The organism is Maritalea sp. S77 (assembly GCF_049801075.1).
Classification (GTDB): domain Bacteria; phylum Pseudomonadota; class Alphaproteobacteria; order Rhizobiales; family Devosiaceae; genus Maritalea.
This window is the reverse complement of sequence record NZ_JBNAGG010000002.1, coordinates 455,662-571,004: the sequence shown is the minus strand read 5'-3', so window position 1 is coordinate 571,004 and position 115,343 is coordinate 455,662. Positions and strand designations below refer to the sequence as shown.

Annotated in this window: 111 protein-coding genes (2 of these 111 only partly in view); 51 read left to right on the top strand and 60 right to left on the bottom strand. The window is 51.1% G+C overall.

Annotation, left to right across the window (positions count from 1 at the left end; translation table 11 throughout):
- Positions 1-613, top strand: the 3' portion of a protein-coding gene (sbmA, locus tag ACP15Y_RS10510) for a peptide antibiotic transporter SbmA (RefSeq protein ID WP_424983018.1). It extends 611 nt beyond the left edge of the window; only the last 613 of its 1,224 coding nucleotides appear in the window; its start codon lies off the left edge, out of view; it ends in the stop codon at positions 611-613.
- A 70-nt stretch (positions 614-683) separates the two neighbouring features.
- On the opposite strand, the gene rpsD is transcribed toward sbmA, so the two are convergent.
- The gene (gene rpsD, locus ACP15Y_RS10505) at positions 684-1,301 is read right to left on the bottom strand and encodes a 30S ribosomal protein S4 (RefSeq protein WP_424983017.1); all 618 of its coding nucleotides are present in this window, start codon (positions 1,299-1,301) and stop codon (positions 684-686) included.
- Positions 1,302-1,633: 332 nt separating this feature from the next.
- Here rpsD and ACP15Y_RS10500 point away from each other — a divergent pair, with 332 nt between their 5' ends.
- Genes ACP15Y_RS10500 through ACP15Y_RS10490 form a run of 3 tightly spaced genes read left to right on the top strand, consistent with a single transcriptional unit; the run spans position 1,634 to position 3,768 of the window.
- Positions 1,634-1,987, top strand: coding sequence for a GntR family transcriptional regulator (locus tag ACP15Y_RS10500; RefSeq protein WP_424983016.1), 354 nt, complete (start codon positions 1,634-1,636; stop codon positions 1,985-1,987).
- 9 nt (positions 1,988-1,996) lie between these two features.
- The gene (locus ACP15Y_RS10495; protein WP_424983015.1) at positions 1,997-2,884 is read left to right on the top strand and encodes an ABC transporter ATP-binding protein; all 888 of its coding nucleotides are present in this window, start codon (positions 1,997-1,999) and stop codon (positions 2,882-2,884) included.
- Entirely contained in the window at positions 2,881-3,768 is an 888-nt protein-coding gene (locus tag ACP15Y_RS10490; protein WP_424983014.1) for a hypothetical protein, read from the top strand. The genes ACP15Y_RS10495 and ACP15Y_RS10490 overlap by 4 nt, the downstream gene beginning before the upstream one ends.
- Positions 3,769-3,799: 31 nt before the next feature.
- On the opposite strand, the gene ACP15Y_RS10485 is transcribed toward ACP15Y_RS10490, so the two are convergent.
- Together ACP15Y_RS10485 and ACP15Y_RS10480 are read right to left on the bottom strand one after the other, a co-directional pair.
- Positions 3,800-4,615, bottom strand: a complete 816-nt coding sequence (locus ACP15Y_RS10485) for an RNA methyltransferase (protein WP_424983013.1) — start codon at positions 4,613-4,615, stop codon at positions 3,800-3,802.
- Positions 4,616-4,676: 61 nt separating this feature from the next.
- Positions 4,677-5,240, bottom strand: coding sequence for a GNAT family N-acetyltransferase (locus ACP15Y_RS10480; RefSeq protein ID WP_424983012.1), 564 nt, complete (start codon positions 5,238-5,240; stop codon positions 4,677-4,679).
- Positions 5,241-5,306: 66 nt separating this feature from the next.
- Between ACP15Y_RS10480 and ACP15Y_RS10475 the strand changes: the two genes are divergently transcribed.
- Genes ACP15Y_RS10475 through ACP15Y_RS10465 form a run of 3 tightly spaced genes read left to right on the top strand, consistent with a single transcriptional unit; the run spans position 5,307 to position 6,479 of the window.
- Positions 5,307-5,726: a GFA family protein gene (locus ACP15Y_RS10475; protein ID WP_424983011.1), complete on the top strand. Its 420-nt coding sequence runs from the start codon at positions 5,307-5,309 to the stop codon at positions 5,724-5,726.
- A 19-nt stretch (positions 5,727-5,745) separates the two neighbouring features.
- Complete coding sequence (locus ACP15Y_RS10470; RefSeq protein WP_424983010.1) at positions 5,746-6,147, top strand: GFA family protein; 402 nt, start codon at positions 5,746-5,748, stop codon at positions 6,145-6,147.
- Complete coding sequence (locus ACP15Y_RS10465; RefSeq protein ID WP_424983009.1) at positions 6,144-6,479, top strand: TfoX/Sxy family protein; 336 nt, start codon at positions 6,144-6,146, stop codon at positions 6,477-6,479. Before ACP15Y_RS10470 ends, ACP15Y_RS10465 begins: the two co-directional genes overlap by 4 nt.
- 4 nt (positions 6,480-6,483) lie before the next feature.
- Here the strand turns inward: ACP15Y_RS10465 and ACP15Y_RS10460 are convergent, their stop codons facing one another.
- On the bottom strand, positions 6,484-7,020 hold the full coding sequence (locus ACP15Y_RS10460) for a peroxiredoxin-like family protein (protein ID WP_424983008.1): 537 nt from the start codon (positions 7,018-7,020) through the stop codon (positions 6,484-6,486).
- 85 nt (positions 7,021-7,105) lie between these two features.
- Here ACP15Y_RS10460 and ACP15Y_RS10455 point away from each other — a divergent pair, with 85 nt between their 5' ends.
- Positions 7,106-7,849 carry an AraC family transcriptional regulator gene (locus ACP15Y_RS10455; RefSeq protein ID WP_424983007.1) on the top strand — a complete coding sequence of 248 codons (744 nt, stop codon included), beginning with the start codon at positions 7,106-7,108 and terminating at the stop codon, positions 7,847-7,849.
- On the opposite strand, the gene hpt is transcribed toward ACP15Y_RS10455, so the two are convergent.
- On the bottom strand, positions 7,839-8,378 hold the full coding sequence (hpt, locus tag ACP15Y_RS10450) for a hypoxanthine phosphoribosyltransferase (RefSeq protein ID WP_424983006.1): 540 nt from the start codon (positions 8,376-8,378) through the stop codon (positions 7,839-7,841). The genes ACP15Y_RS10455 and hpt overlap by 11 nt on opposite strands.
- Positions 8,379-8,536: 158 nt before the next feature.
- Here hpt and ACP15Y_RS10445 point away from each other — a divergent pair, with 158 nt between their 5' ends.
- Both ACP15Y_RS10445 and ACP15Y_RS10440 read left to right on the top strand, forming a co-directional pair.
- Entirely contained in the window at positions 8,537-8,965 is a 429-nt protein-coding gene (locus tag ACP15Y_RS10445) for a GFA family protein (RefSeq protein WP_424983005.1), read from the top strand.
- Between the two features lie 274 nt (positions 8,966-9,239).
- Complete coding sequence (locus ACP15Y_RS10440) at positions 9,240-10,100, top strand: alpha/beta fold hydrolase (protein WP_424983004.1); 861 nt, start codon at positions 9,240-9,242, stop codon at positions 10,098-10,100.
- On the opposite strand, the gene fabF is transcribed toward ACP15Y_RS10440, so the two are convergent.
- Together fabF and ACP15Y_RS10430 are read right to left on the bottom strand one after the other, a co-directional pair.
- Positions 10,081-11,358 (bottom strand): beta-ketoacyl-ACP synthase II, encoded by a 1,278-nt coding sequence (gene fabF / locus ACP15Y_RS10435; RefSeq protein WP_424983003.1) that lies wholly within the window; start codon positions 11,356-11,358, stop codon positions 10,081-10,083. The genes ACP15Y_RS10440 and fabF overlap by 20 nt on opposite strands.
- Positions 11,359-11,652: 294 nt before the next feature.
- Entirely contained in the window at positions 11,653-12,081 is a 429-nt protein-coding gene (locus ACP15Y_RS10430; protein WP_424983002.1) for a MarR family winged helix-turn-helix transcriptional regulator, read from the bottom strand.
- A 161-nt stretch (positions 12,082-12,242) separates the two neighbouring features.
- On the opposite strand from ACP15Y_RS10430, the gene ACP15Y_RS10425 reads away from it, so the two are divergent.
- From ACP15Y_RS10425 to ACP15Y_RS10410, 4 genes are all read left to right on the top strand, one after another.
- Positions 12,243-13,457, top strand: a complete 1,215-nt coding sequence (locus ACP15Y_RS10425; protein WP_424983001.1) for an NADP-dependent isocitrate dehydrogenase — start codon at positions 12,243-12,245, stop codon at positions 13,455-13,457.
- Positions 13,458-13,628: 171 nt separating this feature from the next.
- Positions 13,629-14,396 carry a GIN domain-containing protein gene (locus ACP15Y_RS10420; protein WP_424983000.1) on the top strand — a complete coding sequence of 256 codons (768 nt, stop codon included), beginning with the start codon at positions 13,629-13,631 and terminating at the stop codon, positions 14,394-14,396.
- Between the two features lie 106 nt (positions 14,397-14,502).
- The gene (locus tag ACP15Y_RS10415; protein WP_424982999.1) at positions 14,503-15,495 is read left to right on the top strand and encodes a glycerophosphodiester phosphodiesterase family protein; all 993 of its coding nucleotides are present in this window, start codon (positions 14,503-14,505) and stop codon (positions 15,493-15,495) included.
- A gap of 106 nt (positions 15,496-15,601) precedes the next feature.
- Positions 15,602-16,855: a DUF2254 domain-containing protein gene (locus ACP15Y_RS10410; RefSeq protein WP_424982998.1), complete on the top strand. Its 1,254-nt coding sequence runs from the start codon at positions 15,602-15,604 to the stop codon at positions 16,853-16,855.
- Between the two features lie 56 nt (positions 16,856-16,911).
- On the opposite strand, the gene alaS is transcribed toward ACP15Y_RS10410, so the two are convergent.
- The 9 genes from alaS to flgB form a co-directional block, all read right to left on the bottom strand.
- A complete protein-coding gene (gene alaS, locus ACP15Y_RS10405) occupies positions 16,912-19,566 on the bottom strand; it encodes an alanine--tRNA ligase (protein WP_424982997.1) in 2,655 nt (884 codons plus the stop codon).
- Between the two features lie 166 nt (positions 19,567-19,732).
- Positions 19,733-20,836 carry a recombinase RecA gene (recA, locus tag ACP15Y_RS10400; protein ID WP_424982996.1) on the bottom strand — a complete coding sequence of 368 codons (1,104 nt, stop codon included), beginning with the start codon at positions 20,834-20,836 and terminating at the stop codon, positions 19,733-19,735.
- Positions 20,837-21,099: 263 nt separating this feature from the next.
- Complete coding sequence (gene cckA / locus ACP15Y_RS10395) at positions 21,100-23,661, bottom strand: cell cycle histidine kinase CckA (protein ID WP_424983093.1); 2,562 nt, start codon at positions 23,659-23,661, stop codon at positions 21,100-21,102.
- Between the two features lie 145 nt (positions 23,662-23,806).
- A complete protein-coding gene (gene flhB, locus ACP15Y_RS10390) occupies positions 23,807-24,892 on the bottom strand; it encodes a flagellar biosynthesis protein FlhB (RefSeq protein ID WP_424982995.1) in 1,086 nt (361 codons plus the stop codon).
- Positions 24,892-25,665, bottom strand: coding sequence for a flagellar biosynthetic protein FliR (gene fliR, locus ACP15Y_RS10385; RefSeq protein WP_424982994.1), 774 nt, complete (start codon positions 25,663-25,665; stop codon positions 24,892-24,894). The genes flhB and fliR overlap by 1 nt, the downstream gene beginning before the upstream one ends.
- A 2-nt stretch (positions 25,666-25,667) precedes the next feature.
- Positions 25,668-25,934, bottom strand: a complete 267-nt coding sequence (gene fliQ, locus ACP15Y_RS10380; protein WP_424982993.1) for a flagellar biosynthesis protein FliQ — start codon at positions 25,932-25,934, stop codon at positions 25,668-25,670.
- 33 nt (positions 25,935-25,967) lie between these two features.
- Complete coding sequence (fliE, locus tag ACP15Y_RS10375) at positions 25,968-26,288, bottom strand: flagellar hook-basal body complex protein FliE (protein ID WP_424982992.1); 321 nt, start codon at positions 26,286-26,288, stop codon at positions 25,968-25,970.
- Positions 26,289-26,361: 73 nt separating this feature from the next.
- The gene (gene flgC / locus ACP15Y_RS10370) at positions 26,362-26,778 is read right to left on the bottom strand and encodes a flagellar basal body rod protein FlgC (RefSeq protein WP_424982991.1); all 417 of its coding nucleotides are present in this window, start codon (positions 26,776-26,778) and stop codon (positions 26,362-26,364) included.
- A 16-nt stretch (positions 26,779-26,794) separates the two neighbouring features.
- Positions 26,795-27,199 carry a flagellar basal body rod protein FlgB gene (gene flgB, locus ACP15Y_RS10365; RefSeq protein ID WP_424982990.1) on the bottom strand — a complete coding sequence of 135 codons (405 nt, stop codon included), beginning with the start codon at positions 27,197-27,199 and terminating at the stop codon, positions 26,795-26,797.
- Between the two features lie 242 nt (positions 27,200-27,441).
- Here flgB and ACP15Y_RS10360 point away from each other — a divergent pair, with 242 nt between their 5' ends.
- Together ACP15Y_RS10360 and fliP are read left to right on the top strand one after the other, a co-directional pair.
- Positions 27,442-28,230, top strand: coding sequence for a flagellar biosynthetic protein FliO (locus ACP15Y_RS10360; RefSeq protein ID WP_424982989.1), 789 nt, complete (start codon positions 27,442-27,444; stop codon positions 28,228-28,230).
- A complete protein-coding gene (gene fliP, locus ACP15Y_RS10355; protein WP_424982988.1) occupies positions 28,202-29,044 on the top strand; it encodes a flagellar type III secretion system pore protein FliP in 843 nt (280 codons plus the stop codon). Before ACP15Y_RS10360 ends, fliP begins: the two co-directional genes overlap by 29 nt.
- Before the next feature lie 7 nt (positions 29,045-29,051).
- Here fliP and ACP15Y_RS10350 read toward each other — a convergent pair whose 3' ends face one another.
- From ACP15Y_RS10350 to ACP15Y_RS10330, 5 genes are all read right to left on the bottom strand, one after another.
- Complete coding sequence (locus tag ACP15Y_RS10350; RefSeq protein WP_424982987.1) at positions 29,052-32,408, bottom strand: hypothetical protein; 3,357 nt, start codon at positions 32,406-32,408, stop codon at positions 29,052-29,054.
- A gap of 90 nt (positions 32,409-32,498) precedes the next feature.
- On the bottom strand, positions 32,499-33,278 hold the full coding sequence (locus tag ACP15Y_RS10345; RefSeq protein WP_424982986.1) for a MotE family protein: 780 nt from the start codon (positions 33,276-33,278) through the stop codon (positions 32,499-32,501).
- Entirely contained in the window at positions 33,275-33,751 is a 477-nt protein-coding gene (locus ACP15Y_RS10340) for a DUF6468 domain-containing protein (protein ID WP_424982985.1), read from the bottom strand. Before ACP15Y_RS10340 ends, ACP15Y_RS10345 begins: the two co-directional genes overlap by 4 nt.
- A gap of 1 nt (position 33,752) precedes the next feature.
- A complete protein-coding gene (fliM, locus tag ACP15Y_RS10335) occupies positions 33,753-34,883 on the bottom strand; it encodes a flagellar motor switch protein FliM (RefSeq protein WP_424982984.1) in 1,131 nt (376 codons plus the stop codon).
- Positions 34,884-34,892: 9 nt separating this feature from the next.
- Positions 34,893-35,387 carry a flagellar basal body-associated FliL family protein gene (locus ACP15Y_RS10330; RefSeq protein WP_424982983.1) on the bottom strand — a complete coding sequence of 165 codons (495 nt, stop codon included), beginning with the start codon at positions 35,385-35,387 and terminating at the stop codon, positions 34,893-34,895.
- 292 nt (positions 35,388-35,679) lie between these two features.
- Here ACP15Y_RS10330 and flgF point away from each other — a divergent pair, with 292 nt between their 5' ends.
- The 4 genes from flgF to flgH are packed head-to-tail and all read left to right on the top strand — an operon-like array spanning position 35,680 to position 38,944.
- The gene (gene flgF, locus ACP15Y_RS10325) at positions 35,680-36,417 is read left to right on the top strand and encodes a flagellar basal-body rod protein FlgF (RefSeq protein WP_424982982.1); all 738 of its coding nucleotides are present in this window, start codon (positions 35,680-35,682) and stop codon (positions 36,415-36,417) included.
- 23 nt (positions 36,418-36,440) lie between these two features.
- Positions 36,441-37,226, top strand: a complete 786-nt coding sequence (gene flgG, locus ACP15Y_RS10320; protein WP_424982981.1) for a flagellar basal-body rod protein FlgG — start codon at positions 36,441-36,443, stop codon at positions 37,224-37,226.
- A 15-nt stretch (positions 37,227-37,241) separates the two neighbouring features.
- Entirely contained in the window at positions 37,242-38,198 is a 957-nt protein-coding gene (flgA, locus tag ACP15Y_RS10315) for a flagellar basal body P-ring formation chaperone FlgA (RefSeq protein ID WP_424982980.1), read from the top strand.
- Positions 38,199-38,209: 11 nt separating this feature from the next.
- Entirely contained in the window at positions 38,210-38,944 is a 735-nt protein-coding gene (gene flgH / locus ACP15Y_RS10310; RefSeq protein ID WP_424982979.1) for a flagellar basal body L-ring protein FlgH, read from the top strand.
- A gap of 108 nt (positions 38,945-39,052) precedes the next feature.
- On the opposite strand, the gene ACP15Y_RS10305 is transcribed toward flgH, so the two are convergent.
- A complete protein-coding gene (locus ACP15Y_RS10305) occupies positions 39,053-39,997 on the bottom strand; it encodes a DMT family transporter (protein ID WP_424982978.1) in 945 nt (314 codons plus the stop codon).
- Positions 39,998-40,067: 70 nt separating this feature from the next.
- Here ACP15Y_RS10305 and ACP15Y_RS10300 point away from each other — a divergent pair, with 70 nt between their 5' ends.
- From ACP15Y_RS10300 to ACP15Y_RS10285, 4 genes are all read left to right on the top strand, one after another.
- On the top strand, positions 40,068-40,568 hold the full coding sequence (locus tag ACP15Y_RS10300) for a MarR family winged helix-turn-helix transcriptional regulator (protein WP_424982977.1): 501 nt from the start codon (positions 40,068-40,070) through the stop codon (positions 40,566-40,568).
- A 183-nt stretch (positions 40,569-40,751) separates the two neighbouring features.
- Positions 40,752-41,081 carry an ArsR/SmtB family transcription factor gene (locus ACP15Y_RS10295; RefSeq protein WP_424982976.1) on the top strand — a complete coding sequence of 110 codons (330 nt, stop codon included), beginning with the start codon at positions 40,752-40,754 and terminating at the stop codon, positions 41,079-41,081.
- Positions 41,081-41,548 (top strand): SRPBCC family protein, encoded by a 468-nt coding sequence (locus ACP15Y_RS10290; protein WP_424982975.1) that lies wholly within the window; start codon positions 41,081-41,083, stop codon positions 41,546-41,548. Before ACP15Y_RS10295 ends, ACP15Y_RS10290 begins: the two co-directional genes overlap by 1 nt.
- A complete protein-coding gene (locus ACP15Y_RS10285; protein ID WP_424982974.1) occupies positions 41,541-41,945 on the top strand; it encodes a GFA family protein in 405 nt (134 codons plus the stop codon). The genes ACP15Y_RS10290 and ACP15Y_RS10285 overlap by 8 nt, the downstream gene beginning before the upstream one ends.
- A gap of 61 nt (positions 41,946-42,006) precedes the next feature.
- Here the strand turns inward: ACP15Y_RS10285 and ACP15Y_RS10280 are convergent, their stop codons facing one another.
- The 4 genes from ACP15Y_RS10280 to ACP15Y_RS10265 form a co-directional block, all read right to left on the bottom strand.
- Positions 42,007-42,294: a hypothetical protein gene (locus ACP15Y_RS10280; protein WP_424982973.1), complete on the bottom strand. Its 288-nt coding sequence runs from the start codon at positions 42,292-42,294 to the stop codon at positions 42,007-42,009.
- A 126-nt stretch (positions 42,295-42,420) separates the two neighbouring features.
- Entirely contained in the window at positions 42,421-43,431 is a 1,011-nt protein-coding gene (locus ACP15Y_RS10275; RefSeq protein ID WP_424982972.1) for a hypothetical protein, read from the bottom strand.
- Positions 43,432-43,562: 131 nt separating this feature from the next.
- Entirely contained in the window at positions 43,563-43,994 is a 432-nt protein-coding gene (dksA, locus tag ACP15Y_RS10270; RefSeq protein ID WP_424983092.1) for an RNA polymerase-binding protein DksA, read from the bottom strand.
- Positions 43,995-44,160: 166 nt separating this feature from the next.
- Positions 44,161-44,571 (bottom strand): flagellar assembly protein FliX, encoded by a 411-nt coding sequence (locus ACP15Y_RS10265; RefSeq protein ID WP_424982971.1) that lies wholly within the window; start codon positions 44,569-44,571, stop codon positions 44,161-44,163.
- A 256-nt stretch (positions 44,572-44,827) separates the two neighbouring features.
- Here ACP15Y_RS10265 and ACP15Y_RS10260 point away from each other — a divergent pair, with 256 nt between their 5' ends.
- The 11 genes from ACP15Y_RS10260 to flaF all read left to right on the top strand — a co-directional run bounded on the left by ACP15Y_RS10260 (position 44,828) and on the right by flaF (position 54,655).
- The gene (locus ACP15Y_RS10260) at positions 44,828-45,943 is read left to right on the top strand and encodes a flagellar basal body P-ring protein FlgI (protein ID WP_424982970.1); all 1,116 of its coding nucleotides are present in this window, start codon (positions 44,828-44,830) and stop codon (positions 45,941-45,943) included.
- On the top strand, positions 45,943-46,299 hold the full coding sequence (locus tag ACP15Y_RS10255; protein ID WP_424982969.1) for a rod-binding protein: 357 nt from the start codon (positions 45,943-45,945) through the stop codon (positions 46,297-46,299). The genes ACP15Y_RS10260 and ACP15Y_RS10255 overlap by 1 nt, the downstream gene beginning before the upstream one ends.
- Positions 46,296-46,784 carry a hypothetical protein gene (locus tag ACP15Y_RS10250; protein ID WP_424982968.1) on the top strand — a complete coding sequence of 163 codons (489 nt, stop codon included), beginning with the start codon at positions 46,296-46,298 and terminating at the stop codon, positions 46,782-46,784. The genes ACP15Y_RS10255 and ACP15Y_RS10250 overlap by 4 nt, the downstream gene beginning before the upstream one ends.
- A 127-nt stretch (positions 46,785-46,911) precedes the next feature.
- Positions 46,912-47,271 (top strand): hypothetical protein, encoded by a 360-nt coding sequence (locus ACP15Y_RS10245; RefSeq protein ID WP_424982967.1) that lies wholly within the window; start codon positions 46,912-46,914, stop codon positions 47,269-47,271.
- Between the two features lie 209 nt (positions 47,272-47,480).
- Positions 47,481-48,587 (top strand): flagellin, encoded by a 1,107-nt coding sequence (locus tag ACP15Y_RS10240; RefSeq protein ID WP_424982966.1) that lies wholly within the window; start codon positions 47,481-47,483, stop codon positions 48,585-48,587.
- A 145-nt stretch (positions 48,588-48,732) separates the two neighbouring features.
- Positions 48,733-49,842, top strand: coding sequence for a flagellin (locus ACP15Y_RS10235; RefSeq protein WP_424982965.1), 1,110 nt, complete (start codon positions 48,733-48,735; stop codon positions 49,840-49,842).
- Between the two features lie 176 nt (positions 49,843-50,018).
- Positions 50,019-51,176: a flagellin gene (locus tag ACP15Y_RS10230; protein WP_424982964.1), complete on the top strand. Its 1,158-nt coding sequence runs from the start codon at positions 50,019-50,021 to the stop codon at positions 51,174-51,176.
- A 186-nt stretch (positions 51,177-51,362) separates the two neighbouring features.
- Entirely contained in the window at positions 51,363-52,475 is a 1,113-nt protein-coding gene (locus ACP15Y_RS10225; protein ID WP_424982963.1) for a flagellin, read from the top strand.
- Positions 52,476-52,719: 244 nt separating this feature from the next.
- Positions 52,720-53,829 carry a flagellin gene (locus tag ACP15Y_RS10220; protein ID WP_424982962.1) on the top strand — a complete coding sequence of 370 codons (1,110 nt, stop codon included), beginning with the start codon at positions 52,720-52,722 and terminating at the stop codon, positions 53,827-53,829.
- A gap of 42 nt (positions 53,830-53,871) precedes the next feature.
- Complete coding sequence (gene flbT / locus ACP15Y_RS10215; protein ID WP_424982961.1) at positions 53,872-54,300, top strand: flagellar biosynthesis repressor FlbT; 429 nt, start codon at positions 53,872-53,874, stop codon at positions 54,298-54,300.
- A complete protein-coding gene (gene flaF / locus ACP15Y_RS10210; protein ID WP_424982960.1) occupies positions 54,248-54,655 on the top strand; it encodes a flagellar biosynthesis regulator FlaF in 408 nt (135 codons plus the stop codon). Before flbT ends, flaF begins: the two co-directional genes overlap by 53 nt.
- A gap of 11 nt (positions 54,656-54,666) precedes the next feature.
- Here flaF and ACP15Y_RS10205 read toward each other — a convergent pair whose 3' ends face one another.
- From ACP15Y_RS10205 to ACP15Y_RS10185, 5 genes are all read right to left on the bottom strand, one after another.
- On the bottom strand, positions 54,667-55,038 hold the full coding sequence (locus ACP15Y_RS10205) for a hypothetical protein (protein ID WP_424982959.1): 372 nt from the start codon (positions 55,036-55,038) through the stop codon (positions 54,667-54,669).
- 108 nt (positions 55,039-55,146) lie between these two features.
- Complete coding sequence (locus ACP15Y_RS10200) at positions 55,147-56,646, bottom strand: hypothetical protein (protein ID WP_424982958.1); 1,500 nt, start codon at positions 56,644-56,646, stop codon at positions 55,147-55,149.
- An 11-nt stretch (positions 56,647-56,657) separates the two neighbouring features.
- On the bottom strand, positions 56,658-58,514 hold the full coding sequence (flgK, locus tag ACP15Y_RS10195; RefSeq protein ID WP_424982957.1) for a flagellar hook-associated protein FlgK: 1,857 nt from the start codon (positions 58,512-58,514) through the stop codon (positions 56,658-56,660).
- Positions 58,515-58,571: 57 nt separating this feature from the next.
- Complete coding sequence (locus tag ACP15Y_RS10190; protein WP_424982956.1) at positions 58,572-59,945, bottom strand: flagellar hook protein FlgE; 1,374 nt, start codon at positions 59,943-59,945, stop codon at positions 58,572-58,574.
- Positions 59,946-60,013: 68 nt separating this feature from the next.
- Positions 60,014-60,160: a hypothetical protein gene (locus ACP15Y_RS10185; protein WP_424982955.1), complete on the bottom strand. Its 147-nt coding sequence runs from the start codon at positions 60,158-60,160 to the stop codon at positions 60,014-60,016.
- Positions 60,161-60,181: 21 nt separating this feature from the next.
- Here ACP15Y_RS10185 and ACP15Y_RS10180 point away from each other — a divergent pair, with 21 nt between their 5' ends.
- The 4 genes from ACP15Y_RS10180 to ACP15Y_RS10165 all read left to right on the top strand — a co-directional run bounded on the left by ACP15Y_RS10180 (position 60,182) and on the right by ACP15Y_RS10165 (position 64,305).
- Positions 60,182-61,075 carry an ATPase gene (locus tag ACP15Y_RS10180; RefSeq protein WP_424982954.1) on the top strand — a complete coding sequence of 298 codons (894 nt, stop codon included), beginning with the start codon at positions 60,182-60,184 and terminating at the stop codon, positions 61,073-61,075.
- A 59-nt stretch (positions 61,076-61,134) separates the two neighbouring features.
- Complete coding sequence (locus tag ACP15Y_RS10175; protein WP_424982953.1) at positions 61,135-62,049, top strand: homoserine O-succinyltransferase; 915 nt, start codon at positions 61,135-61,137, stop codon at positions 62,047-62,049.
- A gap of 526 nt (positions 62,050-62,575) precedes the next feature.
- Entirely contained in the window at positions 62,576-63,763 is a 1,188-nt protein-coding gene (locus tag ACP15Y_RS10170) for a hypothetical protein (RefSeq protein WP_424982952.1), read from the top strand.
- The gene (locus tag ACP15Y_RS10165) at positions 63,763-64,305 is read left to right on the top strand and encodes a PadR family transcriptional regulator (RefSeq protein WP_424982951.1); all 543 of its coding nucleotides are present in this window, start codon (positions 63,763-63,765) and stop codon (positions 64,303-64,305) included. Before ACP15Y_RS10170 ends, ACP15Y_RS10165 begins: the two co-directional genes overlap by 1 nt.
- Positions 64,306-64,893: 588 nt before the next feature.
- Here ACP15Y_RS10165 and ACP15Y_RS10160 read toward each other — a convergent pair.
- Entirely contained in the window at positions 64,894-65,436 is a 543-nt protein-coding gene (locus ACP15Y_RS10160) for a DUF2087 domain-containing protein (protein ID WP_424982950.1), read from the bottom strand.
- 247 nt (positions 65,437-65,683) lie between these two features.
- Between ACP15Y_RS10160 and ACP15Y_RS10155 the strand changes: the two genes are divergently transcribed.
- The 5 genes from ACP15Y_RS10155 to ACP15Y_RS10135 all read left to right on the top strand — a co-directional run bounded on the left by ACP15Y_RS10155 (position 65,684) and on the right by ACP15Y_RS10135 (position 72,442).
- Positions 65,684-66,508, top strand: coding sequence for a hypothetical protein (locus ACP15Y_RS10155; protein ID WP_424982949.1), 825 nt, complete (start codon positions 65,684-65,686; stop codon positions 66,506-66,508).
- A gap of 106 nt (positions 66,509-66,614) precedes the next feature.
- A complete protein-coding gene (locus ACP15Y_RS10150; protein WP_424982948.1) occupies positions 66,615-68,060 on the top strand; it encodes a YcjX family protein in 1,446 nt (481 codons plus the stop codon).
- Positions 68,057-69,076 carry a YcjF family protein gene (locus tag ACP15Y_RS10145; RefSeq protein ID WP_424982947.1) on the top strand — a complete coding sequence of 340 codons (1,020 nt, stop codon included), beginning with the start codon at positions 68,057-68,059 and terminating at the stop codon, positions 69,074-69,076. Before ACP15Y_RS10150 ends, ACP15Y_RS10145 begins: the two co-directional genes overlap by 4 nt.
- Positions 69,077-69,139: 63 nt before the next feature.
- Positions 69,140-70,342: an MFS transporter gene (locus ACP15Y_RS10140; RefSeq protein ID WP_424982946.1), complete on the top strand. Its 1,203-nt coding sequence runs from the start codon at positions 69,140-69,142 to the stop codon at positions 70,340-70,342.
- Positions 70,343-70,492: 150 nt separating this feature from the next.
- Positions 70,493-72,442, top strand: coding sequence for a GTP-binding protein (locus ACP15Y_RS10135; RefSeq protein WP_424982945.1), 1,950 nt, complete (start codon positions 70,493-70,495; stop codon positions 72,440-72,442).
- A 1,892-nt stretch (positions 72,443-74,334) separates the two neighbouring features.
- Here ACP15Y_RS10135 and ACP15Y_RS10130 read toward each other — a convergent pair.
- From ACP15Y_RS10130 to ACP15Y_RS10095, 8 genes are all read right to left on the bottom strand, one after another.
- Positions 74,335-74,667 carry a 2Fe-2S iron-sulfur cluster-binding protein gene (locus tag ACP15Y_RS10130; protein WP_133571385.1) on the bottom strand — a complete coding sequence of 111 codons (333 nt, stop codon included), beginning with the start codon at positions 74,665-74,667 and terminating at the stop codon, positions 74,335-74,337.
- Complete coding sequence (locus tag ACP15Y_RS10125) at positions 74,667-75,695, bottom strand: NAD(P)/FAD-dependent oxidoreductase (RefSeq protein ID WP_133571386.1); 1,029 nt, start codon at positions 75,693-75,695, stop codon at positions 74,667-74,669. The genes ACP15Y_RS10130 and ACP15Y_RS10125 overlap by 1 nt, the downstream gene beginning before the upstream one ends.
- Before the next feature lie 77 nt (positions 75,696-75,772).
- Positions 75,773-77,053: a phosphoadenylyl-sulfate reductase gene (locus ACP15Y_RS10120; RefSeq protein WP_424982944.1), complete on the bottom strand. Its 1,281-nt coding sequence runs from the start codon at positions 77,051-77,053 to the stop codon at positions 75,773-75,775.
- Complete coding sequence (locus tag ACP15Y_RS10115; protein ID WP_424982943.1) at positions 77,046-78,689, bottom strand: nitrite/sulfite reductase; 1,644 nt, start codon at positions 78,687-78,689, stop codon at positions 77,046-77,048. Before ACP15Y_RS10115 ends, ACP15Y_RS10120 begins: the two co-directional genes overlap by 8 nt.
- Positions 78,676-78,981 (bottom strand): DUF2849 domain-containing protein, encoded by a 306-nt coding sequence (locus ACP15Y_RS10110; RefSeq protein WP_133571389.1) that lies wholly within the window; start codon positions 78,979-78,981, stop codon positions 78,676-78,678. Before ACP15Y_RS10110 ends, ACP15Y_RS10115 begins: the two co-directional genes overlap by 14 nt.
- A gap of 8 nt (positions 78,982-78,989) precedes the next feature.
- Positions 78,990-80,384 (bottom strand): siroheme synthase CysG, encoded by a 1,395-nt coding sequence (gene cysG / locus ACP15Y_RS10105; protein ID WP_424983091.1) that lies wholly within the window; start codon positions 80,382-80,384, stop codon positions 78,990-78,992.
- Positions 80,385-80,603: 219 nt separating this feature from the next.
- Positions 80,604-80,924 carry a 2Fe-2S iron-sulfur cluster-binding protein gene (locus ACP15Y_RS10100; RefSeq protein WP_027834381.1) on the bottom strand — a complete coding sequence of 107 codons (321 nt, stop codon included), beginning with the start codon at positions 80,922-80,924 and terminating at the stop codon, positions 80,604-80,606.
- A gap of 85 nt (positions 80,925-81,009) precedes the next feature.
- The gene (locus tag ACP15Y_RS10095) at positions 81,010-81,393 is read right to left on the bottom strand and encodes a hypothetical protein (protein WP_424982942.1); all 384 of its coding nucleotides are present in this window, start codon (positions 81,391-81,393) and stop codon (positions 81,010-81,012) included.
- 345 nt (positions 81,394-81,738) lie between these two features.
- Here ACP15Y_RS10095 and ACP15Y_RS10090 point away from each other — a divergent pair, with 345 nt between their 5' ends.
- A complete protein-coding gene (locus tag ACP15Y_RS10090) occupies positions 81,739-86,751 on the top strand; it encodes a hypothetical protein (RefSeq protein WP_424982941.1) in 5,013 nt (1,670 codons plus the stop codon).
- Positions 86,752-86,839: 88 nt separating this feature from the next.
- Here the strand turns inward: ACP15Y_RS10090 and ACP15Y_RS10085 are convergent, their stop codons facing one another.
- The 8 genes from ACP15Y_RS10085 to acs form a co-directional block, all read right to left on the bottom strand.
- Positions 86,840-88,051, bottom strand: coding sequence for an MFS transporter (locus ACP15Y_RS10085; protein WP_424982940.1), 1,212 nt, complete (start codon positions 88,049-88,051; stop codon positions 86,840-86,842).
- A gap of 110 nt (positions 88,052-88,161) precedes the next feature.
- Entirely contained in the window at positions 88,162-89,187 is a 1,026-nt protein-coding gene (locus ACP15Y_RS10080; RefSeq protein ID WP_424982939.1) for a glycosyltransferase family 4 protein, read from the bottom strand.
- Positions 89,184-89,987, bottom strand: coding sequence for a UDP-2,3-diacylglucosamine diphosphatase (locus ACP15Y_RS10075; protein ID WP_424982938.1), 804 nt, complete (start codon positions 89,985-89,987; stop codon positions 89,184-89,186). Before ACP15Y_RS10075 ends, ACP15Y_RS10080 begins: the two co-directional genes overlap by 4 nt.
- A 100-nt stretch (positions 89,988-90,087) precedes the next feature.
- Positions 90,088-91,179, bottom strand: coding sequence for a glycoside hydrolase family 3 protein (locus ACP15Y_RS10070; RefSeq protein ID WP_424982937.1), 1,092 nt, complete (start codon positions 91,177-91,179; stop codon positions 90,088-90,090).
- Between the two features lie 63 nt (positions 91,180-91,242).
- Positions 91,243-94,038: an EAL domain-containing protein gene (locus tag ACP15Y_RS10065; protein ID WP_424982936.1), complete on the bottom strand. Its 2,796-nt coding sequence runs from the start codon at positions 94,036-94,038 to the stop codon at positions 91,243-91,245.
- A 204-nt stretch (positions 94,039-94,242) separates the two neighbouring features.
- On the bottom strand, positions 94,243-95,124 hold the full coding sequence (locus tag ACP15Y_RS10060) for a FecR domain-containing protein (protein WP_424982935.1): 882 nt from the start codon (positions 95,122-95,124) through the stop codon (positions 94,243-94,245).
- Between the two features lie 126 nt (positions 95,125-95,250).
- Positions 95,251-96,159 carry a FecR family protein gene (locus tag ACP15Y_RS10055; protein ID WP_424982934.1) on the bottom strand — a complete coding sequence of 303 codons (909 nt, stop codon included), beginning with the start codon at positions 96,157-96,159 and terminating at the stop codon, positions 95,251-95,253.
- Between the two features lie 177 nt (positions 96,160-96,336).
- Positions 96,337-98,277, bottom strand: a complete 1,941-nt coding sequence (gene acs / locus ACP15Y_RS10050) for an acetate--CoA ligase (RefSeq protein WP_424982933.1) — start codon at positions 98,275-98,277, stop codon at positions 96,337-96,339.
- A gap of 269 nt (positions 98,278-98,546) precedes the next feature.
- Between acs and ACP15Y_RS10045 the strand changes: the two genes are divergently transcribed.
- The 3 genes from ACP15Y_RS10045 (at position 98,547) to cls (ending at position 100,907) form a co-directional block, all read left to right on the top strand.
- Complete coding sequence (locus tag ACP15Y_RS10045) at positions 98,547-99,128, top strand: hypothetical protein (protein WP_424982932.1); 582 nt, start codon at positions 98,547-98,549, stop codon at positions 99,126-99,128.
- Positions 99,125-99,361, top strand: a complete 237-nt coding sequence (gene nrtS, locus ACP15Y_RS10040; protein ID WP_424982931.1) for a nitrate/nitrite transporter NrtS — start codon at positions 99,125-99,127, stop codon at positions 99,359-99,361. The genes ACP15Y_RS10045 and nrtS overlap by 4 nt, the downstream gene beginning before the upstream one ends.
- Positions 99,362-99,455: 94 nt before the next feature.
- Positions 99,456-100,907, top strand: coding sequence for a cardiolipin synthase (cls, locus tag ACP15Y_RS10035; RefSeq protein WP_424982930.1), 1,452 nt, complete (start codon positions 99,456-99,458; stop codon positions 100,905-100,907).
- On the opposite strand, the gene ACP15Y_RS10030 is transcribed toward cls, so the two are convergent.
- From ACP15Y_RS10030 to ACP15Y_RS10015, 4 genes are all read right to left on the bottom strand, one after another.
- Positions 100,904-102,013, bottom strand: a complete 1,110-nt coding sequence (locus tag ACP15Y_RS10030; RefSeq protein ID WP_424982929.1) for a lipid II:glycine glycyltransferase FemX — start codon at positions 102,011-102,013, stop codon at positions 100,904-100,906. The two genes, cls and ACP15Y_RS10030, sit on opposite strands and share 4 nt — an antisense overlap.
- Positions 102,014-102,157: 144 nt before the next feature.
- A complete protein-coding gene (gene nagB, locus ACP15Y_RS10025; protein ID WP_424982928.1) occupies positions 102,158-102,940 on the bottom strand; it encodes a glucosamine-6-phosphate deaminase in 783 nt (260 codons plus the stop codon).
- A gap of 32 nt (positions 102,941-102,972) precedes the next feature.
- Entirely contained in the window at positions 102,973-103,755 is a 783-nt protein-coding gene (locus ACP15Y_RS10020; protein WP_424982927.1) for a GntR family transcriptional regulator, read from the bottom strand.
- A gap of 260 nt (positions 103,756-104,015) precedes the next feature.
- Positions 104,016-104,621, bottom strand: coding sequence for a helix-turn-helix domain-containing protein (locus tag ACP15Y_RS10015; protein WP_424982926.1), 606 nt, complete (start codon positions 104,619-104,621; stop codon positions 104,016-104,018).
- Between the two features lie 62 nt (positions 104,622-104,683).
- On the opposite strand from ACP15Y_RS10015, the gene ACP15Y_RS10010 reads away from it, so the two are divergent.
- Genes ACP15Y_RS10010 through ACP15Y_RS10000 form a run of 3 tightly spaced genes read left to right on the top strand, consistent with a single transcriptional unit; the run spans position 104,684 to position 107,133 of the window.
- Positions 104,684-105,301 (top strand): GAF domain-containing protein, encoded by a 618-nt coding sequence (locus ACP15Y_RS10010; RefSeq protein ID WP_424982925.1) that lies wholly within the window; start codon positions 104,684-104,686, stop codon positions 105,299-105,301.
- 14 nt (positions 105,302-105,315) lie between these two features.
- The gene (locus ACP15Y_RS10005; protein WP_424982924.1) at positions 105,316-106,173 is read left to right on the top strand and encodes a mechanosensitive ion channel family protein; all 858 of its coding nucleotides are present in this window, start codon (positions 105,316-105,318) and stop codon (positions 106,171-106,173) included.
- 9 nt (positions 106,174-106,182) lie between these two features.
- Entirely contained in the window at positions 106,183-107,133 is a 951-nt protein-coding gene (locus ACP15Y_RS10000) for an aldo/keto reductase (protein WP_424982923.1), read from the top strand.
- A 3-nt stretch (positions 107,134-107,136) separates the two neighbouring features.
- Here ACP15Y_RS10000 and msrA read toward each other — a convergent pair whose 3' ends face one another.
- The 8 genes from msrA to ACP15Y_RS09960 form a co-directional block, all read right to left on the bottom strand.
- A complete protein-coding gene (msrA, locus tag ACP15Y_RS09995) occupies positions 107,137-107,736 on the bottom strand; it encodes a peptide-methionine (S)-S-oxide reductase MsrA (RefSeq protein WP_424982922.1) in 600 nt (199 codons plus the stop codon).
- 162 nt (positions 107,737-107,898) lie between these two features.
- Positions 107,899-109,461 carry a 2-isopropylmalate synthase gene (locus ACP15Y_RS09990; protein WP_424982921.1) on the bottom strand — a complete coding sequence of 521 codons (1,563 nt, stop codon included), beginning with the start codon at positions 109,459-109,461 and terminating at the stop codon, positions 107,899-107,901.
- Positions 109,462-109,784: 323 nt separating this feature from the next.
- A complete protein-coding gene (locus ACP15Y_RS09985) occupies positions 109,785-110,678 on the bottom strand; it encodes a PhzF family phenazine biosynthesis protein (RefSeq protein WP_424982920.1) in 894 nt (297 codons plus the stop codon).
- A gap of 142 nt (positions 110,679-110,820) precedes the next feature.
- Positions 110,821-111,840, bottom strand: coding sequence for a ketol-acid reductoisomerase (gene ilvC, locus ACP15Y_RS09980; protein ID WP_424982919.1), 1,020 nt, complete (start codon positions 111,838-111,840; stop codon positions 110,821-110,823).
- Between the two features lie 61 nt (positions 111,841-111,901).
- A complete protein-coding gene (locus ACP15Y_RS09975; protein WP_424982918.1) occupies positions 111,902-112,525 on the bottom strand; it encodes a TetR/AcrR family transcriptional regulator C-terminal domain-containing protein in 624 nt (207 codons plus the stop codon).
- Between the two features lie 229 nt (positions 112,526-112,754).
- A complete protein-coding gene (locus tag ACP15Y_RS09970) occupies positions 112,755-113,036 on the bottom strand; it encodes a putative quinol monooxygenase (RefSeq protein WP_424982917.1) in 282 nt (93 codons plus the stop codon).
- A 61-nt stretch (positions 113,037-113,097) separates the two neighbouring features.
- Positions 113,098-114,366: an O-acetylhomoserine aminocarboxypropyltransferase/cysteine synthase family protein gene (locus ACP15Y_RS09965; RefSeq protein ID WP_424982916.1), complete on the bottom strand. Its 1,269-nt coding sequence runs from the start codon at positions 114,364-114,366 to the stop codon at positions 113,098-113,100.
- A gap of 110 nt (positions 114,367-114,476) precedes the next feature.
- Positions 114,477-115,343: the 3' portion of a putative bifunctional diguanylate cyclase/phosphodiesterase gene (locus tag ACP15Y_RS09960; RefSeq protein ID WP_424982915.1), read on the bottom strand. Its footprint extends 1,041 nt past the window's final position; the window shows 867 of its 1,908 coding nt (coding positions 1,042-1,908); the start codon falls outside the window, past its right edge; the stop codon is at positions 114,477-114,479.

Sequence of the window (115,343 nt, the reverse complement as noted above, 5' to 3'; positions counted from 1 at the left end):
CGTTGAAACTCTGGGTGTAAACTTCATATACGCATTGATGACCTTGACGGTCTTCTTGCCAATTCTCTGGGGTCTTTCTCAACAAATCACAGCGCTGCCATTGATAGGTGAAGTTCCCGGCTCTCTCGTCTGGGTCGCACTCGTTTCGGCTGCATTCGGCACTGTGGTGCTTGCTGCTGTAGGCGTCAAATTGCCGGGGCTGGAATTCAACAACCAGAAAGTTGAAGCCGCCTACCGCAAAGAGCTGGTTTACGCCGAAGATTTTGAGGATCGCGCGCAACCACAAACAGTCAAAGAACTGTATTTGGATGTACAGAAAAACTACTTCCGTCTGTTTTTCCACTATCTTTATTTTAACTTAGTGCGCTCGGCCTACAATCAAGCGTCCAACTTTATCACGCTCATTGCGCTCGGCCCCTCCATTCTGTCGGGGGCTATTACGCTTGGCATTTATCAACAAGTCGCAAACGCGTTCGGCCGCGTGGAAAGTTCATTGCAATATCTGGTAGATTCGTGGCCACAGATCATCAAGCTAATGTCAGTCTATAAACGGCTACGTAAGTTTGAAGCGGAAATCCCGAAAGATTCACCGTTGCCGAAATCACCTGTTTGATAAAATCACAAACCCCCAAACAAAAAAGGCCGCCCAAATGGGCGGCCTTTTCTTTAATTTTCGTCTCGACTTAACGAGAATAAAATTCAACAACCAAGTTTGGTTCCATTTGAACCGGATATGGCACGTCTGACAATGTAGGAACACGTGTCAAAGAAGCGGTCAGTTTTGAGTGATCAACGTCAACATAGTCTGGCACATCGCGCTCAGCCAATTGTGTCGCTTCCAAAACAAGCGCCATTTGCTTTGACTTTTCGCGAACTTCAACCACATCACCAACATGCAAGCGGTAAGATGGGATGTTCACGCGTTTACCGTTCACCAACACGTGGCCGTGGTTTACGAACTGACGTGCAGCAAAAACAGTTGGAACAAACTTGGCGCGGTACACCAATGCGTCCAAACGTTGCTCAAGCAAACCGATCAACAACTCACCAGTGTCACCTTTCAAACGTGTCGCTTCGTTGTAAACACGCTTAAATGATTTTTCAGTGAGGTTGCCGTAATAGCCTTTAAGCTTTTGCTTGGCGCGCAACTGCAAACCAAAGTCAGAAAGCTTGCCGCGACGACGCTGGCCGTGCTGGCCCGGGCCGTATTCACGACGGTTTACAGGGCTTTTTGGACGGCCCCAGATATTTTCGCCCAAGCGGCGGTCAATTTTATATTTCTCAGAATGGCGTTTAGACATCGCTCGTCCTTCTTTAATCGTTTTGAATGACTGCGCCCTCCTCTGCTCCGCCTCTATATATAAAGAGTCGAAACCGACAGACCTTGCGAAAAACACGCTTGCTGCGGATAAACCGCGCATGAAAACCGAAGATCCCGGGTGCACAATTGATTGAAACAACCAATTGATCGCGCTGAATTAGATCACGCCCCCAAAAAAGTCAACCGCTAAACCCGCCTAAATCCGGGCTTTACGCCATATAGTTCAACTTTTTTGCCCCAACCACTTTAAAAAGCACTTGCATATCCCATTTAGTGTGTTACAACTCTAATACACTAGATGAGTGAGACACAATGAACAATTGGAATGAAACACAGCCGATATTTGTTCAAATCAGAGAACGATTGACCGATATGATTTTATCAGCCTCGGTCAAGGAAGGCGAAGCGCTACCCTCTGTGCGGCAGATTGCGACAGACTTGTCGGTCAACCCGCTCACGGTCACCAAAGCCTACCAATCACTCGTTGATTTGGGCGTCATCGAAAAGAGAAGAGGCTTAGGCATGTTTGTTGCTGAAGGCGCGCGCAAGGAGCTTTTGGCGCATGAACGTGAGGCATTCTTAAAGAATGAATGGCCCCGCATTATGAAACAAATCAAAGCATTAAATCTGGATATTGAAGATTTGATGCGCCACGCTGAGGAATAGAGGCGAGTTATGACGAATACAGCTAAGCCCCTTATTGAAGCCCGCAACCTGCGCAAAAGCTTCAACAAAAATGAGATTTTGCACGGGCTCAACTTCACCATCCCAAAGGGCCGTATTGTGGGCCTTATCGGGCATAATGGTGCCGGCAAAACAACGACTTTGAACGCAATTTTGGGCCTAACCGATTGTGAAGGTGACATCACCGTTCTGGGTCAACACCCCTATCAAAACCGCGCTCAATTGATGAACGACATTGCGTTCATCTCAGACGTGGCCAGCTTGCCGCGCTTTTTAAGAGTGCGCGAACTGTTCGACTTAATCGAAGACATACACCCCAACTTTTCCAGGGAGAAGGCAAATGGATTTCTTGAGGGCACAGACATCCGGGCTAATGCAAAGGTCAAGGCTTTATCAAAAGGTATGGTCGCTCAGCTGCACCTTGCTATCGTCATGGCGATCGATGCTTCACTTTTAGTCTTGGACGAGCCAACCCTTGGCTTGGACATTACTTATCGCAAGCGGTTCTATAAGCGTTTGCTTGAAGACTATATGCATGAGGAGCGTACTTTGTTGATCACAACCCACCAGGTTGATGAGATCGAATTTATGCTCACCGACATTATGTTTATCAAAGATGGAGACTTGGTGCTCGATTGCCCCATGGAAGATGTGGGCACACGCTATCACCAACTCGTCACTGATGAAAAAGAGCTCGACGCCCTACATGCGCTCAAGCCAATCTATGTTGAGCAAAAGTTCGGACAAACCATCATGGTGTTCGATGGCGTCAGCCACGACCAGTTGGAGCCATATGGCAAAGTCAGCACACCGACTATTTCAGATTTGTTTGTCGCGCTAATGCAGCGTGAAGATACCCGTAAGGGAGAGATCATATGAATACCTATATCGCCCTCGTAAAACGGGAATTTTTGGAACATCGCGGCGCGTTTTTGATTGCACCTGCTGTAATCACGTTGATTGTGATTGCTGTATTCGCATCCGCCATCATTTTGGGCAGCAGTGACATCCAGGCTGAATTCACCACAATGGATTCAAAAGCCACATTGTTTACCGCCTTTTACGCAATCTCGATTGTGTTGTGGACGGTCTATCTGATGATTGCTCTTTTCTTCTACTATGCTGATTCATTCAGCGCAGACCGGAAGAATAATGGCCTGCTCTTTTGGAAAAGCATGCCGCAATCAGACCTGAAGATCCTCGGCTCAAAAGTGTTGGCCGGTGGCACCATCTTCCCCATGGCAATTGGCGTTTGGATGCTGATCGCTGGTGTGATGGCCTATCTGTTCTCAATTTGGATTGCAGGGTTTGTGCCTGGTGTTAGTACCGCTGATCCGATCAATTTTGTCAGCACTTATATCCAGATGAGCATCTCTGCCGCTGTTATGGTTCTGCTCGCCTTGCTTTGGTATGCCCCATTCTTCGCTTGGGTAGCCTTGCTGTCCACTGTTTTCAAACGTTGGAGCATTCCTCTAGCATTTGTGGTGCCGGGCTTGTTGATCTTGGCTGAGCGCATCTTCCGCTTTAGCGCTGGTAATTTTGAAAGCCATATTGGCAACTTCATTACCTTTCGCTTGGAAAACATGTTCGCCAACGAAGCCCTTTTGGAAGAAATCGCAACGCAAGAATCATTCAATGCAGCGAGCTTTATCGTGGCCATGCTCAATCAATATAACTGGTTGCACATGTTCATTGGCTTGGCGATCACAGCGGGCTTTGTCTACGCTGCAAGCGAATATCGCCGCCGCTTGATCGAAGCCTAATTCAACCGACCTTCAAAACCTAAAAGGACGCCTATTCGGCGTCCTTTTTTTGTTGCAGTTTTTGCTTTTCACGGTGCGGATTGGGCCGCTCATGGCGTCGATCTAGCGCCGCAATAATCCCGCGAAATGTGCGTACCTCTTGCGCATTAAACTTGGCCCGCCCCAGCATAGAGCGGATATTGTTGACCATGGATGGCCGCTTGTCCGCCACTTTGAAATAGTTGGAGCGGTCCAGCGAATCTTCCAAATGCTCATAAAGGCCAACCAATTGTTCACGCGGTGCTGGCTCGCCAACATCTCCCGTAAACGGCAAGTCTTGTGCGCCATTAGCCGCCCGCCGCCATTCATAGGCCAGAACCAAAACGGCCTGCGCAATGTTCAATGAAGCGAACGCTGGCTCCACGGGCAAGGTGACGATTGAATCGCAAAGCGCCACCTCTTCATTGTTCAGCCCCCAGCGCTCTCGCCCAAACAAAATGCCTGCCTTCTGGCCAGAGCCGATATGCGGCACCAATTTATTTGCCGCTTCATCCGGGCCGATGACAGGCTTAAACATGTCGCGAGAACGCGCCGTGGTGGCGTAAACAAGGTTCAAATCGGCAATAGCATCTTCCACGCGATCAAAAACTTGCACCCGATCGATAACGTGATCTGCCTTGGCTGCGGCGCCACGCGCCCGCTCACTCGGCCAACCATCACGCGGGTTTACAATGCGCAAGTCCCACAGGCCAAAATTGGCCATAGCGCGCGCCGCCGTGCCAATATTCTCGCCCAACTGGGGTTCGCATAAAATCACCGCTGGGGTGGGTTTCAGCTCGAAATCTTTAGAGCTATCCGTGCCTGCCATGGTCATTGTCCTTCACATAAGTCGCAGACACATAGGGCGGACAGGCAGCAAAAATCAAGACCTAGCTGCGAAGCGCCCGCCATTCATCTTCCAAAATGGCATAGATATACATGTGATCCCACTCACCTTTGAAAAGCTCGTGTTCGCGAAAATCTGCCTCACGGCGCATTTTCAGCTTTTCCATCAACCGCCAAGATGCCTCATTTGCCGCCGAGCAGCGGGCCGCGATGCGGTGCAAATTGAATTTCTCAAAGCAGCTATCCATAAAAGCGCGCGTGGCTTCATAGCCATAGCCTTTGCCATGGTGCTTGGGTGAAAACACATAGCCAACTTCGCCTTGCCGCGCAGCTTCATTGAGATAAAAGAGCAGCACTTCGCCAATAACCTCGCCCGTTTCCTTTAGCTCGACAGCCAAAAACAAAGCATCGCCGCCAGGTTCCAGCGTTTCTAGCGCCACGCGTTTGTCCAGCGCCTCTTGCATCCCGGCTTTATCGCGCGGCTCATAAGGCAGATAGCGGCAAACATCTGGATCAGAGTGAATGGGAAAGAGCGCATCAAAATCATCGGGGCGCACACGCCGCAAACGCAAACGTTCAGTTTCAATCGGCAGGTCAAATATTTTCATGATCTAGACGGACAACTCGCAATTTATTGAATTGATTCAGCGCCAGAAACGCGCCAAACTCTATAAATGGAAGAGAATGATATTCGCGCGGAATGCGCATGTGGTCAAGCTAAACTGGTTCTAACCGGCTCGCCTAAAACAGCCATGCTGTGCGCATGCCGCCACTGCCAAAAATCAACTGGCAGCGACCATGCTGCGATCAGTCTTTGGTCAGACGATCAGTTTCATTTTTCCGGGGAAACCACCCGATATGATACCGAAGCTGATAGCGGCGCGATTGTGCAGCGACACCGATGCACCAAATGCGGCACGCCAGTCTTCGCCATTTCTAGCCGTTTGAAAAATCATCATTTGGTGCCACTCGGCCTGCTGGGCGAAGCGGCCAACAAGTTTGCGCCCAAATCAATGATTTTTGCCCGCTCGAAATTTGAATGGGATCACACAAGCGATGGGTTGGCGCAATACACCACCTATCGCGACAGCTAAGCATTCTTTGGGGGAGAAAATGAAACAACAAGGACAATGCCATTGCGGCCAGGTTACCTTCACCGTCACGGGCGAGCCCTTGCGCATGGCCTCATGCCATTGCAATGCGTGTCGTCGCGTTTCCGGCACGGGACACTTGTCACAAGCCTTTTACAAAAAAGAGCAAGTTGAAATTCACGGCGAAACCAAAACCCACCAATCATTGTCGGATGCAGGCACAACCCGCACCCGCCATTTTTGCCCGGAATGTGGTTCGCGCCTCTTTTCAGAAAACTCAAAACTACCAGACAATCTCGGCATCGCCGTAGGCGCGTTCAACAATTCGGATTGGTTTAAGCCACAAGTGGCGCTCTACACAGCCGAACGTCCATTATGGGACTATATGGACCCTGAACTGAAAACAGCGGATCACATGACATGAGCGAAGAACGCGAAATTTTGGCAGATCGAATTCGCGGCATAATCGGCGATGACCCGAACGTTACAGAGAAAAAAATGTTCGGCGGCATCGCCTTTATGCTCAATGGCAACATGCTGGTGGGGCCCCATAAAGATGGCACCATGATGGTGCGCGTAGGGCCAGACCTTTATGATGAAGCCCTTGCCCGCCCCGGGGCCGGACTAATGGATTTTACAGGCAAACCCATGAAGGGCTTCGTCAATGTCTCAGGCGACGCCATCGCGTCAGACCAAGGTCTGGCCGAATGGATCGCCCTGGCCACGAGTTTTGTGGGCACCCTACCCGCGAAATAAAGTCCTATACTTCGCCCTGATATTCGCCGCGCGCAGGATAGCTCTTTTCGACCACGAAATCGATTGCCCCCAGCAGTTCGGTGAAGTTTGGGCGTACAAATGGCATTGTTTGAATGGAACTGAAATAAAGGCTCATGTCCGGAGAGATCAAAAACAATCCGGGCTCTGAAAACAGTTTTGGTTCTTCCACGCCGATCGAAGTCATCCCTCGCGATTGAGAGATGAACAAGCCCCATTTCTTCGCTTCTTCCAGTGCAATGCCATAGCCAATACGCAGGTTTTTGGCGTTGATTTTGTCCGCCATTTGCCGCGCACGATCTTCTTCATCTGAGCTGATGGCGACAACGGCAACACCGCGCTTTTCAAACTCCGGCACCAACCGCTCGAGTTCTTTCAAGTAGGTTGCGCAGATTGGGCAATGAAACCCACGATAAAAGCAGATCAACGTGCCACGCTCAGACTGTTCCGAAGAAAGCTGAAAATCACCATGATCCAGTGTGGCAACGTTCAAATCATGAGTTTTTTGTCGAGGAATTAGCATTTCATGCTCCTAAAAATTGACTTGAACCCATCAATATCAGGACATAAAGTTGCCTTGGTCTTATTTTTCCAACCAGAAAGACGAAATGCAAAAAATTGACCGCCTGACAACCCTCATTGAGACGTTCCGTATATCTGCAAGCCTTGAAGCGCCAAAGCGCGCCAATCTCTTTGCCATCAAAGATGAAAAAACCGGACAGATCTCGCTTTATCTTCACCCTCATGCTGTTGGACATATTGGCACGGCGGGCGATGTTTTGTTTGCCCTTTATATCGAGTTTAATCAGCTCGCTCCCGCCTTAGCCGCTGCACTGCCGCACGGCATGTCATTAGAGGTCGAAGACAATCAGGATTTGGCTCATTTGGTTCAGCTTATTGCCAGCGAGGTGCAAATCAATCGATGTGGCGCAAAAGTTGTGATTGCACGTTATGGCGAAATTCTGGTTGTGCGCTTGTTGAGGCATCAGCTCGAAAATGGTCATGCCAAGCCTAGCTTTTTGGCCGGACTGGCGGACGACAGGATCAGCCGTGCCTTGGTCGCCATTCACGAACGGCCGGAACGGCTATGGAACAACGAGGCACTTGCGCAAGAAGCTGGTTTATCTCCCAGCCGTTTCAAGCAGCTATTTGCTCAGCTTGTTTGCGAAACACCCGGCAGCTATCTACGCAGGTGGCGTTTGATGTTGGCTAAAACCGAAATCGAACGCGGGGAGCGGATCGACAAAGTGGCCCGCAGATATGGCTATCGCGCGCCTGATGCCTTTTCACGCGCTTATCTAAAAGAATATGGGCACCGCCCAAAACGGACCAGCAGGCTGGCTAATCAGTAAACCGCACTTTGCCAATATAGGGCAGATTGCGGTTGCGCTGCGCATAATCAATGCCATAGCCCACAACAAACTCGTCCGGAATTTCAAACCCGGTCCAGCTCGCGCTAATATCCACTTCGCGCCGCGAGGGCTTATCCAGCAACGCACACACATCCAGCCGCTTGGGCTTGCGCGACTCCAGCATATGCAGCACATGGTTCAGCGTATGGCCCGTATCGACAATATCTTCGACCACCAACACGTCACGCCCTTCAATCTCGCCACGCAAATCTTTCAAAATCCGCACTTCGCGCGAAGATTCGGTGCTGTTGCCATAAGATGAGGTTTCCAAAAAATCGACTTCAACGGGCAAATCCAACTCCCTCACCAAGTCAGAGATGAATACGAATGACCCGCGCAAAAGCCCCACAACAACTAGCTTGTCTGTGTCCGCATATTTCACCGAGATTTCCTCAGCCAATTCCTCCACGCGTGCCGCGATGGATTTGGCAGAAATCATTTGATCAATCACATAGTTGGAATGGTCCATAAGCCCTCACCTTCAGTGGCAATCTAAACAGCCGATACGCCCCTGTCATCCTTCCATTGCCTTGATCCACAAGCAGAATATCCATTATCGCAGAGCGAAAGGATTGCACAAGTCGCCTATTTCGATAATCTATCCGGATACTTATCGAGAGAAATTCTATGACAGATCAGAAAATCAAATCCGGTAAATGCGCATGTGGCGCCGTCAGCTTTAAAGTCAAAGCCCCAGACACCTATGGCGCCTGTCATTGCGAAATGTGTCGCCATTGGTGTGGCGGGCTTTGGATGGGCGTGGTATGCGACGAGATTGTGGAAATCAACGGCCCGGTGGAAGAATGGAAATCATCAAACATCGCCAGCCGCGGCTTTTGCAGCACCTGCGGCTCGTCTGTTTGGCATAAGCCAAAACAATCAGAAAACTTCACATTTGGCCAAGGCTTATTTGACAATCAAACCGGCTGGACGCTCAGCCGTGAAATCTGCGCCGATGATCAACCCGATCACTACGCCTTGGCAGACAAAGGCCAAAAGGCCTTCACCGGATGGGGCACGCTAATGGCCGTCCTAACCGGCCGCCTTCCGAAATAATCCCATCAACGAAAGCGCGACACCACCCTGCCGCGCTAGCTTTTTGGCATCCCCTTACTTCCATTCAAAGAAGTGCGCTTCAAACGCGTCGCTGCGAACGCCACAGACTTTTCATATCCTTGGTTGGCACACTGCACACCAGCCATTCCACTTTACTTGCGAGAGGCACTGCCCTCGTCACAACTCCCTCGCCACCTCCAGAGCCTAACAACAATTCACCTTTAAAATAACTATCTAGTCAGTTATATAAAGTATGAAATTTGGAGAGCGCAGAATGGCGGCACTATCGGACATATTCTACCAAACATATGGCAATCCAGAGGGCGAACCATTGATCTATTGCCATGGTTGTCCGGGCAGTCATTTGGAAGCAAGCCAATTCCACCGCATAGCTTTGGAGCAGGACATCCGGATCATTGCGTTTGACCGACCTGGGATGGGGCAAACACCGTTTCGAAAAATTCAAAATGTTGCCAAAGAGGCTGAGTTAGTTGCGGAACTGGCTGAAATGTTGCAGCTAGATAAATTCGCCATTATGGGGCTTTCCGGCGGCGCATCGACAGCGCTGGCAGCGGCAGCTCAAATGCCCGAACGACTGACTTACTGCGCCAGTTTTGTCGGCTGGGCGCCGATACATGACAACGTCGAACTGCAAAAGCACCTTGCGCCTGCAGACCGCATATTCTTGAGGCTCAGCAAATATATTCCTTGGGCATTTGGCCTTGGGTTCGCCTATTTGGGGCATCGCCTGAAACAAGGAAAAGAATCTATTCTCAAGATCATAGGCGGATCTCTTAGCAAGAAGGATCGGTCCATTTTGGCCGACAACAACTTCGCTGATTTGTTTGTTGAAGACCTTAAGCTAGCTTTCACGCAAGGATCGAAAGGCCCCGCTCAAGATGGTTACCTGCGCTACAAACCATGGGGATTTGCATTGCACGACATTGGATGCCCCGTCCATCTTTATGCTGCCGCGCAGGATAAATTTGCGCCGCTCGCCTTCGCCCGCACCATGCATGAAGCAATTCCAGCCAGCACGCTGCACATCTTCGAAGATGATGGCCACCTCACCGCCTTCAGGCAATTCCGCAAGGTGGCCGCAGATCTACAGGAAACTATTCACGGGCGAAAATAAGCGTGGCGTTCACGCCGCCGAACCCGAACCCGTTGGACAACACATAATCAATATCGCGCTTTACCGGCCCCTCATTGGCCAGTTCATATTGCGCAGCCGCTTCAATGGGCGTCTCGATGTTAAGGCCCGGCGGCACAGTTTGCTCCCTGAGGGCCATCAGCGAATAAACCGCCTCAATCGCCCCAGCAGCCCCCAACAAGTGGCCAACAGACGCTTTTGTTGAGTTAACGGCAAGCGATTTCCCGCGATCACCAAACACTGTATTGATGGCCGCGATCTCAGCCTCATCTCCAACTGGCGTTGAAGTGCTGTGCGCGTTCACATAATCAATTTGATCCGGCACCAATCCTGCATCCTGAAACGCCAATTTCATTGCGCGCACGCCCCCAGCGCCGCCCGGCGCAAGTGCGGTCAAATGATACGCATCCGCACAAGTGCCATAGCCCGCCACTGTGCCCAAAATGGTCGCACCCCGCGCCCGAGCATGGCTTTCACGCTCCAACACCAAGGTTGCGGCGCCTTCCGAAAGCACAAAGCCCGCATGGTCCTCATCGAATGGTCGCGAAGCCTTTTCTGGCTGGTCATTATATTTTGTGCAGAGCGCGCGCGCCGCACCAAAGCCGCCAATGGCCACCGGGTCAACACAGGCATCTGCGCCACCACACACGGCCACGTCCACAGCACCTGCACGCAACAACCGCACACCATCGCCAATCGCTTGTGCTGATGCGGCACAGGCGGTAATCGGCGAACCGATTTCTCCCTTAAACCCATGTCGAATTGAGATATGCCCCGCGGCCATATTGCCCAAGAAGGAAGGCACCGTGAAAGGCGACAAGCGGCGCGGCCCACGATTGCGGATCACTTCCGTCGCATGTGTCATTGCAGGAAACCCACCAACGCCAGTGGCGATGATTGTTGCTGTGCGTTCCTTTTGATCCTCTGTTTCCGCCACCCAATTTGACTGCTGCAACGCTTCCTCTGTGGCCGCGATAGAGTATTGAATAAACAAATCCATCTTCTTTTGATCTTTGGAATCAATGAAGTCGTTCGGATCAAACCCGTGTGGGTCTTTCTCCTTGCTCGGCACCAGCCCTGCCACCTTCGCAGTATAATCGGTCACATCAAACCGATCATTCTTCACGATGCCGCTTTTGCCAGCCAACAGCCGGTCCCAATTGGTGTTCACCCCAACACCGAGTGGCGTCACCGCCCCCATACCCGTCACCACAATCGGATCATCATTATTCACACGCATTTCGCTCTCCTTTTTGTGTATATACACAAAGGCACACAGACTTGTGCGCACCTTCCTTGTAAGCTGGCGCATTGCGCCAACTGCATTCCTGCCAGTCCGGGCTTCACCCTGACCTGAAGCCAGCGCAAAACCCAAAATTCCTCACCAACTGTTATCGCGCCCGTCCGCTAACCCGGCACTTCAACGCAACACACCTGACACGCCGCCCGCCGCCGCTGGGCTAGCAACACAACGCCAAACACAGCCCAAAAATTACGAAATGTGTATATACACATTGAGGCGCAAAAAATATGGCTACAATTTGGCCACCCGCTTCAGCACATTGAGTGCAGCATCCAGTTCCTCTCGGCTCACCACGTCCAAAATTGCATCCTGCGCTGCCTGCCAATGCGGCACCATTGCTTCAAACAGCGCCTGCCCCTTTGCGGTGAGGCTATAGATAACGCCATTGCCCTTATCTGCGGCACGCTTTTGCACCACGCCCTTTTTCTCCAGAAGCGATAGATTGCGCGACAAGGTAGAGCGTTCAATCGCCAAATAGTCAGCCAGCGCCGAAACGGAATCATGCTCTGCCCCGGCCAGCGACGCGATCAGCGAAAATTGCTCGGTGGTGATCTCAAACCGCCCCAAGCGGCGCGAAAAGTTGCGCGTCATCATGCGCGAGGCTGCACGCGTATTGCGCAGCACACATCTCTCCATTTCCAAAATCGCTTTTTCGTTCATGCCCACTTCATGCCGTGTATTTACACATCCGTCAAGCGCATTTGATCATGCCATTTGTGCACCAATCAGTCTTTGCCTTTTCCCCCACAAATGCTATAGGGGCGCTGAACACCCGTCTTAAGCAAGGCGGGCCTCCCAACTTTTAGCTTTGCGGAGTTCTCATGAGCAAAATTAAGGTAACCAATCCTGTCGTCGAACTCGACGGCGACGAGATGACACGGATCATCTGGCAATTCATTAAAGACAAACTGATCCACCCCTATCTCGACATCGATCTCGAATATTACGATTTGGGCATTGAGGCGCGGGACGCGACCGATGACCAAATCACTGTGGACGCTGCAAACGCCATCAAAAAGCACGGCGTTGGCGTTAAATGTGCCACCATCACCCCAGATGAAGACCGGGTTGAAGAGTTCGGCTTGAAGCGTATGTACCGCTCGCCAAACGGCACCATCCGGAACATCTTGGGCGGCGTTATTTTCCGCGAGCCGATCATCTGCCGCAACGTGCCTCGCTTGGTTCCAGGCTGGACACAGCCAATCATCGTTGGCCGTCACGCATTTGGTGACCAATATCGCGCGACAGACTTTAAATTCCCGGGCAAAGGCAAATTGTCCATCAAATTTGTAGGCGAAGACGGCGAAGAGATCGAACACGAAGTCTATGATGCTCCAAGCTCAGGCGTGGCAATGGCCATGTACAACTTGGACGATTCAATTCGTGATTTTGCCCGCGCCAGCATGAACTATGCGTTGAACCGCAAAGTGCCTTGCTACTTGTCTACTAAAAACACCATCATGAAAGCCTATGATGGCCGCTTTAAAGACCTCTTCCAAGAAGTCTACGAAGCTGAGTTTAAAGACAAGTATGAAGAAGCCAAAATTTGGTACGAGCACCGCTTGATCGACGATATGGTTGCTTCTGCGCTTAAATGGTCTGGCGGCTATGTTTGGGCCTGTAAAAACTATGATGGCGACGTACAGTCAGACACAGTGGCACAAGGCTTTGGTTCACTCGGCTTGATGACTTCTGTTTTGATGTCACCAGATGGCAAAACAGTGGAAGCCGAGGCGGCGCACGGCACAGTGACACGTCACTATCGTCAGCACCAAAAAGGTGAAGCCACTTCAACCAACTCAACAGCGTCTATCTTCGCATGGACACGTGGCCTCGCCCACCGCGCGAAATTGGACGACAATGAAGCTTTGGCAAACTTTGCTGCAACTTTGGAAAAAACCGTTGTGGACACCATCGAAGGTGGCCAAATGACCAAAGATTTGGCTTTGTTGGTTGGCCCAGATCAAGAATGGCTCTCAACAATTGGTTTCTTGGAAGCTATTGACGAGAACCTTCAAAAAGCTATGAGTAAATAGAGCACCAAGCTCATATATTGATTCAAGAAAGGCCGCGAAGCATTTGTCTTCGCCGCCTTTTCTTTGTTTAGAATTGTGTCGCAAAAATTTCTTACGAAATCTCAGCATCTTCCCTTGTATGCGCAGATATCCGCCCAATATTTGAAGGACAATCGAACACAAGGTGAATTTATGTTTCGTCCCTCCCAGACAACCATTGCCAAAAAATCAAATTTTGCCCAGTCCACTCATTTAGCTGCCCTTGGCTTGGCCATCGGCGCTTTTGCCGTTGCGAGCCAGCCTGCATTTGCGCAGGAAACCCGCACTTATGATTTTAAAGATTTTTCCGCCGTCAACGTTTCAGAAGCAGTTGATGCCTACATCACCTATGGTGACAGCTTTGCAATAACCGCAGAGGCAAAAGACGCAAAAACACTGGAAACACTGAATATCAAACAAAGCGGCGATGCGCTTAAAATTGATCGTGAAGAAGAAGGCTTCCTCAAAAGCCTTACAGATTGGTTCAGCAGCCCCTCACCGAAAGTGCGCATCCAAATGCCAACCATTTCAGATGCGCATGTTTCCGCCGGTTCAGACCTCTATCTTGAAGGGTTTGACCTTGAAAGATTAGGCGTACACAGCAGCGCTGGAGCCGATTTCTACGGCAAAGACCTGAGCGTAAATGAAATCAAGGCGCGCGCCTCCGCCGGCGGAGATATCGAACTCGCTGGCACATGCGGCGATGCTGACCTGCAGGCTAGCTCGGGGTCCGACCTAGATGCACGCAATCTAGAATGTACCTCTGTCGAAATCTCCGCATCTTCTGGTAGCGATGTAAGTGCCTTCGCCAGCGACAAAGCGGCAGCCGATGCCAGCTCTGGCGCAGATGTGAACATTTACGGCTCACCAGCAGAGACACGCAATAACACTTCAAGTGGCGGTGAAGTCACCGTTCATTAGAACAGTCAGGGCGCTGCATCTCAGCGCCCTTTTCTTTCCATCTCTGCCCTATTTTGCCCGCAATGCACGCAAATAGATGCTGCAGCAAGCAAATATTGGGGGTTCCATGCGCAAAAGATATTGGGTTGTTTTAGGGTTTATCGGTGCCATTACTGGCCTATGGGCATGGAACAGCTCGCTGATTGCAGGCCCATCCTCAAATGGGAAACTTGAATTTATCGCCCATCGCGGCTTGCACCAAACATTCCATCGTGAAGGCCTCACCAACCAAACCTGCACAGCCGAGCGCATATTCCCGCCCAGCCATGATTATCTAGAAAACACACCAGAATCCACCAATGCTGCTATTGAACTAGGTGCAGATATTGTCGAGATCGACATCGCCCCAACGATGGACAATAAACTGGCCGTTTTCCACGACTGGACATTAGATTGCCGCACCAATGGCACGGGCCCCATTCGCGACAAAAAGATGGCAGATCTGCGCCAACTCGATGTGGGCTATGGCTACACCGCAGACGAGGGAAAAACCTTCCCTTTCCGCGGCAAATTTGTTGGCCAACTCTATGAACTAAGCGAGTTTATCAAGCGCGTTCAGCCATCAGACGCCAAATTGCTGATCAATTTCAAAAGTGACGATCCTGAAGAAGCAAAATTGCTGCTCGACTATTTTGAAAATGATCCAAAGCTCAATCAAATGACCATTGCTGTTTATGGCGGCGCACGCCCCGTTGCCGAAACAATTGCCAAAAGGCCAGACCTCGGTGGCTATAGCAAACAAGACACCAAGGCCTGCCTCTTGAAATATATCGCTCTCGGTTGGTCGGGCCATGTGCCGGAAGAGTGCCACAACAAATGGGTCTCCGTTCCAGCCAACATTGCCCCCGCCATGTGGGGTTGGCCCCATCGCCTCACCAAAAGACTTGCCGAGCATAATTCACGCCTAGTCTTGCTTGGTCCCATGGACCTAACCGACATTAAATCAGGCACCACCGGCATCGATCAGCTTGATCAATTGGACTATATTCCGGAGAACTTCGACGGATATATCTGGACCAATCGACTTGAGGTGCTCAAGCCAGCCCTGGACGCGCGGTAAGGCGCTGCAATCTAAACGAATTTAGTTGCACATGCCCATTTTCAGCTCGGCATAAGCCAGCTAAACTGGCCATATCTAAGCCGCCAACCTGCTGAAAGTGGTCTATATGTTTGCGTCCAAATTCTATTTCTTGTTCAAGCGGTTGCTCTCTGAAATTTGGATCAGACTCACCGCATTTTCTCTTTTGGCCATCATCACCGCATTGGCGGCTATTCTGCTGCGCCCTATTTTGCCGGAGGCATGGATTTGGGAGCTTGGCGCAAAATCTGTTGAGCCCATTCTCAACATCATCGCGTCGTCAATGCTGGCGGTCTCCACTTTCTCTTTGGGCATCATGGCCAATGCGATGAACGGCGCCGCCCAGTCCACCACGCCCCGTGCCACCCAATTATTGCTACGCGATAAAACCTCACAAAATGTGCTCACCACATTTCTAGGGTCATTAATCTTCGCTTTGGTCGGCATCATCGCCTTGCACATGGGCGTATATGACCAAGGTGGCCGCATCGTTCTATTGGCCATGACGCTGTTGATCTTGGTGATCATTTTCACCTCCTTCATCCGATGGATCGACCTGCTTCGTGTTTTTGGGCGCATCCCAGACACGTTAGATCGTGTAGAAAAAGCAACGCTCTCCACACTCGAGAACTGGCAAGTTGATCCGCATTTAGGCTGCAATCAATATCGGGAGGAAGAACTAAAAACCGCTGATTGGATGCCAATCTATGCCGCACAGCCGAAATTTGTTCAGCATGTGGATCTGCGCGCGCTGAATACGCTTGCCGAGGCGCGCGATGAGCGTATCTTTCTCACAGCGCAGCCTGGCGCCTTTGCATGCCCCACCTTGCCGCTTGCTTGGTGTTCGACAAAGCTGGACGATGACGAAATAGACAAGGTGCAACGTACTTTTCACTTGGCCAACGAGCGTACATTCGCGCAAGACCCAGAGTTCGGGTTTATCGTTTTGTCGGAAACAGCAACCCGCGCCCTTTCCAAAGCCATCAACGATCCCGGCACGGCAATGGATTGTCTCAATCGCGGCCTACGCATTCTGTTACACATTGAACCCGAAGAGCTCGATACACCAAAATTCGAACATCTCTGGATTGCGCCCGTTCCGCTCAACCAAATCCTACAAACATTGCTGGTCCCAGTGATGCGCGATGGCGTCGAGATTTTTGAAGTTCAAGAGACAATCGTACAATGCATGGAAAATTTGGTTGCCGCGAACAAAGATTTATTTGCTGAACCGCTACAGCCCATCATTGAAAAACATCTGAGCTATATCGAAATGGGTCCGTTGCTCCCTGATGATAAAGGCGTGCTTAAAGACAGGCTAAGCAATTTGCTGATCAGCTAATCGCAAAAAAGGCCGCCCATATAGGGCGGCCCTTTCAAATTGATTTCCAACAAATTTTAGTTGGACAGTTTAGCGCGAACCGCATCAATAGCATTTTGTGCCTTGTCTGCATTTGGTCCGCCACCTTGCGCCATATCAGGGCGACCACCGCCCCCTTTTCCGCCAAGTGTCTCAACAGCAATCTTCACAAAATCAACTGCGTTAAGCTTGTCTTTCAAGTCGTCGGTCACGCCCACAGCAACGCCAACCTTGCCATCGTCACCAATGCCAACAATGGCCACAACGCCAGATTTAATCTGATCTTTGCCCTGGTCCACTAGCCCGCGCAATTCTTTGCTTGGCAAGCCTTCAGCAACCCGGCCCATAAAGTTGATATCACCAACCTTCTCGATCTCACTGCCGCCACCGGCGCCGCCGCCCATAGCCAATTTCTGCCGCGCTTCTGCCAATTGCTTTTCAAGCTGCTTGCGCTCGTCAATCAGCGCATCCACGCGGGTGACAATGTCCTTTGGCGCTACCTTTAGGCGATCCGCAATCTGGCGCACCCGCGCTTCTTGCTCTGCAAAATAGGCACGCGCTGCATCACCAGTCAGTGCCTCAATCCGGCGCACGCCAGAAGCCACCGCACTTTCACCCACAACAGCAACCACGCCAATCTCGCCAGTGGCGCGCACGTGGGTGCCACCGCAAAGCTCCATTGAATAGGCTCTGTTTGATTTATTGTCATTGAGCGGCTTGCCCATCGAAACAACGCGCACTTCGTCGCCATATTTCTCGCCAAAGAGCGCCATCGCGCCCGCTTCAATGGCATCATCAACCGCCATCAAACGGGTCTCAACAGGGCTATTTTGCAAAATAACCGCATTGGCCATTTGCTCAATTTTCTGCATTTCTTCAACGCCCACCGCTTTGGTGTGCGAAAAGTCAAAACGCAAGCGATCAGGCGAAACCATAGAGCCCTTTTGCGCCACATGGTCACCCAATGTTTCGCGCAACGCCTCATGCAACAGGTGAGTTGCCGAGTGATTGGCCCGAATCGACTGACGGCGCGTATCATTAACGCTCAGATGCAACGCATCACCCACCTTCACAGTGCCCTCGTCTACTTTGGCATGGTGCGCAAATACGCCCGCACTTTTTGTGGTGTTGGAAATTGTAGCAGCAACGCCTTCTTCAAAAGCTCGACCTGTATCGCCAACCTGGCCACCGCTCTCGCCATAAAACGGGGTCTGGTTAAACACCAAAATGCCGCTCTCGCCAGCTGCTAACTGTTCAACCTGCTCGCCATCTTTCACAATGGCCACAACTTCACCGTCCGCTTGCTCGGTTTCGTAGCCGAGAAACTCTGTGGTGCCTTTCTGGTCGGCAATGGCAAACCAAACCGCCTCAGATGCAGCATCGCCCGAACCGGACCAATTCTTCCGCGCTTCGGCCTTTTGTGCAGCCATCGCATCGTCAAAGCCTTTTTGATCGACATTGATGCCGCGTTGACGCAACGCATCTTGGGTCAAATCCAGCGGAAAACCATAAGTGTCGTAAAGCTTAAATGCGGTCGCGCCATCGAGAGTCGCGCCTTCATTTAGTTCATCAGTTTCATCTTCAAGAATTTGCAGGCCACGGCTCAAGGTTTTGAGGAAGCGCTCTTCCTCAAGTTTGATCGTTTCTTTGATCATTGCCTCACCGCGCGACAGCTCAGGATAGGCCTGCCCCATCTCGCGCACCAAGCTGCCCACAAGTTTGTTGATCACTGGCTCATTGGCACCCAACAAGGTCGCGTGGCGCATGGCACGGCGCATGATCCGCCGCAACACATAGCCGCGTCCTTCATTCGAGGGTAAAACACCTTCGGAAATCAAAAAGGACATAGACCGCAAATGGTCAGCAATCACGCGGCGGCTTTGATCGCCCTTGTCGCCAATATCAGTGTTGGTCACATCCGCGACGCTAGCCAACAAGGCCTTAAACATATCAGTTTGATAATTATCGTGTGTGCCTTGCAACACGGCCGCAATCCGCTCAAGGCCCATGCCGGTATCAATCGAAGGCCGTGGCAAATCTGTGCGGTCGCCATTGGTGTGCTGTTCATATTGCATGAACACCAAATTCCAAATCTCGATAAAACGGTCACCATCTTCTTCAGGGCTTCCCGGAGGGCCGCCCCAAATGTGATCGCCGTGATCATAAAAGATTTCAGAAGAAGGGCCGCATGGTCCCGTATCACCCATCATCCAGAAATTGTCATTTGTGGAGATGCGAATAATCCGATCATCTGTCAGGCCCGCAATCTTCTTCCAAAGATCAAAAGCCTCATCATCCTCATGATAAACCGTGATCAACAGCTTATCTTTTGAAAGACCAAACTCCTTGTGCACCATCTGCCAAGCATGTTGGATCGCCTGCTCTTTGAAATAATCGCCAAAGGAGAAGTTACCCAACATTTCAAAAAATGTGTGGTGACGAGCAGTGAACCCAACATTATCCAAATCATTGTGCTTGCCACCCGCGCGCACACATTTTTGTGCACTCGTCGCACGGGAATAATCGCGCTTCTCTACCCCGGTGAACACATTTTTAAATGGCACCATTCCGGAGTTTACAAACATAAGAGTTGGGTCATTGCGCGGCACCAATGGCGCGCTTTCGACCAATTCGTGATCATGCTGGCTAAAATAATCAAGAAACTTGGATCGAATATCGTTTACGCTGGTCATAAATCTCTATTGGCCTTGCACAAAAGTCAGAACTTCAGGCGGTTTTACACGCCACAACCCGCCCTGTCCAGCAATTGAGTGGCGGTTAAAGTGCCACAAGACAAACAAAAAAGGCGCCGAATAAATTCGACGCCTAAATGTCAGCAAGGACAATTTATTCCAACATCTATTTGTTGGAATTATCGACAATCTCAAGGCTCTCATCAGCCTCAGTTTTGTCTGGTTGCGGTGGGGCAATCATATTCTCTGTCAAAAGCCCGGCGCTCTCGCGCACGCCACTTTCAATCTCATAGGCAATCTGCGGGTTATCCTTTAGGAATTGACGCGCATTTTCGCGGCCCTGCCCCAAACGTTGGCTGTCATAAGAGAACCAAGACCCAGACTTTTCAACCATGCCAGCCTTCACGCCCAAGTCGAGCAATTCGCCAGTTTTAGAAATGCCTTCGCCATAAATAATATCAAACTCAACCTGACGGAATGGAGGGGCAAGCTTGTTCTTCACCACCTTCACCCGTGTTTGGTTACCCACCACTTCGTCGCGATCTTTAATCGCGCCGATGCGGCGAATATCCAAACGTACAGAAGAGTAAAACTTCAGCGCGTTACCACCGGTTGTTGTTTCAGGTGAACCAAACATCACGCCGATCTTCATCCGAATTTGGTTGATGAAAATCACCATGGTTTTCGAACGAGAAATAGATGCGGTCAATTTGCGCATCGCTTGGCTCATCAAGCGCGCTTGCAAACCAGGCAAGCTATCGCCCATCTCACCCTCAAGCTCAGCTTTAGGCGTTAGCGCCGCAACGGAGTCGACCACCAAAAGATCGATCGCACCAGAGCGCACCAATGTATCCGCGATTTCCAGCGCTTGCTCACCAGTGTCAGGCTGCGAAATGAGTAAATCATCAATGTTCACCCCCAGCTTGCGGGCATAAACTGGATCGAGCGCATGTTCAGCATCCACAAAGGCACAAATGCCGCCAGCTTTTTGAGCTTCGGCAATCGCATGAAGTGTCAAAGTTGTTTTACCAGAACTCTCTGGCCCGAACACTTCAATCACACGGCCACGCGGCAACCCGCCAATGCCCAATGCAATATCCAAGCCCAAAGACCCGGTTGGGATAGATTCAACCTCCACGGCGGAGTTTTCACCCAACCGCATAACAGAGCCTTTACCGAAATTTCGCTCAATCTGAGAGAGCGCGGCTTCAAGTGCCTTATTCTTATCCATAGATCCCCCTTCGACCACGCGAAGTTGTGAATTTGCCATATGCCCTCTCCTTATTCCAAAGTCCAAGGTCCCATGCAAATTTATTCGGGCCCGGGTGAAAATATAATTTGTACTATATTTGTTCTCATATTTTCACCATTTTGTCAACCGATATAAATATCTGCAATATATACGCTTTTCAGGTTTGTTCTTTTTTTGATCTAAAACACATGCAAATTATCCATGTGGGTTAGTTACAACTGCGCTCAACTTAGAATTGTTACGCCAAAACACGTAGAGCGCAGAATCACTATGCACAAAGCCTAATCGAGATCGCCTTCATCGCCAGTCTCACCCGCCAACACATTTTTCACTTTGGCCGCCAACTGTTTTAGAGAAAACGGCTTCGGCAAAAACTCGACGCTTACATCATCTTCAAGACCCTTGCGCACATTTTCTTCAGCATAACCCGATACAAAAATCACCTTGATATCAGGATAACGCTGGCGCATTTCGCCCAGCAATGTCGGCCCGTCCATTTCGGGCATCACCACGTCAGAGATGAGCAATTCGATCTCGCCGTCAATTTCTTCCAAAACCTCCAGCGCTTCCACGCCGCTATCCGCTTCATGCACCACATAGCCAGCAGACGCCAAGGCTCGCGCAGAAAATGCCCGCACGCTATCTTCATCCTCAACGATCAAGATGCGCTCTTTACCGGTCAAATCACGCCGTTGGGTCGCCACACGCTCAACAACTTCTTTCGCCACATGTGCAAATTTCGGCAAGAAGATACGGAACGTCGTACCGCGGCCCAATTCGCTATCTGCATAGATGAAGCCGCCTGTTTGCTTCACAATGCCATAAACGGTGGAGAGACCCAAGCCTGTGCCTTTGCCAATGTCTTTGGTGGTGAAGAATGGTTCAAAAATCTTGTCCATCACCTCTTGCGTCATGCCCGTGCCGGTGTCTTGCACTTCGATCAGCACATAATCCGCTGCGGGCATACCGCGATAATTGAAGGTCGCGGCCTCGGCTTCGCCCACATTGCGCGTGCGAATATTTACTGCGCCACCATCCGGCATCGCGTCACGCGCGTTCACCACCAGATTGATGACCACTTGTTCCAGCTGCACATGGTCCGCACGCACTGGCCAAAGCTCCGCCGCATGTTCCACGCTGAGGCTGATGCTATCGCCAATCAAGCGCTTAAACAGCACGGTTAGATCATCCACCAACAGTGACACTTCAAGCACTTCTAAGCGCAAAGTTTGCCGACGGGAGAACGCCAGCAATTGCCGCACCAGCCCTGCCGCTCGGTTGGCGTTTTGCTTGATTTCCATCGTATCTTTAAACGATGGATCGTTCGGGCGCAGATTAAGCAGCAACAAGTCAGAAAAGCCGATAATGGCCGTCAGAATATTGTTCAAATCGTGCGCAATGCCGCCCGCCAATTGCCCAACCGCCTGCATCTTCTGGCTTTGCGCAAACTGCTGCTCAAGCACACGTTGTTGCGTTGTATCCAGCGCATAAACAATAGCACTCTCGCCATGTTCATCAGGATCGTCAATGCCCGAAACATATAGTCGCACACTGCGTTCATTGTCGCTTTTCAGCACCGCGTCAACAGGTTCAATGGTCGAGTGGTTAGCGTTTGCCTGCTCCAATGCGGTCAACAAGTTTGGCTTGGCTTCATCCGCCACAAAATCAAACAGCGGTAAATGATCGGTAGCGCGCTCACCGCGCTCATTGTCGAATGTGCGCATAAACGGCGCGTTGGTGCGCAAAATGCGCCCTTCGGAATCCACAGCTGCAATGGCAAATGGCGTGTCGTTAAAGAACCGCGAAAACTTCACTTCCGCCGTGCGCAACTCTTCAGACAAATCAGCGCCGCGAGAACGATCAAGCACAAGGGTGCGGGTTTCGCCCAAATCACCCTCTGCAAGCCGCGCCGCGCGATGCAACAAGCGCACTGGCAAGTTGGTGCCGTCGCGTTTTACAAAATCAATATCGATGATTTCAGTTTTGATTTGTCCATCAGCAGAGCCGCCCAACAACAAGCCAGAACCATCGCCGCGCACAATTTCAGACAAATGGATGGAGCCCGTGTCAAACTCGGCCAAATCATAGCCCAACCAGTTGGCCAAAGTGGCGTTGAGATATTGAATTTGCCCGCTGCCATTGGTCGAAAAGAAGCCCGCAGGCGCATGATCGAGATAATCAATGGCCCGTTGCAATTCCAAGAAAATGTTTTCCTGCTTGGCCCGGTCGCGTGAAATGTCTTCCACGCTCCACATCACCAAATCTTTGCCCGCTGCCTGATCCACCGCTGGAAGCGACTGCACGCGCACGCGATACCAAATGGGCATATCTGGCGTTTCGCCAGTCAAAGAAGTGGTCAGACGAATGTCTTCAACACCGCGCCGTCCCTCTTGCGCCGCACGGGACAGGCGATAAATCGGCTCAGCGGCTTCTGGCGCGCTGGCAAAAAGCCGCGGCACGCTGGCCAATGCCGTGCGGTCGAGCCCCGCCACCAATTCGCCGTAAGCAGCGTTGGCATAAACGATACGCCCTTCGCGATCGGAAACCACGGCGCCATAATCAAGACTATCCACAATGGCATTTTGCAGGGCTGGGCCATCATCATGATGCGACAGACGGAACAGCCCCGCCGCCAAACCGAACAGGCTGAAAACGCCCAAAACGGCCAACAATCCGAGCACCAACATCAAAATATCGGCTGAGATTTGATCTCCATAAAAAGCATAGACAACCGCCAAGCCGACGAAAAAGAGCGTCAACAAAACAACGCGCCAAAGTCCGGGATTGCCCAAAGACTTTTTCACTGCCGGTTGCGGATATGTGTCCTCTTGAAGCGGGGTCACCGCCATAGTCTATGCCCTCTTACACTACTCTTGCTTGGCGCCGAGAATCACCAAAATTAACCCTTCATAAATCTTTGCGCCAATTGCGTCCAACCACAAGTGAAGGAGGCGAAATATTTGGCTTTTTGCCCGCTGCGATGCAAATTTATGACGATTTGGCGCTCCATGAGCGCACACGGCGCAACTGCATCACATAGCCAATCACTTCCGCCACCGCTTTAAAGTGCTCTGATGGGATCGGATCTTCAATATCTACCGTGGCGTGCAATGCCCGCGCCAACGGCGGATTCTCAACAATCGGCACGTCATGTTCATTGGCAAGTTCACGAATTTTCAACGCCACTTTATCAACGCCCTTGGCCAAGCAAATCGGCGCCGGCATACCCTTTTCATATTTCAAAGCCACCGCATAATGGGTCGGGTTGGTGATGATGACGCTGGCATCCGGCACATTTTGCATCATGCGCTGCCGTCCACGCTCAGAGCGGATTTGGCGCAATTTGGCTTTAACCTTCGGGTCGCCTTCCATTTGCTTATATTCGTCGCGCACCTCTTTCATGGTCATCTTTTGTTTTTCAAACCATTTGTTGCGCTGATACATAAAATCAAGCCCGGCCACCACGGTGATAACCGCCAGCGTCGCCAAGATGATTTTTATGCCCATTTCCTGAAAAGTCAGCATCAAGGTTGCCGGATCAGCAGTCACCAACGTATCCAGCCGATCACGCTCCGGCCACATCACCAAAAACATGATGATCGACACAATTGAAAGCTTCGCCAACCCTTTGGCAAAATTCACCAATGCATCTTTGGAGAACAAGCGCTTCGCGCCCCCGAGGGGCGACACTTTTGACCATTTCGGCTTTAGTGGATCAAGCGACCAAACAGGTTGGTGTTGCACCAAATTCGCAGCTAAGGCGAAGCCAGCCAAAATCAAAAGCGGCACCAACGCCACCAGCAAAACAGTGCCCGCCAACTCGTTCCAAAAGCCTGCAAAACCGGATTCGCCAATCTCATATTGGTCCGCATTGGCGATCACATTTTTCAACATGTCGGTCAGCGACCCAACAGTGATCGGCGCCATCAATGAGAAAATCAATGCCGTGCCCAACATCATAAACCAGGTGGTCAGCTCCTGGCTTTTGGCCACATCACCTCTTTTATGTGCATCTTGCAGCTTTTTCTCGGAGGGGTCCTCGGTTTTCTCGGACTTGTCCGGTTCGTCAGCCATTATCTCACTCCAACAAGAGCCATAAAGAAGCTTTCAAGGTGCTCAACATAAAGCGCCATCATCACACTTAGCAGCAAAGCGAACATCAACAGCCCGAGCGCAATATTGGCCGGCATTGCGATGAAAAACACCTGCAATTGCGGCATCAACCGCGCCAGCAGGCCAAGGCCGAAATAGAACACCAAGCCAAACACAATAAAGGGCGCCGCCATTTGCACCCCAACCACGAAGCTGGAAGAAATCACCTCCAATGCCATCGAGCCAGCATCTTCGAACATGATCGGCGCGCCCGGCGTAAAAATCTCATAGCTGTGATAGATGCCCGCCAACACCAAATGGTGTAGATCCATGGAAAAGATCAGCGTAACGCCCAGCACGGCGATAAAGTTACCAAAGATCGCCCCCTGCAAACCGCCCTGTGTCGGGTCAGATGTTTGTGCGAAGGATAAACCTGTCTGAAACGCGATGGTCGACCCTGCCACCTGCGCAGCAGAAGTCAAAAGCCGCGCCGTACCGCCCAAAACCAGCCCCACCGCCAATTCAGAGGCCAACAGGGCTAAGATCGGATAAAAAGCTAAATTGCCTTGCGGATAGGTTTGCGAAATTAGCGGATACATCACAAATGTAAAAGTCAACGCCAACGCCAAACGCATCCGCACGGACAATCGGCTAGACGAAAAGCCCGGCATCAACATGATCAATGTGCCCAACCGGGCGAAAATCAAGAAATAAAGCAGAACCGTTTGCGGCAGCCAATTGATGCTTAGATCCATGGCTACCCACCAGTGATGATCAGATCAACCACCCGATTCATGTAGCCAGACATTTGCGCACCCATAAAGGGCAGCATCAGCAGCATGGTGATAAAAATCGCCAAAATCTTCGGCACGAAAACCAAAGTCATCTCTTGGATTTGGGTCAAGGCTTGGAACAGGGCGATCACAACGCCCACCACAAGGCCGACAATCATCAATGGCGCCGAAACATATATCAGCGTCCAAATGCCATCTTGTGCAACGTCGAGAACTTGCGCGCCGGTCAACAACGCCTCCTAATTATGCCAAATTAAGCGATGTTAAATTGGCATTTGCATGATTGATTCATAAGCGGTGATCACCCTGTCGCGAATCGTCACCACCGTTTCCATCGCAATCTCAGTTTCCGAGATCGCGGTCACAACATCAACCACGTTGGACTCACCATTCACAAGATCCATGGCCTTTTGGTCCGCCACACGGCCTGATTCAACCACTTCTGTCAAAGATTGGGTCAGCATGTCGCCAAAGTCTGGGCCACCCGTTGGCTTTTGCGCCAATTGTGAACCTTGTTGGCCAGTGTTGCCCAACTGCGCGGCGCTGGCATAAGCGTTAGACGCTGCTGCAAATGGTACGCTCATAAAATTTCCCCAATATGTTTGGCATTAAACTGCGCGCCATTCCCCAATTTTGCGCAGCTCGGCCCTTCCCGAATTATCCGCGTAGAATGTCCAATGTGCCGCCCAGCATTTGCCGGGTTACGGTCACCACATTCAAGTTCGCCTCATATGTACGCTGGGCTTCGCGCATATCCATGGTTTCCACCAAGCTATTCACGTTTGGATAAAGCACATATCCGCGCTCATCCGCCGCCGGGTGACCCGGTTCATAGCGAGATTGAAAATCGCTTTGGTCATACGCCACGCGGCCAATCTTCACCTCATTGGCCAACAACTCATTGTTGTAGACCGCCTCAAATGTCGGCACTTTACGTCGATAAGGATCAGCCCCTGGCTCTTTCGCCGCTGAGCTGGAGTTCGCCATGTTTTCGGCGATGATGCGCATCCGCGCGGATTGCGCGTGCAAGCCGGTGGCCGCGATTTTTAGCGAATTCATAAAATCAGAAGACATCACTCACCTCTTAAAATTACTGCTTGCCCAATGCAGTTCTGATCAACCGCAATGAGCGTTTGTAAACAGCTGTCGCCGCTTGATAGTCCATTTGGTTGCTGGAGACTTTCATCATCTCATCTTCCAGCACCACACCGTTGCCTTCTGGCGTAATTTCGAAATTATTCATTTGCCGCGGCCCAAAGCCATCGCCACCTTGCCCCACCACCGAAAAGTGGCGCGCATTGGTGGCGCGAGTGGACATTGTGCTCATTTTCAAATCAGCTTGATGCTGTGCAAAGTCAAACTGCTTCAAATCCCGTCCGCGATAATCTGGTGTATCCGCGTTGGCGATATTCTCTGCTAACAATGTTTGCCGCGTCTGGTGCCACTTCATTTTCTGCGTTAACGCTTCAAATAAGGGCAGCTTTGCAATCGACATACCAACCTCGCTCATATACTAGGCAGATATTGCCGGGCAAATGGTTAACGCTGCGTTAATAATCTGTGCAATTTTCAACAAATGCGATCAAACACGTTTCAAAATGTGTCAATCGGCCAAGCTGGGCTTGCACTAGGCATTTTTTGCCATCAAACTTTTCTTGCGATTAGTCCTGATCACCACATTTTGACCAGATACTTTGCATATGCCACACAACTTAAAAGACGAAATAAGAGGCAATAATGGGTTTTTTAACTGAGATTTTGGGCGACGAATTGGGCAATATTGCCATCGTCATCGGCGGGCTCTTTATCACAATCTTGGCCATCATTTTGGTGGTGTGGCTAATTAAGATTGCATTCCGCGCAAGTCGCGACGGTGTGCGTTCCAAATTGCGGCGTTTGGGCGTTTTGCAATCTGCACCAGTCGACAATAAACGCCAATTGGTGATCGTACGTCGTGACGATGTTGAGCACCTCATTCTGATCGGCGGTCCAAATGATGTGTTGATCGAAAGCGGATTTCAAAATCCAAATGAGGCGGAACAGCACAATCCAATGACGGCGAAAGCTGAAACATCTCAAGAAGATGCGAAGGTAAAAGCACCGGTGGAAACCACAAAAGAAGGGCTAAAGCCAACGCCGCGCATCATCGCGAAACCGCGTCCAGCGGGCCCGTCACGCACCACGCCAATCTCTCCGCTCGAAGGTCGTGTTGAACCACAGGTGAAAGAGCCTGCGCCGCAAACTGGCGGCGACAATGTTGCGCCCATGCCCAACATCGCACCCATCGAAAAGCTGCAAGAGATGGCTAAAAAGCCAACTGATACGGGTGTGAAAACCCTCAAATATCCCGGTCTCTTGCGGGGCAACCACAAGCAAAAAGACGTGGATAGCCCAGTTTCTGCGAACAAAAACGAGGAAGCCCCAGCCGACTCAGTTAAATTGGCCAGCGAAAATGCTCCAAAAAGTGAGCATGAAGGAGCCGACACTGCGTCAGACAATGGGAAAGACAAAGTCAAACAAGACTAGTTTGCGCAGCGCGCTGGCGGCCACGCCGCCGGCCCAATTGTTTACGGCTGAACGGCTTAAATCTTTTGCATGGTTCAGCGTCAAATCATTCAGCTTCTGCTTTGTGATTCTGTTGGTGGGGGCACTCTTTGTGTTCCCCAGCTTCGCGCAAGATATATCCATTGACTTTAACGACCAAAACACCCTGACGGAACGGGCGGTACAGCTGATCGGGATCATCACGATTCTGTCGCTCGCCCCATCTATTTTGGTGATGGTCACCTCATTCACACGTATCGTCGTGGTGTTGTCGCTATTGCGTACGGCCATCGGCCTGCAAACGGCGCCGCCAAACTCGGTGATGATCTCACTGGCGCTGTTTCTCACTGCCTTTGTAATGGCCCCCACCTTGCAGCAATCCTACGATCAGGGCATCGCCCCGTTGGTAGCTGGTGATCTACAGATCGAAGATGCCATTCCAGAAGCCATCGCCCCCCTGCATGAATTTATGCGGGCACATGTGCGCGACAAAGATGTGCAGCTATTTTTGGACCTTACCGAAACGCCAATTCCTGACAATCCTGAAGAGCTGGACATTACAGTTCTGGTGCCCGCCTTTATGATTTCAGAGTTGCGTCGCGCCTTTGAAATTGGCTTCCTGCTCTTCGTGCCGTTCATCGTCATCGACATGGTGGTCGCTTCGGTCCTCATGTCCATGGGTATGATGATGCTGCCGCCCATCGTGATTTCACTGCCGTTTAAGCTGATCTTCTTCGTGCTGGTGGATGGCTGGAACCTTGTCGCAGGCTCACTCATTCGAAGTTATGTCGGCTAACGAACGCCTACAAAATATCCTGATCAGGTGCCAACGCGCCGTCGGTGCCATAGCGCTCTTTGTAAGCAGCTAGGAACGAGTTCAGCGAATCTACATCTGCAATCTCGCGCGCCAAAGCCTTAAACTCGCGTGTGCCAAATGCCGTCTTGCTGGTCACAAATTCGAACACGGGCCACTCTGGCGTTGAAGACATGCGGTTCGAGAATTTCGCCCGCAAACGCGTCAAACCAATCTCATCATTGCCCAATGTGTAGGCCACCGCTGCTTTCACCAGATCGTTCCGCACACTGGTCGGCAAGGTGTTGCCATCGGTATATTGATCCACATAAATGCGCTCAATCAGCTCGCCCGCTTCGCGATAGCGGCGCCCTGCCCAATGGGCGTCCACTTCTAATAAGCGCGCATCAAAGCCCTCAATATTGCGCAAAATTTCAACGGCCAATTCATCACGCCCAGCATCAATCAGCGCCTTCGCCTCCAAGATGCGGCGCTGCCGCTCAAGCTGCGGCACCAAATTGGCCAAGCGGGTTTTGTAAAGCGCTTTCAATGCCAAATCCGCGCGACGGTTCGCGATATGAATCACTGCCAAGTCAGCGGCAATCTTAGACCGTGCGACACCCTCCAGCCGATTGTCGATTTGATAGTCCAACAATTCAGCCGCCTGATCCAGTAAATCCACGCGCACCAACCGCCGCGCCAAATTGCGGATCATCTCATCGCCCTTGGCGCCAGCAGGAGTCAATTTGCGGAAATCATAATAAAGTCCCAAGGCCCGCACAGGCTCCAGCCGGTCAGCTTCCCCGTTCAGGAACAGATTTTCAAATATCTCTTTCGACAGTTCGAAATGACGCGTCTCCTGCGGCGTATCTTGGTGCACCACCTGCATCCGCTCAAGTGTCTCAAAGCCACCGCGATAATCCTGATTTTTGAACTGCAAGCGACCATAAAGTTCTTGAATATTGGCGCCCAACTCGCCACCCCGCCAGGTCAAAGATTGAATTGATAAGGTCTCAACCGCTTTGTTCAGGTCGATATTGCCCTGCTTTTCCAACACCAGCAATGTGCGGTAAACCGCTTCTGCATGGGTGGGTCGCACATCCCGATTCAACACCGCACCATAGGTTTCCAGCGCATCCGCATAGCGCTTGTCCACCTCATCCACGCGGCCCGCCAGCAAATCATAGCGACTCAAATCTTCGTTGCTCAGCGACCCAAAATCGATGCCCCCCAAATAGCGGATCGCAGAAGTAGAATCTCCCATCTCAACTGCCGCACGGGCGGCAGAGAAGAAAAATTCATTAGCAACCCAAAGTGGATAAGCTTCAACGGCCTGCTCTGCCAACAGCGCATCATTCCGGGCGATTTCATACTCGCCGCGCTTCACCCGCGCAATCGTGCGCCACACAATAGCATCCGGCGCCTCAACAAATGGCTCCTCAAGCAATATTTCCAGCGCATCTTCTGCGCGCCCAGCCAACACATTTGCCGCGGCTTGCACCATCTTGCCTTCATCAGCCAGCTTGGGGCGTTTTGTGTCTTTTTCCCACACATCAAGCACCCCCAGTGCTTCATGCATAAGGCGGTTGGACAAATAATAACGGGCAAGCTCAACACGTGCACTCTCGCGTGCAGCACCCTCACCTTCGGCAGCGCGCACTTGGATCTCTTCACGCTGCTCAATAAATCGATCTGGACGAGAAATGTCGCCACCTGACAAATCGATATAGCCAACACGCTCGCCAATCTCGATTGGCACTTCCCGGTTGATGTCTGTCGCAGAGGACAACATCAGTTGATCTTTCGCATCAAGAACAACATCAGCGCCTTCAATGCGCAACTCAACATCCGAGTGATAGGGCTTCACCACAAGTCCATGGACAGCGCGCAAAGCCTTGAAGTCTACATATTCAAGGTCCCGCACAATCGCACGCGATGGTGGATAGGCGGTCACCACTTGCAGCAAGTCACCCACATTGGGATCGCGCATCTGGTGCACACGGCCCGGCCGCTTCAAATCCGCGACCAGCACGGTGCGCCCATCGCTTTGGCGCTGCTGGGTCAACGTCATCGGTTCTGTCGGCGCAATCAAAATATCACCGAGTGACAACACCCATGAGCGCCCTTCAGCACCCAAAGTGGCCAATCGGTCGGCATTCATGGTCATTTGCACAATTTGGGTTTCCCCAGCGCGATCCACCTTAATATCTTGGGTGATGCCGCCCAACAAATCCATGTCTGCAGGCGCATCAATCGCCACATGGGTGTCGAACACCATCCAAACTGTATCACCACGTTTAAACACGGCAGCTGGCGTATCTTGTTCAAATGGGAAAATTAGCCGCACTGTACCGCCAATTTTATTCACGAATGGCGTAATCCGCGATTGCCGCGACAAAGACGGCGTTTTGCGCAGCAGTGGGTCAATTTCTTCTTCACCGGCGGGCTCCGCCTCTGGGTCAGAAATGGCTTCTTGCACCATTTCAGGCGCAATTTCCGTGATCGGCACACCCACATCTTCGCGAGTAGAGAAGTCCAAATCGAGCGTATAATTGCGCTTGTCTTCTTGGAAGAAGCGCGGCTCAACATTTTCGGTCAGCGCAAACTTCACCCGCAATCCATCTGCGGTTACTTCTTGCTCAACGCTCTCAATCTCCTCCGGCAATTCCGATTGGATGGCGTAAAGATCAACATCTACAGGCCATTCGAACGCAAGCGTGCCGCCTTTAGCGCTCGCCGTCCAACTGGCTTCTGTATCAATCGTCCATTGAAATTTGACGCGGGTAAATGTGGGGTGACGTCCCACACGCACAATCGCACTCGGCTTGGTTTCGCGGGCAATCCGCTCTTTGCGCCGTTGCTCAGCCAGCTTGGCCGCTTGCTCCGCCCGCAAGGCCAGTTCGGCCACAACATCTTCCGGCAATGCCGGGTCCAACCCCTGCCAATCGCGGGGAATAAAGTCGATAAACAGACGCTCGCCCGCTTCAATCCGACTGATGCGATAATCCTGCTTCAAGCCAAAGCGTATGCCTTTATAGTCCGGGTCTACCCGCGCCACCGCAACATATTCGCCCAATTGCTCAGTCACATCGGGCAATTGCACTTCGATGGGCTGCGAGAACTCAATGCTCATCACGCCACCGCTGGTGGAGATGGAATATGAAGGTAGATTTAGCCGATCAACAAACTTCAAAATGATCCGCCCAAAGCCTGGCTGGCCTTGCGCCACGACCTCTAGACGTTGCCGTTCTTGTTGATTTTGCGCCTGCGCGGCGATCGGAGAAAATGACGCAGCTGTCCCGCCAACGAGCGCAGCCAACACCAGCGCTCGGCACAATCCTTTTTGCATGGCTTTAAACAACACCATTTGTGGGATGGGCCTCTTTACGATCAATCGTCAGATCAATCTAACGCCTAGCGATTAATAGTTTACTTACCACAAACCCTAAATACGGGCTTATTGCCCCACAATTTGCGGCAATTCACCATCGCGATTATCGCTGGTTTCCGTCTTTTGCAGATTTGGATTTGCCAAGTTAATGGTCAATGCCTCTGCTTTTTCAGAGTCCATGTCGGCCAAAATAGCAGCCATTTTGCGGGGGTTCATCTGCTCCACCATCCGCACCAAAACCAACATATCCAACCGGTCAAAAATACGCGCAGCATCCGCTGATTTCATATTTTCATACATGGAGACAAGCGATTGGAATTGCTCATCTTCCAAACCTTCTTTGCGGTCTACCAATTCCTGAATGCTGGCTTCAATCTGTTTCAATTCTGCGGCACGTGTCTCAAGGCGTTTTTCCGCCGCCCGCACAATATCTTCCTGAATTTTAAGCTGTTGTTCCAGCTCATCAAGTTCTTTGCGGCGTTCGCTCAAGCGCGCCAAAATCGCCCGCTCCGTATCTGCTAAATCGCCAGCATCGTAACTTACGATCTCACCGTCTTTTTTCAGCGTAATCGGCATAGCATCTGTCGGCGCGCTTTCTTGTGCGGCCAACTCTTCTGGCGACATGGTTGTGCTGTCCGCCACGCTATTGCCCGTCGCATCTTGGCTCATATCTTCCTGCACTTGTGCATCTTGCGTATCTTGCGGATTTGCGGGGGCTTCTTGCGCACTCACAACTTGTGCCCCACTTAGGCTATAACCTTCGCCGGAAACAATGCCGAGTACTTTAAACAAAAACAGCGCCCCTGCAGCCACCATGACCACAGGCAACAAGCGAACCGAATTCATGCGGCTTCACCTTTCGAGCGGGAAAATTTATCTAGCTGAGACAATGCGTTACGCGCGCGAGGCGTCGCTGGCTCTTTCGGTTGTGGCGCAGCAACAGGCGGCACTGGCCGATAGGTCGCACCGCCATTTTGCGCTTCGGCTGCGCGTGCTGTCTTGGCGATCTGGCCAATTTTATGCAACAGCGCATGGCCATCTTGAACTTGTTGCCCCATTTGGGCGGAAAAGCTTTCAGCCTCCTGCATCCGCGCACGCAATTGCACGTCAGTTTCAGCAGCAGTTTTCTTCATCCCTTGAATGGCGCCATTGGCCATATCTGTGGCCCGCACCAAATCTGTGATCATCGCACGCAGCGCGTCACGGTCGGCATGTAGGCGTTTCAAGCGCACATTCAACACGTAACAATAGCCGATCGTCAGCACCAACAAAATGGCAACTGCCCCTTCAACGACCAAACCAAAAGCCATACCACCCATTCTAGTCACTCCCCTGCTCGTCCATTGCCTCAAACACTGCCATTGTCACCTTTGGCGGGTTGAGCGGACGGGTTACACGTACTGAAACATTTTTGCCTATATGGCCCATTTGCGCTTCGGTCAGTTTCACATTCCCGCAGCGCAAAGACACGGGATCATTCGGCGTACGTTCAAACATCAACGTGTCGCCCTTCTCAATATTCATCGCTTGCGAAAGTGGAATCTCCCACTCATGCAACACCGCTTCTAGCTCGGTGTCCGCCGCATAAATTTCAGATGCCAAATGGCCTTCCCAAATCGGGTCGCGACCAAATTTTTCACCCATGAACATTTGCAGCAATTGTTCACGGATCGGCTCAATCGTCGCGTAAGGCAGCAAAATTTCCACTTTGCCACCGCGGTCATCCATATCGATGCGCAGCTCGATCAAAATCGCCGCGTTTGCAGGCCGCGCAATTGCTGCAAAGCGCGGATTGGTCTCCATGCGCTCTACATTAAAGGTCACGGGTGTCAGCGGCTCAAATGCCTTCATCATATCGTCGAGGATCAACTCGATCATACGCTGTGTCAGGCTCATTTCGATGGTGGTATAAGGCCGCCCTTCCACCCGAATTGTATTGTTGCCGCGCCGACCGCCCAGCAACACGTCAATCATGGAATAGATGAGGTTACTTTCAACCGTCATCAGGCCAAAATTGTCCCATTCCTCTGCTTTCAGCACCGTCAAAATCGCAGGCAAAGGCACAGAATTCAGATAGTCGCCAAACCGCACCGAGGTGATGCTATCAAGCGAAACTTCCACATTATCTGACGTAAAGTTACGCAAGGATGTCGTGGTCAACCGCACCAAACGGTCAAACACAATCTCCAGCATGGGCAAACGTTCATAAGACACCAGCGCCGAGTTGATCAGCGCCTGCACACCAGACATTTCACCTTCATTCAGGTCTGCCTGGTCAAAGCCCAGCAAATTATCGATTTCGTCTTGGTTCAGAATACGGTCGGCGTTGGAGTCCCCATCCCCATCGCCGTCACCTTCGATCATCGCAGCCCATTCAGACGCCATATCGTCGTCATTCTTGGATTGCTCTTCGTCCAGGGCGCTCATCAGATCGTCTTTTTCATCAGCCATGACGTAACCTTATTGAACCAGAATTTCTTTAAACAAAATGCTGTCCACTTGCGCGGGGAAAACCGCGAGATTAACCCGGCGACGCAATTCTTCCTTCAGGCGGTAAATACCAGCCGACCCTTCAAGGTCAGATCGGCGCAATTCCCGCAAATACACTTGAAATGTATCCAGCACACGCGGCATACGCGGCTCTACAATCTCAATCAAAGACTCATCAGAAAGCTCAAGCGCAATCGCGAGCTTCAAAAACACTTCATCATTGTCAGCGTCATCGCTCAAATTCACCGTAATGGTCGGCAAATCATAAAAAATAGCTGCGCGCGCTTCTTCCAATTCTGGTTGCTCGCTGCCGCCGCCAGAAAACAAAAACATATAGGCAGCGCCACCTGCAGCTGCCAAAAGCACCACTGCTGCACCGATAATAACGGGGAGTGGTAACTTTTTCTTTTTGGCTTCACCTTCTTCCCCCTCTTCAGGGGCGGTATTTGCGTCTTCGTTGGCCATGCCAAACCTCAATTATCCTAAGAATCATAGGCGCTGCGCGCACATTGCCTATATATACAGAGGTAAGGGCGAGAAGGTTAACGAAGAGTTACTTTTTGCATTTCGCGGCAATTTTTGCCCGGTAATTTTTGCCACCCTGCAAATAGGGATTTGAGGTTTTGATGAGAATTTTAATCAAAATCTAATGATTTCAATCAGTTAGAAAACTGGCACGATCTTCGCATTACTAATGGCAGGCCCGCTAGCTTGGGGAAGTTAAACGGCCAAACATTAAATTGGGGAGACAGGTGCCATGGAAAACGCACAGCTCATCGGCTTATCAAGACAGATCGCACTTCGGCGTCAAATGGATGTCGTTGCCAACAATATGGCCAATCTGAATACAGCCGGTTACAAAAATATGGACATTCTTTTCGAAGAATATGTCATGCCGGTCGCCCGTCATAAAGATTTTGAGATGATGGATCAGCCGCTTTCTTATACGCAAGATTGGGCCACCATTCATGACTTTGCCTCTGGCAGCATCACGCAAACAGGTAACCCGCTAGACATTGCCATTCAGGGCAAGGGTTTCTTCGTGATCGACACACCAAGCGGCGAACGCTACACCCGCAACGGCGGGTTTCAATTGAATGAGCGTGGCGAGCTGGTGACATCTGAGGGCTATAACGTGCTCGCCGATGGCGGTTTCGTAACCTTCGGACCAGAAGAAACAGGCATCACCATCACACAAGATGGCCGCGTAAGCTCATCAGCTGGCGATAAAGGCATCCTGCGTGTTGCCGAGTTTGAAAACCCGCAAAGCCTTAAACGTGAAGGCGACACCATGTTTTCTGGTGAAAACCCAATCTACGACAATGAATCAAACTTAGTGCAAATGGCCATCGAACGGTCAAACGTGTCCGGCGTGTCGGAAATGACTGAAATGATCCGCGTCACCAAGGCCTATGAATCGATCTCCAGCATGCAAAAGCGCCAAGATGAATTGCGGCGCTCCGCCATTCAAAAACTTGGCGACACAAGAGCTTAAGTGAAAGCGAAAGGAACAGAATAATGAAGGCACTCTATATCGCTTCCACGGGCATGTCGGCGCAAGAGCGAAATGTGGAGATCATCTCCAACAACATCGCCAACATGCGCACCACTGGCTATAAGCGCCAGCGGGCAGATTTTCAGGATTTGCTGTATCAGGTGTACCGCCGCGCAGGCTCACAAACATCAGCCGCTGGCACGCAGCTCCCGACAGGCGTTGAAATCGGTTCTGGCGTTAAAACCGGCGCCACACCGCGCATCATGAGCCAAGGTAACATTCAGCCAACTGAAAAAGAGCTAGACATTGCCATCCGTGGCGAAGGCTTCTTCTCAGTTACCCTACCCGATGGCCGCACCGGCTACACACGGGACGGTTCATTTGAGCGGGACTCAAACGGCCAAATGGTCACCATCGAGGGTTATCTGGTTCAGCCCGGCATCAACATTCCAGCCAACTCCCGCGCGGTCTCCATTTCAGCCGATGGCACGGTTCAAGCCTTTTTGGACAATGAATCTGCACCAACCGTTTTGGGTCAAATTCAGTTGAGCCGCTTTGCCAACAAGGCAGGTTTGGAAAGCATCGGGGACAACACCTATGTGGAAACCGCAGCTTCCGGCCCTGCCCAAAACGGCATCGCCAACCAAGACGGCTTTGGCAACATGCTGCAAAAACACTTGGAATTGGCCAACGTAAACGCTGTGACTGAAATTGCCGATTTGATCGCCGCCCAGCGCGCATATGAAATGAATGCGCGTGTCATCTCTGGTGCAGACCAAATGCTGCAAGCAACATCGCAGATCCGCTAGGGGTAGGTTAAAATCATGCTTAAATCACTTACCAAATCTGCTCTGGCCCTCACAACAGCCCTACTGGCGCAAAGCGCTTGGGCAACGCCAGTGCTTAAGCCCTCTGTCTTGGTGGATACAAAAGTGGTCACCGTCGGTGACATGTTCGACAATGCGGGCATCCACGCGGAAACCGCTTTGTTCCGCAGCCCTGCACCAGGCACTGTTGGCGCTGTGCCGCTCACATCAATCCATTTGGCAGCGCAACGTGCTGGCTTTTCGGATTACGACACGGCGGGTCTTTCGCAGGTGCGTGTTGAGCGCGTGGGCTTTCAAGTTGATGCAGCCTATATCAATGAGCTGGTGAATGAAGAATTGACCAATCGCCAATTGCTTTTGGAAGGCGAAACCGCGCAGGTGCGGTTGAACACCGCTTTGAACCGCGTCTTTGCTGATGGCGGCTCCGACAACCCAGTCATGGTGTTGGACTTCAAAGTGGGGCCAAACACCCGCACATTTTCCGCGCGTCTCGCGCTTACAGGTCGTGCACAGCCAATCGAAGTTAATGGCCGGATCGACATTTTGGTTCAGGCGCCATTCATTTCGAAAACAAAGGCCAAGGGCGAAATCCTGAAATTGAGCGACATTGAATTCCGCCCGGCTTCTGAGCAAGTTGTGCGCGCTCAAGGCGCTTTGCGCATCGAAGAGTTGATCGGCAAAAGCCTAACCCGCTCATTGCGCGGTGGCAGCCCAATCCGTCTTTCAGACGTGGCTGAGCCAGATGTGGTCAACCGCAACGAACTTGTGACGCTATATTTCCAAAAAGGTGCCCTCACCCTCACCGTGAAGGCCAAAGCGCTGCAATCTGCAGCTTTGGATGAACCCGTCACCGTACTCAATCTGATGTCCAATAAACCAATTCAAGGCATCGTAACTGGCGCTGGCGCCGTGACCATTCCGAGTGGTCCGGCCAAAATCGCGACAGCCAATTAGGAGCGACTATAATGAAACTGCTTCAAATCATCACCCTGATCGCACTTGGCGCATCTTTAACTGCCTGCACAACAGCCAACCGTCTCGCAAGCATTGGCAAGGCACCATCATTGACTGCCATTGAAAATCCGCAGGCAAAAGCAGGCTACAAGCCAGTTTCCATGCCGATGCCGGAACCAGAAAAAGTGTCTTACCAGCCAAACTCATTGTTTATCTCTGGTAAGCGCGGCTTCTTTAAAGACCAACGCGCCAGCAAAGTGGGCGACATCCTCACCGTTGATGTAACAATCGCGGACAAGGCGCAAATCGCCAACAAAACATCACGCTCACGCACCAGCACAAACGATGCGGGCGCAGGCGGCGTAGTGGGCTCCATCTTTAACTCAGTTGTGCCAGACGTTTCTGCAAATGGTGCTATCGAACTCAGCTCAGGCTCCGCCGACTCTGGCGACGGCTCCGTCAACCGCTCTGAAACTTTGGACACATCTGTCGCCGCTGTTGTGGTTCAGGTTTTGCCAAACGGCAATTTGGTGATCGAAGGCCGCCAGGAAGTTCGGGTTAATTTTGAAGTCCGCGATCTGATTATCGCAGGTGTTGTTCGCCCAGAAGATATCGGTGCCAACAACACTATTCCTTCTGAAAAGATTGCTCAGGCCCGCATCTCATATGGCGGCCGCGGTCAAATCACCGATGTTCAACAGCCACGCTACGGCCAGCAATTTATGGACGCCATTCTTCCCTTCTAAGGCATGCCATAATATCGGTTGATCGCTTTCCCCAATTTGCGATCAGCCCTTCCCCAAAGGGCGCGACTTTCCCCAATTTGTCGCGCCCTTTTTGATTTCAGGCGCAGTTCACTTCTTGCCGAAATTGGCTGCATTGAAAATCACCACACCAGCGATCACCGCCGCGCCACCCAGCAAAACCAAAAGTGTCAATTGCTCTTGCAAGAATGTGGCCGCCAACAGCGCACCAACCAGCGCGATCACTGGACCAATCTGGCTAAGGTAAACAGGACCGCCGCGCTTTTGCAGCACAAAGTAAAAGCCAAAGCCTGCCGCAAAACATAACATTTGCGCACCCATCACCAAAAACCCGGCGTTGGAGACTTCAGCAGCTGACCAAGCGCCGGATATGAAGGCAAAGCCATAGCTATAAAGCCCTGCGGTGATCAGCATCCAGGGCGCAAGCAACAATGGCGCCATTCCCTTTGGCCAAAAGCGCGACCGGAATATATTGCCGAACGCAAGAAACACGGGGCCAAACAAGCTCAAAGCAATCCACAACGGCGCAATGCTTGTGTCAGTCAGCTTACCAAGGGCGAGCAAAATGCCGCCAGTAAGGGCCATACCCACACCTAAAATCTTGCCAAGCGAAAAGCGGTCATCGCCAATCGCAACAGCAATAAAAAAGGTGAGCACAGGCGCAAATGCCGTCGCAAAGGCGATGAAGCCCGCCCCCACATGGCGAACCGCAAAGAAAAACATCAGGTTCGGCACCACGAAAAAAAGGCCAGAGATAAAATTATATCGCCAAGCGGCAAGATCAAACTCTGCTCGTTGCCCCGAAAGCCGGGTTACCGCAAGCAACAACACACCGCCTCCCAACGCGGTGTGCGCTAGATAAATAGAGGGCGTCCAACCCGTATTGATCGCCACTTTGCCCAGCACAGCCGTGAGCCCCATAAAGAAGCCAACAACCAGCAACAAGATCAACATGCCAAGATCAAACTGTTGCCAAAAGCCCGCCTTTGGGGACGAGTTAAGATTGACGGTTGGATTTTGCGTCAGGTTAGACATACTCATATTCCGTTTGATTTGAAATTTATCTTACCATAAAGTATCTTGATATTAAGATAAAGGCTTAAATATGGATCGCGCCGCTCACGCAGCCAAACAATGGCAAAAAGAACGTCCGGAATTGGACACCATTCCCATGGAAACCCTTGGGCGCATTGCCGAATTAGCGCTACGCGCACAACGTGATCACATAGATCCCCTGTTCGCAAAATTTGGATTGCAACCCGGCGAATTTGACGTTTTGGCCACATTGAGACGGGCCGGCGCACCGCATGCCCTGTCACCCACTACCCTTTACGAGGCGACGATGGTCTCCTCCGGCGGCATGACAAATCGTATCGATAAGTTGGAAAAAGCAGAGCTGATCGAACGCTGCCCCAATCCCAATGATCGGCGCTCAAATCTTGTGGCGCTCACGGCCAAAGGCAAATCTTTGATTGATGAGATTGTCCCCAAACATATCGACAATGAAGCCCACCTACTGGCAAGTCTATCCTCTGAAGAAATCTCCCAACTCAATGCGCTAACCCAAAAAATGCTCGGCCATATCGCAAATCTTGAAAAAGATTAAAGTGATGAACCGCGAGTTGCGGTCCTACTGGATGTCAAAAATCCCAAACTAGCTCTGATTTTCAAATACTTAGGTTAAAAAACAGACTCAACGCGTCAAGCAGCGACAGCACACATCCTTTATATTGACAAATATCTATATAGATGATTATCTATATTAAATGTTGAACGAAGGAGAATGTGAATGGCGTCACTCGACCATCAGTTTATGGCCCTCGCGGACCCAACCCGTCGCGCCATCATTGCGCGACTTTCAAAGGGCGACGCAACTGTCTCCCAATTGGTGGACCAGTTTGAACTCACACAACCCACAATCTCCAGTCACATCAAAATGCTGGAAAAGTCGGGGCTGATCACACGCACGCGTGTCGCGCAAACCCGTCCCTGCCGCCTAAATCCACAAGGTCTAAAAATGATGGCTGACTGGATTGCCGAGTATGAACATTTCTGGACCGCAAATATCGATCGATTTGTAGAACTCGCCGAAAACACCAAGCGAAAGGACCAGAGCTAATGTCCCATGAACTTAAACTCACACGCACATTGTCACTAACACCTGAGGAATGCTTTGCATTGTGGCAAAATCCTCAAATATTGGCAGCTTGGTGGGGCCCATATGACGATCAGGGAGAGCCCTTCATCTCCAAAGTTGAAAATTGGGACCTAAAAGAAGAGACTGATTGGGCCATCACAATGACAGCGCCTAGCGGCAAACTATATCACCAGTCTGGCACCATTCTAAAAGTCAACGCACCCCATGGCCTCACCTTTACCTTCCGCTGGACAAAGCAGGGTGAAACCGGCCCGACGACAAAGATTGACGTGCATTTCGAAGCAGCGGCAAACGGCACAGAGATGACCTTCAAACATATGGATTTCGATCTTACCGAAGATCGCGACGCCCATATTTCTGGCTGGTCTTCCTGCATTGACCGGTTGGAGCATTTCATTAGCACACGTCAGGAGGCAAAAAATGGCTAAGACCAAAACAATCCAAGGCAGTTGCCACTGTGGTGCCGTTGCCTATTCGGCGCAGATTGATCTCGACGCCCCAACTTTGCGTTGCAATTGCTCCATTTGCCGCAAAAGCCGCGCCTGGCTGGCATTAGTTCCCAGCGCCAATTTCACCCTCAAAAGTGGCAAAGAGCAAATCAACACCTACCAATTCGGTGATCGTGAAATCACCCATTGTTCATGCACCAAGTGCGGCATCCGCACATTTGGAAAATTTGGAGAGTTGGGCAGCGATGGTGACATGGCCATCAGCATTTCAACACTCGATCTAACGCCTGAACAAATGTCGCGTTTACCGATCACATATTTAAATGGTGCCACAGATGATTTTGCCAACCCACCAAAAATAACAAACTATCTCTAAATGAAAAACGGCGAGCACATTGTGCACGCCGCGTTCAAAGGGATATTTCAAGCAATCTTATCTAGTTGAACCGGGCTTTTGCACGATCAAATGCGTTGGAGATATTGTCCCAAGCTTGATCAAACCCGCCCTTCATATCTTGCCAAGCATCGTCGCTTGAGTCGCGCAACTCATCCAATTTTGATTGGGCATCATCACGTTGGGCGCACATTTGGTCCAATTCTTTTTCCTGCTCAATCTTGCGATCAGCATCGGCTTCTTCAAGCTCAGCTTTTTTCTTGCGGATTTCCGCATCCCATTGATCAAGCTTAGCTTTCACCTTCTGAATGTAATGATCTTTCTCAGACATATTGACCCCTGTTCTGTTGGGCGCGTCATCATTGCGGGCTGCAACGAGTCATGCGCGTTTCCACAACAGATAAACGCTGCAAAGCGCCGTTGAGTTCCGCATAGTCGGGAGAATTGAGGTTTTTATCTATTTCAGGAAATGGCGTTTCTGTGATAGCTCAGCCAAAAGCGGATCAATATGATCGCCAAAATCATCGGCGCGCATAGACCGAATTTGCTTGAGCACGCCCATGGCGTGATCAGCTGTAAACCGCTCAAAAAAACTTTTTGCTTCAGCATCATGGTGCCAAAGATTAGACAGGCGGCGATTGATATATTCTTCCACCAAATATTGCTGACGCTGGATTGATTGGCCAAACGTGCCCAAATTCCAAGCCATTTTTAGCGCGTAAATGTCAACGCCCGCCCGGTTCGCCCCCGAAAGACCAAAGCGCTGCATATATTGCCGCGACTTAATTTCAAACCGCTCCGGCGCATAGTCAGCCGTAACATCCTGCCAGCCACGCAGTTTCAACTGCGCCACTAAACCGGATGGGGTCGTGCGCTCCCGGAACTTCATCCCAAAACGCTCTGAATCGGCCAAAATCTTCAGCACGAGATCAGAACAGGACAACCATTCTTTGATTTGCTTTGCATTTTGATTGTCTTTTGGACCACGCCCAAAGCCAATAAATCGCCGCAAACTATATTTGGATTCAATATAGCGCCATGCACTCATCATGCTTTCCGCGCCAAAAAAAGTGTCGGGCGACCGCAGGTCCGGACACCGCAAAACCATAAAGTCGCGGTAGCGATTTTTGCTGTCATAGCAAAGGTCAATCACCGGCACAAAGCGCACGCCACCAGGGTGCAGCATGTCCGTATAATAGCCCTTCACCGCCCGCGGATAGGCTTCAATCGCGGTCAGCTCGGAGCCGACCAGCGCACAATGGGTAAATTTGCGATTAGATTTGAACGCATCCAGATCAAATGCGTGTTGAAAGGTTACATTGACGCGCGATTTAGGGCCACGCGATCGATAAAAAACCACATCATAGGGCTGAGAAACAGGCCAGCTTTCTGGCGAAATACCGTAAGGCTTCGGTGCAGCCGCGACGGACTGCCCTCCTTCAATCTTTCGCCCAGCCTGTGCTGTCATAGCGCTTACCCTTGAAAAACAACGCCCACGTAAAATAATAGTCTTATCAACTCGTGTTCGCCGCTCAAACACACTTTCAGTTTGTCTCAACTTATATATATAAGTCAATTCAAACGATTAAAAGGTCGAGCTTAGTCGTCGCGATAAACTTTTTCGCGGCGCTCGTGTTTCTCTTGCGCTTCTAAAGACAAAGTAGCGATCGGCCGTGCATCAAGACGCGCCAAGCCAATTGGCTCCCCGGTGTCTTCACAATAGCCATATGTACCGTCGTCCACACGCTTCAATGCAGAATCAATCTTTGAGATCAATTTACGCTGGCGATCTCGCGTCCGCAGTTCCAGCGCGCGGTCGCTTTCTGAAGAGGCCCGGTCAGCAATATCCGGGTGGTTTTGGCTTTCCTCTTGCAAAGCGTCCAATGTTTCTTTGCTTTCGCGTAAAATATCGTTTTTCCACGCCAATAACTTACGGCGAAAATAGGCCAACTGTTTTGGATTCATGAACTCTTCGTCCTCGCTCGGACGGTAGTTGTCAAATTCCTGCGCATCAAACTCTGGTGCAGTCATTTCGCGTTCCAAGTCCATAGACATTGAGTCTCACTCCCTCAACTAATGTGGGCCCTATATAATCGCCAAAAGGCCTCGCCGCAAGCCGCTAATTGAATAGCGATCTAGTCAATTATAATGACGGTAAAATGACGGCGACTTATCCACAATTGAGGCGGTGTAGACGCTAGAGCCGATCGAGTTTGGCCAGCTCCACTTGCACGCGCAATTCAATATCGTCGATCACCGACTTCAACGCCGGATCGTCAGTGGTGGGCGCATTCTTCAAAATTTTGAGCATATTTTGCAACCGCGTTTCACTTACGCGGCCAACCAAAAGGTCGGTTTTTAAACGCTCCAGCCCATCCAAGAGCTGATGCCCCCGCTTCACGCTTTTCTTCTTGGCCAAAGTCGGATCTTCAACACTTTGCAGTGCCAAAAGCGCATCAACGCTGCCCACGCTGTCAACATCGGCGGCATAGCGCACTTGCTCGGTGCTCTTCTCTTGCTCGACAGAGAATTTATCCCCCTCGCCACGCCCTTTGCTCACCTTTTTCGGGGCAGCTCGGTTCGTTCTGTTGGTGTCTGTAATGCGCATTGAAGAACCCAAATATGTTCAGTCGGCAATTTCTGCCCAACCATGTTCGCCCAAGAAAAATAATGGGCACTATTTACCTACAAGAAATAGCATTTTCAAACCAAAAACAAAAGCGATAGCAGCGAGATCACAATTTTAATCAAATAAATCAGTCATTTAATCCTTCATCACATCACTTGGCACAGTTTTCGCATTTAGAATGGTGCACCGCATGCAATTGGGGAATTGAGGCGGGCAAAGTTAAATGGGGAATATAATGAAATCAGTTTTTACACATACGACAAAATGGATCATGGCAAGCTTGCTCATCCTGCTTTTGGCAGCGCAAGCAAATGCCGCGCGCATTAAAGACATTGTCACCATTGAGGGCGTTCGTGAAAACCAATTGGTGGGTTACGGTCTGGTTGTTGGCCTAAACGGCACAGGAGACGGCCTTAACAATGCGCCCTTCACGCGCCAAAGCCTTGTGGCCATGTTGGAGCGCATGGGGGTGAATACACGTGGCACCAATATGCGAACCGCAAACGTGGCCGCCGTGATGGTTACCGCCAATCTCCCCGCCTTCTCTACCCAAGGCTCTCGCCTTGATGTGGCGGTCTCTGCTTTGGGCGATGCCAAAAGTCTTCAAGGCGGCACCTTGCTCGTCACGCCATTGATGGGTGCGGATGGCGAAGTCTACGCCATTGCGCAAGGCCCAATCGCCATTAACGGTTTCCAGGCTGAAGGCGATGGCGCAACAATCGTTTCTGGTGTCCCCACCACCGGCCGTATTTCCGATGGTGCATTGATCGAGCGCGAAGTTGATTTCGATTTGGGTGCGCGCCGCGCTGTACGCTTGGCGCTCCGCAATCCAGATTTCACCACCTCGCGCCGCATTGCGTTGGCCATCAACAATCTTATCGGCATGCCAACAGCTGTGCCGCTGGACAATGCCACGGTCAATTTGACCCTGCCCCGCGGCTTTAACGGCAACATTGTCGATTTGATCACAGATATTGAGCAATTGGTCATCACCCCTGATTTGCCAGCCAAGATTGTCATCGATGAAAACTCCGGCATTGTGGTGATGGGACGCGATGTACGCGTCTCTACCGTCGCGATTGCGCAATCCAATCTCACGGTAACGATCACGGAAGATCCGCAGGTCGACCAACCGAACCCACTCACAAACGGCCAAACAGTTGTTGTGCCGCGCACAGAAATTCAAGTCGATCAAATCGACAGCAGCCTCGCCACCTTAAACGAAAGCGTCACCCTGCAAGAGCTTGTCGATGGATTAAACGCACTGGGGATTTCCCCACGCGACCTGATTTCGATCCTGCAAGCTGTCAAAGCGGCGGGCGCGCTGCAAGCTGAAATCGAGGTGATCTAATGTCAACGGCAAACACCTATTATCCAGTTCAAAAGCCCCACAACATGACCAATGCCCAATTTGTGTCGCTAAAAGAAAAAGCGACCGAGTTGGAAGGTGTGTTCCTCAACACATTGATGAGCGAAATGGTCAAGGCCAGCGACACAGAAGGCATGTTCGGTGGCGGCTATGCGGAAGAAACATGGCGCGGCATGCTTGGCGAGGAATATGCCAACAACATGGCGGGCAATGGTGGCATCGGCTTAGCTGACGACATTCTGCGCGATCTTATTCTATCTCAACAATCCATCAATGCGCCGCGTCCTGCAGCAGCGCAACCCAACCCGGCTTATGTATCAGGAGCGTATCAACAATGAACCCACATCAGTTAAGAGCACAAACATTGGCCAATAGCCCGCCGATCCCATTGCCTGGCGAGCCAGAAGAGGTTTGTGCCGAAGCACATCAAACGCTCACCCGGCTGGTGGACGTCATGAACAATGAAACAACATTGCTTCGCGCCGGGCGCCTTCTTGAGGCCAGCGAACTTGCCGCACCTAAAGCGGAGCTGGCACAAAAATATGTCGGCTTGGCCCGCGCCATCCAGCATAATACGAAGCTCCTGAAGGAAAACGCACCACATCTGTTAGTAGAACTTCAAAAGCATCAGTCGGCCCTTGCCACGCAAATGGCCGAGAATATGCGCGTACTCGCCACGGCCAAATCCCTGTCTGAAGAGATTGTTGGCGATGTCGCCTCAAAACTAGGGCAAGTGCAAAAGCCAAAAACCTATGGTGGCAACGGTGCAGCGGCAGCAAAAGTGCAAAGTTTTCAAGGCGTTTCCATCAACAAAACCAGTTAGGATGCACTGCCCTAACTTTTATTAAAATTTAAATTAAATAACCATCCACCAAATTACTTATACGCAATCTCTCTTCTCCATGATGCTCTAAGGCAAGAAATGCCGAGAAATTTCATGGAGAAGAGCCGTGACCGTCAGAATAGAATCTGCCGCCGGTTTCCAAGGCGGCGCCGCCCTTAGTGGATCGGCACGCCCTCAACAGGATTACAAACCGCAGGATGCGGCCAGTTCAAAGGCACAGGTTGGCAGCGCACAAGCAGCGCCACCTTCAAACCCGCAGCGCGTAAATCCTGTAGCCGACGATGGGCTGCCAGACCTCCCCAAACTCGTGGGACCGTCGGCGCCAGCAAGTTTATTATTTGAAGCCTCTCTAGCCGCAAATGCGGATGAAGGCGAACCAGGGCATATTGACTTCCCAAGGATGATCAATCGCCGCTGGGTTCCCTCACCTGACCTCTTGCGTCAGCTCGAGACAATTAAGGGCTAAGTAATTGTAAAACCGTTGTTAACCATGCCGATTAAACGGCGGTTTACTATAAGAATTCCTCACGTTGCCTGATTAAGGTTTAGTTCACCTGATCAGTGGCTTATGGGGGATATCGCGGGAAGTGGCGGCCAAAGAAATGGCTAAAACTTTTCAAATTAAGCGCGGGCCAGAAAGGCCTGTTTGTAAGCCAGAATGGAGTATTTAGTATCATGGCTATTCAACTATCATCAGCTGTCCGTCAGAACCTCACCGCCCTTCAGGGTACTGCTGATCTTCTCAGCAAAACGCAGAACCGTCTTTCAACTGGTTTGAAAGTTAACTCTGCTTTGGACAATCCAGGTTCTTTCTTTACAGCTCAATCTTTGAACTCACGTGCTTCTGACCTTTCATCTTTGTTGGATGACCAAGGCCAGGCAGTTCAAACATTGAAAGCTGCTGACGAAGGTATTCAAGCGATCACCAAGCTCGCAGAAGCGGCTAAGGCGAAAGCAAACCAAGCTTTGCAGTCTTCTTCAACATCAGACCGCCGTAAGTTTGCTGGTGAGTATAACGAACTTCTCAACCAGATCGAAACACTTGCCAAAGACTCTGGCTACTCAGGTAAGAACCTGTTGGCTGGTACAGGCAACGATTTGTCAGTGGTATTTAACGAAGATGGTACATCTAAGTTGGACATCTCTGCGGTTGATTACACAGACACTTCTGGCTCACTTGGCCTTTCTGACCTTACAGTTGGTACAAGCGGCACATTGACTATCGCTGAATCAGACCTCGAAGGTGGCGATGAAGATGGCGATACATTGACCGTGACCGTTGGCGGCTCATCTGTTGGCTCTATCGCCTATGATGACGGCACCACTGCTGAAGACGTTGTAACAGCGTTGAACGCAATTGATGGTGTAACAGCATCAACAGACGGTACAGACATCACAGTGACGTCAGAAAATGGCGACATCGTAATCGATGACACCGACACAACAGCCGATTTGGCAACCCAAACCGGTTCAGGCTATGTCGCAGGTTCGTTTGATTCAGATACATCAATCAACACAACTTTGGACTCGTTGACTTCTGCCCTTGGCACATTGCGGTCACAGGCTTCAACCTTCGGTACAAACTTGACAGTTGTTGAAAACCGTCAAGATTTCACCAAGTCAATGATCAACACATTGCAAGAGGGTTCTGGCAAGCTGACTTTGGCAGACACCAACGAAGAGGGTGCGAACTTGCTGGCGTTGCAAACACGTCAAACATTGGCATCAACTTCATTGTCATTCGCTTCTCAGGCAGACCAAAACGTATTGCGTTTGCTGTAAATCGAAACGACAAAATGATTTTGAAGGCGGGCTGCGGTCCGCCTTTTTTTATATTCAAATTTCGACATTAATTGTTCATTAGGCATATTCATTCATTTTCTAGCTGTTCCAGGAAGGAACTCGAGTACCTAGAAAAGGAAGTAATATGAGTAATATCCAGCTCTCGTCAGCTGTGCGGCAGAACCTTCTGTCGTTGCAAAACACAGCCGACCTCATGTCAAAAACACAGAACCGTCTGGCCACTGGCCTCAAGGTCAACTCTGCCCTTGATAATCCAGGTTCTTTCTTCACTGCATCTTCATTGAACAATCGCGCTGGCGATTTGACCAACCTATTGGATGATATGGGCCAGTCAGTTCAAACTTTGAAAGCAGCAGACGAAGGTATTCAGTCAATCACCAAATTGGTTGAAGCGGCTAAAGGTAAAGCCAACCAAGCGTTGCAATCTTCTTCAACAGCTGACCGTCGTAAGTTTGCTGGCGAATATAACGAGCTACTGTCTCAAATCGAAGATTTGGCAAAAGATGCTGGCTACTCAGGTAAAAACCTGTTGGCTGGTACTGGCAACGATTTGTCAGTTATCTTCAACGAAGACGGCACTTCATCGTTGAGTGTTTCTGCAGTTGATTACACTGACACCTCAGGTGCATTGGGCCTCTCCGACCTCACAGTTGGCACAAGCGGCACATTGACCATCGCTGAATCAGACCTCGAGGGTGGCGATGAAGATGGCGATACATTGACCGTAACCGTTGGCGGCTCATCTGTTGGTTCTATCGCTTATGATGACGGCACCACTGCTGAAGACGTTGTAACAGCGTTGAACGCAATTGATGGCGTAACAGCATCAACAGACGGTACAGACATCACTGTGACTTCGGAAAATGGTGACATTGTCATCGACGACACCGACACAACAGCTGACCTAGCCACTCAAACTGGCTCTGGTTACGTTGCTGGTTCGTTCGACAGCGACACCTCAATCAACGACTCTTTGACAGCACTGAACACAGCTTTGAACACTTTGCGGTCTCAAGCATCCACATTTGGTACAAACCTTACCGTGGTTGAAAACCGTCAAAACTTCACAACCCGTTTGGTCAACACTTTGGAAGAAGGTGCAGGCAAATTGACATTGGCCGACACCAACGAAGAAGGCGCGAACTTGCTGGCGTTGCAAACACGTCAACAGCTCTCCTCTACTTCACTTTCATTCGCTTCTCAGGCGGATCAGAACGTGTTGCGTTTGTTCTAGGGATAAAGAATTTAGTATTGCGTACTTTATCGCAATGGGCGGTGTGCGGATCATGCACCGCCCATTTTTTTATTCATTTTCAGATTCTTACCTAAGTCATTAACCTTCAGTTAACTGAAATACTTCTATTGTTTTGAGCGTCCAGAAGGGCGTCCCGATAAACCAGAAGTCAGTTTATGAGTAGTATTCAGCTTTCCTCGGCGGTCCGGCAGAATCTTCTGTCACTCCAATCCACCGCAGATATGATGTCCAAAACACAAAATCGCCTCGCCACCGGCTTGAAGGTGAATTCTGCACTGGACAACCCAAGCTCATTCTTTACCGCCTCGGCCCTCAATAATAGATCCAACGATCTTGGCGGACTTTTGGATGATATGGGCCAATCCATTCAAACTCTAAAAGCGGCTGATGAAGGCATAAAGTCCATCACCAAACTGGTGGAAGCCGCCAAAGGCAAAGCCAATCAGGCCCTGCAATCATCCAGCACAGATGACCGCACAAAATATGCAACGGAATACAATGAGTTATTGAGCCAAATTGAGCAACTAGCGAAAGATGCTGGCTATAACGGCAAAAACTTGCTGGCAGGCACCGGCAATGATTTAGATGTTGTGTTCAATGAAGATGGGACCAGCAAACTTGGCATTAGCGCGGTTGACTATACAGACACCGAGTCATCATTAGGCTTGGCAGAAATCGCTGGCGTGACTGCAAACACACCGGGCTCGTTTACCATCAGTGACGCCGATTTAGCCAACAATATGGACATGGGCGACACCTTCATTATTGAGGATGGTGAAGGAAACACCTTAATTGCGGCAGGCGACCCCGGCCCGGGCGCCACCAGCTTCTCCGAATACATCGCAAATGAGATCAATTCCGCCAGCATCTCAGGCTTGTCGGCGACCTTTGTACCCGGCATGATGACGGGCTCGCTGACAATAACCTACACCGAGAGCAACGTCTCGATTGACGATTCCGTTACGACAAACGATCTGTCGAAAACGACATCTTCAAATTTCGCTGCAGGCAGCACAAGCGGCTTTGAAACTGACGAGCAAATCAACGCGACTTTAGATAATCTCAATAACGCGCTCAACACACTGCGATCACAGGCTTCTACGTTCGGCACAAATTTGACTGTTGTTGAAAACCGTCAAAATTTCACAAAGTCATTGATCAATACATTGCAAGAAGGCGCGGGCAAACTCACACTTGCGGACACCAATGAAGAGGGCGCGAATTTGCTGGCACTGCAAACACGGCAACAGCTTTCCTCAACATCCCTCTCCTTCGCCTCTCAGGCAGACCAGAACGTGCTACGACTATTCTAATAAATTGAAAAATATAGCAGATTTAACAGGCGGGCTTCAGCTCGCCTTTTTTATTGCCTGCGTGATTTTTCGCAATTTGCAACAAATTCCGCATTTTGCACGGCCAGTTAAACTTCGATTAACCATGTTCATTCATGATCGTAAGTGCCCCAGAATCGGGCCTAGAAACCATGAAGGAATAGAACTTTGACAATGATCCACTTGTCCGCAGCAGTGCGGCAGAACCTCCTTTCACTGCAAAGCACGGCCGACTTGATGTCCAAAACGCAAAATCGTTTGGCCACGGGTCTAAAAGTGAACTCTGCACTTGATAACCCCAACTCATTCTTCACTGCCTCTGCATTGAATAATCGCGCTTCTGATCTAAGCGGATTGTTGGATGATATGGGCCAGGGCGTCCAAACCCTTAAAGCAGCGGATGAAGGCATCCAAGCCATTACAAAATTGGTTGAAGCTGCCAAAGGTAAGGCTAACCAGGCGCTGCAATCCAACAAAATTGAAGATCGTCGTCGCTTTGCACAAGAATATAACGATCTACTGACCCAGATCGAAGATTTGGCGAAAGATGCTGGCTATAAAGGCAAAAACTTGCTCGCTGGCACTGGCAACGATTTGTCCGTTATCTTCAATGAAGACGGTACTTCTTCCATCACCATCGACGCCGTTGATTACACTGACACCTCGGGCGCTCTTGGCCTTGCAGACCTCACTGTTGGCACAGCCGGCACATTGAGCATCGCAGAAACTGACCTTGAAGGCGGTGATGAAGCAGGCGACACATTGACAGTAACTGTTGGCGGTTCAACTGTTGCAACAATCGACTATGGCGCGGGCACAACTTCTGAAGATGTAATCACAGCCCTGAACGCGATTGACGGTGTGGAAGCTTCCACAGACGGTACAACAATTTCAATCACATCCGCAGCCGGTGATATTGTTATTGATGATACCGACACAACAGCTGATTTGGCCACACAAACTGGCACCGGCTATGTGGAAGGTACATTCGACACCGACACATCAATCAGCGCGTCGCTAGACACACTGAGCTCAGCTCTCTCAACCTTACGCTCTCAAGCCTCAACATTCGGCACCAACCTCACCGTTGTTGAAAACCGCCAAAACTTCACCAAGCGTTTGATCAACACTTTGGAAGAAGGCGCTGGCAAGCTGACTTTGGCAGATACCAACGAGGAAGGCGCGAATTTGCTGGCCTTGCAAACACGGCAGCAATTGGCTTCGACCTCCCTCTCCTTCGCTTCACAAGCGGACCAAGCGGTGTTGCGTCTCTTCGGTTAAGACACAGCATAACTCGGCTCTCAGAGCTATTTCTTCAAAAAAAGGCGTCGATTCTTTCGACGTCTTTTTTTATGTCAAAACAAACTAGGCAGATTTTGCCGTAGATATTGTGGAAAATTCGCCCACCTGCTCCAATTTGAGCCATTCCGTTAATATGCGTTAACCTTTCAGTAAGGTTAACAATTCATTGTCACCAAGAATCGTGGCAAGACTCTATTAACAACTCCAGGAAGGATGGTTCGCGATGAAAGATATTACCCTCTCGCAATCCGTACGGCAAAACCTATTGTCGCTGCAACGTACAGCCGACATGATGGGCCGCACACAAAACCGTTTGGCGACGGGCCTAAAGGTCAATTCTGCACTCGACAATCCGAACTCTTTCTTCACGTCCCAAGGCTTGAATAGCCGCGCCAACGATTTGGCGAGCTTGCTCGATTCGATGGGCCAAGGCGTACAAACGCTAAAAGCCGCCGACAATGGCATCACCAATATTGTAAACTTGGTGGAGGCAGCCAAGGCGAAAGCGAACCAAGCGAACCAAACCAACAAGATCGAAGATCGTCGGGTTTTTGCTAACGAGTTCAATGGCTTGTTGCAGCAGATCGAGGATATGGCGCGCGACGCAGGCTACAATGGCAAGAACTTACTCGCTGGCACAGGCAATGATCTTTCAGTGGTATTTAACGAAGACAGCACCTCAAAACTGATCATCCAGGCCATTGACCTTACAGACACATCAACGTTCCTAGGCCTAAATGACATCACAGTTGGCACCTCTTCCACGGGCACTGTGACCGAAACCAACCTTATAGCAGGCCGCGAAGCTGGCGATGAATTGACACTCACCATTGGGTCAGACACTTACACAATTGAGTATGAGGCCACGACAACCGCCGCCGATATCATCAACGCATTGGACGCAATTCCTGACGTTTCTGCATCTTCCGACGGCACAACGGTTACCATCACAACCGCTGCGGGCAATTTCACACTGGATGACACCGACACAACTGCTGACATGACAACGCTTACTGGCACGGGCTATGTGGCAGGGTCTTTCGACAACGAAGTGTCTGTAAATGCTGTTCTAAACGACATCACAGAATCGCTCAACTTGCTGCGTGATCAGGCCTCAACATTCGGCACCAACCTCACAGTTGTTGAAAACCGCACTAACTTTACCAAACAAATGATTTCGACTTTGGCCAACGGTGCGGATATGCTGACCTTAGCGGACACCAACGAAGAAGGCGCGAACCTTTTGGCATTGCAAACACGGCAGCAATTGTCATCAACCGCTCTCTCCATGGCGTCGCAAGCGGATCAGAACGTTTTGAGACTCTTCCAATAAGGAGAGTTTAGGATAGTTCTGCAAAATTCATAAGAGGACGACATGGCCCTAAAAGTTGAATTAAAGCCGAAAGAGCGGCTGATTGTGGGTGATTGTGTGATCACCAATTCAGATCAACGCACACGGCTATATGTCTCAGGTAGATCGCCGATTCTGCGCGAAAAAGATATTATGCGCGTGGAGGAAGCATCCTCCCCCGCCAAGCGCGTCTATTTTGCAGTGCAATTAATGTATCTCGATGATGACGTTGATAAAGTGCAGGAAGAATATTTCAGCCTTGTCAACGACTTAGTAAAAGCCGCCCCATCAATGACCGCAATTGTTGATGAAATTAATAATGAGATATTAACCGGTTCACTTTATAAAGCTCTGAAGAAGGCTAAAAAACTGATCGAATACGAACGGGAGCTGATCGGCGATGCAACAACAGGCGGCTTTGGCGTACCAACAGACAGCCAAGAAAACAGCTAGTCCACGCGAACTGGAAGCCTCTTTGCTTTCCAAGTCAGCTGCACAATTGCAGCGGATTCGTGATGATTGGGACAACAAAAAGCCTGAGCTTGACGGCGCGCTGACCTATAATCGCAAGTTGTGGACGGTATTTATGACCTCCGTAACAAACGATGATAATCCGTTGCCGACTTTGATTAAGCAAAATGTCGCCAATTTGGGCATCTTTGTTATGAACCACACCATGTCGACCTTGGCCAATCCTGAGGCACGTCGCCTTGATGTATTAATCAACATCAACAAAGAGTTGGCCGCAGGCTTGCGCACCCAACAAAACCAGGAAGAAGCACCGCAAGGCGCCCACCCTGCCCTGTAATCAGATCTAGATTATTCTTTTGTGCGCCGCCACATCATCAAATAGGCGGCGCCAAAGCCGATTTCGGTTAAATTGGCAAACCAAATCCCAATCCCAGCATAGCCTCGGGCAAATTCATAAATGCCCATCGCAGCCATAAGCAACATCATGCTGCCAAAGCTGATGGATATAATGCGCTGAATTGCTTTATCCCGCACATCACGCGTCAAAAAGCTCAACAATCCCAAGCCCAAAAACAGCACACCAGCCCGCTTCGCCAAAAAGTCGCCAAGCTCATGCGGCTCCAAGGCAAATAGCCAATAAATCAGAGGTGGGTAAAAAATCATAAGGGCGCTCAGGGTGAAAAACAGTAGCGCCGCAGCAATCGAAATATTTTTAAACATAACCAAACTCAACTTTGCTCAATCAATAAAGCAAAGCCGAGTTTTGAACCACTTGCAAATCGAAACTTATATTGCGGTCACAATGCCGCAGTGGCCAAGAATAGCCTGCTATCGCATATAGTTGACCATGGTGAGCTGGTTCACAATAGACGCAGTTTGATAACTTGCTTCCATCCGCGTTTTAAGCTGCATGATCTGCATCGCAACTTCTTCCATCGAAACCGTTTCAATCTCACTCAGCATCGATTCCAGCGTTGCTTTTTGCTGCCCATGCCGCTCTGCAACCCGCCCAGCAGTGGTCTTGGCCAAGCCAAGTTCCATTTGAATCACTTCAATTGAGCCTTTTTCGCCATTATTTGTTTCGGCAAGGCGCTGTCTCACCACACCGTTCATGGCCTCATAGCGTTCGGTCGCTTTCGGATCGGAAGGTGAATATCCTTCAGCCGCAAATACCGCCAGCGATTGCATGAGCGAAGCAAACCCCTTTTCATTGGCCTGTACACCATAATTCACACGTGTGTTTTCATCCACACGCGCTTGCGAATTAAGCCGCGGGTTGGTGGAGCTTTCTCCTTGATACCAAATCACGGTATCCGCATCGGTGGCAGGCACCATGGCCGTCGCGCTGTCATAAGGCGGGCCGTCCACACGCATAGCGGGATCACCATTTGCGTTGAAGAAATTATCCGCTGCCGCGAATGAAGATGCAGCCTGCAATTTCGTTTGTGCAAAATGCCCCAAACGTTCGTTCAAGGCCGCTTGCATGTTGGCCGCAGTGTCTGCAGTTGTCCCGCCGATTTGGAACTCATTCGGGCTTTGTGGTGCCCCGGCAACTGCCTTCAATTCCAAAGAAAAAGTTGTGCCATCGGGTAAATCCAAGCCAATCATGATCCGCTCATTGTCAGCAGGTTGGCTTGTAAACTCGATCGTCGCGCTTGGTGGCGCGCCTGTTGGTCCCGTCAAAGTCGTTGATGTTCCATCAGATGAAAGACTATCCAACTTGAAGCCGAATGGATGCGTGCCATCTTCAGCAATGGTCACCGTTGTGCCCACAACACCATTGGTCACACGCCCGAGGCCCGACGCGCCCAAATCAGCCTCGCGCCGTTGGGTCATAATCGTACGGAAGCCATCTTTGCCGTCTGCGCCATTCATCAAAGCGTCAAAGCTGGCGACGGGGTCTTCAGCTGTCGCATTGCCAGCCATCAAATGACGCCCGTTCAAATCCGCATTCAGCAGATCGATCACTTCTTTCATCCGGTTTTCAGCCAGATACTGCGCGGCGGTCATGTTCACGCCATTAATCTCAAACGAACCTTGCTGCGCAGATGAGCGTGTTTCGTCTTCAATCTCGTCAATGCGGGTCATCACATTGTCGAGATAGTTGAGACGCACATCCAAATTGTCGAGATTTTGCTGATAGGTTTCCAATGCACTCGTGCGTGCCCGCAACGTCATATCAACCACGCGGTCAGCACCCAATTCAGAAAGTGTCTGCGCCCGTTGGCCGGTCGCCAATTGCTGGTTTAGCTTATCCAGCTGGTCGCGCATATCGGTGATCGCGCGGTAGCTGAATTTTGCAGGAAACAGTGAGTTATTTACGATCATCTAATGTCTCCCTAAAACGCCTGCATCAAGCGGTCGAGCAGCTCTTGCACAATGGTCAAAACCCGGGCATTGGCGGAATAGGCATTTTGCAATTCCAAAAGCTTGCCCATCTCCTGGTCAATATCCACGCCATAGGCATCTTCAGCACGCATTTCCAACGTTTCGAGCAGCTTGCCTTGATGCTCATGCGCTTTCTTGACCGTTGAAATCTCATTGCCTTGGAAATTGAGCGTTTGCCGCACAATTTCCTCAACACTGCCATTCAGGCGAAACGCGCCCTGCCCTTGTGCTGCGCTTTCCGCGCGGAAGGTCATGGTGTTCAGTCGGTCTGCCAAATAGTTGGGTCGATCGGCATCGCCAATTGGCGTCAGGGGCGAGGTAGAATGTTGCACCAACAACGAATTATTGGCCACAACGTCCTGATTAACGCCCATACGCAGGGCAAAGCCACGCTTTTGCGGCGTACCATCAAGTGAATTGGTGAATGCCCCTGAAGAGCTGTCGACAAATAGCGACATGCCCAAGCCGCCATCCTGCGTACCAGTGGCTGTGGTTTGTACAACCATGGAATGCACATCAGACGTATTCGCCGCGCCATCATCCATGATGCGCAATACATCGCCCGATGGGTTCGAAACCGTAATCGCCGCGCCAAGCGCCGCATTCAAATCGGTCGCAACTGCGCCGATGCCGCCGGAGAAATCAAGGCCAATCGTGCGTAAGCCGTTTTCATCCGTGCTATCCATCGGCAGCTTGGAAGGGTCATCCACCCGCACAACACGAACCGTTTGCGGTGTGCCGCCCACTTCATATTTAACGGTGAAGCTGTTGCCGGGCAGCATGGCGCCAAGATCAGCTTCAAAGCCATCTTCGCCGCCAGCGGAAACTGCTGTACCTTCCGTATCGATGGTGGACATGGCTTGCGCCAAGCCCGCCGCGATTTCATCTAGCTGATCTTGCGCAGTCACAAGTTTATTGTCGCGCAAATCAAGCAGCGATGAAATGCGTCCAGACGTCAGCAAATCATGGGCAACAACGTCAATTTCCAAATTGGCTGGCGTCACGACTTTCAGGCTACCCACACCGCTGAGTACTGGATCGGTATCATAAAGTGAGGTTGGTGATAGGCTCCCCGCATTCTCAAACTTGAAGGTCGAGAATTTCTCGGCATCCACGAGACCAACGCCCGTTTTGGTCATCACATTGATGGTGCCATTATCATTATATTGCACATTGATATCGATCAGCTCGCTCACTTGTGCCAGCAAGCGATCGCGTTCATCCATAATACCAAGGCGCGTGTCATCTACCTTGGTTGTGTCCATCAGCTCTTGGTTGATCTTGGACAGCAATTCAAGGTTTTGATTTAGATCGGACACATGAACGGTGATCTGGCTTTCAGCCTCCTGCCGCATCCCTTGAACAGATCGCGACAAGAAGTTTAGCGATTCCGCCATTGTCTGCGCACGGTCCACCACTTGGGCCCGGCTAACAAAATCTTCCGGGCTGGCAGAAAGCTCCTGCAACGCGCCCTTAAAGTTCGAAAGTTGTGTGTCTAGCGAATTGATATCGCCGGGCTTGCCCAGCAACAATTCCAAGCGTCCCAAAAATTCAGCTTGCACATCCAGCGCACCCATGCGGCTGGTTTCACGCTGAGTTTGAGTTTCAAGCGATTGCACATAAGCACGTTGAATTTGCGCAACGCGAACACTTGAACTCCCACCCCGAAAGCCATCAATCAGGGCAACGCTTTGTCGGTGATAGCCGGGCGTTCCCGAATTGGCAACGTTTCGCGAAACGATGTCCAGGCTACGCTGGTTTACATCCATTCCCGATAAAGCATTACTCAATGTTACAGAAAGGCCCATAGGTCACCCTTTAGCGCATCAATTTAAAGGGGCGGCGGTTAAACCGCCCCAGCTCAATTATCTCACCATGTTCAATGCTTCTTGCAGCATCTCGTCCGAGCTGGTCACAATCCGTGTGCCAGCCGAATAAGCTTGCTGCGTCACAATCAATTTGGTGAATTCTTCCGAAATATCGGTGTTCGACTGCTCCAGCGCCGCGCCGGTCACGTTGCCATCGATATCCAAGATGGGTGTGCCTGACTCTGATGTCGCAGAATAAAGTCCGCCATCATAACGCTTAAGTTCATTGACCGCGTTGAAGTTCGCCGTCACCACTTGCGCCAGTTCCACCTTTTTACCGTTGGAATAGTTTGCAACAATCCGGCCTTCCCGGTTCACTTCAACTGACACAAATTCACCAGCAGGATAACCATTTTGCGAAAGCTTGGTCACTTCGGTGGTGCCGTTTGGATCCGCAAATTGTGTCACGCCGTTATTGCCATGCTGTAAGGTCACATCGCCAATATTGATCCCATCAATTGTAAGACCAGTCAGGTTTACCGATGAGATGGTGGGGGACAAAGAACCGTTGGTGCCGAACACATAGTCGGTGCCGACATTCTGCCACTGTGGATCAGTGCCGGTGGCATCTGCATCCGATTGATAGAATAGATTCCAAGTATCTTGGCCGCCATTTGCATATGAGTCTGTCTTGGCCCAGCGCAGTTGCACGTTAGCTGGCGCACCGTTTTCCGCATAAACAGTGATCGCCCCGCCTGCAATCGAGTCAGCGAGGAACTTGTCGCTTTCGTTGGCTGTCACAAAGCCGCCACCGCCTGTGGTCGGATCATCCGTATAATCGCCAGAATCCAAAAGCTCTGAGTTTGTGTTGACCGGGTCATAGCCAGCATTCTTTGGCAATTGCGGCAAGTTCAGCTGATAATTGAACACCGCAGTCCGTTGCGCGGGCAAAAAGGCGTTGTCGAGCTGGATCACTTCAGGCACAGAACCGGCCACGTTGCCCGTCACACTATCAATAGGCAGCCCTTTAAGATAGGCATTCGAACCATTGACCAGATAACCCTCTTTATCCACGTCAAAGTCGCCACGACGGGTGTAAAAATCCGTCCCACCAAACACTGCATTGCCATCATTGGTGCCGATCTTTTGTTCAACAACAAAAAAGCCATCGCCATTGATCGCCATGTAGGTGTTTCGACCCGCAGTGGTCACATCGCCCTGCAAATCGTTCGTTGCACGCGACTGAGCCATCACCGCCCCAGCAACCTGACGGCTAACCGGTGCATCTGGAATCAAATCAACAAAGTCGGTCTCAATTCGTTTGTAGGCCGTCGTTTGCGAGTTGGCGATATTGCCTGAGATATGCTCCAACGCAAATGACTGAGCTTGAAGCCCGGTTACTGCAGTGGATAGCGCCCCATAGATACCCATTTGTTTCTCCTTACTGTCGATGCGGACATCGAAATCCACCTTTAGTAATGCAAAAGGGATGCCAACTTTTAACTCATTGATTTAATTGATTTTAATAGTTCGATAACCATAAATCCGGCCATTAAAGCGGAATCTTTTACCAGATAAGGGGCAATTTTTGCCCAGCCGCGGCAAATTTGCCGAACCGCCAGCACCATCAGTGACTTGAGCGCCATTGCGAAACCCGCTAAGACCGGATGAGCAACAATGGAACCACCAAGATGATTTTCAATTCGCCAGATGAGTTTTTGAATGCGCCGCGCAAATGCATCACTGCATTTGGCATGTCGGGCGTGGGCAAAACCCATTTCGCCAACAAATTACGCGATCAGAATTGGTTCCACTATTCAGTCGATTACCGCATTGGCACCCGCTATATGGGCGAGCACATTGTTGATAATTTTAAGCAATGCGCCATGAAGGATCCGTTTTTGGCCAACCTGCTGCGCACAGACAGCATTTATATTGGCTCGAACATTACCTTCAATAATCTCTCACCCCTCTCGACCTATCTTGGCAAGCCCGGCAACCCAGAATTGGGTGGCATCCCGTTCGACGAATATAAGCGCCGCCAAGCCCAGCATCGCCAGGCAGAAATCTCTGCCATGTTGGATACCCCATACTTCATAGACCGCGCCAAGCGCCTCTATGGCTATGATCATTTCATTGCGGATAGCTCAGGCTCATTCTGCGAAGTGATCGACCTTGATGACCCGCAAGACCCCGTCTTAGAAGCCGTAACAGGTTCATCCGCGCTGCTCTATATTCGCGGCACAGAAGAGGACGAAGAAAAACTAATTGCGCGTTTCAAAAAAGCGCCAAAGCCGATGTATTACGCGCCGAAATTGCTCGACCAGAAGTGGCAGCAATTCAAGCAAGAGAATAAGATTGCCCATGATCAGGATGTCGACCCAGACGCCTTTATGATCTGGGTGTTTTCCACGGCCCTTCGCCATCGCTTGCCCCTTTATCAGCAAATTGCTGACCAGCACGGCTACATCATTGAAGCCGCTGACCTGGCCACCATGCGAGATTTGAAAGATTTTGATGCGATGATGGCGGCTGCCATCACAAATCGCAACAAAGCTTGATCAATCTTTCATAACCGCCTAAACCAAAAAACCTCATAATCTCTAATCGGAGTACTCCAATGCCCATCAAGATTCCTAATCATTTGCCCGCGCGTCAAATTTTGGAAGATGAGGGCATCATGGTGATGGACGAAACCCGCGCCGCCACCCAGGATATACGCCCGCTACAAATTGGCTTGCTCAATCTGATGCCCAATAAAGAGCGCACGGAAACCCAGTTCGCCCGCCTGATTGGCGCAACACCGTTGCAAGTTGATTTGACCTTGGTGCGCATTTCAAACCACCAATCCAAAAATGTGGCGCAAGATCACCTCGAAGCGTTCTACCAAACGTGGGATGAAGTCAAAGATCGTAAATTCGACGGCTTCATCGTCACTGGCGCCCCCATCGCCCATCTCGATTTCAAAGATGTTGGCTATTGGGACGAGATGGTCGACATCATGAACTGGACGCGCACCAATGTGCACACCACCATGTTTGTCTGCTGGGGTGCGCAAGCTGCCTTGCACCATTTCTACAATGTCCAGCGCTTCCGCCGCCCGAAAAAAGCATTTGGCGTCTACCGCCACCAAGCGGCAACCCACGCTTCGCCATATCTGTTGGGCTTCTCAGACGATTTCGCCATCCCCGTCTCCCGCATCAATGATATTGACCATGCGTCCGTGCCAGACAATTTGGAGGTGCTGATCAATTCAAAAGAAGTCGGCCTCTGCCTCCTCAACGATCCAGATCATCGTCAGCTCTTCATGCTGAACCATTTGGAATATGACCATAAATCACTGGTGGAAGAATATTTGCGGGACAAAGAAGCCGGCCTCGACACGCCGCCCCCCGTCAACACGTTCCCAAACGACGACATAACCCAAGAGCCCCTAAACCGCTGGCGTTCTCACGCCTATCTGTTGTTCGGCAACTGGATCAATCAGCTTTATCAAACAACCGAATATGACCTAAACAAAATCGGCACCAAATAAGCTGAATCAAATCTCGAGACATTAGAGCCAAGCATTTGTTTTAAAAGCATTTGCTTGGCTCTTTTATTATTGCCGCCACCGGTCGCTATCGCTCCCGTCCCCGGCACCCCCGGCTCTTTTCTAGCCGCCACCGGTCGCTATCGCTCCCGTCCCCGGCACCCCCGCCATTGGCACCCCGAGTTAAAGTTGGAACATCCCACTCCTCAACGTCATTACCGGGCTTGACCCGGTAATCCATGCAGCGCCCGATTTATACGCACCCGTGCGACACCACGTTCCGCCACGTCATTGCAAGACTTGATCTTGCAATCCATTTCACGACAACACACAGCACGAAGCCAACTCTTTTCCCGTTTGCCATTCCACTCCCGCCGCCCCGGAGTTGATCCGGGGCCACGCAGCCACAGTCATGTAAAGCTCACCCGCGCCTTCACGCCCCATCCCCAAAAAAACAAAACCAACACCCCTATTGCAAATATATCTACTAGATATATATAAGATCCAGTTTTGCTTTTGGAGAAACCTTATGAAACAGCTTTGGTTTATCGCCATCTCCATCATTTTGATCGTAGGCGGCGTCCTTCTCATCCTGAATATGTTGCAACCCGCGCTGCCTGCCCCATCAGGCCCGCACCTCGTCGGTTATCAACGCACCAATCTTGAACAGGGTGACCGCTGGGTGGATGTACAAATCTTCTACCCCGCAACAGAAAAGACCGACCAGCAGCCACCTGTCATGCCCAAAACCCTCGCTGCCCAAATGGCGAAAAGCTTTGGTGCGCCAGAGGCTGCGATGCAAGATGATCGACCGCTCCCCGCCTATATCGGTGCCAAAGCCGTCGCTGGTTCGCATCCTGTGATCATCTTCAACCATGGCCATGGCATGTACGCAGGACAAAACAGTCATCAGGTGATCGAATTGGCCAGCCAGGGCTATATGGTCATGGCCATCAGCCACCCGGGCCACAGCCTTGTTGCCTTTAGGGGCGATGAGCCAACCCTCAAGTCAGAAGATGTGGCCAACTATCCGCCGGAAGTCGCAAAAACGCTGCTCACCCGCCAAGCCGAAGGCTATGACGCTTTGCGCCGAACCAATTCGATGGACGAGTGGACAACCACCATGCACGCGCTCGAAACCGAAGCCTTTGGCGAAATTAGCGGCCAGTTCCAAGACTGGATCGACAATAACAAGCTGGTGTTGGACCAACTCCCTGCGCTGCAATCTGGTGCCATCTCCACCACCATCTCAGGCACATTAGACCTCGATAAAATCGGCTATTTCGGCCATTCCTTCGGTGGTGCCGTGGCTACCCACATGAACATGCAAGATGATCGCGTCAGCGCGTCATTCAGCATGGACGGCCCTGCTTTTACATGGTCCATCGCGGAAAACCCCGCTGGTGCATTCTGCTTCGCCTATGGCAATGCCAACGATCAAGCGGGCGTAAAGTCAGATATGTCTTGGGTGAACCAACAAATCGCCAAATCCACCAACGGGTGCGAATTGGTGTTTGATGGCGCAGCCCACATGAATTTCAGCGATTTGAATGAAATCTCATTCCTGAAATTCTTCGACATGTTGGGGCCAGTTGACTATCAAATGATGCGCAGCAGCCTCAATCAATCCCTTGTTGAGTTCTTCAATTCCACCTTGCGCAATCAGGGTGAAATGACCCAAGTTGAGGGCACCGAACTCATGCAACATAAAAGCTGATGCAAGATAAGATCATTCTTGGCCTGCTGGCCTTCCAAGACGCCACATTATACGATCTGAAAAAAACGATGGAGCAGTCCACCGCTATGTTTTACAACACATCGTTCGGTTCCATCCACCCGGCCCTGCAAAAGCTGGAGCGGGCAAATCTGGTCACAGTGCGGCAGGAGGCCAAAGGCAAACGCGTGCGCAAAGTCTATTCGCGCACAGCCAAAGGCGCAAAAGCCTTTCAGGATTGGATCAGCGAACCCGTCGCCGTTTTCAAAACCAAAGACGAAAGCATGCTGCGCCTCTTCTATTTTGGTCACATAGAAGGTGACGTCGCCCCGCACATCCAGCTCCACATCGACGAAGCCGACAATTGGATCGCCGCACTCGAAACCATGCTCCACGCCCAAGACCTCTCAAAAGTCCCGGCCCAATTCCAAAAAATGGCCTTCTTCCAACTCGCCACCATGCGCTACGGCCTCGACGTAATCAAATTCAGCAAAAGCTGGTATGAGCAATTGCTGGAGGATTACAAAGCGCAGGGATTTGAGTAGACCCCACCAGCAGCCTCCATTCGGCCACCCCGGACCTGATCCGGGGCCAATTCCAGCACACCGCAAAACAGCCCGTTTTCGGAAGAAGCATCTTTTCCCACCGTCATTGCAAGACTTGATCTTGCAATCCATTTCACGACAAAGCGCGGCACGAAACAAACATCTTTCCGCTTCACCACCCCCAAACCCCGCGTCATCCTCGGGCTTGACCCGGGGATCCAGACGTGAACAACCCAAGACGCACAAAGCAAATAGAAATTCGCACCTGTATTCCCGCCTTCGCGGGAATGACCACCAAGAAAATCGGCAGACTTCCCCCCAACATCTCCCTCGGGCTTGACCCGAGGGTCCATGAAGATTTGGCCAAACGGGCGTCTCAGAGCAAAATACTACAACCGCAAAGAATGGACCCACATCTTGGATTGTCGGGTCAAGCCCGACAATGACGTTGTGTGTGATAGTAGGCGCGCCTGAAACGCAGACATAAGGCGTCCCCCGCCCTGGGGAGGTGTGGTAGAACAACAAACGCCTACCCCCGCGGCCGCCCCGGACTTGATCCGGGGCCAATTCACCACCAGTGACGGACCTCTAAGCCCCTCGCCGCGCCTTAACCCGCCGGATCAACTCCAATGCTTCTGAAGGTGGCTTCTGCTCCACCCGCAAATAATCAGATCCATCGCGATTGCGGGTCAGCAAACCCAATCCAACCATCATCCGCCGCAACAGCGCCGCATCGCCGAAACTGTGCACCTGATCCAGAAGCGCATTCACCCCACGCTCATGCAAATGCTCCCCTTTGGGCAGCACCGCCCAAAACAACCAAATGCAAGTCTCCTGCACCCGTCGGCGCGAGGGCCAGCGGTGCATCACCCCATCCGCATCAATATGCTGCAAACAGCGCGACACCAACGCATGATCAATCTGCGCGGCCTCCGCCCCATCGGCCATTTTCTGGCCAGACTTATGCGCCGCCTTCATATGTTGGAAATTGCGAAACCCCGCCGCCCGCGCCAGCATATTCATCAAGCTGAGATGGCTCGGCACCGCCTCGTCCTGGCTCAATTGCTTGGCTAAACTGCGAGAAAATTGAGAAATATCCGCTGCATAAAGCGGAATGGCTTGCTTTGACATTTTACATTCCTAGCTGCCGCATCGAATGTCGTTGGTCGCTGACTTAACGACGCGGCATTGAATATAAAACCCAAATGCAGTGCGTGAATTATGGCAGATTTAGCACTCCGAACCCGGAGCAGCGACGCCTTGGTGTTCTGCCAACCATGGGTGATGCTAGCTTAATCGCACACAAATGACTAGTGTAACATAGGTGGATTTTCTAAATCCTATTCAAAAGTTAGTTTTCCGGCTACGGCGGTTAAAGATGATAATCCTAAACGCAAAAACAACAAAATTGGTGTCCAACTCACTAGTAGTTTTTCTATCCACTTGCTTATCCGTCTCTGCACAAAATGCACCGACTGCCGGAAAAGTATACGCAGAGGAGCAAAAACAATCTTTAACTTACTTTTGCACGAAAAGAGCTAATCTAATCGACTGCGAATTTGTACAAACATCAGTTCGTCCGAAGCTTAGTCAGACGGATTATGAAGCTGCAGTGGCTAGTCAACTTAAGGCCTTGGAAGCCAACCCTAAACAGCCGTTAGAAGCATGTGAATACATGAACGAGTTAAATTCAGCGTTGAGAGAGGAACGGGTACCTAACCTACCTGATATCGATCCAACCGAATATACTGAAGCTCTATCGACGAAATCGATTGAAGAACTGCAGGACATAAGGCTTCCAATCGAAACATTTTCTGCGTTCTGTGAAAATCCAAGCAAAGACAAATATTTAGAAACGATTGAAGCTTCACTCGACATAGCAACCCGAACTTGTAGTGTATCCACACACACGTATGAGCAGACTTTTACATCTCTAAATGGTGGCAACACTTGGGTGGTTAAGCAGGACGGACCGCAGGGACCTTGCGGCATTACAAACATTAGTAGGTTTGAAATTGACAGTTCGGGCGATTTCGGCCCATTTTGGAATTATCATTCACAAAAAATCATTACAAATAAAGATCCGAATGCTTCAGATGGATTTCTCAATTGTTCTAAATTAGATGAGGATGAATATCTGTTCTCTTGGAAATCAATCACTTTGCACATGAATTGTGATTACATCGAATTTAGTATTTTCTAGTCATGTTTATATCCAATTGATTGTTGACCATAAGTCCCAACCCCTTGCCCCATAAAATAAAACCCCTACCTTAAGGGATAGCATTTGAGTTGAGGAATCCTGCCTGATGGCCAATTGGACCGATGAGACCCGCATCGCCTTGGATAATATGCGCGACAGCGTCACCGGCCTGTTTGTGCCCACAATTCGGCTGGGGGTCACGGGCCTATCCCGCGCGGGCAAAACCGTGTTCATCACCTCCATGATCCAAAATCTGATCGAGGGCGACAATCTTTCCCTGTTCACGCCGCTGGCCGAAGGACGGCTGATCGGCGCGCAGCTCAGCCCACACCCAAACGCCGCAATGCCGCGCTTTGCTTATGAGGAGCATCTGAAAGCCCTCAAGGGCGAGGACCGCCATTGGCCGCAATCCACCCGGCAAATTTCACAAGTGCGGCTCACCCTCAAATTCCAGCCAGGCCATTGGGCAACCGCTTGGGCCGGGCCGCGCGAAGTGCATCTGGATATTGTCGATTATCCCGGCGAATGGCTCTTAGATTTGCCGCTGCTCGACAAAAGCTATCGCGAGTGGTCCGACGATGCATTGCAAAAGGCCCACGCCCCCGCCCGCGCCAATATCGCGGAAGACTGGCTCAACCTCACGCTGAAGGCAGATGCCGCCGCCCCGCTGGATGAAGAGCTGGCCACCCGCCTCTCCAACGCCTTTAAAACCTATTTGCAGGCCTGTCGCGCCGATGAACATGCCTTAAGCGCCCTGCCGCCCGGTCGCTTCCTGATGCCCGGCGATATGGAAGGCTCCCCCGCCCTCACCTTTGCGCCGTTGCCCGCGCCGGATGCGACGCCGAAAGGCGACAGCCTTTACGCACAAATGGAGCGCCGCTATGAGGCCTATAAAAACATCGTGGTGCGCCCGTTCTTCCGTGATCATTTCGCCCGGCTGGACCGTCAGATCATTCTGGTCGACGCGCTCACCGCGCTCAATGCCGGCAGCGATGCAGTGACGGATTTGGTAAAAGCCCTTAGCGAAATTCTGACCTGTTTTAAAACTGGCAACAATCCGCTGTGGACCCGCTTTTTCTCCACCCATATCGACAAGATCCTATTCGCCGCCACCAAGGCCGACCATATGCCCCACACCAACCACGATCGTTTGGGTGAGGTGCTGGGTCTGCTGGTCAAAGGCGCGCGCCAACGCGCCCATTATAAGGGCGCCGAAACCCAATCCATGGCCCTCGCCGCCATCCGCGCCACCCATGAAGGCGAGGTGGAGCATGAAGGCAAGATGCTCAAAACCATCATCGGCACGCCGCAAAAAGGCGAGAGCCTGGGCGACAAAACCTATGATGGCAATAGCGAAATCGCTCTATATCCCGGCAACTTACCGGAAAACCCGGATTCAATTTTTGAGGACGAACAAAGCTATAAGGGCAAGCTGAAATTCCTCCGCTTCCGCCCACCCGTGCTCGACAATGCCGCGCGGCAAAAATCCGGCCTGCCGCACATCCGGCTGGACCGCGCGCTCGATTTCCTCTTGGGAGATAAATTGCAATGACCGATCCGTTCGCCGTCGATCTCTCCCCCAAGGACGAGAAGAAAAAGCCCGAAACAGACGAGCTGGGTCCGCTGGCTTTTGAGGTCGATCAGGCCATCAATGTCAGCACTGAGATTGAGCCGGAGGCAGACCTCGCCACCGCACCAAAGCGCTCCTTCTGGCCGCGCCTATTCTGGGGCAGCCTCAGCCTCCTGATCACCCTCGGCATCGGTCTGGCGCTCGAGCGGCTGGTTCGTGATCTGTTCAGCGCCTATCCGGCCCTCGGCTATGTGGGCCTTGGCCTTGTGGCGCTGATGGTGCTGGCCCTGTTGGGCCTGATCGTCCGCGAGTTTCTCGGCCTCCGCCGCCTCAAAACCCTCGCCAAACTGAAGCACGAAGCCAGCGCCGCCCACACGGGCAAAAACCTGCCCGAAGCGCAAAAGGCGGTGCAGCAGCTCCGCGCCATTTATGAAGGCAACCCAGCCATGGCCCGGCAATTGGCCGAGTTTGACCGCCACGCCAAAGATATTCTGGATGGCGATCAATTGCTCGAATTTGCCGAGCGCACTCTGCTCGTCCCGCTCGACGAAAAGGCCAAGGCCATCATCGCCAATTCGGCCCAGCGCATTTCGCTGGTCACTGCCGTCAGCCCCCGCGCGTTCTTTGACATCATGTTCGTGCTCTATGAAGCCGCGCGCCTCACCCGCCGCATTGCCCAGCTTTATGGCGCCCGCCCCTCCTTTTTCGGCTTTATTGAAATGTCGAAATCGGTCATGGCTCATTTGGCGCTCACGGGCGGCATTGCCTTGGGCGACAGCGTGGTGCAACAATTGCTGGGCCACGGCCTCGCCGCCCGCCTCTCTGCCAAGCTGGGCGAGGGGGTGATCAATGGCCTGATGACCGTGCGCGTCGGCATTGCCGCCATCGCCGTCATCCGCCCGCTGCCCTATATGCTCAAAAAAGGCCCCGCGGTCAGCGATTTCCTCCCCGCCCTCACCAAGCTGGCGAAAGATCAGGATCAGACCAAAGGCCAATAGGCGCAGAACCCTTTTGCCGCTTTTGCGCTTGACTGGTTGGACCAGTGCGCCTACTCAAAATCAATGAGCATCTTTGTCAAACACCGCGCCTTTTTGCGCTCGCCCTATTTCATGCTGATCCTCATGGCCATCGCCATGCAGCTCAGCTTTGCCTCATGGCAAAATTTCCTCAACAATTTCGCCCACGATAAGGCCGCCTTCACTGGCGCCGATATGGGCCTATTGCAATCCATTCGGGAAATTCCGGGCTTCCTCGCCTTCACCGCCGTGTTTGTGTTGCTCTTGCTGCGTGAGCAAACCTTTGCCCTGATCTCCCTTGCGGTATTGGGCTTAGGCGTTGCCGTCACGGGCTATTTCCCCACGCTGACGGGGCTGTTGATCACCACCTTCATCATGTCCGTGGGCTTTCATTATTATGAGACGATGAACCAGTCTTTGCAGCTGCAATGGCTGCCAAAAGAAACCGCCCCGCGCCAATTGGGCGTCATTCTCGCGGTCGGTTCTTTCGGGCAATTGATCGTGTTCGGCCTGATCATTTGGCTTTATCAGTGGGCTAAGCTGCCATATACGGCCCTCTTCGCCATTTTCGGCGGCCTCACGCTGGCGCTGGTGGCCTTTATGGTGTTCTGGTTCCCGCAGTTTAAGGAAGAAGTGCCGCAGATCAAAAAGATCGTGCTGCGCAAACGCTATTGGCTTTATTACGCGCTCACCTTCATGTCCGGCGCCCGCCGCCAAATCTTTGTGGTTTTCGCGGCCTGGATGATGGTGGAGAAATTCGGCTTTGAGGTGCACGAGGTCTCCATCCTCTTCCTCATCAATGTGGCGTTCAATATGTATTTCGCGCCCAAGATCGGCGCGGCCATCATCCGCTTTGGCGAACGCACCGCCCTCACCATTGAATATATCGGCCTGATTTTGGTGTTCACTGCCTATGCGTTCGTAAACGACCCGATCCTCGGCGCCAGCCTTTATGTGATCGACCATTTCTTCTTCGCACTAGCCATTGCGCTGAAAACCTATTTCCAAAAAATCGCCGACCCCCGCGACATGGCCCCCACCGCCTCCGTCGCCTTCACCATCAACCACATCGCCGCCGTGGTCATCCCGGTGGTGTTTGGCCTCATCTGGATCACCAACCCCGCAGCGGTGTTCCTGGCTGGAGCTGGTTTTGCGTTTATTTCGTTGCTGTTGGCAAGATTGATCCCACGTCATCCGATGGAGGGGCACGAAACGGTGTTGGGGAAGAAGGCGGTTGCTGAAGCTTAATAAGCTCAATATTGCGCAACACCAAATATTGGTCTAGCCTGTCCGCGTGGATCGAGCATCCACATATCCTTATTCAGATCATAGAGGCAAAAATGGCGAACGTTGTTTTTTCAAGAAACCTGATCATTAATCTTGAGAAAATGGCCGTCCATGCGCACTCTAAATCTAGGAATACTAGCCCACATCGATGCGGGTAAAACCAGTCTAACCGAACGCCTGCTATTCGAAGCAGGCATCATTCACAATATTGGCTCTGTTGATCGTGGGGACACCCATACGGATTCGCTCGAACTCGAGCGACAACGTGGCATAACGATCAAATCTGCTGTTGTATCATTCGAAATCGCAGACTTGACGGTCAATTTGATTGATACGCCCGGCCACCCCGATTTCATTGCAGAAGTTGAACGCATTCTCGGCCTCTTAGATGGCGCTATTTTGGTCATCTCAGCGGTAGAAGGCATTCAACCGCAAACCCGCATCCTTATGCGTGCCCTCAAAAGACTTGGCGTTCCCACGCTCATCTTCATCAACAAAATCGACCGAATGGGTGCAAACTCCGCTTTGATCGTGGACGATCTAGCCAGCCAGCTTGATGTCCACCCTGTCAAATTAGGTCGCGTTGAAAACGAGGCGACCAAAAGCGCGAGCTTTATTCCAAACGATTTTGAAGACAAATCTGTTCGCGAAAGCCTAGTTGAGCAGTTGGCCGAACATGATGAAGAACTGCTTTTCAACTACATAAATGACCCAGATAGCATTAGCCCTCGAAATCTGGTCGACAATCTTGCCGTGCAGACCGCCAAGGGTCGCGTAACTCCCGTCATAATGGGTTCGGCAGTCACAGGTGCAGGCAGCAACGCCATACAAAACGCGATCTACACTTACTTACCTTCAAAGGCCAATTGTTCAGAACGCCCCCTATCTGGAACAATCTTTAAAATCGATCGAGGCTGGGGTGGTGAGCGTATCGCCTACGCCGCGATCCATGCAGGTAGCATCGAAAACCGTGATGAAATCACGCTGCCAAACGGCACGGCTCAAGTGAAAAATATTCAACTTTTCGACAAAGGAGAGGTTCGAAAATCACAATACGTGTCTGCGGGCCGCATCGCAATTCTACATGGATTAAAAAATACTAAAATTGGCGATCACATAGGTGAAAAACTGACAAACGGCAAATCACATCAATTCGCTCCACCCACATTGGAAACAAGAATTACGCCGATAAAAACAGCCGACGCCTCCAAACTTTGGTTCACCCTATCGGAGTTAGCAAACCAAGATCCTCTTATCAATTTGCGGAAAGATGACGAAAACTCTTTGTTCGTTTCTCTATATGGCGAAGTGCAAAAAGAGGTACTTCAGAGGCAAATATTTGACGAGGCCAATGTCGAGGTCTCATTCGAAGAGAGCACCGTTATTTGCATTGAACGTATCGCTCACCCTAGTGAAGTGGTCATGACTTCAGATCAACCCGAAAACCCATTCAATGCGACACTCGGGTTGCGGATTGAACCTAGAAGGGCTGGCACTGGAAACCAAATTTCCATGGAAGCTGACAAAGGCCAAATGCCTGCCGGATTTTACAGGACAATTGAAAACTCGATTGAGACTTGCCTCACGCAAGGCTATTTCGGGTGGAGTGTGATTGATCTCGAAATCACAATAACCAAAACAGGTTGGATATCACCGATTACAACCGCAGCAGATTTTCGCGGGCTGACGCCGATTGTCCTCGCGCAAGCCATTATCCAATCAAAGTCTATCGTCTGCGAACCCATCAACCAGTTTCGCCTTGAATTGCCCAACTCATCTGTCGGGCAATTTATGCCAGAGTTGGCCAAGGCACGTGCGGAAATCGCAAATACCTATGCAGCAAGCGCTAAAACCATATTGGAGGGCACAATCTCAGCAAGCAATACGCAGCAAATTCAAAAAATATTGCCCAATCTTTCCGGTGGCGAAGGGGTATTGGAGTTTAGTTTTTCTTACCATGCGCCAATTTCTGGAAATCCACCAACTCGAAAACACTCGGGTCTCAATCCATTTGATCGAGACGAATATCTCAGAAAAATCCGTCTCGGAATTACGAATTGAGTGAGGTGAGATGTGGGGTTTGTTATGGCAAGCGAGATTTTCATTTTGCTAATTATAAACTCCCATCTGGGTTCCCGCCTTACTCTCCTCACGCCGGATGGCTTGGCGGGAATAACGGCGGTGGATGCGCGCAACCATTTCCCCTCCCCGACGTCACCCTCGGGCTTGACCCGATGGTCCATGATCAGCTGGCCACGCAGGAAATGGGCGCGTCCAACCAAACTATAAAATACTGCTTGGGTAGAGATGCGGAACTGCAAGCGAAGCAAACATTAGCGCATCTCGCGCACGTCACGGCAAGTGGAACGACGTCATGGATACTCGGGTCAAGCCCGAGTATGACGACTGATATGTGGTCGCAAAACGTGCAATAAAAACAACTTTAAATTGAAATTTGAAATCGCACACAAATATTCATTTTCGCAATCGGCTGCACGTAACCAACTGAAAAACAGCAATAATTTCACTCATCAAAACCAAGCCACCCACCACAAACCGCGATCACAACCCACAAACTTATCCCCGCCCCCAAAACCCGTGGTAAAATGGCGCCATCTTCTGCCCCACGCGGTTGTTGACGAACAACGGGGTATATCTGTTTCCCTGTCGAGCAGTCGGCAGGATGCCGCGCATCGGCGCAAGCAAAGCGATCGCATTCACCCCTATGCCGGGCCAGCCTGCCCGGCGAGAGGACAGAAAATGCGACCGTAGCGACCGCTATCGGCCCTCCAACTGGCGGGGATGCCGGGGTAGTGAGCGTAGCGAACGACGGCGGCGCGTAAAAATGCCGGGGGTGCCCGGCAGCCACGCGGCGTGAGTGCGTAAACTGCGACCGTGGCGACCGCTGTCGGCCCTCCCATTATGACGGGGGGGGGACGGGAGCGAAGCGACCGGTGGCGGCAATAAACAGACTTATGAAGAAGCGGTTGGTGGGCCGGACGCGGCGCACCGCGCCTTTGATTTGATTTCGCCCGACACCAAGGGCGGGCCGTCCGGTGCAACGCATCGGTGCGGCTGGGACTATTGGGTCAGCACCCCGCATAATCAGACCAAGGTGCGAAAAACGCCGCTGGTGCGAGACGTGAACGGTCTCAATTCTCTGCGCAACCACGAGCCCCGAAACGTCTCGTGCCCCGCAAACCTTATCCCCTGAATGCATGCCGCATGTCAGGCGCTTTGGTGTGTCTGCGCGAATGTGGGCAGGAAGCGGAAAATTGATCCCGGCTCAAGGCCGGGATGGCCAAAGGGGATGTGTAGGCAATTACACGCAGATGTTTTGGCAAAGCACCAACCACCCTCACCGCGTCATTGCAAGACCAGCCCGTCCGGCGTGAGGACAAATAATGCCTTGCAATCCATTTGAGTTGTCAGCTTGTAGGAGCGCAGGTGATTGGACCGCCACCACATCAGCAAGCGGAAAAGTGAAATGGACCCCAAGATCAAGTCTTGGGGTGACGGCGGCGGGTGTGGCCGATGTCGAGGAAAAATGGCGCCGGGAAATCAGAGTTCAATGCTTGGCACCAATCGGCGGGGGTGCCGGGGACGGGAGCGAAGCGAGCGGTGGCGGCAAAAAAGACTCCGGGGGTGCCGGGGACGGGAGTGCAGCGAGCGGTGGCGGCACGTAAAAACTTCGGGGATGCCGGGGTAGTGAGCGCAGCGAACGACGGCGGCGCGCAATAATGCCGGGGGTGCTAGGCCAGCCCGTCCGACGTTAGGACAGAAAATGCGAGCGCAGCAACCAGTGACGCCCCATAAAAATGCCCCCATAAGCGCAAACGCCGGGGGCACCTGAACAAGGCTTGGGCGGCCAGCCCGGCGCACTTTAGCGCCGCGCCCGCGCAGGTTAGCTGATCGGTGCAAAGCACCGACCAGCGCTCAACCGTGAGCGAAAACTATGCAACCTCAGCGTCGGGCTTTGCGCTCGGCGCCAGAGAAACTTTCAACCCGTCGAGCTCTTCGCTCATCAGGATTTGGCAAGAAAGGCGAGAATTGTCTTCAACATCGGGAACCGTGTCGAGCATATCTTCTTCCTCGTCCGTGGCGGGGTGCAGCTTGCTCTGCCATTCGGGATCAACGAACACATGGCAAGTTGCACACGCACATGCGCCACCGCATTCGGCTTTGATGGGCAAGCCCCAATCGCGGATCACTTCCATGACGCGCCAGCCTTCCAGCGCTTCCAGCTCATGTTCCTTGCCATTATGGTCGGTGACGTAAATATGCATTATTTCACCCCAAGCTTCTTCTGCAATTTGGTGGATGATGTGGTGTATTGGAACACAACTTTTTCATCCGGGGAGATGATCTTCTTGGCCGCCTGCGCCATCAGCGCCGCTTCGTGGAAGCCAGAAAGGATCAGTTTCAATTTGCCAGGATAATAGTTGATGTCACCAATTGCAAAAATACCTTCTTCCGATGTGGCGAACTTTTCAGTGTCCACATTGATCAGGTTTTCATGCAGATTGAGGCCCCAATTGGCCACAGGGCCAAGCTTCATGGTCAGGCCAAAGAACGGCATCAAACGGGTTGCCGGCAGGCTTTTTTCGCCGTCAGCATTTTTGATGTTCACGGCGCTGATCTGGCCGTTTTCGCCTTCAAGCGAGGCAATCTGGCCCAGCTCAAAGTTGATTTTGCCCTCATCCACCAAGGCGCGCATTTTGTTCACGCTGTCGGTGTGGGCGCGGAAGCTATCGCGACGGTGCACAAGCGTCAGGCTTTTGGCCAAAGGCGCAAGGTTCAAGGTCCAATCCAGTGCACTGTCGCCGCCGCCAACAATCACAATATCATGATCGCGGAAATCATCCATTTTGCGCACGGCATAGAAAACAGACTGGTTTTCATATTCTTCAATGTTTGGCACGGGAGGACGCTTCGGCTGGAACGAACCACCGCCAGCAGCGATCACCACAACCTTACAGCGGAAGGTTTCGCCCGCATCGGTTTTCACGAGGAAGTCGCCATTATCCTGCCGCTCGATCTCGTTGACCATGCGGTTATAATGGTAGGTCGGGCCAAATGGCTCCGCCTGCTTCAACAAATTATCGGTCAGCTCTTGCCCAGAAATTTCGGGAAAGGCTGGAATGTCATAGATCGGCTTTTCCGGATAAAGCTCAGCGCATTGGCCGCCCGGCTTGTCCAGAATGTCAATCAAATGGCATTTGATGTCCAGAAGGCCCAGTTCAAACACCGCAAAAAGTCCAACAGGACCCGCACCGACAATCACCACATCGGTGACGATCTCTTGTTCGCTCATTTATTCACTCACTTCGTGTCTTATTCCAGGCGCTGGACCGCCTGCGGTTTAAAGGGTGCTGGACCACCCCAAAAAGATTATTTCACCTGCCGCAAGAAAGGGCGTGTGCCTGCGGGCACCTCAATGTCGCGGCCTGTGGGCTGCATAAACACTGAAACACCAGCAATCGCATCGTTTTCTAGTGCGTTTCGCGTTGGTCCGTCAACAACCACAAGGCTGTCAAAGCCGCAACGGCGCAAAAACTGCACTTGGTCCGTCAAAATATCGCCGCGTGCACGCAACTCGCCCTCAAAGCCATATCGCTCGCGCAACAAGCGGGCAGAGGAATATCCCCGACCATCACCGAACTTTGGAAACTCAACCGCAATCGCAGAAAAACGGCTCGCTTCGTCACCGATCAAATGCACATCGTCGCCCGGCTCAACAATCAAACCAATGGCGCCATTGCTGCCCAAAATCCGCTCCTTATGCTCAAGATAAAGCGCAAACGGCACAAAAACATGATCGAGATCAATCAAGGCTTCATCTTCTTTGAGATCACGCCATTGATCTTCAACAAATTGACCGTCTTTAAAAAGCGTATTCATGCCCTGTCCCTTGGCCTGCGGCTTTGCGATTTTGCCGCTTACATCAAAATGAATTCCACATTCGGTTTTGTCGCGCCCGCGCCAGCGACCGGAGCGAGGGTCTTCCCCCTCCTTCACCATCGAGGTACACGGCGCACAACCGATAGACAAATAGCCCACATTAAACAAGGGATGCGGTGGCAAATCATGTTCGGCGCGATAGGCCTTCACATCCTCAAAATCCCAATAGGCCAATGGGTTAACCTTGATACGTTCATCGCTGGTCAACTCAAAATGTGGCAACACCCCGCGATCGCTGGTTTGGAAGCGCTTGCGTCCAGTCACCCAGCCGCCATAGGCCTTCAATGCGGCGTCCAAAGGCTCCGTTTTGCGGATATGGCAGCAGCTATCAGGATCGGTTTGCCAAAGGTCGCCCTTCGGGTCAAAACGTGCCAAATCGCTGGTGTCTGGCTCCAAAAAACGCACATTGGTCAGGCCCAAATGCTGCTTCATGGTCTCCACATATTCAAGCGTTTCAGGGAAATGCTTGCCCGTTTCCAAAAACAACACTTCCTGATGCGGATTGATCTGCGCCACCATGTGCAGCAACACAGAAGAATCTGCGCCGAAAGAAGAGACCATCGCGATGGGGTGCGAGGTCAATTCTTCCAGCGCATGGCGCAACACGCTCAGCGCGTCACGCTCATCAAACATGCCATTCAAGGCAACCAATTGCAGATCGCTCAGGCGCTCCTTCGGGGTGAACGCTGCTGCGGCGTTGGAACTAGCCATAAAGCGCCTCCTTAAAGGGGGCCTCACCCAAACGACGGAACGCGTCAATAAAGGGCTCATCCGCACTTTCGCGTTTGGCCATATAGACATCGAGCAGCTTCTCAAGCGCATCCGGCACTTGATCACCTGTCACACCACGGCCCAAAATATTGCCAACAGAAGCGTGCTCAGTGGCATCACCGCCCACTGTGATCTGATAAAGCTCCGTGCCTTTTTTCTCCACGCCCAGCACGCCAATATGGCCCACATGGTGGTGACCACAGGCATTGATGCAGCCGGAGATTTTGACTTTCAGCTCGCCAAATTCGTTTTCACGATCCGCAAAGCGCTTGGCGATATCCTGCGCAATCGGAATAGAACGGGCATTGGCCAAGGCACAATAATCAAGGCCGGGGCACGCGATGATGTCGGAAATCAAACCCGCATTACCTTCGGCCAAGCCAATCTCGACCAAACGCTCATAGATGGCCCGTACATCGGACTTTTTCACATGCGGCAGCACCAGATTTTGCTCGTGGCTCACGCGCAGCTCATCAAAGCTATAGTCACGGGCCAACTCGGCAATCGCGTCCATCTGTTCGTCTGTCGCGTCGCCAGGCACCTCGCCCACCGATTTCAAGGAAATGGTGATGGACGTGTAGCCAGGCTGACGATGCTTAAACAGGTTGCGCTTCAAAAACTTCGCATATTGCGGATTTTCCAACGCATGACGCTCGGCATCCAACACATCCTCTGCATCAGCAGCAAACGGTGGTGCGGCGAAATAAGTTGAAATCCGATCCAACTCTTCCTGGGGCAGGGTCAACACCCCATCCTTCAGTTGCGCAAACTCGGCTTCAACTTCTTCCCGGATTTGCTCAATGCCAGTTTCGTGCACCAAAATCTTGATCCGCGCCTTATATTTATTGTCGCGGCGACCATGCAGATTGTAGACCCGCAAGATCGCTTCCAGATAAGCGAGCAAATCTTCGTGCGGTACAAAGTCATTGATTTCCTTGGCCACCATCGGCGTACGGCCCAAACCGCCGCCCACAAACACGCGCCAACCAACTTGACCGTCCTTCTCATTAGCCATCAAGCCAATATCATGAAACTTCACCGCAGCGCGGTCCTGCGGCGCGCCAGTGATGGCGATTTTGAACTTGCGCGGCAAGAATGAAAATTCAGGATGCAAGCTCGACCATTGGCGAATGATTTCAGCTACTGGGCGCGGATCGATAACCTCATCATGGGCTGCACCGGCAAACTGGTCTGTCGTCACATTGCGAATGCAGTTGCCCGAAGTTTGAATGGCGTGCATCTCAACTTCTGCCAACTCCTCAAGAATTTTTGGCACATCCTGCAATTTCGGCCAGTTATATTGGATATTCTGCCGCGTAGTGAAGTGGCCATAGCCACGGTCATAAGTGCGGGCAATATGCGCCAGTTTATGCATTTGGCGAGAGTTCAGCGTGCCATAAGGCACCGCAACCCGCAGCATATAGGCGTGCAATTGCAGATAAAGACCATTCATCAAACGCAACGGGCGGAACTGATCTTCGGTCAATTCCCCGGCAACACGGCGCTTTACCTGATCTGAAAACTGGGCGGTACGCTCGCGCACAAAGGCGGCGTCAAATTCATCATAGCGATACATAATCAGCCTCACTCAAATGCTGGCGGCCATAAGTGCCGACGGTTGGGCCATTGGCGCGAATTTGTTCGCGTAGCCGGTTGGTTTGCACCAATTGATTGTCGTGCTTTTCAACCGGAATGGCTTCAAGGCTAACCACCTTGTCCTTCTTGGTTGCCGCCGCCAAAATCTCATCAACTTCTGGCGCTTTGTCGTCAAAAATTTGCGCTTGCTGCAAATCCATGCCCCAGCGATCTTCGCCGTAAAAATATACGACGGCGCCGGACAAAAGCTCGTTGCCTGTAATTACTTTCATTGCCCCACCTATGCCACTTGCAATGTTTGAGGCAGTTGCGCCTCAAATTGTTGCCAATTGCCACTGGCAATCGCTTCACCGATGAAAACGATCGCCGGCCCTTCGGCCAATTGTTCTTTTAATTGTTCAGCGCCCGCCAAAGTGCCCAAATGACGGGTGCTGTTTTCACGACCAGCATTGACCACAACACCCACTGGCGTTGAACCTGCCAACCCGTGGGCGATCAGATCATTGGCCACATCTGCCAAGATCGACTTGCCCATATAAATGCCTAATGAAATGCCGGACTTTGCCAAGCTGGCCCAATGGGTCACCACTTGATTGTCTGCGCCATGCGCAGTTGCAAAGACAATGCCTGAAGAAACATTGCGCAATGTGACAGCGGTTTCGCTGTCTGCCGCCGCGGCCAAAGCCGATGTGATACCCGGCACAATGTCAAAATCAACATTGTTTGCCCGCAAATGCGCGACTTCTTCGCCAGCACGACCGAAAATCATCGGATCGCCAGACTTCAACCGCACCACGCGCTTACCCTGCTTGGCCAAGTCAACCAACATCTGATTGATGCGCTTTTGCGTGAAGGAGTGACTGCCCTTGGCCTTACCAACTGCAAAACGTTCCGCGTCGCGACGGCCCATCTCCACAATGGCGTCTGGCACCAATTGGTCATGCACAATCACATCTGCGCTTTGCAACACGCGCTGCGCGCGAAGCGTTAGCAAATCTTCCGCACCCGGACCTGCGCCGACCAAGTGCACAAAGCCCTGCCCTTCGGCACGTGCTTGCATCAACCAGTCCGCAAATAAATGCGCATCCTGATCCCGATCATCAGCCACCAGCCGCTCATATTTTGGCGAGGCCAGCAAATCTTGATAGAACTTGCGACGCTGATCACCCGAATGAATCGTTTGCTCAACTTTTTCGCGTAAGCCACCAGTAAATTTCACAATTTTCCCCAAAGACAGCGGCAACAAGGCCTCAATTTTAGCCCGCACCAACCGCGCCATCACAGGCGCTTCGCCCTCAGATGAAATCGCAACGGACAAAGGCGCACGATCCACAATAGCCGGGGTGTAAAAATCACACTCGTCTGGCTTGTCCACCACATTCAACGGAACGCCATGCGCCCGCGCTGCGGCTTTGGCCAAATCCGCATCTGGGCCCTCATCGCCGGAAAACACCATCGCTGCGCCTTCAAGCAAATCCTCGGTGAAAGGTTGCTCCAGCACAGTGATATCCAAGCCGCCGAAATCAGCAAAAATTTTACGGGCAACCACTATGGTGTGGGCATCAGTTTTGGCCGCCAACCGGGCCTTCGCCAAGGCTTCTGGGCCGCCACCTGCAATCACAATTTTTTTGCCCCGTACCTTCATAGATACTGGGAAAATGCCGAGTTTGGTCATCATCGCGCCTCGTCTAAGTTGTTACACAAAATAATCGAGGGGCGAACCATTGCCAAGCTACTGAAATAAAATAGCTTTTTTATTTCCCCATTCATAGGGAAAAAGAGAAAACCGAACCCAAAAAGAAAGGGGCGGTGAGTAAATTAAACTCACAACCCGCCCCTTTGATAGAATTTTTGCGCCAAATGGCGAATTCTGGAATGAAATTCTAAGGCTAAACTAAGCCTGATTTTCTGGTACGTGCACGACCAAACCGTCCATTTCGTCGCTCACCTTAATCTGGCAAGACAGGCGCGAACGGTCATTCACGTCAAAAGCAAAATCGAGCATATCTTCTTCCATCATGGAAGGCCCGCCCGTTACACTCACCCATTCTGGATCCACATAAACGTGGCATGTGGCACAAGTGCATGCGCCGCCACATTCAGCAACAATGCCCGGCACCGCATTGCGGATCGCATTTTCCATGACGGTTGAGCCATTTTCAGCTTCAACTTCATGTTTGGTGCCATTGGCTTCAACATAGGTGATTTTTGCCATGAAAATTATCCCTTATCTCTGATCAGTGGCCATATAGCGCCCCTAAGCGCCTATGACAACCACAACAAAGAGAGAAGATGTGCGGCTATTCGCCCAAAATTTGGTCGATATAGTCCAGAGCGACGCGAACAGCTTTGGCAAGCTGCGCATATATCTCGCCAATTTTCCCGCCATTTTCGCGAATTTCAAGCTCAGCAGTTCGACTCAGCTCGGCGATGGCGCCTGCCCCGACACCCAGCGCGGCAGAGCGCATGCTATGAATGGTGATCTCAACGTTGGGAAGCGATTGTGCTTTTGCCCAATCAGGCTCAAATTTGCGCAACTGCATCCGGAAAAGCTGCAATATCTCGTTTTCGAGGTTTTTGTTCCCCATTGTTTGTCGCGCTAAGAACGCCAAATCAATTGCCCGATGCCGCGCATCGCCGTGAATTGCGGGGTCTGACACCTGATCTATTGCAAGCCCGGCCATTGGCCTTTACTCCTTGTGAAATCAAACTATCCACAACATATCAAACAAGCCTGAATCAAGCTTTAAGGCTGATAAGATGCCGCAATAGAGAAACAATTTCCTCCACCACCCCACTTGCGCGTTAACCAATTTTTAATAAAAATGTCTCGATTGCCTTCAATTAATGTATAAAGGCATGATACCAACGTTCGGCGGCGTTGGGTACTGTGGCCCGAATTGCATTATATTATAATGCTTTATTTAGATCCGGAGGACGCTCCGGTTTGTGTTCAATAAGCACAACACTTGCCTCAGCTCACCCTAAGTTCGCCGGGCATTGTGCGGACGCAAAAGGTAGTATTGAGTATGGCAAAGAAAAAAAGTTCTTCAAACGATCCGGCCACGCTGGCATTTTCAGCAGTGGAAAGCGCGCTTGAATCCCAATCAGATTCAAAATCAAGTGCAGCGGCCAAGCTGGATAAAGCCACCTCTTCTGACAGTAGAAAAGGACGCGCCCGGCGACCAAGTGAAAGTCGCTCTCGTTCTGCTGAACGCATCGCCAATCGCGCTGCGTCTGTGGCCAACGATGACCGTTCAACAGCGGCCAGCATTCTTTATTCTATGCAGTCTAAGCCGTCGACCATGCCGTACTGGTTGGCAACTTTGGCGTCAATTTTCTGGGCCATCATCATTGGTGCCTTGGGCTATATGCGCTTTAGCGCTGACCTGGCCAACATTCAATTTTCCACTCTCGCACAAACTCCTGATTTTGCGGGCTTCACCGCCCTATTGCTGATTCCTATTCTCGGCTTTTTTGCCATCGCATTGATCGTGCGTCGGGCGCAGGACTTGCGCCTTGCCGCATCGTCCATGACCCAAGCCGCTTTGCGCCTGTCCGAGCCGGAATCTGCAGCAACCGCACAAATCACCACTGTGGGCCAAGCGGTGCGCCGCGAAGTGAATGCCATCGGTGATGGCCTAGAGCGCGCCCTTTCCCGCGCCGGTGAACTTGAAGTGATGGTGCACAATGAGGTGAACTCGCTAGAGCGCACCTATGCCGACAATGAATTGCGCATGCGCTCACTGATCGAAGAATTGGCCAACCAACGTAAAGCTGTGGTCACCAACTCAGAACGCGTCCGCGAGGCCATTTCCGATGTGCATTCTGGCTTTGCCCAACAACTCGACGAAGTGGGCAGCTCCTTCATCGATAAATTGCGCCTAACCGGCGGCGACATCACCCAGTCCATCTCTGGCTATGGCGATACGCTAACAGACTCGTTCAAAGAACAGTCTGATCAATTCACAAATGTGATTGAAGGCCGCAAATCTGACCTCGTTGCTGCGTTGGACGATGGCACTGAAAAACTCAATATCATTGTTGACGAGCGTACAGCCGCTATGGCGTCAGCTTTGGCTGAGCAAAGCGCCCAGTTCGACTCTAAGCTGTCGCAACGGGCCAGTGAGTTGGCAGATAAAGTTGCCTCACGCACAGAGCAGCTCAACACCACCCTATCCGCGCACAGCGAAAACTTTGATCAAACATTGGCCATGCGATCTGACGAATTGTCAGAAAAAGTGGCCATGCGCACTGAAGAACTGGGCACAACCCTTTCTGAGCAAAATGAGCGCTTTGACAAAACTTTGGTGGAACGCACGGAGCAATTGTCGAGCGAAGTGGCGGATCGCACTGCACGCCTCAACCAAGTGTTGGGCGCCCGCGCCACCAACTTCAGCGAAACATTGGAGTCCAAACGCGACGAATTGGACAATTTGCTTACCGAGCGCACCGCACACATGCTGGATGCATTTGGCGAACGCCACCAGAATTTGGCCGAAACCATTGATGCGCGCACCAACGCCCTTAATGACGTGTTGGCACGTGGCTCCCATGGCTTCACGGAAAATGTGGACGAGCGGATCGCCCGCCTCACCCAATCTTTGGAAGAAGGCACTTCAGAATTTACCAGCATCATTGAAGACCGCACCAACAAGCTGTCTGGCGTATTGCGCGCATCCAGCGAGTCAGTGCTGGTAGACCTCAATCTGCGCGGCGAAGAAATTTCAACCAATATGGAAAATATTGGTTCGAACCTCGCATCGAAAATTCTGCAAAATGCTGAATATGCTCAACGCACATTGTCTGACTTCGGTTCTGGCATTGATGAGAGCTTGTCCATCCAAACCAACAATTTGGAAAGTGCAGTTGAATCTGCCCTCCTCCAACTTGGTGGCACTTTGGACGAACGCGCCAGCGCAGCCCACGATTTGTTGGCAAATGCTGGACAAGATACGATTTCTCAACTCACCAGCCGTGTGGATGAAGTTGCTGTTATTTTGGACAGCCGCCTCCACTCCATGGATGAGATCATGAGTGAAAAAGGCGAACGCTTGATCACCACGCTCAATGAAAATGAGCAGGGCTTCAAGCAGCACGCCCATTCGCTGGAAAGCACCATCAACCAGCGCACATCTGAGTTTAACACTGTGCTGCAAACCAGCGCAGCCGATCTCGACTCCACAATGCGCAATCGCACAACTGAGTTGGGCGCGACGTTTGAGAAATCTGGTCAATATTTCCGTGAGAGCATCGATGCAAGCTTGCGCGATATGAACCAGACCATGCAAACACGCACCAGCCACGTTTCACAAATTATCGAAGAGCAAGTTGCGCGCGTAAATGATAATCTGGGCAACGAGATCGATGCGGCGATTGCACGTTTGGCGGACGCCGAAACAGGTGTTGCAGGCAAAGTATCTGATGCAGTTTCTAACATCGAAGCCAGCACAGATTCATTGGCTGGCCGCGTAGAAAATGTTGTGACCACCTCTGCTGGCATGTTTGAAAAAGCGACTTCCGATTTGGATCAAACAATCGGCAATCGCCTATCGGCCACTGAGCAGCGTTTGGCTGCTGCTGCCAATAACATCTCAACCTCTATGAACGATCGCGCGCATGAAGCGGAAGAGCGGATTACGGCAGCAACGCAAAGCCTATCGGACGCAATGGAAGCACGGGCACGTGGCGCCGAAGAACGCATCACAGGTGCAACCGAGAGCCTTTCAACTTCTATCGAATATCGTGTGGCTGAGAGCGAAGAGCGTCTGTCCCTATCAACCGACCATTTGGCACGCACCATCGAAGAGAAATTGGGCACTCTGCCCGATGCGATCGCACAGCGTGCTAATGAGACAGCGAGCCGCTTGACTCAAATGAACGAAACATTCTCCAGCAGCTTCAGCGAAGCTTTGGAAAATGTGGACACTGGCGCCAACAGAATTATGACAGCGCTTGATGAGAAACTCACAGGTCTGACTGGCGATATTTCTGCTGATGTGGAAAGAACAGCTTCGCGCATGGACCTTGTTGTGCGCGGCGCAATGGAGCAATTGCAATCCGCCTCTACCGCCATGGAAGATTTGGTTTCAGTTCGCGCTGTGAACACCGCTGAAGAACTGAGCGACAAAGCACGCGCCATGAACCAGGTTGTGGCAGTTCAGTCTGAAACCTTGTCGAAACTTATCGACAAGAAAACAGCTGACATTGAAGAGCGTATGCAAACGCAGCAAAATCTATTGCGTGATGCACTTCAAGAAAATGCACGCGGTGCTGAAGAAATCATGGCCCACTCTACCTCACGTATTGAGGAAGACGTCACCCGCGCCTTGTCCAAGCTCAACGATTCAAACTTGCTGTTGCAACAAGTTCTGGAAACTTCAACCAGCAATTTGGCAACCCTCGAAGAAGGCGTATCGCAACACACGGCACGTTACTCAGATGCCGTTCGCGAAGCCCTTTCAGGCACCGACGATGCGGGCCGCATGATGGGCGAACACGTGAGCGCATTGCAGGGCACGATCGAAGGCCTGTTGCAAGAAGTTGGCGAAATCAAGCATGTGCTTGATGGTCAAGCATCTGGCTTCACCAATGCCGCCAAAGAACTCACTGATGCCTCAGTTATCACTGTGGAAACAATTGAGGGCGGCCGCACTGCAATGGATGCCTTGGTTGAAGGCTTCACCAACCGTGCAGAAGAAATTGATGCACGCCTGCGCACCTTCGCTAAATCACTTTCTGATACAGTGAAAGAAACCGAAGGGCGGATTGCAGAGACACAAGAAAATCTGACACAAACTGTGAACAGCGCCTCCAACACTGTTTCTAGCAATCTGCGCGATTTGTCAGAAACTGCGGGTGTGGAAAGCCAACGTGCATCCACTGCATTGCAGCAAGCTCAAAAATCGCTCATCGACGAGATGCAGGAGTCAATCAAATCTGCGGTTGAACGGTTCAATGAAACATCATCTGCAATGCGCATGACTGCGAAAGAATTGAGCGAAGAACTCAATTCAACCCGCACAGAATTGCAACGCGGCGTGATGGAGCTGCCTGAAGAAACCAAAGCAAGTGCTGCAGCGATGCGTCAAGTGGTTGCTGAGCAGATTGAAGCGCTTGAAGAGCTGAACAAAATCGTCAATGCACAGCCTGTTGCGCCTAAGCCTGACCTAAAACCAGCGAAAGCCGCTCAAACCATCGAGCAGCGCCCTGCGCCACGGCCAGAACCGAAGCCAACCGAGGCCAAGAAAACTGAGGTTGAGCAAACCGAGCTGAAGCAACCTGAACCGGAAGCTGAGCCAGAGGAGCCCGAGCCGGCCGCTGAAAAGCCACAAGAACGCCCTGCACCGAAAAAACTTGTGCAGCCAAAACCAACATTGCCGCAAACACGCAATGATGATGCTTTCGACGATGATATTTCTTCAGAGCAATTGGCAGCGCTTTTGGAAAAGCAGATTGAAGAGCAAGATGCCCGTGCAGCCGAGGCAGAACGCAATCGCGCATCACAATCCTCACCTGCACCTGCGGCGCAAACCAAACCTGCACAGCCACAGCAAGCGCCAACAAAAGCTGCATCTACGCAGCCCGCGCCTAAGAAAGAAGCTGCTTCATCTGACGCAAAATCAGAAGAAGAAAGCAGCTGGGTCCGGAGCTTGTTGCGCAATGCATCTGCACAACAGCAAGCCAGCAGCGCCCGCCGTGGTGGTGGCAACCTGAAAAACCTCACCGTAGAAATGGTGGAGGCCGTAGACCATAAAACGTTGGTGGACGCATGGCGTCGATATCAGAATGGTGAAAGCGGTGTGTTCTCACGTCGGTTATACACCCTTACTGGCCAAGCCATCTTTGACGATGTGCGCAAAGCATTGAAGCAAGATGTTGAGTTTGCTGGCACAGCCAAAGACTTTATGGCCGAGTTTGAACAACTCCTGCGCGACGCAGCTCATGGCGCTGACCCTGTGCAAGACACACAGACCTTGCTGACTTCTGATCGTGGCAAGATCTACACAATGTTGGCACACGCTCAGGGCCGCTTGAACTAAGCAGCCAATCTAAAGATACAAAATAAAAACGGCGCTCCGAATTGGGGCGCCGTTTTGCATTCTACTTCAGATATGTTCGGCGATGGGGTTAGGCTTCGCTGCGCGGATTGACCAGCACCAGCGAAACAAATATCAACGCGCCACCAATCCCCGCCAAAATGGCTGACAACATAAATGTTGGGGCACCAAAATTAGAAAAGACGAAACCAAACAGCACAATAAAGGTAGCCAGCGTTGCCTGAGAAACCACTTGCACTAGGCTTTGCGCTTCTGCTGCGAACGTTTCGGCAGTCCAGTTAGCCACAAAATTCAGTGTACCCAAATAAGTGATACCAAAGCTGATCGCGTGCAGCATCTGCAACAAGAAAAAGCCCCACACCGGTACGTCAAAGCTCATGCCAACCCAGCGCAATACGGTGATCGCGGCAGCGAAGATAAGCAAATGACGCGCGGAAAACCGCTTTGCGATGCGTGCAAACACAAAGAAGGTCAAAATTTCAGCGGCAGAGCCAATGGCCCACAAAGGCCCGATGATCGTGGACGGCAAACCAGCCCTATCCCACAAGATGGAGCCAAATGCATAAAGTGGTCCATGGGACGCGACAATAAATGCCGACCCTAAGATCGCCAATGCAAACCAAGGCCGGAATGCATCCTTAATGGTTTGAGCCTGCAAAGGATGTGGAGGTGCCACGGCCACCTCTGGCCCCAGCTTTTCATCCTCCGGGGCCTCCGCGCGGAATTTCGGCAACTGCAAAGACATCAAGCCCCGGATTAGGCAAAAACTGACGAATAGCGGCAAAAAGATGCCAACGCCAGAGAGGTTGAGCATCCAGCCAGAAAACAGGTTCGCCGCGACATAGCCTACGGTGCCCCACACGCGGATCATCGCGAAATCCAAATTCCGCCGCCGCGCCATACGCACAGTGGCCGCATCCGTTACCGGCGCGCCCACCATGAAAGGCAGCACAGTTAGTGTCCAACAGAACAAAATAGCCCAGAACCCATGCGCAAAAAACAAGGTGATCGAAGCAAATCCAGATAGAAGGCTGGCCGCAATGATAACCTGACGCCAATCGCTGGCCTTGTCGGCAATGCGCCCCACAAAGATATTGATCAGCACCATCATCCAAATGGGCGCGGAATTGACAAAACCAACGTCAGAATCCGACAGCCCTTGAGATTTCAACCACAAGGGCAAAAACGGCACGGCAATGCCAACCGCGAGAAATTTGAAAGCATAGAAGTTAGAAGCACGCCCTTGATGGGATAAGAGCGCCTCGCGCATGGAGAAAAGCATATGGGACAACCTTTTGGAAATACGCTAGAGACGCACTTAGGTTGCGCTGATTTGCAAAGACTGACAAGCCAAAAGGTATGAATTTGGTTTTGAAGTGCCATAAACGGCCATCAGGCGGCCTTTTCCTGCCCGCCAACCACTGGCACCAAATGGCACCGAAACAGCTCTGCACAGGCTGCCCAGCTAAATTTCAACGCATATGCACGCGCATCACTACGATTAAGTTTGAGTGCCCGCTCAACAGCTACAGCTAGATCATTGTCCATCACGCCAGCTTTCGGGTCTGCCAACACATCGATTGGCCCCATCACTGGATAGGCTGCCACGGGCACGCCACATGCCATTGCTTCGAGCATCACATTGCCGAAAGTGTCTGTTTTGGACGGGAACACGAAAACATCTGCACTTTGATAATGCGCGGTAAGCTCCTCACCCTGTTTGCGGCCAACAAATAACGCTTCCGGATATTTTGCCGCCAGCTCATCACGCTGCGGGCCATCACCCACCACGATTTTCGTGCCGGGCACATCCAACCGTAAAAAGGCCTCAACATTCTTTTCAACCGAAACGCGCCCGACACACACCAAATGCGGCCCAGGCAAATCTTGGTAGACGGTTTTGGGCCCAGGGGTAAATCGATCTGAATCAACACCTCTAGTCCATTCCACAACATGTTGAAATTCTTTATCTTTCAAATCTTCGACAACAGAGCGCGTGGGTGCCAATGTGTGTGCTGCTGCATCATGAAACCAACGCAAATAGGCATATGACCATTCGCAAGGTACGGGCAACCGTGCGGCCACATATTCGGGAAATCTCGTGTGATAGCTGGTGGTGAACGCCCAATGATGGCTGGTGCAATAATGCCGGGCGAGCAACCCTAGCGGACCTTCCGTGGCGATATGAATATGCTGTGGCGCATAGCCTTCAATGATTTCGCCAATTTCGCCCAAGGATGCCAAAGAAAGGCGAATTTCCGGATAGGTGGGCATGGGCATGGTCCAAAACCGTTCCGGGGTCAAATAATCGACCTCATAACCAATTGCCCGAAGCTCCTGCCCCACCTTGTCCAAACAGCGTACAACGCCATTGACTTGCGGGTGCCAAGCATCGGTGACAATTAGCAGGCGTGTCATGCGGCTTCACGCGCCTTCTTGCGGCGCGCCTCCTGATTAGGATTGGTGGCCATATCTGTCCAACGGATCAACTCAAACTGCCCGTCATGATTTTCAACAATGGCCGTGCAGCTTTCCACCCAATCACCCGTATTGATGTAGCGCGTGCCATAAGTATCGTGCATATCGGCATGGTGAATATGGCCGCAGATCACGCCATCAACGCCCGTTTCCTTCGCCTCATGGGCCAAGGCTTCTTCATATCGACCAATAAAGCTAACCGCATTTTTGACCTTGTGTTTGGCCCATGCGGACAAAGACCAATAGTTCAGGCCCAATTTGCGCCGCACCCAATTGACCAAAATATTGATGCGGAGAGCGGAATTGTAAGCCCAGTCCCCTACATGCGCCAACCATTTGGCGTGGCGCACCACAACATCAAACTGGTCCCCATGGATCACCAGATATTGCTTGCCATCTGCCGCGTGGTGGATCACCCGATCAACAATTTCGATGTCGCCAAAATGGGTGCCAAGATAATCGCGCAAAAACTCATCATGGTTGCCGGGCAGATAAATAATGCGTGCGCCTTTGCGCGCCTTACGCAATAGTTTTTGCGCCAAAAGATTGTAGCTAGCGGGCCAATACCAAGATTTTTGCAACCGCCAACCATCAATAATGTCGCCAACCAAGTAGATAGTTTCAGCGTCGTAAGCGCGCAAGAAATTGATCAGTTGTTCCACCCGGATGGTCCGCATGCCCAAGTGGACATCGGAAATAAACAAGGCTTTTACATGCCGGGTTTCTTCTTGTTGCATCATTTTTCTTACGCTCGCATCCTATTCGCGCCTGAGTGTTTAACCCGATTCAGGCGTCACTTTTGTGACACCATATCGCGTTGCTGGAAATGGAGCAAAGCCTCTATTGCTTCAGTTGCGCTTTGAGGCCGACAATGCGCCCATAGCTACGCTCAATCATCGCCGCAAACGCCGGATCCCGCTCCGCTTCACTCACCAATAGATTGATAATCTTGTCCGGCAATTCAAGGCTAGGCTCGCGTGTATTGGAAAATAGCAACAAATCATTGCCTGCTCGCACCGCAGCCAAAACCGCTTCTTTGAAGCCATAATGCTCAGTAATCGCGCCCATTTCCATATCATCGGAAACCACAACGCCATTAAAGCCCAAGCCTTGCCGCAACACGCCATTGATCGCCACAGACGAAAGGCTCGCCGGATAATCATTGTTGGCCGCATCCGCAAAGCTCTTGTGATAGAGGTGCCCCACCATCACCATCGGTGCCAAATTTTGGCTGATGAGCTTTTTGAACGGCACATATTCCGTATCGCGCCAAGTGCTGGAAATATCAGCAAAGCCCAAATGGCTATCCGCCTGGCTAGAGCCATGGCCGGGGAAATGCTTGAGCGAGGTTAAAACACCCGCCGCCTTGTGCCCACGCACAAACGCTGCACCATAGCTCGCCACAATTTCCGGATCTGCTGAAAATGACCTGCCATATTTGGCGATGATTGGATTGTCACGATTTACATTCACATCAACCACAGGGCCAAAATTCACATTGAAGCCAAGTGAGGCCAAGCGACGCCCCAAATTCTCATAGAGCGCTTGCGCAGAATTGGCATTCATCGATTTTGCCACATCGGCTGCACTGGCAATTTCAGCGAAGCCGACCGACTTGGTGAGCCGTTCAACCTGCCCGCCTTCTTGGTCGATACTGATCAAAAGCGGCAATCCATTGGGGGCAACGGCCTGCCAATCTGCATTCTTCTTTTTGACGGTATCAACAGAAGAAACATTATATTTCAAATAAAGCACGCCGCCGATTTTACCTTGCTGCGCCAACCCCTTAATGCCGTTATGCCATTGGCCGGATGCTTGATCGCCTTGAAAACCAATCATCACCATTTGCCCTGCCTTTTCGCGCAAAGATTGAGCCATCGCCGACCCGGTGAATTGAACAATGACCATCGCTAGAATGAAGAAAAGACGCATGAAAACCGCTCTGAGAATCAAAAAACCAATAAGTGCAGGAGGAATATGCCTTAAATAGGGCTGTTAGACCGCATCTTTTTGCAGTGGCGCATTGTGGCTGGCCAACAAGTCACAGAATTCCTGGCGATCTAGTGGACGCCCGAACAAATAGCCTTGCCCAATATGGCACCCTGCCTCGCTCAACAACCGGGCCTGCACTTCGGTCTCGATGCCTTCAGCCACAATTTTCTTGTCCATATGCTGCGACAGTGAAATCACTGCATTGATGATTGCCATCGATTGTTTGTCTTCCGGCAAATTACGCACGAAGGCCTGATCAATTTTAATCTTGTTCACCGGCAATTTGCTCAAATAGCTCAAAGACGAATAGCCAGTGCCAAAATCATCCAGCGCAATGCCCACGCCGCGCTCGATTATGGAATCCAAAATGCTGATGGTTTTATCCTGCTTGGAAACGAACACGCTTTCCGTGATTTCAATGTCCAAACGTGAAGGGTCTAGGCCCGAAGTTTCTAGCGCATGATCAATATCCGCGAGCACATCGCCATATTCGAACTGCACCGCCGATACATTTACCGCGATCCGACCGCCTTTGGCAGACTTGGCCGCATCGAAGCATGATTGCTGCATCACCCAGCGGCCGATTTCAATGATCATGCCGCTATCTTCCGCCACCGAGATAAATCGATCCGGCCGCACAAAGCCAAGCTCAGGGTGACGCCACCGCACCAGCGATTCCGCCCCGATGATCTGGTTCGTCACCAAATCGACTTGCGGCTGATATTGGAGAAACAATTGCCCGTTTGCAACGGCATCCAATAAGGCAATCTCGATGGATTGCCGGTCGCGCACACGCGCACTCAACTCACTGCGATAGGCGAAAAAGCTATTGCCGGGCATAGACTTAGCCTCGGAATGCGCCATATCAACATGGGTCATCAATTGCTCTGCAGTATATCCTGAATTGTGCGTGTCAGTTATGCCCAAGCTGGCACCAATCAATGCACGGTGTGCCCCCACCGTATAGGCCGCAACAACGGCTTCAAGCATTTTGTTGGCAAAGGCGTTAAGCTCTTCATCCTTCAACAGATGCGGATAGACAGCCGCAAACCGATCGCCACCAAGGCGTGTGACACTATAGAGCCCCAGATTGCCAAGGCGCTTCACCACCTGCTTCAGCAATTGATCGCCAATGCCAATGCCCAGTGTATCGTTGATGTTCTTAAACCGATCCAAATCCAACAACAGCAGCGTCATGTCGCGCGGCTTATCGGAATTGGGACGGCAAAAACGTCCCAACTCATCCACCAGCTTTTGACGCGAAAACGCACCCGTCAACGTGTCATAATTCGCCAAATAGGACAGGCGTTGCTCATGATTTAGTCGCTCTGTGACATCACGGAAGGTCAAGCAAGCAACTTGCTCATAAATATTGTTGCCACGATCAATGGTTGAAACCGTGATAGAATATTCCAGCGCCACTGGCCGCCCTGTATACCCCTTATCCGCATAAAGCCCTTCATCAAAGCGGTGCAAACTGGACACTTTGCTCGGAATGCCCGAATTGACCTTACTCCGCAAAAGTCGCGATGTTTCCTTATGGAATATACTCGGTAGAATTTGAGCACTTTTACCCGTAAGCCCATGACGAGCCTGTAAAATATCTTCCGCGGGCGCACTGGCCGTCAAAATGCGGCCCTGCCCGTCAATAATGATCACACCGTCAAAATTATCCTCAACCACACGATCCAAAATGGCCTGCATTCGCACATTTTCAATGCTGGCATTTTCCAATTCAACTTGCCGCGTAAACATTTCATTGGACATGTAGAACAAGGTGTAGCCCACCGTAACCGCATGGCCAGCAACAGTATTGATCAGCAGATTGACCTGTGTTTGCCCCAAAAATGCGACACCTTCCACAAGCACAAATGTGCCTAAAAAGACCGCGCCGCTCGCCCATGTCGGCAATGGTTTTTTGCGCCACATGAAAAGCAGCAAATATAGCATGATCAACACTGCAGATAGGGCACTACCAATCATTTTTAGGCGATTGCCCTCCAACCGACTTTCGGTGGCAAGCGCCAAAAGCGACACGCCCGGAATGTGCCCATATCGCGGCACCAACACCACATCGCCAAGTTCAACCGCAGTGGCCCCGACCAAGGCCGTTTTGCCCGCAATACGTGCCGGATCTACCCGCTGCTCGATGATATCTATGACGGAAATAACGTCGATCTGTGACAAATCCAGCCCATAATTGACGAGAAAGCTGTCGCCCACGTCGCCGGCCATAAACTGTGTGAGCGCCAAAGGAAGGCTTTTTAGGTTCTCACCCGCAACGCGTGCGCCGCTGTCGACACGCCGAATTTTACCATCACTTTCCGGGCGCACATTCACAACAACTGGCTCACCCTGTGCACGAAATGCGGGGAGCGGCAAAGCCGTTGCCAATGTTGCGCTGCCATCACGCTGACGCACAAGTTGGTTAAAACTGGCGAGGTAGGTGAAGCCGCCTGCCCGTTCCAGCGCCTCAGCCAAACGCTGATCATCGACCGCATTCGAGCCCTGAGACAAATCGATATCGAGTGCGATCTCGTCAACCTGATAGTTTAGCAACTGGTCGATCACCTGCGCATGTACACGACGCGGCCAAGGCCACTGGCCCACCGCATCAATGCTTTTGGGGTCGATCGCGACAATAACAAATTTCTCAGAAACGGGCTTGTTGATGGCGTGATAGCGCAGCTCACGCAAATAGTTATCAATTGGCGCGTAAAGGCCGGCGATATCCGCCAAAATCGCAATAATGGTCACCATGACCAACGCGATTATCTTTTTCACCTTCAATTGCGTCATGTCGCCCCGAAGCAAGCATCAATAAAGCGGCCATCACTTGAGGTGATCGCCATAAGTCCGCTTGCTAGAAAAACATGAATTGGTTGCTATTCACTTTACACTCAATAAAAAGGCCGCTTCAAAAAGAAGCGGCCAATTTAATTGAATTTACATTAGCTTGGCCAAATGGTTGGCGCAGAGAGCGTGCTTCATAATCAGCATCGCTTAGCTCTTTCCTTTGCCCTTGCCATTTCCGCCAGCATTGCTGTTGCCGTTGCCACCGGAGTTACCGCTGTTGCCACCGGAGTTACCGCTGTTGCCACCGGAGTTACTACCGCCGTTGCCGCCAGCATTGCCGTTCCCGTTGCCGCCAGCATTGCCGTTCCCGTTGCCACCAGCATTACCGTTCCCGTTGCCACCAGCATTGGCGTTCTCATTGTTCTGCTGTCCAGGTGCTGCTTGCAAACCTAAGGCAACTTTTAGCTGCGCGCTGTTTTTTGCAATTGGTTTATTTGTGTTCAGGCTAATGATTGGTTCCAAGGCGCCACGGCCTTTTACCTCAACCACATCGCTTTTGCCTGCCTGCCGAGATGCACGCTGCCCTGCCTTCACATCAACTTTGACCCTGCGCTCTTCATCGCGCACTTCTACACGTCCGCGCTCTACCTTCACCTCTGCTGCATCACCACTTTTGCCGGCTTTCACCGTGAATTTGGTGCCTTTAACCACTGCGGTGAGCAATGGCGCCTTAACGGCAAAGTGCTGCACATTCTTTTTATCTACATCAACTGTGATTTCGCCAAAGTCCTGCTCAACAACAGTGTTCAAATTACCAACACGGTCTTTGATACGAATACGCGTATCACCTTGCACATCAATGGACTCTTGACCGCGTGTAAACACAACGCGGGCGCTAGGAGATGTTTGAATAGCGCGAGAACTATCGACAATATGGCCTCTAAAAATTTGCTGCCACCCGGCACCGTCGAAAACAAATACGCCACCACGTAGTTTGCTCGCGACCCACTCTTCCGCCATTGCGCTGCTGGTGAACAGCAAACTGCCCAACAGCACAATCCACATGCAAATCTTGGAGAATATCTTCATTTTACCGCGCCCCATTTTCTCTCTCGATCAAACTAACGCCAAGCCCTTCAGCAGCTATTAACATCCTCAAACAGTTAATAGCGTGGTTAATAGGTGCTAAAGTGGCGGCTGCCTTACCCAACACAATTAAAGCACTGGGAGTTTATCTTTCACCTTATCAACCACATCTTTAGCCGCGCCGCCTGCACTGCTAGCACCACCACCAGAACCGCTACCAGACGATCCTGCATTACCGGCATTTCCTGCATTTCCTGCATTTCCTGCATTTCCTGCATTGCCAGCATTCCCTGCATTGCCAGCATTCCCAGCGTTACCTGCATTGCCGACGCCCTCAACATTGCCCACATTACTCGTACCACCAGCATTAGCAGGTAAGTTAGGTGAATTGCTCAGACCCATTTTGGCCTTCAGCTCTTCAACATTATTGGCAATGGGTTGGTTTGAGTTCATGCTCACAAATGGTTCGATTGAACCACGGCCCTTAACTTCCATCACAGCATTGGCGGACGCTTGACGCCCAACCCGCTGGCCAGATTTCACGTCGACCTTGATTTTCATCTGATTGTCTTGAACTTCGACACGACCACGGCGCACGATGATTTCTGCCGCACCGCCGGAGCGATTTGACTTCACCGTAAACTTCGTGCCCTTTACAACGGCAGTCAACAATGGCGCTTTTACTGCAAAATGCTGAACATTCTTCTTTTCAACATCTACATTGATTTCGCCAAAGTCTTGCTCAATCACCGTATTGAGGGCACCCACACGATCTCTGATGCGAATACGCGTATCACCGCGTACATCAATCGACTCTTGACCGCGTGTGAAAATTACCCGCGCATTCGGCGAGGTTTGGATCGCGTTGGAGCTATCAACAACATGCCCTCTGAAAATTTGTTGCCATTCTGCATTTTCATAAACAAAGACAGCGCCCCGCAATTTGCTTGCGATCCACTCCTCAGCCATAGCCGATGAAGTGAAAACGCACGACACAATGGTCGCAACAACGAATGCTGATTTAGAAAGACTGCCCATAAAACGCCCCAATTTGTAATTCGCCCCATCTTAAAAAGAGACGCCCAAACAAGGTGTTAACAAGGTATTTCTAATCAAAAATTTGGTTAATTCAAGCTGATATAAATTGCTAAAATTGAAAGGCGCCGCACGAAAATTTCGTACGGCGCCAAAAAAACAACTAGTAGTTGCAATTAGTTATCGGTTTTCGCGATTTTCAATCAAATCATCAACAACAGATGGATCTGCCAATGTTGATGTGTCGCCCAATGAGCCAAAATCGTTTTCCGCAACCTTGCGCAGGATACGACGCATGATTTTGCCTGAACGTGTTTTTGGCAAACCAGGCGCAAATTGGATCAAATCAGGAGAAGCAATCGGGCCAATTTCCTTACGCACCCAATTGCGCAACTCTTTCTTCAATTCATCGCTTGGCTCTTCACCGGACATCAAGGTCACATAGCAATAAACGCCTTGGCCCTTCACATCGTGTGGATAGCCAACTACCGCGGCTTCAGACACTTTGTCATGCGCAACCAGCGAACTTTCAATCTCAGCTGTGCCCATCCGGTGACCGGAAACGTTCAAAACATCGTCCACCCGACCCGTGATCCAATAATACCCATCTTCATCGCGGCGACAGCCGTCACCCGTGAAATAATAGCCTTTATAGGTCTCAAAATAGGTCGAAACAAAGCGCTTGTGATCGCCATAGACCGAACGCATCTGACCAGGCCAGCTATCTTTAATGCACAACACACCTTCAGTTTTGGTCTCAGTTTGCACATTGCCTTCCTGATCCAAAATCTCTGGCTGAATGCCGTAAAATGGCTTTGTTGCAGAGCCTGGCTTGGTTGGTGTCGCGCCAGGCAAAGGCGTGATCATGAAACCACCAGTTTCAGTTTGCCACCACGTATCCACAATCGCGCATTTACCGCGGCCAACATGCTTGTTGTACCATTCCCAAGCTTCTGGGTTGATCGGCTCACCAACTGACCCCAGAATACGCAATGACGATAGGTCAGCACCGTCAACAAAATTATCACCAGCCCCCATCAACGCGCGAATGGCCGTCGGTGCTGTGTAGAAAATATTGACCTTGTGCTTGTCGCAAACCTGCCAGAAGCGTGAAGCGTCTGGATAGTTTGGCACACCTTCAAACATCAATGTGGTCGCGCCATTGGCCAATGGGCCATAAAGAATGTAGGAGTGACCTGTGACCCAGCCCACATCAGCCGTACACCAATAAATGTCGCCTTGCTTATAATCGAAGGTCACTTCGTGGGTGAATGAGGCATAAACCAAATAGCCGCCAGTTGTGTGCAACACGCCTTTTGGTGTGCCTGTTGAACCGGACGTATAAAGGATGAACAGCGGGTCTTCTGCATTCATGCGCTCTGGTTTACAGAATTCATCAATGCCCGTAGCAGCTTCGTGCCACCACACATCGCGGCCACCCTTCATTTTGATGTCGTTGCCGGTGTTTTCCACCACCAAAACTTTTTCAACACCATGCGCATGCTTCAACGCTTCATCAACATTGTGCTTCAATGGCACAGTGCGGCCACCGCGGCGGCCTTCATCAGCAGTAATCACGACAGCGCTGTCACAATCGTTGATGCGGCCTGCCAAAGCTTCCGGCGAAAAGCCACCAAACACCACGGAATGCACCGCACCAATGCGGGTACAGGCCAACATGGCATAAGCAGCTTCTGGGATCATAGGCAGATAAATGGTGACGCGGTCACCCTTTTTAACGCCCAAATCTTTCAACACATTGGCGAAGCGGCAAACGCGGCGGTGCAACTGGGCATAAGTAATATGCTCGTCAGTGCCCGGCTCATCACCTTCCCAGATGATGGCGGTCTCATCGGCGCGGTCTTTCAAGTGACGGTCGATACAATTGACCGAAACATTCAACTCACCATCTTCAAACCATTTGATGGACACATCTGGATATTCAAATGTCGTATTTTTGATTTTGGTCGGCTCTGTCATCCAATCGATGCGCTTGGCCTGCTCTTTCCAAAATCCTTCAGGATCATTCACTGACTGCGCGTACAGCGCGTCATACTGATCCTTTGTTGTCAAAGTGCGAGAGACAATATCTTCAGGTGGTTGGTAAATGTCCGAACTCATTGGACGGTTCCTCCTCGATCAATCCAATCATAAAGAGACCGTTGCCGACCTCCAGTTGAATACGGTCAACACACATTCAATTTGAATATGTGAGTTGTCCCCACAACACCGTGATAGAAGGGCTAATGGTTGCAGCGCGTTCGGTCAATATCAAGGCTTAGATTTTAGACCTGTTTTTTCGCATTTCTTTGACACTTTGCCCCCCATATTCAACACTTTTAAAGAAGATTACTTCAAACTGATGCCCAGACAAACTGGGGGAAATCGCCATGTCAGACGCCAAAACACCAAATTTTCGACCCGCCCGTCGGGATGAAATTGAGTGGGTACTCTCAACAGTGCACCGCGCAATTGATGAATCTGAATTCTATTGTGAAGAATTCAAACAATCTGAGCGTGCGCGCATGAACATCCACTTTCTAACGGCGCTTTGGGAATATGATCCGCAGCACTTGTTTGTGCTGTGTAAGGGGGATGAAAAAGTGGGTCTCATGCTTTCCGGCCCCGATAATGGCGTGGTGTTCCTTTATTGGTCTTACATTATTCCCGAGCATAGGGCGTCGACCATCGCGATCAAAGCCAACAAGGCTTTCGTGAATATGTTCAATAATGGCCATTGGCACAAGCTGGTAACCTTCACCCGCACCACCAACGAAAAAGCCAATCTGATCCTCGCGCGCTATGGGTGGACAGAAGTGGCACAGCTCAACAAGCATATTTTCGGAGAAGACTATAAAATCTTCGAAATTCCTATGGAAAAGACAGTTCCCGGCTATAAGCCTTTCCGCGTGCCCGGTCGCCTTGAACGGTTGAAGCGTAGTGTGCTCAAACCATTCGGCCAAGCCGCATGATCAAAGAGTGGTTTTCAATCGCCGCACGCCCTCAAGTGTGCAAGCGCTGTGTGAAAACCGCGCTTATCGTGGGCACCTTGCTGATGCTGATCAACTATTTCGATAGGCTTTTAACGGGCCAAATGGGCATGACGGACTGGTTTAAAGTCGCCCTCACTTTTTGCGTGCCTTACTTGGTGTGCACCAGCGCTTCCGTTGGTGCGATCATGGAAAACCGCAACAAAAACGAATAAATTGCACTTACACCATTGTGCTGCCTAGATGATTTGTCCAATTTAGATGCAAGACGTGCGCGCATAAACTCGCCAGCCGCTTTGTGGAGGAACAATGGACCTGATAAGCAGCATCTCTTTGGCATCTGCCATCTATTTGAGCATCATATTTGCCGTCGCGCTGCGCATTTTGGCGCGGAGACACATCTCAAGTTCTGCTCGTCTCGCCTGGCTAATCGTCGTGATCACCCTGCCCCTTGCTGGCATTGTGATCTATACCCTTCTTGGCGAGGTGCACATCTCCGACAAGCTACGTGCCAAAAAGGCACGGCTTGTTGATCAAATGAAGGCGCTTGAGTTCAACAAGCTCGAAGGCGAAGAAAACCCATTTGCAAAAGTGCCTCTGCGGTATCACTCAATCTTCCAATATGCCGAAACTATCAATCATTTTCCCCTTTCCGGCGGCAACACGGCCGAGCTCATGTCTGATGCGGATGAGACAAGAAAACGGATCATCGAAGATATCGATGCGGCAGAAGACCATGTGCATCTGCTCTATTACATTTGGCTAACTGACCGGACAGGCACCGAAGTCGCAAATGCCGTGATGCGCGCAGCCAAGCGCGGCGTTGCTTGCCGTGTGATGGCTGACGCTATCGGGTCGCGCGTTCTACTCAACTCACCACTGTGGACGGAGATGCAACGCGCCGGGGTGCAAACTGAAACCGCCATGCCATTTGAAAGCATGATTGCCACCCACCTGCTCAACCGCTTCGATCTACGCAATCACCGAAAAATCACGCTCATTGATGGCAAAATCGCCTATTGCGGCAGTCAAAACTGCGCCGATCCAGAGTTCTTGCCCAAGGCAAAATATGCGCCCTGGATTGACATTATGGCGCGCATGGAAGGCCCCGTGGTCAACCAAACGCAATTGCTGTTTGCCAGCGATTGGATGAGCCGACGCCCCAGCGCGCATTTAGATGAGTTTCCCCTGAACGCACGCCCCGTCGAGGGCGGATTCGTGGCGCAAGTGAATGGCAACGGTCCCACAGAACGTCGCGGCGCTGCGGCGCATCTGTTCGCCGCGCTTATTCAATCTGCGGATGAAGAAATAAACATCACCACCCCCTATTTTGTGCCGGACATTATCGTGTTGAATGCCCTATGCGCTGCGGCAATTCGTGGGGTCAAAATCAACATGATTGTTCCACGCAATAATGATAGCTGGATCGTGGCAGCCGCTGCGAAATCTTTTTATCCCGAGGTACTCGACGCGGGCATACGTGTGCATGAATATGTGGGCGGTTTGCTCCATGCCAAATGCCTCACCATTGATGGCCAAATCACCATGATTGGCTCATCAAATCTCGATTTGCGCAGCTTTGACCTTAATTACGAAAACAACACCATCATTTATGATGAAGCCTTTACCAAGCAGGTCAATGAGCGCCAGCGGCAATATCTAAAAAGCGCAGTGGAAGTGCATCTTGATGAAGTGCGCGAATGGCGATTGCCGGTCAGAATTTGGCACAATGTGATCGGTACATTGGGACCAGTGCTTTAATTCTGGTCGCTCGGGCCCTTTTTGCGCAGATTGTTGATCATGCGTCCGGTATTGGCTTTCACATCGCGCGCCAAAAACAGGGCTTCGCCCAAAAGCCGCGGAATAAACCAATGTGCATAATTCATCACAGGTGGCACCGTGGTGATCGCCCCTGCTTTGCCCGCCATGCCTTTTTTGAACTGATGTAAGCCCAAAAAGCCATCCGTGCCGCCAAGGTCGTACCATTTGATCCGTTCTTGCGTACCAAGCCAGCGCATAATTTCCCAATGCATGAAATAACCCGCCTGCATCGGCAGTGCCTTATCATTGGTCGCACCATAAAGATAAACCGCAGTATCGCCACCGACAAACACAATAGCCCCGGCAACAGCTTCACCCTCTTCATCATACACCATAAAGATTTCAGGGCGGATGGACCCATCAATATTGTCCATCAAATGATTGAGGGAATCGTAAGCTGAATAATCTGGAAACTGCTTGCGCGCCGTCATCGCTTCATAAAGTGCATTGAACTCAGACATTTTGTCTGGCCCCACATGCTCAAAGCGCAGCTCATTCTTCTCCGAATTGCGCAAATGCTTGCGCCATTTCTGATTGAAACTGGCGCGCATCTCTTCATCGGACAAATCAACATTTACGAAATACCGATTGGGGAACGGCAAACTAGCACCCTGATTAAACCCAATCTCTCGCAGATATTCTAAAGCGCTATTTTGCTCAGTTGGCACCGCGCGCGGCAAAATGGACAACATCAAGCGACGCGTCACCGCATATTCCTGAACCAGATAATCGACAATTGCTTTATAATCGCTTTGCGCGCTCGGCAAACGATTGTTCAGAAGAATTGGGCCCCATTTGCAAACAGCAAGGCCCCCAAGCCCCAAAGGCGCAGTTTTGTGCATCACCAGACAACCGCCAACCAACCGGTCGCCAATGAAGAATTGCAGGCGATCTAAGGCCATGGCCGGCCAACGCTCAGCGGCGAAGACATCCAACTGCTCTTGGCACACATCATCAAAGCGGTGCGCTTGCGCATCCCATGCTGTTGCGTCCAGCTGTTCAACGCGCAAGGCCTGATCGATATTTGCCTGACTTATATCCGCCATCAATGCCACTTCACTTATCAATCGAATTCACTACGATCCAAACACATCGCTTTTATACTGATGTGACAGTATGTTGGCGACGTTTTTAACCGAACTTAGTTAAAACACGACAAGTGATAAGAATTGGTAAGGGCGAAAGCAGACCTAGGCTTGCTCAAGCTCAATATGACGCTGCTCAGCCCACTGCGCATATTCTTTCATGCTCAGTAAAGACGCGGCATCTTCATCAACGACCACCACAGCATGTTGGTGCATTTGCAGTGCAGACGCCGGACAAGCCGCGGAAACCGGGCCTTCCACGCATCCACGTACGGCCTCAGCCTTGTTGGCACCCGTAGCCAGTAGCAACACTTCTTTTGAATCCAAAATGGTGCCAATACCCGTGGTAATCGCATCAGTTGGCTGGAACTCATCCGCATCAAAATATCGTGAATTGGCCTCAATTGTGGATTTTGTGAGCGTTTTAACGCGCGTACGTGAGGCAAGACTGGAAAGCGGTTCGTTAAAACCGATATGGCCATTTACACCAATGCCGAGCAATTGAAGATCAATGCCTCCAGCATCCAGAATGGACTGCTCATAGCGCGCGCATTCTGCATTAGGGTTGTCAGCCGCGCCGTTCGGCACATGGGTGCGAGTCTTATCAATATCAATGTGATCAAAAAGCTTGTCGTTCATGAAATAGCGATAGCTTTGAGCATGATCGCCAGACAAACCGATATACTCATCCAGATTGAAGCTGGTCACATCTTTAAAGCTCACCTCGCCACGCTGATTGGCCCCAACCAAGCGCTGATAAAGCGCGACTGGCGATGACCCGGTGGCCAAGCCCAACACAGATTTGGGCTGTTCTTTTAGATGATCGACGAAATATCCACACGCAAAATCAGCTACGGCCTCGGCATTTTCCAAAATGACCAATCGCACGTTTATCTCCACTCATTTGATGTTATGCGGCGCTACTCCGCCCGCATTTCGGTTGCAAACACATACCGATCCCCACGATAGTAGGATCGCGTAAATTCCATTGCAGCACCCTCTTGGTCAAATGAGCGACGCTCGATATCCAATACCGCGTCGCCTTCCTTCACGCCCAAATATCCAGCAAGCTCAGATGTGCAATTCACCGCACGCAAGCTTTGCTGCGCCTTCACGGGGCGAAAGCCCCCTGCCTGCAGCAACTCATAAAGTGAGTCCCCTTCAGACACATTGTCGGCATTGATGATGGATGTTGGAAAGTAAGCCAGCTCATAGGCCATAATCGCATTGTCCGCATAGCGAATGCGGCGGAAGCAAGAAACCAGCGTGTCGAACGACACGCCCAGCGCCATAGCCACATCAGGTTGCGGCAAAACCACACCTTTGAAGACCAATTTGGAGCTAGGTTCCATACCACGATTGCGAATATCTTCAGAAAAACCGTTCAAAAACGCCAAAGACTTTTCGATCGACCGTGGACGATTGCGCGGCACATAAGTGCCCAAACCACGTTTTTGCACCAATTGTCCATCAGACAATAAGGGCTTAAACGCGCTGCGAATGGTGACCCGTGATAGGCCAAGCTTTTCTGACAGTTCGCGTTCCGCCGGCAAAAAGTCGCCCGGGCCCAACACGCCGCGCTCAATGGCGTCGCGCAAGCCTTCGGTCAACACGCCATAGCGCGCGCCTGGACGTGTTAACGCCAGTTTTAAATGGTCGATAAGCTGAGCTGGATCATGCTCTTGCGCTGCCAAGTCGTCCATTCTATCCCCCCACCATGCACCAGCGATGTGCTGACTGCTTTTGTCTGTTCCGGTGCATGTTCAAACGGCCTTTAGAAATAATGGACTCGGCAACACAGGATGCTGCCCAACAAAGATACCAATAAAATACCTATGTCGTCAATTTGAAACTACACCGCAGCCAGCTTTACGCTAGCTCTCTGACTTTAGTCAGAATCGCTTTGATTGGAAGTACATAATAAACGATTCAGTTCATTACACACAGACTAGGGTTCGTTGGACTAAGATTTAGCCGAACCGCCAGACCAAAAGATCGGCACAGTGCCCGTCCAAAGAATGCGCACGGGCTTATCCGTTACATTGCGCCAGCTATGTTGCCGCGTTGAACGGAAGTGAAGGCTATCGCCTTCGCTGAGCACAACGGACTCGCCTTCAACATTGGTCGTGACTTCGCCTTCCAGCACATAAATGATCTCTTCACCCTCATGGCTCACCGTCTCTGACTGATAGCCAGCAGGCACAGTGATGATGAATGATGACAAATTGTTGCCCGCAAAATCGGCCCCAAGGCGCTCATACTTCAAAGACGATGAATCAACAGAAAAACTCTCGCGCTCACCCGCCTTGGTGGTGCCGCGGATAACTGCAGGCGACGAAATGAAATATTCCATCTCAACATCTAGGCTGCGCGAAATCAAAGAAAGTGCGCCCAAAGATGGCGTTGCTTGATCGCGCTCCACTTGACTCAAAAAGCCCACAGACAGGTTTGCTGCCTCACCCAATGCCTTCAACGTCATATTCAATTTGCGCCGCCGTTCACGAATTAGCGCGCCGATCAAAGGCTGGCCTGATTGTGAATCAAAGGATTTGGATTGGGTATTTGTCATATTTTCGCTTACCTATCGAAAAATTTTTGATATAACAAAACTTGTTTCACTGTTCTGTTCGAATGGCCAAACAAAAGGCGATTCATAGTTCTAATCGGCTTTACATAAAGCTTCGCTTAAAAATCACATTGCGCTGCCAAATACTAGGGAAAAAACCGAATATTCAGGCGGCGATATCTATAGAGTACCATATAAAAATGCAAGAATTGGCAAGAATCATCTCGCAAACCGGCACCGAAACCAAATTGTTCGACCTGCTCGAACAAGAAGTTCAAGATAAGGTGGGCGCAAAACTTGTTACGCTGATGTGGCTTGATTTTGAAGCAGGCAGAGCGCGCCGGATTTATACAAACCGGCCCGACCTTTATCCTACAAACGACAGCAAACCAATTTCGAACAACCCTTGGCACGAACACGTTATCATCAACCAAAATACGTTTGTGGCAAACAGCCTGGACGAAATGGATGAGCAGTTCACAGACAAGGACTTCTTCTCAGCCCATGGTTGCGCCTCGGTGCTGAACATGCCGATTGCCATCAATGGCAAAACAGTTGGCTCGCTAAATTTGCTGCACGAAGAAAATCATTTCACTGAAGAGCGGATTGAAAAGACACAAGAACTTGCTCTGACCGCTATGGTTTGTATTATGTTGCAACAATCAAACCTGAGCAAAACATAGGTCTTTCCACATAAATGCAGCTTGAAGAAATCTTCGTTTCCGCCGTTGAATGGGGCACAACCTATGGCACATCAGCCATTGTTGCCCTAATCGTCATCACCGTGGGTTGGTTTGCTTCAAGCTGGCTCTCCAAAGCAATCGTCAAAATGCTGCCCCACAATCAGGCCTTTGACGAAACCGTTGCACCGATGGTTGGGCAACTTGTCCGTTATTTGATCCTCATCGTTGCACTTGTAATTGCCTTAAGCGAGCTCGGCGTGCAAACTGCATCCATTCTCGCTGTTTTGGGCGCCGCCGGCCTCGCCATCGCTTTGGCATTACAGGGCACCCTGTCCAACATCGCAGCAGGCGTAATGATCCTTTGGCTGCGCCCCTTCAATGTGGGCGATTACATTGAAGCTGACGGGATCAATGGTGTGGTCCGCCAAGTTGGTCTTTTCGCAACGCGTATGCGCACACTCGACGGTAAATATCTATTTGCGCCCAATTCAAAGATCTGGGACGCCACCATCATCAATTATAACCGTGAGCTCACGCGCCGGATCGAGTTCAGCGTGGGCATCGGGTATAATGCTGACATCGCGAAAGCCCGCGAAGCCCTTTTGGAAGCGGCAGCGGCAGACGAGCGCATCCTTAAATCACCTGAACCTGTTGTTTATGTGATGGGCCTTGGCGCAAGCTCTGTTGATCTTCAGCTCCGCTGTTGGACAAAAACAGCCGATCATTGGGAAACAGCCATGGCCATGAATGAACGCGGCAAATTGGCTCTAGATGAAGTTGGTGTTGAAATTCCGTTTCCGCACGTGCAACTTGTGGCAGCAGATGGCGCCAATGTAGCGGCATTGGAAGTGCAAGAAGAAACACAAAAATAGGATCGGCTCATGTCCCCCACCATCAACTGGCGCCAAACCCAAACCATTCCGGCACTCGGGTTAGGCTGTTGGGCCATTGGTGGACCTTATTGGGCAGATGCTATCCCGCTTGGCCTTGGCAAAACTGACGATGACACGGCACTTGAAGCCCTCAAAACCGCACTAGATTGCGGTATCGCCTATTTCGACGTAGCGGATGTCTATGGCGCTGGCCATGCGGAAGAGCTGTTAGGCAAAGCTCTGACCGGGCGTAATGATGTGGTGATCGCCACTAAATTTGGCCATAAGTTTGATGAAACCAGCAAGCAAGTGCAAGGTCGCGCCACAAGCGCCGCTGACATTCGCGAAGCTGTGCACAATTCACTCCGACGCTTAAAGCGCGAGAAAATCGATCTTTATGAGCTCCATTTGGAGGGTCTAAAGGCCGATGAAGCGGACCAGATTGCTGATACACTCGACAGCCTAGTGGATGACGGCAAAATTGGCCAATATGGTTGGGTGACTGACCTATCAACTGATGTACAGCATTGGGCAGAACTCAGTCATTTCGCTGCCGTGCAGCACGAATTTAATTTGCTGAACCCTGCATCAGAGCTTCGCGACATTTGCACCAAGCAAAGCCTTATATCCATCTGTCGCGCACCGTTTGCGATGGGGCTTTTGAGTCACCAGATCAACCACGCCAACAGCTTTGGCGATGCAGACAGCCTGCCAGAGCATTTAGCGCACTATCTCCACGGCGACGATCCGCAGGCGCGTCTGGCCAAAATCCATGATTTGTTACGCACCGATGGCCGTACCATTGCCCAAGGCGCACTAGGCTGGATTTGGGCAACAGACAAAAACGCCCTGCCCATCCCCGGTTTCCGCACATCCGATCATGTGAAAGAAAATGCAAAGGCCCTCGAATTTGGGCCTTTGCCAATTGATGTGGTGAAGGAGCTAAACGCCCTCACCTAGAGCTTATTTCTCAACGCCCATATGTGCTTGGTCACCCCAAAGGGCCTCAACACGTTTGTCGCGCCCACAGGTGAAGCGGTAGAAATTATAGCGCACCGGATTTTTCTTGTAATAATTCTGGTGATAATCCTCTGCCTCATAAAACCGATCATCCGAGATAATTTGTGTCACGATGGATTGGTCCAAGGCGCTCTCCGCCGCGGTTCTTGACGCGAGCGCTGCGGCTTCCTGATCGGCGGTAAGCGTGAAAATCGCGGTGCGATAGCTGTCACCTCGGTCGCAGAACTGGCCGCCCTCGTCTACCGGATCGATGGTACGCCACAAAATATCAACAAGCTCGCGATAGCTCACTTTCTCATTATCAAAGGTGATTTCCACCGCTTCATAATGACCAGTGCCGCCAGCAGTCACCTGCTTATAAGTCGGATTGGCAACCGTGCCACCTATATAGCCCGACACAGCCTCTTTCACGCCATCGACTTTTTCAAAGTCAGATTCGACACACCAAAAACAGCCACCAGCAAAGATGGCTTTTTCTTCTGCGGCTTGGGCTGCGCCAACGCTCATAAGGCTAGCCAAGGCAAGATAAGTCAATGCACGCATGTTCGTCTCCTTTAATCTGATAACGAAATTGATGCCGATGAAGTTCACTTGCAAATCACTTAGGATTGACCGAAATGTCAAAAAGGCGCTGAAACTTGTTCAGCGCCTTTACGTATGAGTCAAACGGGCGGCGCGGCAGCGCCTTCCCTATGAGTCAATTTGTTAGCCAGCCATTGCGCCTTGAGCAGATGCACCGCGCTCTACCAACAGACGGTTATAGGCGTTCAAATAAGCCCGTGCGGACGCCACCAAAGTGTCTGGTTCGGCCGTGCGGCCAGAGGCAATTTTGCCATCCATTTCCAAACGCACGTGAGCATTAGCCTGCGCATCAGTGCCACCCGTCACCGCATCAACACCATAAAGCACCAAATGTGGATCTGCGCCAACAGCCTCTTTGATCGCATTAAAAATGGCATCAACTGAACCTGTGCCTGTCACGCTGACTGATTTTTGTTCACCTTCAATAGACAACACCATATCACACTGGTGCGCACCGCCAGTTGACGTGCTGACGCTCATGGAAACCAGCTTGATCTTGTCTTCTACCGAGCCCATTTCATCGTCAACCAAGGCAACCAAGTCCTCGTCATAGACGTGCTTTTTGCGGTCAGCCAATTCTTTGAACCGTTGGAACGCTTCTTGGAAGGCGTTGTCGCCCAACTCATAGCCCAACTCTTTCAGCTTTTCCTTGAACGCGTGGCGGCCAGAGTGCTTGCCCATCACCAATGAAGTGGCTTTGATGCCGACGCTCTCCGGCGTCATGATCTCGTAGGTTTCCGCGTTCTTCAACATGCCATCCTGATGGATGCCGCTTTCATGCGCAAACGCGTTTTTGCCCACAATCGCCTTGTTGAATTGCACATTGAAGTTGGACGCTGCGGCCACAATCTTCGACGCGCGGGCCAAATGGGTCGAGTCGATTTCCGTGTGATAAGGCAATGTATCGCCGCGGGTTTTGATCGCCATCACAATCTCTTCAAGCGCAGCATTGCCTGCCCGTTCGCCCAAACCATTGATGGTACATTCAACCTGCCGTGCACCGGCTTGCACACCAGCCAATGAGTTAGCCACAGCCAAACCCAAATCATTGTGACAATGGGTGGAGAAAATGGCCTTATCCGAATTCGGCACCGTTTCGATCAAGGTCTTGATCATGTTGTAATATTCTTCCGGCACAGAATAACCAACGGTATCAGGAATATTGATGGTGGTCGCACCAGCATTAATGGCTGCTTCAACGCATTTGCCCAAAAAGTCCATCGGCGTCCGTGTTGCGTCCATGCCGGACCATTCGACATCATCAATCAAGTTGCGTGCCTGTGTCACGGTTTTGGTGACAATCTCCAACACTTCATCCTGCGTTTTGCGCATTTGGTGCGCCAAGTGAATTGGCGAAGTGGAAACAAAGGTGTGAATACGCCCGCGATTAGCAAAGCGCACTGCTTCCGCCGCGCGGTCAATATCAGCTGGAATAGCACGGGCCAAACCCGCAATAACAGAGTTTTTCGACCGACGGGAAATCTCGGCAACCGCTTCAAAATCACCATTTGAGGCGATCGGGAAGCCCGCTTCAATGATATCAACGCCCATATCGTCCAACAATTCGGCCACCTGAAGTTTTTCCTCAAACGTCATGGTGGCGCCGGGCGACTGCTCGCCATCGCGCAAAGTGGTGTCGAAAATAAAGACCTGATCGGTGTTTGTATTGTGGTTCTGTTCGCTCATTTTTCAAAAACTTCTCTTTAGACAGGGCGCATCGCCCAAATTGACCTTTGGTGTGCAAAATTCCCCTAAATACCCGTTCTCCCTGATGAGAACCGTCGGTACTCAGGGGCTAATAAGGAGTAGGTCTAGAGATAGTTTTTGCGCGCACAGCAAAAAGCCGTCTGCCAAAAGGCGACGGTCAGAATATTTTGTGCTGTGCAACATACGGGTCATAGCCTACCCAAAACTGTCTAACGCAAACAAATTCAAATCAGGTGAAACCTTAACCAAGCTTGCCGATGATTTCTAGACATTTTTGTCCAAAACCGACTAGATGCTTAAAATTAGCCCAATAAATCAAGCTCACCCTGGGCATTGATCACCACATGGCCACCCAGTCCGGCATGAACCATCTTTCCATTTTCAAGCTTCACCTGTGCCTCAATGTAGCTCGGTCGTCCCATTTCCTTGCCCTGACGCACCACAAAGTCGGTCTGGCCTTCGCCAAACTTGTGATTGTCCGCCAAGTGGCCGATGAGACATGAAACAGCTGAACCTGTTGCCGGGTCTTCGCCCAACCCATTCATGTCAACAAAGCAGCGCGCCGCATAATCATTGTCGGCCTCTGATTGCGTTGGACAATAAATGAACACACCATTCACGCCTTCATTAAACATCTCAGCCCAACCGCGGCGCTGAACTTTCAGTTCTTTCAACACCGATGCATCCTGCACGGGCACAATCAAAAACGGCACACTCACCGAATAGACCCCTGGCTCCATTCCCCCATAGCCAATCTGATGCGGCATTAACCCCAAATGGGTTGCAATCAGGTCTTTATCTGGCGCATTTCCCACGCGCTGCGGCAATTGCGGCAAACCAAAACGTGCGTGGCCAGACTTCTTGCCCGTCGGCGTCATCACCGACACGATGGTGCCAACCTTTTCATCCAAGCGCACAGCGCTTGTTTTATGGCGCAAGCCAAGTGCCACCGATGCACCGATGGTCGGATGTCCCGCAAATGGCAACTCGCCACGTGGCGTAAAAATGCGCACAGCCGCCAAATGGCGCACCGACTGCGGTTTATGGACAAAAATTGTCTCAGACAAATTGAACTCACGGGCGAGTTTCAACATTGTTTCGTCAGGCATCCCATCTGCCTCGAACACTATCGCGAGTGGATTGCCAGTAAAGCGTTCTTCAGTGAACACATCCGCGATCATAAATGGATATTTCATTCTAAGCCCCAAACGAAACATAAAGTATCTGCAATGGTTACAGCTTACCGCAGCACGCCTAACGAAGTTTGAACAAAAAAAGGGGCGCCGAAGCGCCCCTATAGTTAGCTCTGGGAGAGCTAGGGTTTAACTTTTTGAAAGCTTAGTTCTTGTCTTTATCGACCAAGGCACCAGCTTTAATCCATGGCATCATATCGCGAAGTTTTTCACCAACTTCTTCGATCTGGTGCGCGTCATTGTTGCGGCGTGTTGCTTTAAAGCTAGGCTGACCAGCTTTACATTCCAACATCCAATCGCGCGTGAAGCGGCCAGATTGAATATCTTCCAAAACGCGCTTCATCTCGGCTTTTGTTTCAGAAGTCACAATGCGTGGCCCTGTTACATATTCGCCGTACTCAGCTGTATTAGAGATTGAATAGTTCATGTTGGCAATGCCGCCCTGATAAATTAGGTCAACAATCAACTTCACTTCGTGCAAGCACTCGAAATAGGCCATTTCTGGTGCATAACCAGCTTCAACCAATGTCTCAAAGCCAGCGCGGATCAGTTCAACCAAACCACCGCACAAAACTGCCTGCTCACCAAACAAATCAGTTTCACATTCTTCTTTGAATGTTGTTTCGATGATACCTGAGCGACCGCCGCCAACGCCAGAAGCGTAAGCCAAAGCAACGTCTTGCGCGTTGCCAGTCGCGTCATGGTGGATCGCAACAAGACATGGCACACCGCCACCTTGCTCAAATTCACCGCGCACAGTGTGGCCTGGGCCCTTAGGTGCAACCATGATCACATCAACGCTGTCTTTTGGCTCAATCAAGCCGTAATGCACGTTCAAACCGTGGGCAAAAGCAATCGCTGCGCCGTCACGAATATTTGGAGCAATCTCATTATTGTAGATGTCAGCTTGCAACTCATCAGGGGTTGCCATCATCATCACATCGGCCCAAGCGGCAATATCTGCAACGCTCATCACCTTCAGCCCATCAGCTTCAACCTTTTTCGCAGTGGTTGAGCCTTCACGCAAACCGATCGCAATGTCGGTGACGCCAGAATCTTTCAGGTTCAGCGCATGTGCGCGGCCCTGGCTACCATAACCAATAATGGCAACTTTTTTGTTCTTGATCAGATTAAGATCAGCGTCTTGATCGTAATAAACACGCATAATTGCGTTTCCCCTTAATTTATCTTTGGTTCTTTACCTGCGTGGGGCAGATTGATTGTCGTTAAGCGCCGTACAGCTTCAAAAACTGCTCAGTCGCCCGTTTTGCATCTCGGATAACGTCTTGATCTGAAAGCTCAAACTCGTCACCCAATAGAAGCCGAATCTGGACATCTCTCAGCACCAAGCCGAAAAATGTCCGAAATGCCTCCTCCTCGTCGTCAAAGCGAAGCAAGCCTGCGCCCCGCCCTGCCTTCAACAATGGCTTCAACCGTTTGCCAACCGCAAAGCGGCCATTGGTCAAAACCGTATGTCCCAAATTGCTCAGCGGCCCAGCATGGGTGATCGCCAAACGGTTCAGCGCCACCGAAATGTCGCCTGCAATAACTTTGAGCCAGTCATATGCAAACCGTTCCAAATTGGCTTGCAATGCCTCGATGCTCATGCGTTGTGGACCCAGCGGCACAGGACGCACCTTCGCAGCCTGCCACTGCACAATCGCTGTCAACAACCCATCACGGTCGCCAAACCATTTATAAAGCGACTCTTTTGAACAGCGTGCGCGGCGCGCAACGCCGGTCATGGTCAATTTATCACCAACTTCAACCAACAAGGACAACGCAATATCCAGCACATCTTGCTGACGCTGCGTTAGTTCTTCATCACCCAGTTTAATGGCAGCCGACAATTTCACCTCCGTCGATCGGTCGCGAACCACCGCGCCCGTCTGCGACCTTTTCGATGAAGGCCCAACCTGCCCTCTTTCATCCGAGTCGCTCAATCTGATATGGAACCGTACCGTACGGTTCGGCAATTGTCAATAAATAGTTACAGCCTTCGCGAGTTCGCAAACATCAATCATAAGAGCACAAGAAATTCTACTGGAAAGTCAAACAGTTGCCAAAATTTGGCCAAGACTACTCTTCGGTAATCCGATAGTGCCGGGGAATGCCTTTCGTCACCAGCGCCCATTCGGAAGCACCCGCTCGCTCTTGATGTGCCTCAAACGCAGCCCGATCTTGAAAACACTCGGACACCAGAAACCGCTCCGGCCTTTTCGCGTCTTGCACTACCTCAAAAGCAAGGCATCCCGGCTCCGCTCGGGTCAATTCTATGTGGTGTGGTAATGCTGCCGCGACCGCCCCAATTCGCTCCAACGGCACATCGATATGACCATTTAAATATACTTTTTTCAACATGCCACCATTTCCATAAAAAGGGGCGCCGTAGCGCCCCCAAAATGCTAAATGCCGGATTGGACTACGCTTTGTCCAATGCCTGCTCAATATCTGCGATGATGTCGTCGACATGCTCAATGCCCACAGAAATCCGCACAAGGTCGCGTGACACGCCAGCGGCTTTCAACTCATCATCATTCAACTGACGGTGTGTTGTGGATGCAGGGTGACAAGCAAGTGATTTCGCATCACCAATGTTCACCAACCGCAAGATCATCTCAAGCGCATCGATAAAGCGCGCGCCCGCTTCCTGGCCGCCTTTAATGCCAAAGCTCAAAATGCCGGACGCTTTACCGCCAGAGATTTTGTTAGCCAAATCATTGTAAGGCGAAGAGTTCAAGCCCGCATAATTGACCCACTCAACCTTGTCGTGCGCTTCAAGATATTCTGCCACTTTCTGCGCATTTTCGCAGTGGCGCTCCATCCGCAAACCGAGTGTTTCCAAGCCCTGAAGGATTTGGAAGGCGTTCATGGGCGAAATGGCAGCGCCGGTGTTGCGCAATGGTACAACGCGCGCACGGCCAATAAAGGCTGCGGGGCCAAGCGCCTCAGTGTAAACAACGCCGTGATAAGAAGGATCTGGCTCGTTCAACACTGCAAAACGTTCCTTGTCAGCCGTCCAGTCAAACTTGCCGCTATCAACAATGATGCCGCCGACGGAGGTGCCGTGGCCACCAATATATTTGGTCAATGAATGCACCACAATGTCTGCACCATGTTCAAACGGGCGACACAAGAACGGCGAAGCCACAGTGTTATCAACAATCAGCGGCACACCATGCTTGTGGGCGATCTCAGCCAACTCCTCAATGTCAACCACATTGCCCGCAGGGTTGCCAATGCTCTCGCAGAATACAGCTTTGGTGTTTTTATCAAACAGCTTCTCGATGCCGTCAAAGCTGGCATCAACCATGCGCACATCATTGCCCTGACGCGGAAAGCTATGTTCGAACAAATTGTAAGTGCCGCCATAGAGCTGGCTAACTGAAACAATGTTATCACCGACACCAGCAATGGTTTGGATGGCATAAGTGATCGCAGCCATGCCGGAGGCCAAAGCCAAACCTGCAATGCCGCCTTCCATCTCAGCAACACGCTGCTCAAGCACGGCGGTGGTGGGGTTCATGATCCGGGTGTAAATATTGCCTTCCACCTTCAGATCGAAAAGATCAGCGCCGTGCTGGGTGTTATCAAACGTATAGCTGGTGGTCTGATAGATCGGCACAGCCGCCGCCTTAGTGGTGGCTTCAGAGTCGTAGCCATGATGAAGGGCGAGTGATTCCAATTTCATAATATTTTCCCGAAATTTGACAGAGTTCGCCATATCTTATCATTTGATAAGAAACCGCAAAGGTGCAAAAGGGAAATTCCAGTCTACTAAAGACCGCTTTTGTAAAAAATCTATGCGACGCCTTGGTGGCCAAGCTGGCCATCTTGAGTATGCAACAAGCTGATGAGCTTTTGATGCGTCATTGGGCGCGCGAAATGGAAACCCTGATAATATTGGCAACCCAGCCCTTCAAGCACCTTCAAATGATCGTTGGAGCTGATTCCCTGTGCGACAACACGCAAATCCAACCCTTGTGCCAGCTCAACAATTTTGCTGACCAATATGCGGCTTTGAGCAGAGAACCGCAGGTCACAGATCAATTCAGAATCCAGCTTCACCACATCAATTGGCAGTTGGTGCAAATGGTTAAAGTTCGAAATCCGCCCACCAAAATCATCCAGCGCAATAGTGAACCCATATGTGCTCAATTCATTGAGCATCTTATCAGCCCGGTCCAGATGATCGTGCAGCACATTCTCCGAAATCTCAAAAATGATGCGGTTTGGCGAAATACCCTTTTGACGGGTAATGTCCATCAATGCGTTGATAACGTAAGGCTCAATCACATCCGCGGTGGATAGATTGAAGCTCATCTTGAGATATTTCGGCCAATGCACCATGCAATCTGTGGATTTTTCAAACAGCGCCAAAGTCAACTTGTTCATCAACCCCATAGCTTCCGCCACCGGGATAAAGTGATTTGGCAAAATCTCCAGCCCGTCTGGACGATGCCAGCGCGCCAAGGCTTCAACGGCTGTGATATTATTGTTCTCGGCGCTGACGACAGGCTGGAAAATCATCTCCATCTCGTCAACAAACTGGCTGTCGCGCAGCCCCTGCGCAATTTCAGCTGAGTCACGGGTAACCCGCTCATGCTTAGGCTCAAACAACAAGGCGTGCCCGATATGATAGGTTTTTGCGTAATAAAGCGCATGGTC

Coding starts and splice junctions, on each gene's coding strand:
- rpsD (WP_424983017.1), bottom strand. CDS start 1,301: ATGTCTAAACGCCATTCTGAGAAATATAAAATTGACCGCCGCTTGGGC.
- ACP15Y_RS10500 (WP_424983016.1), top strand. CDS start 1,634: ATGAACAATTGGAATGAAACACAGCCGATATTTGTTCAAATCAGAGAA.
- ACP15Y_RS10495 (WP_424983015.1), top strand. CDS start 1,997: ATGACGAATACAGCTAAGCCCCTTATTGAAGCCCGCAACCTGCGCAAA.
- ACP15Y_RS10490 (WP_424983014.1), top strand. CDS start 2,881: ATGAATACCTATATCGCCCTCGTAAAACGGGAATTTTTGGAACATCGC.
- ACP15Y_RS10485 (WP_424983013.1), bottom strand. CDS start 4,615: ATGGCAGGCACGGATAGCTCTAAAGATTTCGAGCTGAAACCCACCCCA.
- ACP15Y_RS10480 (WP_424983012.1), bottom strand. CDS start 5,240: ATGAAAATATTTGACCTGCCGATTGAAACTGAACGTTTGCGTTTGCGG.
- ACP15Y_RS10475 (WP_424983011.1), top strand. CDS start 5,307: ATGGAAGAGAATGATATTCGCGCGGAATGCGCATGTGGTCAAGCTAAA.
- ACP15Y_RS10470 (WP_424983010.1), top strand. CDS start 5,746: ATGAAACAACAAGGACAATGCCATTGCGGCCAGGTTACCTTCACCGTC.
- ACP15Y_RS10465 (WP_424983009.1), top strand. CDS start 6,144: ATGAGCGAAGAACGCGAAATTTTGGCAGATCGAATTCGCGGCATAATC.
- ACP15Y_RS10460 (WP_424983008.1), bottom strand. CDS start 7,020: ATGCTAATTCCTCGACAAAAAACTCATGATTTGAACGTTGCCACACTG.
- ACP15Y_RS10455 (WP_424983007.1), top strand. CDS start 7,106: ATGCAAAAAATTGACCGCCTGACAACCCTCATTGAGACGTTCCGTATA.
- hpt (WP_424983006.1), bottom strand. CDS start 8,378: ATGGACCATTCCAACTATGTGATTGATCAAATGATTTCTGCCAAATCC.
- ACP15Y_RS10445 (WP_424983005.1), top strand. CDS start 8,537: ATGACAGATCAGAAAATCAAATCCGGTAAATGCGCATGTGGCGCCGTC.
- ACP15Y_RS10440 (WP_424983004.1), top strand. CDS start 9,240: ATGGCGGCACTATCGGACATATTCTACCAAACATATGGCAATCCAGAG.
- fabF (WP_424983003.1), bottom strand. CDS start 11,358: ATGCGTGTGAATAATGATGATCCGATTGTGGTGACGGGTATGGGGGCG.
- ACP15Y_RS10430 (WP_424983002.1), bottom strand. CDS start 12,081: ATGAACGAAAAAGCGATTTTGGAAATGGAGAGATGTGTGCTGCGCAAT.
- ACP15Y_RS10425 (WP_424983001.1), top strand. CDS start 12,243: ATGAGCAAAATTAAGGTAACCAATCCTGTCGTCGAACTCGACGGCGAC.
- ACP15Y_RS10420 (WP_424983000.1), top strand. CDS start 13,629: ATGTTTCGTCCCTCCCAGACAACCATTGCCAAAAAATCAAATTTTGCC.
- ACP15Y_RS10415 (WP_424982999.1), top strand. CDS start 14,503: ATGCGCAAAAGATATTGGGTTGTTTTAGGGTTTATCGGTGCCATTACT.
- ACP15Y_RS10410 (WP_424982998.1), top strand. CDS start 15,602: ATGTTTGCGTCCAAATTCTATTTCTTGTTCAAGCGGTTGCTCTCTGAA.
- alaS (WP_424982997.1), bottom strand. CDS start 19,566: ATGACCAGCGTAAACGATATTCGATCCAAGTTTCTTGATTATTTTAGC.
- recA (WP_424982996.1), bottom strand. CDS start 20,836: ATGGCAAATTCACAACTTCGCGTGGTCGAAGGGGGATCTATGGATAAG.
- flhB (WP_424982995.1), bottom strand. CDS start 24,892: ATGGCTGACGAACCGGACAAGTCCGAGAAAACCGAGGACCCCTCCGAG.
- fliR (WP_424982994.1), bottom strand. CDS start 25,665: ATGGATCTAAGCATCAATTGGCTGCCGCAAACGGTTCTGCTTTATTTC.
- fliE (WP_424982992.1), bottom strand. CDS start 26,288: ATGAGCGTACCATTTGCAGCAGCGTCTAACGCTTATGCCAGCGCCGCG.
- flgC (WP_424982991.1), bottom strand. CDS start 26,778: ATGTCTTCTGATTTTATGAATTCGCTAAAAATCGCGGCCACCGGCTTG.
- flgB (WP_424982990.1), bottom strand. CDS start 27,199: ATGTCGATTGCAAAGCTGCCCTTATTTGAAGCGTTAACGCAGAAAATG.
- ACP15Y_RS10360 (WP_424982989.1), top strand. CDS start 27,442: ATGGGTTTTTTAACTGAGATTTTGGGCGACGAATTGGGCAATATTGCC.
- fliP (WP_424982988.1), top strand. CDS start 28,202: ATGGGAAAGACAAAGTCAAACAAGACTAGTTTGCGCAGCGCGCTGGCG.
- ACP15Y_RS10350 (WP_424982987.1), bottom strand. CDS start 32,408: ATGGTGTTGTTTAAAGCCATGCAAAAAGGATTGTGCCGAGCGCTGGTG.
- ACP15Y_RS10345 (WP_424982986.1), bottom strand. CDS start 33,278: ATGAATTCGGTTCGCTTGTTGCCTGTGGTCATGGTGGCTGCAGGGGCG.
- ACP15Y_RS10340 (WP_424982985.1), bottom strand. CDS start 33,751: ATGGGTGGTATGGCTTTTGGTTTGGTCGTTGAAGGGGCAGTTGCCATT.
- fliM (WP_424982984.1), bottom strand. CDS start 34,883: ATGGCTGATGAAAAAGACGATCTGATGAGCGCCCTGGACGAAGAGCAA.
- ACP15Y_RS10330 (WP_424982983.1), bottom strand. CDS start 35,387: ATGGCCAACGAAGACGCAAATACCGCCCCTGAAGAGGGGGAAGAAGGT.
- flgF (WP_424982982.1), top strand. CDS start 35,680: ATGGAAAACGCACAGCTCATCGGCTTATCAAGACAGATCGCACTTCGG.
- flgG (WP_424982981.1), top strand. CDS start 36,441: ATGAAGGCACTCTATATCGCTTCCACGGGCATGTCGGCGCAAGAGCGA.
- flgA (WP_424982980.1), top strand. CDS start 37,242: ATGCTTAAATCACTTACCAAATCTGCTCTGGCCCTCACAACAGCCCTA.
- flgH (WP_424982979.1), top strand. CDS start 38,210: ATGAAACTGCTTCAAATCATCACCCTGATCGCACTTGGCGCATCTTTA.
- ACP15Y_RS10305 (WP_424982978.1), bottom strand. CDS start 39,997: ATGTCTAACCTGACGCAAAATCCAACCGTCAATCTTAACTCGTCCCCA.
- ACP15Y_RS10300 (WP_424982977.1), top strand. CDS start 40,068: ATGGATCGCGCCGCTCACGCAGCCAAACAATGGCAAAAAGAACGTCCG.
- ACP15Y_RS10295 (WP_424982976.1), top strand. CDS start 40,752: ATGGCGTCACTCGACCATCAGTTTATGGCCCTCGCGGACCCAACCCGT.
- ACP15Y_RS10290 (WP_424982975.1), top strand. CDS start 41,081: ATGTCCCATGAACTTAAACTCACACGCACATTGTCACTAACACCTGAG.
- ACP15Y_RS10285 (WP_424982974.1), top strand. CDS start 41,541: ATGGCTAAGACCAAAACAATCCAAGGCAGTTGCCACTGTGGTGCCGTT.
- ACP15Y_RS10280 (WP_424982973.1), bottom strand. CDS start 42,294: ATGTCTGAGAAAGATCATTACATTCAGAAGGTGAAAGCTAAGCTTGAT.
- ACP15Y_RS10275 (WP_424982972.1), bottom strand. CDS start 43,431: ATGACAGCACAGGCTGGGCGAAAGATTGAAGGAGGGCAGTCCGTCGCG.
- dksA (WP_424983092.1), bottom strand. CDS start 43,994: ATGACTGCACCAGAGTTTGATGCGCAGGAATTTGACAACTACCGTCCG.
- ACP15Y_RS10265 (WP_424982971.1), bottom strand. CDS start 44,571: ATGCGCATTACAGACACCAACAGAACGAACCGAGCTGCCCCGAAAAAG.
- ACP15Y_RS10260 (WP_424982970.1), top strand. CDS start 44,828: ATGAAATCAGTTTTTACACATACGACAAAATGGATCATGGCAAGCTTG.
- ACP15Y_RS10255 (WP_424982969.1), top strand. CDS start 45,943: ATGTCAACGGCAAACACCTATTATCCAGTTCAAAAGCCCCACAACATG.
- ACP15Y_RS10250 (WP_424982968.1), top strand. CDS start 46,296: ATGAACCCACATCAGTTAAGAGCACAAACATTGGCCAATAGCCCGCCG.
- ACP15Y_RS10240 (WP_424982966.1), top strand. CDS start 47,481: ATGGCTATTCAACTATCATCAGCTGTCCGTCAGAACCTCACCGCCCTT.
- ACP15Y_RS10235 (WP_424982965.1), top strand. CDS start 48,733: ATGAGTAATATCCAGCTCTCGTCAGCTGTGCGGCAGAACCTTCTGTCG.
- ACP15Y_RS10230 (WP_424982964.1), top strand. CDS start 50,019: ATGAGTAGTATTCAGCTTTCCTCGGCGGTCCGGCAGAATCTTCTGTCA.
- ACP15Y_RS10220 (WP_424982962.1), top strand. CDS start 52,720: ATGAAAGATATTACCCTCTCGCAATCCGTACGGCAAAACCTATTGTCG.
- flbT (WP_424982961.1), top strand. CDS start 53,872: ATGGCCCTAAAAGTTGAATTAAAGCCGAAAGAGCGGCTGATTGTGGGT.
- flaF (WP_424982960.1), top strand. CDS start 54,248: ATGCAACAACAGGCGGCTTTGGCGTACCAACAGACAGCCAAGAAAACA.
- ACP15Y_RS10205 (WP_424982959.1), bottom strand. CDS start 55,038: ATGTTTAAAAATATTTCGATTGCTGCGGCGCTACTGTTTTTCACCCTG.
- ACP15Y_RS10200 (WP_424982958.1), bottom strand. CDS start 56,646: ATGATCGTAAATAACTCACTGTTTCCTGCAAAATTCAGCTACCGCGCG.
- flgK (WP_424982957.1), bottom strand. CDS start 58,514: ATGGGCCTTTCTGTAACATTGAGTAATGCTTTATCGGGAATGGATGTA.
- ACP15Y_RS10190 (WP_424982956.1), bottom strand. CDS start 59,945: ATGGGTATCTATGGGGCGCTATCCACTGCAGTAACCGGGCTTCAAGCT.
- ACP15Y_RS10185 (WP_424982955.1), bottom strand. CDS start 60,160: ATGGCGCTCAAGTCACTGATGGTGCTGGCGGTTCGGCAAATTTGCCGC.
- ACP15Y_RS10180 (WP_424982954.1), top strand. CDS start 60,182: ATGAGCAACAATGGAACCACCAAGATGATTTTCAATTCGCCAGATGAG.
- ACP15Y_RS10175 (WP_424982953.1), top strand. CDS start 61,135: ATGCCCATCAAGATTCCTAATCATTTGCCCGCGCGTCAAATTTTGGAA.
- ACP15Y_RS10170 (WP_424982952.1), top strand. CDS start 62,576: ATGAAACAGCTTTGGTTTATCGCCATCTCCATCATTTTGATCGTAGGC.
- ACP15Y_RS10165 (WP_424982951.1), top strand. CDS start 63,763: ATGCAAGATAAGATCATTCTTGGCCTGCTGGCCTTCCAAGACGCCACA.
- ACP15Y_RS10160 (WP_424982950.1), bottom strand. CDS start 65,436: ATGTCAAAGCAAGCCATTCCGCTTTATGCAGCGGATATTTCTCAATTT.
- ACP15Y_RS10155 (WP_424982949.1), top strand. CDS start 65,684: ATGATAATCCTAAACGCAAAAACAACAAAATTGGTGTCCAACTCACTA.
- ACP15Y_RS10150 (WP_424982948.1), top strand. CDS start 66,615: ATGGCCAATTGGACCGATGAGACCCGCATCGCCTTGGATAATATGCGC.
- ACP15Y_RS10145 (WP_424982947.1), top strand. CDS start 68,057: ATGACCGATCCGTTCGCCGTCGATCTCTCCCCCAAGGACGAGAAGAAA.
- ACP15Y_RS10140 (WP_424982946.1), top strand. CDS start 69,140: ATGAGCATCTTTGTCAAACACCGCGCCTTTTTGCGCTCGCCCTATTTC.
- ACP15Y_RS10135 (WP_424982945.1), top strand. CDS start 70,493: ATGCGCACTCTAAATCTAGGAATACTAGCCCACATCGATGCGGGTAAA.
- ACP15Y_RS10130 (WP_133571385.1), bottom strand. CDS start 74,667: ATGCATATTTACGTCACCGACCATAATGGCAAGGAACATGAGCTGGAA.
- ACP15Y_RS10125 (WP_133571386.1), bottom strand. CDS start 75,695: ATGAGCGAACAAGAGATCGTCACCGATGTGGTGATTGTCGGTGCGGGT.
- ACP15Y_RS10120 (WP_424982944.1), bottom strand. CDS start 77,053: ATGGCTAGTTCCAACGCCGCAGCAGCGTTCACCCCGAAGGAGCGCCTG.
- ACP15Y_RS10115 (WP_424982943.1), bottom strand. CDS start 78,689: ATGTATCGCTATGATGAATTTGACGCCGCCTTTGTGCGCGAGCGTACC.
- ACP15Y_RS10110 (WP_133571389.1), bottom strand. CDS start 78,981: ATGAAAGTAATTACAGGCAACGAGCTTTTGTCCGGCGCCGTCGTATAT.
- cysG (WP_424983091.1), bottom strand. CDS start 80,384: ATGACCAAACTCGGCATTTTCCCAGTATCTATGAAGGTACGGGGCAAA.
- ACP15Y_RS10100 (WP_027834381.1), bottom strand. CDS start 80,924: ATGGCAAAAATCACCTATGTTGAAGCCAATGGCACCAAACATGAAGTT.
- ACP15Y_RS10095 (WP_424982942.1), bottom strand. CDS start 81,393: ATGGCCGGGCTTGCAATAGATCAGGTGTCAGACCCCGCAATTCACGGC.
- ACP15Y_RS10090 (WP_424982941.1), top strand. CDS start 81,739: ATGGCAAAGAAAAAAAGTTCTTCAAACGATCCGGCCACGCTGGCATTT.
- ACP15Y_RS10085 (WP_424982940.1), bottom strand. CDS start 88,051: ATGCTTTTCTCCATGCGCGAGGCGCTCTTATCCCATCAAGGGCGTGCT.
- ACP15Y_RS10080 (WP_424982939.1), bottom strand. CDS start 89,187: ATGACACGCCTGCTAATTGTCACCGATGCTTGGCACCCGCAAGTCAAT.
- ACP15Y_RS10075 (WP_424982938.1), bottom strand. CDS start 89,987: ATGATGCAACAAGAAGAAACCCGGCATGTAAAAGCCTTGTTTATTTCC.
- ACP15Y_RS10070 (WP_424982937.1), bottom strand. CDS start 91,179: ATGCGTCTTTTCTTCATTCTAGCGATGGTCATTGTTCAATTCACCGGG.
- ACP15Y_RS10065 (WP_424982936.1), bottom strand. CDS start 94,038: ATGACGCAATTGAAGGTGAAAAAGATAATCGCGTTGGTCATGGTGACC.
- ACP15Y_RS10060 (WP_424982935.1), bottom strand. CDS start 95,124: ATGAAGATATTCTCCAAGATTTGCATGTGGATTGTGCTGTTGGGCAGT.
- ACP15Y_RS10055 (WP_424982934.1), bottom strand. CDS start 96,159: ATGGGCAGTCTTTCTAAATCAGCATTCGTTGTTGCGACCATTGTGTCG.
- acs (WP_424982933.1), bottom strand. CDS start 98,277: ATGAGTTCGGACATTTACCAACCACCTGAAGATATTGTCTCTCGCACT.
- ACP15Y_RS10045 (WP_424982932.1), top strand. CDS start 98,547: ATGTCAGACGCCAAAACACCAAATTTTCGACCCGCCCGTCGGGATGAA.
- nrtS (WP_424982931.1), top strand. CDS start 99,125: ATGATCAAAGAGTGGTTTTCAATCGCCGCACGCCCTCAAGTGTGCAAG.
- cls (WP_424982930.1), top strand. CDS start 99,456: ATGGACCTGATAAGCAGCATCTCTTTGGCATCTGCCATCTATTTGAGC.
- ACP15Y_RS10030 (WP_424982929.1), bottom strand. CDS start 102,013: ATGGCGGATATAAGTCAGGCAAATATCGATCAGGCCTTGCGCGTTGAA.
- ACP15Y_RS10020 (WP_424982927.1), bottom strand. CDS start 103,755: ATGGACGACTTGGCAGCGCAAGAGCATGATCCAGCTCAGCTTATCGAC.
- ACP15Y_RS10015 (WP_424982926.1), bottom strand. CDS start 104,621: ATGACAAATACCCAATCCAAATCCTTTGATTCACAATCAGGCCAGCCT.
- ACP15Y_RS10010 (WP_424982925.1), top strand. CDS start 104,684: ATGGCCAAACAAAAGGCGATTCATAGTTCTAATCGGCTTTACATAAAG.
- ACP15Y_RS10005 (WP_424982924.1), top strand. CDS start 105,316: ATGCAGCTTGAAGAAATCTTCGTTTCCGCCGTTGAATGGGGCACAACC.
- ACP15Y_RS10000 (WP_424982923.1), top strand. CDS start 106,183: ATGTCCCCCACCATCAACTGGCGCCAAACCCAAACCATTCCGGCACTC.
- msrA (WP_424982922.1), bottom strand. CDS start 107,736: ATGCGTGCATTGACTTATCTTGCCTTGGCTAGCCTTATGAGCGTTGGC.
- ACP15Y_RS09990 (WP_424982921.1), bottom strand. CDS start 109,461: ATGAGCGAACAGAACCACAATACAAACACCGATCAGGTCTTTATTTTC.
- ACP15Y_RS09985 (WP_424982920.1), bottom strand. CDS start 110,678: ATGAAATATCCATTTATGATCGCGGATGTGTTCACTGAAGAACGCTTT.
- ilvC (WP_424982919.1), bottom strand. CDS start 111,840: ATGCGTGTTTATTACGATCAAGACGCTGATCTTAATCTGATCAAGAAC.
- ACP15Y_RS09970 (WP_424982917.1), bottom strand. CDS start 113,036: ATGTTGAAAAAAGTATATTTAAATGGTCATATCGATGTGCCGTTGGAG.
- ACP15Y_RS09965 (WP_424982916.1), bottom strand. CDS start 114,366: ATGAAATTGGAATCACTCGCCCTTCATCATGGCTACGACTCTGAAGCC.